The sequence below is a fragment of the Bacteroides faecichinchillae JCM 17102 genome (assembly GCF_000614145.1).
Classification (GTDB): Bacteria; Bacteroidota; Bacteroidia; order Bacteroidales; family Bacteroidaceae; genus Bacteroides; species Bacteroides faecichinchillae.
In genome coordinates this window covers 1-115,343 of sequence record NZ_BAKK01000011.1, presented here as the reverse complement: position 1 = coordinate 115,343, position 115,343 = coordinate 1, and the positions used below count along the sequence as shown (strand labels likewise).

Below are 115,343 nucleotides of genomic sequence, written 5' to 3'. Positions count from 1 at the left end.
TGACAAAATAGAAAATGGAGAAAGATGAACTGACATACCACGTACCTGTATTACTGAAAGAAAGCGTTGATGCAATGAATATTCGTCCGGATGGAACGTATGTAGACGTTACATTTGGAGGGGGCGGACATTCTCGTGAAATCCTGTCACGACTCGGAGAAGAAGGACAGCTACTAGGATTTGATCAGGATGAAGATGCAGAACGTAACATCGTCAACGATCCCCATTTCACTTTTGTACGTAGTAATTTCCGTTACCTACACAACTTCCTCCGTTACCATGACATCGAACAGGTAGATGCGATCCTAGCTGACCTCGGCGTATCTTCCCATCACTTTGACGACAGCGAACGCGGATTCTCTTTCCGCTTCGATGGAGCACTGGATATGCGCATGAATAAACGTGCCGGACTTACAGCTACGGATATAGTAAATACTTACGAAGAAGAACGACTGGCTAATCTTTTTTATTTATATGGGGAATTAAAGAACAGCCGGAAACTGGCTTCTGTCATTGCAAAAGAAAGGAACGGAAAATATATCCAGACGATTGGTGAGTTTCTGGAAATTATCAAACCTCTTTTTGGACGAGAACGAGAAAAGAAGGAACTGGCAAAAGTATTCCAAGCGCTTCGCATTGAAGTGAACCAGGAAATGGAAGCATTAAAAGAGATGTTACTGGCGACTATCGAGGCGCTTAGGCCGGGAGGAAGATTAGTTGTCATCACCTATCACTCATTGGAGGACCGTATGGTGAAAAACATCATGAAGACGGGTAACGTAGAAGGAAAAGCAGAAGTAGACTTTTTTGGAAACGTACAAACCCCTTTCCGATTGATCAACAATAAAGTGATTGTTCCCAATGAAGCAGAGATAGAAAGAAATCCGCGTTCGAGAAGTGCTAAATTACGTATTGCAGAGAAAAAATAAAAGATATGGAAGGAACAGTAAACAAAAAAGCAGCAGAGGAGAAGAAGAAAAAACGTACTTCGTTGAAAAGTATTCTGGGTGGGATATTTTAGCTACTGACTTTTTCCGTCGCCAAACAAAGTTATTGGTACTTATTATGGTAATGGTCATTTTCTATATTCACAACCGTTATGCCAGTCAGCAGCAGCAGATTGAAATAGATAAGTTGAAAAAAGAACTGATAGATATCAAATACGATGCACTGACTCGTAGTTCCGAATTAATGGAAAAGAGTCGTCAATCACGTATTGAGAATTATATATCGAGTAAGGAAAGTGATTTGCAAACTTCCACTAATCCGCCTTACCTAATTAAATAGAGAGCTAGATAGAACATTTGTAGTTTTAAAAGACAAGCACTGTGCAGTTAATAAAAAGAACATAATGACCCGTTACTTCTTCGTCATACTGATTATGATATTGATAGGAGTGGCAATTGTTGTGAAGGGAGGCATCACTATGTTTGCCGATCGGCAATACTGGCAGGATGTAGCCGACCGTTTCGTAAAAGAAAACGTGACGGTGAAGCCTAACCGCGGAAACATTATTTCTTCCGACGGCAAACTAATGGCAAGTTCTTTGCCTGAATATAAGATATATATGGACTTTATGTCCGGTGAAAAGGATGAAAAGAAGAAAATAAAAGATCAGGCACGACGTGATTCTATTCTGAAAGTAAACATGGATTCTATTTGTAAAGGACTCCACCAAATATTTCCGGATAAAAGTGCAGCAGAATTTAAAGCGCATCTCAAAAAAGGACGTCAGGCTAAAAGCCGTAACTATCTGATCTATCCAAAACGTATTTCATACATACAATATAAAGAGGTGAAACGTTTGCCCGTTTTTCGTTTGAATCCCTACAAAGGCGGATTTAAAGGACTGGCATTCAACCAACGCAAAAAACCATTCGGTTCATTGGCTGCACGTACTTTAGGTGATGTCTTTGCCGACACTGCACAAGGAGCTAAAAATGGAATTGAACTTGCTTACGACACTATCCTGAAAGGACGCAACGGCTTAACTCATCGCCAGAAAGTGATGAATAAATATCTGAATATTGTAGATATCCCTCCAGTAGACGGCTGCGACTTGATTACTACTATTGATGTAGGTATGCAAGATATTTGTGAAAAAGCACTAGTAGACAAACTGAAAGAAATAAACGCCAGTGTAGGTGTTGTTGTTTTAATGGAGGTTGCTACCGGAGAAGTAAAAGCTATCGTCAATATGATGAAAGGAAAAGATGGTGAATACTATGAAATGCGTAACAACGCTATAAGTGATATGCTAGAACCAGGATCTACCTTTAAAACAGCTTCCATCATGGTAGCATTAGAAGATGGCTATATCACCCCTGACTATATTGTCGATACCGGTAATGGACAAAAGCCCATGCATGGACGTGTTATGAAAGACCATAACTGGCATCGCGGAGGATATGGAAAGCTAACTGTCACTGAGATTTTAGGAGTGTCTTCCAACGTCGGGACATCTAGCATTATCGACAACTTTTATAACAAGAATCCACAAAAATTCGTTGATGGATTAAAACGGATGAGCATCGACCAGACTCTACATTTACAAATTTCCGGAGAAGGAAAGCCAAATATTCGTGGCCCTAAAGAACGTTATTTTTCAAAAACCACTTTACCATGGATGAGTATCGGTTATGAGACACAGGTACCGCCTATAAATATCCTGACATTCTATAATGCGATTGCCAATAATGGCGTATCCATACGTCCGAAATTTGTAAAAGCAGCGATAAAAGATGGAGAAGTGATCCAAGAGTTCCCAACAGAAGTCATCAATCCTAAAATTTGTTCGGATAAAACATTAGCACAAATCCAAGAGATTTTACGGAAAGTAGTAAGTGAAGGACTTGCTAAACCAGCAGGCAGCAAGCAGTTCCATGTATCGGGAAAGACCGGAACAGCTCAAATTTCTCAAGGAATAGCAGGATACAAAACTGGAACAACAAATTATCTGGTTAGCTTTTGTGGATATTTTCCTTCTGAAATACCGAAATATAGCATGATTGTTTCCATACAAAAGCCTGGTTTACCAGCCTCGGGAGGTTTGATGGCAGGTAGCGTATTCAGTAAAATAGCTGAAAGAGTCTATGCTAAAGACTTGCGACTGCCACTTACAAGTGCGATTGATACAAACAGTGTAGTAATACCAAACGTTAAAGCAGGAGAAATGCGATCCGCAAAACGGGTTTTGGATGAGTTGAATATCAAAACACAAGGTGAAATTACCTCTTCAGGTAAGGAAGTATGGGGAAGTAGTCATGCAGCCCCACAAGCAGTGGTTCTGGAAAGCCGGAGTAACATGCAGAATTTTGTACCCAGCGTTATTGGCATGGGAGCAAAAGATGCAGTCTACTTACTTGAAAGCAAAGGGTTGAAGGTTCGCCTGGTGGGTGTCGGTAAAGTAAGAAGCCAATCTATAGCAAACGGAACCGTAGCGAAAAAAGGGCAAACTATTACATTGCAAATGAGGAATTAAAAATGAAAAAAGAAGAGCCAAATAAAGTTATGTTATTAAAAGAGTTACTGAAAGCAATACAACCGGTACAGATATCCGGAGATTCGGAAATTGAAATCACCGGGATCAACATAGACTCCCGCCTGGTGGAAAAAGGACATTTATTCATGGCTATGCGTGGCACACAGACTGACGGTCATGCCTACATCCCTACTGCTATTGAAAAAGGAGCAGTAGCAATCCTTTGTGAAGACTTGCCGGAAGAGCCAAAAGCAGGAATTACATATATCCAGGTGAAAGACAGTGAAGATGCAGCAGGAAAGATTGCCACAACTTTCTATGGAAATCCAACCTCCAAATTGGAGCTGGTAGGTGTCACCGGAACAAATGGGAAGACTACGATTGCTACCTTATTATATAATACATTCCGTTACTTCGGATATAAAGTTGGACTAATCTCTACTGTCTGTAATTATATTGATGATGAGCCTGTTCCAACTGAGCATACTACTCCTGATCCTATTACACTAAATCAGTTGTTAGGACGAATGGCAGATGAAGGATGCAAATATGCTTTCATGGAAGTCAGTTCACATTCTATTGCTCAGAAGCGTATTAGCGGATTAAAATTTGCAGGAGGTATTTTCACCAACCTGACTCGCGACCACTTGGACTATCATAAAACTGTAGAGAATTATCTGAAAGCCAAGAAGAAATTCTTTGATGAATTACCCAAAAACGCATTTAGTCTGACTAATCTGGACGATAAGAATGGATTAGTGATGACACAGAATACACGTTCCAAAGTATATACCTATTCATTAAGAAGCCTTAGTGACTTCAAAGGGCGGGTACTTGAATCGCATTTCGAAGGAATGCTGCTCGACTTTAATAACCACGAGTTAGCTGTTCAATTCATAGGCAAATTCAATGCTTCCAATCTTTTAGCTGTATTTGGAGCTGCGGTATTATTAGGAAAGAAAGAAGAAGATGTATTACTGGCTCTGAGTACTTTGCACCCGGTAGCTGGACGTTTCGATGCTGTTCGTTCTCCGAAAGGATTTACTGCAATCGTAGACTATGCACACACTCCGGATGCACTTATCAATGTATTGAATGCAATTCATGGAGTTCTTGAAGGCAAGGGAAAAGTGATTACTGTGGTAGGTGCCGGTGGTAACCGTGATAAAGGCAAACGCCCCATCATGGCAAAAGAAGCCGCCAAAGCCAGCGACCGAGTTATTATCACATCCGACAATCCACGTTTTGAAGAACCACAAGACATCATCAGTGATATGCTTGCCGGACTAGATGCAGATGATTTAAAGAAAACCCTTAGTATCGCAGACCGTAAAGAAGCAATTCGGACAGCTTGTATGTTTGCTGAGAAAGGAGATGTAATTCTGGTTGCCGGAAAAGGGCACGAGAATTATCAGGAGATTAAAGGAGTGAAACATCATTTCGATGATAAAGAAGTATTGAAAGAAATTTTTAAATAATGAATCATTCTGTCGGTAATTTGTTAAGGACAGGCATAATGATACATTGATAAACTGATAAATATTATGTTATACTATCTGTTTGAATGGCTACATAAGCTTAATTTTCCCGGAGCAGGAATGTTTGGATACACCTCATTCCGAGCTTTGATGGCAGTCATCCTTGCATTACTTATTTCAAGTATCTGGGGAGACAGATTCATTAATCTACTTAAGAAGAAGCAGATTACGGAGACCCAACGCGATGCAAAAATTGACCCATTTGGTGTTAATAAAGTAGGTGTACCGAGTATGGGAGGAGTCATCATTATCGTCGCTATTCTTATCCCATGTTTGCTATTAGGTAAGCTACACAATATATATATGATATTAATGTTGATTACCACCGTATGGTTGGGATCACTCGGATTTGCAGATGATTATATCAAGATATTCAAAAAAGACAAAGAAGGTCTACATGGAAAGTTTAAAATTATCGGTCAGGTAGGTTTAGGATTAATTGTAGGACTCACATTATACTTAAGCCCAGATGTAGTAATCCGGGAAAACATCGAAGTACATAAACCCGGACAAGAAATGGAAGTAATACATGGAACCAATGACCTGAAATCCACTCAAACCACTATTCCTTTCTTTAAAAGCAACAACCTCGATTATGCAGATATCGTTGCCTTTATGGGTGACCATGCACAAGCAGCCGGATGGGTATTGTTTGTCATTATCACAATCTTCGTTGTTACCGCCGTATCAAACGGAGCCAATCTAAATGACGGAATGGATGGAATGGCAGCAGGAAATTCCGCGATTATCGGTGTCACGTTAGGTATTTTAGCCTATGTATCATCCCATATTGAATTTGCCGGTTATTTGAATATCATGTATATTCCGGGATCGGAAGAACTGGTAATCTTTATTTGTGCCTTCATTGGTGCATTAATTGGTTTCTTATGGTACAATGCCTACCCGGCACAAGTCTTTATGGGAGACACAGGTAGTTTGACCATTGGAGGAATCATTGCCGTATTTGCTATCATTATTCATAAGGAATTACTGATTCCAATCCTTTGTGGTGTATTCCTGGTAGAGAATCTGTCGGTGATCCTGCAACGTTTCTACTACAAAATAGGAAAACGGAAAGGAGTAAAACAACGATTGTTCAAACGGGCACCGATCCATGATCATTTTCGCACTTCCATGAGTCTGATAGAACCCGGTTGTACAGTGATGTTCACTAAACCGGAACAGTTGTTCCATGAATCAAAAATTACCGTTCGTTTCTGGATTGTAACCATCGTATTGGCAGCGTTCACTATCATAACATTGAAGATAAGATAACATATAAAAGTAACAAGTATGAGGTATAAGCTGCAAGTACTCATGCCTGTTACTAATACAAACCAACACTTGCAGCAAAACTGAGTATTCAGTTATTATAACCAATACTCTTTTATCCTATATATATGAATACAGAAAACAGTAGCAAAGTTAACTTTGCTTCCTCTTCTTCGGAAAGAGCTGAAAAGAAGTCGAGAATTGTAATTTTAGGAGCTGGTGAAAGCGGAGCTGGTGCAGCCGTTCTTACCAAGGTCAAGGGATTCGACACATTCGTTTCGGATATGTCCGCTATTAAGGACAATTATAAGGAACTGCTGGACAGCTATCAAATTGCTTGGGAAGAAGGGCACCACACAGAAGAATTTATTCTGAATGCTGACGAAGTGATTAAAAGTCCTGGCATACCGAATGATGCACCTATAATTTTGAAATTGAAAGCTCAAGGTACGCCAGTGATCTCCGAAATAGAATTTGCCGGACGTTATACAGATGCAAAGATGATTTGTATCACAGGATCTAACGGAAAGACTACCACTACTTCCCTGATCTACCATATTTTCAAAAGTGCAGGAGTAAATGTAGGTTTAGCCGGTAATATCGGAAAGAGTCTGGCTTTGCAGGTTGCTGAAGATGATCATGATTATTACATTATTGAATTGAGCTCATTCCAGCTGGATAACATGTATAATTTTCGTGCGAACATCGCCGTATTAATGAATATTACCCCTGATCATTTGGACCGTTACGACCATTGTATGCAGAATTACATCGATGCAAAATTCCGTATCACTCAGAATCAGACGCCAGACGATGCATTCATCTTCTGGAATGACGACCCCATTATCAAACGGGAGCTTGCGAAACATGGTTTAAAAGCTCACTTGTACCCTTTTGCAGCTGTAAAAGAAGAAGGTGCTATCGCATACGTAGAGGACAAGGAAGTAAAGATAACAGAACCGATCACCTTCAACATGGAACAAGAAGAATTGGCTCTGACCGGACAACATAATCTATATAACTCTTTAGCAGCAGGAATCTCTGCCAACTTAGCCGGTATCACCAAAGAGAATATTCGGAAAGCACTTTCCGATTTCAAGGGAGTAGAACACCGTTTGGAGAAAGTAGCACGTGTACGTGGTATCGATTTCATCAATGACTCTAAAGCAACGAATGTCAATTCTTGCTGGTACGCCTTGCAAAGCATGACTACCAAGGTGGTATTGATTCTCGGTGGAAAAGACAAAGGTAATGACTACACGGAAATAGAAGACCTAGTACGTGAAAAATGCTCGGCATTGGTATACTTAGGACTTCATAACGAAAAATTGCATGATTTCTTCGACCGTTTGGGGCTTCCGGTGGCTGACGTACAAACAGGAATGAAAGACGCAGTAGAAGTAGCCTACAAACTAGCTCAAAAAGGCGAAACCGTATTATTAAGTCCTTGTTGCGCTTCATTCGACCTCTTTAAGAGTTACGAAGATCGCGGCAATCAATTTAAGAAGTACGTCCTCGCCCTTTAATTACCTATTTCTAATTTTTAATTCTTAATTAAAAAGATGGATTTATTAAAGAACATATTCAAAGGTGACAAGGTAATCTGGATTATTTTCCTCTGTCTCTGTCTCATCTCAATTATTGAGGTATTTTCGGCAGCTTCAACGCTTACCTATAAAAGCGGTGACCATTGGGGACCTATTACACAACACTCTATCATTCTAATGGTAGGTGCTGTAGTAGTGGTATTTCTACACAATGTTCCTTATAAATGGTTTCAGGTATTTCCTGTTTTCCTATACCCGCTTTCTCTGGTCTTATTGGCATTTGTTACGCTGATGGGTATCATTACAGGAGATCGTGTCAATGGAGCTGCTCGTTGGATGACTTTCATGGGATTACAATTCCACCTTCAGAGTTGGCAAAAATGGCGGTTATCATTGCTGTCTCATTCATTTTGTCTAAGAAACAGGATGATGAAGGAGCTAATCCGAAAGCCTTTAAATATATCATGATTATCACCGGACTGGTACTCATATTGATTGCACCGGAAAACCTTTCAACAGCTATGCTATTGTTTGGAGTGGTATTCATGATGATGTTCATCGGGAGAGTATCCTCCAAAAAATTATTAATGTTGATGGGAGGGCTTGTACTCGTAGCAGGGCTTGGCGTAGGAACAGTGATTGCTATTCCTGCAAAAACATTGCACAATACTCCCGGACTCCATCGTTTGGAAACTTGGCAAAACCGTATCAAAGGTTTCTTTGACAAAGAAGACGTACCTGCTGCAAAATTTGATATTGACAAAGATGCACAGATCGCACATGCACGCATTGCTATTGCAACAAGCCATGTAGTCGGCAAAGGACCGGGAAACTCGATTCAACGTGACTTTCTTAGCCAAGCATTCTCCGACTTTATCTTTGCCATTGTTATCGAAGAGATGGGACTGATAGGAGGAGCATTTGTGGTATTCTTATATCTCTGTCTGTTAATGCGCGCAGGAAGAATCGCACAAAAATGTGAACGGACTTTTCCCGCCTTTCTTGTAATGGGAATTGCCATATTGCTAGTATCACAAGCGATATTAAATATGATGGTTGCCGTCGGATTGTTTCCTGTAACCGGACAACCTCTCCCCCTGATAAGTAAAGGAGGTACAAGTACATTAATTAATTGCGCTTATATCGGAATGATATTAAGCGTCAGCCGATATACTGCCCATTTGGAAGAACAAAAAGCACACGATGCACAGATTCAGATGCAAATAGCAGCTGGTACCTCCGATTCGGAAGCACAGACAGCTGCTGAACCGACTGCACAGATTCTGAATAGCGATGCTAAGTTCGAAGATGAACAGGACAGTCATAATAGCTGATAGATCAGCAATAAAAGAAACGATGAACGGTGAACAGGAAAGAAGAAAAGATTAGTATGGAAAAAGAACTTAGAATTATCATCAGTGGTGGAGGAACGGGAGGTCATATTTTCCCGGCTGTATCCATCGCCAACGCAATAATCGAATTACGCTCAGATGCAAAAATACTTTTTGTAGGTGCCGAAGGACGAATGGAAATGCAACGGGTTCCCGATGCAGGTTATAAGATAATCGGGCTTCCAATTGCAGGATTCGATCGCAAACATCTATGGAAGAATATAGCTGTACTGATGAAATTGGCACGTAGTCAATGGAAAGCACGTAGTATCATCAAAAACTTCCGCCCACAAGTAGCGGTAGGTGTAGGAGGTTATGCCAGCGGTCCCACATTAAAGACAGCAGGAATGATGGGAGTTCCTACTTTAATCCAGGAACAGAACTCTTATGCAGGAGTAACAAATAAATTATTGGCACAGAAAGCCAGAAAGATATGTGTAGCATATGAAGGAATGGAGAAGTTTTTCCCTGGCGATAAAATCATTATGACAGGAAATCCGGTTCGCCAGAATTTGACAAAGGATATGCCTTCCAAAGACGAAGCACTCCGTTCATTTCATCTGCAATCCGGTAAGAAAACTGTATTAATTGTAGGAGGTAGCTTAGGAGCTCGTACTATTAATAATACATTGATAGCCGGATTATCTGCAATCAAGGCAAATAGCGATGTACAATTTATCTGGCAAACAGGAAAATTCTATCATCCGCAAGTCATGAAAGCCATAAAGGCCACAGGAGAACTGCCAAATTTATTTGTAACCGATTTCATCAAGGACATGGCTGCTGCATATGCTGCTGCCGATTTGGTCATTTCACGTGCGGGAGCCGGCTCTATTTCTGAATTTTGCCTATTGAACAAGCCCGTTGTTTTGGTTCCTTCACCTAATGTTGCAGAGGATCATCAGACTAAAAATGCACTAGCACTTGTCAACAAGCAGGCTGCAATCTATGTGAAAGATAGCGAAGCCGAAAATACATTGCTGAATATAGCTTTAGCAACTGTAACCGATGATCGTAAATTGAAAGAGTTGAGTGAGAATATTGCCAAACTGGCTTTACCTGATTCTGCAAAAATCATTGCACAGGAAGTGATAAAGTTAGCAGAAGAATCTCTATAATCCATACCCGATATCATAAAATAAAACAGTGAAAACAATGAATATTGAATCCATAAAGTCAGTCTATTTCGTAGGTGCCGGAGGTATCGGCATGAGCGCTCTCGTACGTTATTTCCTTTCCAAAGGAAAAATCGTAGCCGGATATGACCGTACCCCTACCCCATTGACTGAAAATCTTATTGCTGAAGGTGCACAAATACATTATGAAGAAAACGTTCGTCTGATTCCGGAAAGTTGCAAAAACAAAGAAACAACATTAGTGGTATTAACTCCTGCTATTCCTCATGATCACGAGGAACTGGAGTATTTCCGTAATAATGGATTTGAGATACAAAAACGTGCACAGGTATTAGGAACAATCACTCGTTCGAGTAAAGGATTATGCGTAGCAGGTACACATGGTAAAACAACTACTTCTACTATGGCTGCACACCTGCTAAATCAATCACATATAGAATGTACCGCTTTTCTCGGAGGTATTTCTAAGAATTATGGTACTAATCTGTTGCTTTCCCAGAAAAGCCCCTACACAGTAATCGAAGCAGACGAGTTCGACCGTTCATTCCATTGGTTATCTCCTTATATGTCAGTCATCACAGCAACTGATCCTGACCATTTGGATATTTACGGAACAGAGAAAGCTTATTTGGAAAGCTTCGAACACTATACCACTCTGATCCAACCGGGAGGTGCATTGATTATCCGTAAAGGTATCGCTTTGCAACCTAAAGTACAAGCAGGGGTTCGTGTATATACATATTCACGCGACGAAGGAGACTTCCATGCTGAAAACATTCGCATCGGAAACGGAGAAATCTTCATCGACTTTGTCGCTCCTGATACGCGAATCAATGATATACAGCTCGGAGTTCCTGTTAGTATCAATATCGAAAACGGAATAGCTGCGATGGCACTCGCCCACTTGAACGGAGTAACTGACGAAGAGATTAAACAAGGAATGGCAAGTTTCCATGGCGTAGACCGCCGTTTTGACTTTAAAATAAAGAATGACAAGATTGTATTCCTAAGCGACTACGCTCATCATCCTGCCGAAATCAAGCAAAGTGTACAGTCTATCCACGAACTTTATAAAGATAAGAAGATCACAGCAATCTTCCAGCCACATCTTTATACCCGTACTCACGACTTTTACAAAGACTTTGCAGACAGCCTTTCCTTACTGGACGAAGTCATTTTGATAGACATCTATCCTGCTCGTGAAACACCTATTCCTGGTGTTACCAGCAAGCTGATTTATGATAATCTCCACCCGGGTATTGAAAAAAGTATGTGTAAAAAGGAAGAAATACTGAACATTCTGAAAGATAAAAACATTGAAGTATTGATTACCTTAGGCGCCGGAGACATTGACAATTATGTTCCTGAAATAAAAAAACTATTGGAAATGAAAGTTCTTCATTCTTAATTAATAATATTATGGTAAAGAGAATCCTTCTGTTCATTGTCATGCTGGTGCTTATAGCCTACCTCGGTATAGCTATAACTGCCTTCAACCGTAAGCCTATCGATCAGACTTGCCGAGACGTGGAGTTAGTGATTAAGGATACCGCTTATGCAGGCTTTATCACCAAAAACGAATTGAAAGGTGTCCTTCAAAACAAAGGTATATATCCTATCGGGAAGAAATTGGAACGCATCTCCACTAAATCGTTGGAGCGCGAACTAAGTAAACACCCGCTCATTGCAGAAGCGGAATGCTATAAGACACCTAGCGGAAAGATCTGTGTTGAAGTAGCGCAACGCATTCCTATCCTTCGTGTTATGAGTAGCAACGGTGAAAATTACTATCTTGATAATAAAGGAACCATCATGCCACAAGATGCGAAATGTGTCGCTCACCGGGCAATTGTCACCGGAAACGTAGAAAAGTCGTTCGCAATGAAGGATTTATATAAGTTTGGTGTATTTTTGCAAAACAATAAGTTCTGGGATGCCCAGATAGAACAAATCAATGTATTGTCCGACCGCACTATCGAACTGGTGCCACGTGTAGGAGATCACCTTGTCTATCTCGGAAAACTGGAGAATTTTGAGAATAAGCTTTCACGCCTAAAGATATTTTATGAGAAAGGACTCAATCAGGTAGGCTGGAACAAATATTCACGCATCAATCTAGAGTTTAGTAACCAGATTATTTGTACAAAACGAGAATAATAACAAATAAAAAGATATGGCAACAACAGAATTTATCGCCGCGATTGAACTAGGTTCATCGAAGATAACCGGTGTGGCCGGAAAAAAGAACAGTGACGGAAGCATGCAGATTTTAGCATATGCGCAAGAAGACTCTTCAACGTTTATCCGTAAGGGAGTCATCTTTAACCTTGACAAAACTGCACAAAGCCTGACTTCTATCATTAACAGACTGGAAGGTGAATTGAATAACTCAATCGCCAAGGTATATGTAGGTATTGGTGGACAATCGCTCCGCACAGTCCGTAATGTAGTGAGTCGCGACCTGGAAGAGGAAGCCATCATATCGGAAGAACTTGTAAACGCTATCGGTGACGAGAATATCGCTATTCCGGTGGTTGATATGGATATATTGGACGTAGCACCACAAGAATATAAAGTAGGTAATAACTTACAAGCCAATCCGATTGGCCTAGTAGGAACCCACATTGAGGGGCGTTTCCTCAATATAGTGGCCCGTTCCTCTGTACGCAAAAACCTGGAACATTGTTTCCAACAAGCAAAAATTGAGATTGCCGATCAACTGATTACACCATTGGTTACAGCGAACGCCGTATTGACAGAAAGCGAGCGCCGTTCGGGATGTGCATTGATTGACTTCGGAGCTGATACAACAACCATCTCAATTTATAAAAATAATATTCTTCGTTTCCTGACTGTTCTTCCATTGGGAGGAAACAGTATCACACGTGATATCTGCACCCTGCAAATGGAGGAAGAAGAGGCAGAACGTCTGAAAAAAGCATACGGAGATGCGTTATACGAAGAAGACGAGAACGAAGAACCCGCTACCTGCAAACTGGACGACGATAGCCGCACGATTGAGCTAGGTAAACTTAATAACATTATCGAAGCACGTGCCGAGGAAATCATAGCCAATGTATGGAATCAAATCCAGCTTTCAAGCTATGAAGATAAGTTGCTGGCTGGTATTATCATGACCGGTGGAGCAGCTAACCTGAAGAATCTGGATGAAATGTTACGCAGACGCAGCAAAATAGAAAAAATACGACTAGCGAAATTGCCTCGTAATACAGTTCATGCTTCTAATAATATGCTAAAGAAAGACAGTTCTTTGAATACAGTCTTCGGACTTCTTTTTGAAGGTAATCAGAACTGTTGTTTAACAGAGACTACTCATAAAGCTCCAGTTACTGTTCCTAAAGCAGAACCGGAAATTCACCAGACAGTGGATATGTTCGAAGACGACAAAGAACTACAAGAGCAAGCCCGATTAGCAAAAATCAAGAAAGACGAAGAAGAAAGAGAAGCCAGACAAGCTGCCAGAGATGCTGCTAAAGAAAAGGAGAGACTTCGCAAACTAAAGGAGAAAGAAGAAAAGGAAAAACGGAAACGGGAAGCCGGTCCAAGTTGGATCCAGCGAAAGATTGATTCGCTGACAAAGGAAATCTTCTCTGATGATGATATGAAATAATTCAAAATTCAATAAGATATGGACGAGATAGTACAATTTGATTTCCCGACCGACTCGCCGAAAATCATAAAAGTAATCGGTGTAGGTGGCGGTGGCGGTAACGCCGTAAACCATATGTACCGGGAAGGTATACATGACGTAACGTTCGTTCTTTGCAATACGGACAACCAAGCTTTGGCGGAATCACCTGTTCCAGTAAAACTGCAATTGGGCCGTAGCATTACACAAGGACTTGGTGCCGGCAACCGTCCCGAACGGGCACGAGATGCCGCTGAAGAGAGTATTGACGATATAAAAACTCTGTTGAATGATGGTACCAAAATGGTATTTATCACAGCTGGAATGGGAGGAGGTACCGGAACCGGTGCAGCTCCGGTTATTGCCCGTATCGCCAAAGAAATGGATATTCTTACGGTAGGTATTGTTACTATTCCATTCATCTTCGAAGGAGAAAAGAAGATTATTCAGGCGTTGGATGGTGTAGAACGTATCGCTCAGCATGTAGATGCATTGCTGGTCATCAATAACGAACGTTTACGTGAGATATATGCGGACCTTACCTTTATGAATGCATTTGGTAAGGCTGATGATACTTTGTCTATTGCTGCTAAAAGTATTGCCGAAATTATCACCATGCGCGGTACTGTCAATCTGGACTTTGCTGACGTAAAAACAATCCTGAAAGATGGTGGAGTTGCTATCATGAGTACAGGATTCGGAGAAGGAGAAAATCGCGTAACGAAAGCTATTGATGATGCCCTGCACTCTCCATTGCTAAACAACAATGATATCTTCAATGCTAAAAAGGTAATGCTCAATGTTTCTTTCTGCTCAACATCCGAGTTGATGATGGAGGAAATGAACGAAGTGCATGAATTTATGAGTAAATTCCGCGAAGGAGTGGAAGTGATCTGGGGTGTCGCCATGGACAACTCACTGGAAAGCAAGGTAAAGATCACTGTATTGGCAACCGGATTCGGCGTAGAAGATGTACCGGGTATGGATAGTCTGCACGAAGCTCGAAGCCAGGAAGAAGAAGAACGTCAATTAATGCTGGAGGAAGAAAAAGAAAAGAACAAAGAACGTATCCGCAAAGCATATGGAGAAAGTGCCAATGGTATTGGTAGCAAGAGTCTCCGTAAACGCCGTCATATCTATCTCTTCAACATCGAAGATTTAGATAATGATGACATCATCGCTATGGTGGAAGACTCTCCTACTTACCAACGGGATAAAACGACTCTTACCAAAATTAAAACAAAAGCCGCTCTCGAAGAGGAAGTAGCAACAGAAGAAGCTACTGATAGTGACGGAGTGATTACTTTCTAGTAATTTAGATTAAAAAAGATATGGACTTATTTGAAAAAGTCAGCGAAGACATTAAAACCGCAATGAAGGCGAAAGATAAAGTAGCCTTGGAAACTCTGAGAAACATAAAAAAATTCTTCTTAGAGGCGAAAACAGCTCCGGGAGCTAATGATACATTGACAGATGATGCAGCCTTGAAAATTATTCAGAAATTGGTGAAACAAGGAAAAGATGCTGCTGAGATCTATATTGGACAAGGACGTCAGGATTTGGCTGATACAGAAATGGCGCAAGTAGCAGTAATGGAAACTTACCTACCCAAACAAATGTCTGCTGAGGAACTGGAAGTAGCATTAAAAGAGATTATTGCTGAAACAGGTGCTACCAGTGGTAAAGATATGGGTAAAGTAATGGGCGTTGCTTCCAAGAAACTAGCCGGACTTGCGGAAGGTCGTGCTATCTCTGCTAAAGTAAAGGAACTCTTAGGATAAAATCCTTCTTTTTACACAGCAAAAAATACTATAGTTCTATCGACTATCACCGGTAACGCAGAATCCCCCTTATCCATTGAGAATGCGGAACGGTGATAGTTTTTTTATATCCTTTACCTAATTTACTTCTCCCTATAAAATTGAAATGAACTTCTCTATTAATGGACAGGAAGCTGTCTATTGATTCCTATTCCAAATTCAGATATTAGCCATAGGAGATCTGCACAACACTGCTAAAGAGGCATAAAAACTCCCAATATTCAAAACGAATTTCATAGCAAGTTGTTAAAGCAACGTCTGGAATAGATAAAAAACAATTAAGTAAACAAAAAAAATCACATGTTTGCCAATAATTAAAATAGAATATAGGCTACTCGCTGATTATCCGGGATTTAATACAAATATTACTAAGCTTGTATACAAGAGAATTAACAAAAAACTCCCCTCACTAACAAAGCCTTTTTAGATAATTATCAATCAAACAATTCTTTCAAAATCTCTAAAGATTTTAAAACCGGAAAATCCGGCAAATGTAAGCGATAATAGTCATTGATAATCGTTAGACAGCGAATACGTTCCGCACGACTCATCGTGAAAAGATGCATTGTATCATAGTTCATACGCATCAACCGGCAGAGTTGCCCCGCCTCTTCAGGATTAATATAAGAAGAATGTAATTGAGGACGTACAGAAATAAAACAAGCATTCAACATATCGAAGTAATCACCAGCCTGATAATCTTCCAAATTCGGGTAAAGTCCTAGAAAACGAGAAAGGCGCATCAAAAAAACTAAATGAAAATTAGCAAAGCTCTTCTTGCATTCATCAAGCCATATGACCGAATGTTCCAAATAAGCAAATAACGGACGATTCTCCGCTTCTTCACGCATTGCCCGATAAAGAAATTCAGCTAAAAAAAGAACTATCGACGATTTATACGGATCATATGGAATAGAAGAAAACGGATAGAAAGATTTTGCCTCCTTAATACGATAAAGTGTTGTATTCGGACGGTAATCCGCTTCAAACTCAATAAAAGCCAGTGGCTGAAATAACACAGATTTAATAGCTGCTTTTCGTGAACGTGGCACAGCTACTAGAAAAGAAGCTCTTCCAGATAGTTCTGTATATATATCTACAATAATAGACGTATCATTGTATTTAAGCGTGTGCAGAACTATTCCTCTTGTTTTTTGTAGCATAACATCCATTTATCCTATTCCGGTAGCAAAACTACAAAAAAAAGAGAAATGTACAACCATACACTCAGCGAAGATAATCATGCTTATCAATGGGATATAACATCTTAGAATTTCATTTTTCTTAATTTTGAAAGTCCAACTAATCACCAATATCTATCAACTGATGCTGTTTTCCTTCCTATTGAGCAGAAGAAGCTTATTCAAAAATAACCAAGACTATTAATTTCTGAGATATTAGATATTAATAACCAAGAAATTGAGTATTAAGAATCAATATGTAGACTATTAATTAAGAGCAGAGGTGCGAACTATTAATAGTCATAAACAGCAAAATAGCATCTTCTTGAAACGATAGATGAGTAATCTGCAAAAACTAATTATTAAATATAATAAGGTATATGTGAAACAAAATAATTCATTGCTTTCTATATAGAAACAAATCTTCAAAGGAAATAAGCATCTATATTATATTGATTTTCAGGCATTATAAACAAATCACCCAAAATAATTGGGAGTATTATTGATTTTTTTTCGCAAATAGTTTGTCAGTTTCAAAAAAGTTCCTACCTTTGCATCCGCAATCGAGAAACAATCTCTGCTTCGAGAAAGCAAACTGCAGAAATGCAGCAATAGGATGGCCCGTTCGTCTATCGGTTAGGACGCAAGATTTTCATTCTTGAAAGGGGGGTTCGATTCCCCCACGGGCTACAAGTTAAAAGAATAAAGAACTAAAAATAGATTAGTCGAAATGGCAAATCACAAATCATCACTGAAAAGAATCAGACAAGAAGAAACAAGAAGACTTCACAACAGATATTATGGTAAAACCATGAGAAATGCTGTTAGAAAGCTTCGTGCAACTACCAATAAAGCAGAAGCAGTTGCAATGTATCCAGGCATTACAAAGATGTTGGATAAGTTAGCTAAAACAAATGTTATTCATAAAAACAAAGCTAACAATCTGAAATCTAAGCTGGCTCTTTACATCAATAAGCTCGCTTAATAATAGAAAATAAACAATTCTATATAGCATTCAGGCTGAACTTTTAGGTTCGGCCTTTTGTGTTTTAAGTCACTGATTATTAAGTTTGTCCCATAATAAAGAATACGCGCTTATTCTTTATTTTTTCACCTTTCATTCTTCGCCAAATCGACATTTTTCACTATATTTGCTCTGTTATTATAACTTAGAAAAGTAATTATGAGCGAAGAACAAATCACTCCCAATAACGGGTCATATTCTGCGGATAGTATCCAAGTATTGGAAGGTCTCGAAGCAGTAAGAAAACGCCCTGCGATGTACATTGGTGACATCAGCATCAAGGGGCTTCATCATTTGGTATACGAAATCGTTGATAACTCTATTGACGAAGCACTGGCCGGATATTGCGACCACATTGAAGTAACTATCAACGAAGATAATTCAATTACAGTTCAGGACAACGGACGTGGTATCCCAGTCGATTATCATGAAAAAGAGAAAAAGTCGGCATTGGAAGTAGCCATGACTGTGTTACACGCCGGAGGTAAATTCGACAAAGGTTCGTATAAAGTATCCGGAGGTTTGCATGGTGTAGGTATGTCTTGTGTGAACGCACTGTCTACGCACATGACTACACAAGTATTCCGTAATGGAAAAATCTATCAGCAGGAATACGAAATCGGCAAACCGCTTTATTCTGTAAAGGAAGTCGGCATTTCCGATATTACAGGTACTCGTCAACAATTCTGGCCGGATGATACTATCTTTACTGAAACAGTATATGACTATAAAATTCTGGCAGCCCGTTTGCGTGAATTAGCTTATTTGAATGCTGGTCTTCGCATTTCTTTAACCGACCGTCGGGTAGTGAATGAAGACGGCAACTTCAAGAGTGAAAACTTCTATTCGGAAGAAGGTTTGAGAGAATTCGTACGTTTTATCGAATCCTCACGTGAACATTTGATCAATGATGTTATCTATCTGAATTCAGAAAAGCAGGGAATTCCTATAGAGGTAGCAATCATGTACAATACCGGATTCTCGGAAAATGTACATTCCTATGTCAATAACATCAACACCATCGAAGGTGGTACACATCTTGCTGGTTTCCGTCGTGCGCTTACCCGTACACTAAAAAAATATGCAGAGGATAGCAAAATGCTGGAAAAAGTAAAAGTCGAGATCTCAGGAGATGACTTCCGCGAAGGACTGACTGCTGTTATTTCTGTAAAAGTAGCTGAACCACAGTTCGAAGGACAGACCAAAACTAAGTTGGGAAACAACGAAGTAATGGGAGCAGTAGACCAAGCTGTAGGCGAAGTTTTAGCTTACTATCTGGAAGAACATCCAAAGGAAGCAAAAACGATTGTAGACAAAGTGATTCTGGCAGCTACTGCACGCCATGCTGCAAGAAAAGCACGCGAGATGGTACAGCGCAAATCTCCAATGTCTGGAGGTGGTTTGCCTGGTAAACTTGCTGACTGTTCGGACAAGGATCCTTCAAAATGTGAGTTATTCCTTGTCGAGGGTGATTCGGCAGGTGGCACTGCTAAACAAGGACGTAACCGTATGTTCCAAGCTATCCTTCCACTACGTGGTAAAATCCTTAATGTGGAAAAAGCGATGTACCACAAAGCTTTGGAAAGCGACGAAATTCGTAACATATATACAGCTCTGGGTGTTACAATCGGAACAGAAGACGACAGCAAGGCAGCTAATATTGAAAAACTGCGCTATCACAAGATTATTATCATGACCGATGCCGATGTCGATGGTTCTCACATTGACACACTGATCATGACATTCTTCTTTCGCTATATGCCACAAATTATTCAGAATGGCTATCTATACATTGCTACTCCCCCGCTCTACCTTTGCAAAAAAGGTAAAGTAGAAGAATATTGTTGGACAGACGCACAACGCCAGAAGTTTATCGACACCTATGGCGGTGGTTCAGAAAACGCTATCCATACACAGCGATACAAAGGTTTAGGTGAGATGAATGCTCAACAATTATGGGAGACAACTATGGATCCGGAAAACCGTATGCTGAAACAAGTAAATATTGATAATGCCGCAGAAGCCGATTATGTTTTCTCTATGCTAATGGGTGAAGACGTAGGACCACGTCGCGAATTTATTGAAGAGAATGCAACGTATGCAAATATCGATGCATAATTCGTTTTTATAAACCAACCTCACATCTTACAACGAAGAAGCGCCGGTAAACAAAGAAAAATTCTTTGTTCCGGCGTTTTTTTATTTTTCGCCAACTTTCCCTTAATAAAACCTAATGTTTAAAGATTTTTTCAATCCGATTCACTATATTGTACGCCAACAAACAATAACGCCTATGAAAACTACCAATCCATTATTAAAAAAAATAAGACTCTTCATGATCGTCTTAGTATCCTGTATCATAACAACCTGCATTTTCCTTATTATTATTCATCCAAAAGCTTGGATAACACCGACATGTTTCATCATAGCTATGGTATTTTTATTAGTGATTCAATATAAAATCAAACATAATTATTCACACAAATGAGAAAAGTATTATTCATCATTGTACTGCTATTAAATATAACAATACTTCTTCATGCCCAACAAGTTGATGAGAAAATAGGCAACCTTATCGGTCAGGCTAAATGGTTCGAATTGCAACGAGAATATACTATTTATAAAGACTCCTTGTCTCCTTTTATTCATGATTTTGCGTGCAGCCTTCTTAGCTATTACTTTAATGAACCGGATGCACCTGAGAAATTAGGCGATATGATGAATAAACATGGACAAATGCTAGATTACAATAGCCAATTGAGTTATGGATATTTCATACATTCCTGCTATGCCCGAATGGGACAAAATAAGGCAGCGGCAGCCGTATTATCTGATATTATGAAACAATTGGAAGGCCATTTAGACGAAAACATGCAGTTGGAATATACTGATATGCTAAAATCATACCAAGTTTTGGCTAACGAAGGAGAAATCCTACAAGTCCAACGTCCAAATAAAGATGTAATCATTCCTATCACAGTCGATAGCGTAGGAAAATATAAACAAAAAGCGATTCACCTAAATGCCCAAATAAATGGAAAAGCACAGCAATTTCAATTGGATACTGGAGCTGGGCATAGTGTAGTTAGCCCTGAAATGGCGAAAGAATGTAATATGCGAATCATTAGAGATAGTATAAGGGTCGGTGGACTAAAAATAGGTTACGGACAACTAGCAATAGCCGATACATTTAGCATTGGTGACATAACAATTCACAAAGTCCCCTTCCTAGTACTGAATATGAAAACAAATAATGCAGCAGCAGACTCTTTTATGAACAGCCTGAAAAGCCTAATAGGAGCCGATTTGTTGGTTCGACTGGAGGAAATCAATATTAATTTTGATTCTCTACAAATAAAAATACCTCAAGAAACTACTCCCAACCCATTCGGGCATTCTAACTTAAGATTCAATAATGAACACTTATGGACAATAGAAGTTACGAATGGAACCGAAAATTTATCAATGCACTTTGACTGTGGAGCTACCGGAAGTTCTTTAACTGAAAAATATTTTAAAGAACATCAGAACCAGATAGAGCAAACAGGCAAACAGGACACAGTAAGAATCGCAGGGTTTGGAGGTGTAATGAAAAAGGACATATACAAGCTACCGAATTTCTGCGTTTCTATTGATTCACTCGAAGCATGCCTTCCTGAAATTTTTGTATATATAGATAGTGACGTTCCGAACGTAGTAGTGAACGAAGACGGCTGGTTCGGAATGGATTTATTCTATTCATACGGAAGTGTTTTAATAAATCTAAAAGACATGTATGTGAAAACCACTCCCAAGAAACAGACTGATGGTTAAATCAGATGCTGTTTCTTCAGTTCTTCTACAGCTATTTCCAGTTCTTGATACCACTCTGCTCCAAATTTACGGATTAAAGGTTCCTTTAAGAACTGATAGATAGCCACATTCTCTTTCTTTCCTAACAAGACAGCTGCTTTACACACATCCCAACGATGATAATTAACAGCTTTATATGGACCATAGTCACCAATCCGAATTGGATAAAGATGACATGATATCGGTTTATAGAAATCTGTCTTTCCTTCTCGGTAAGCCTTCTCGATAGCACAATAGCAATAGCCTTTATGATCATAACAAGTAAAAACACAGTCTTTACCATTAACAATAGAGGTTACCAGATCCCCCTCCTCATCCGTATAAACGACTCCCTGTTTTTCAATCATCGCACGTGCTTCAGGCGCCAATTCATCCCAAATTATAGGCAATATTTCCTCTAACTTTTCCACTTCACCTAGCTCTACTGGTGCACCAGCATCTCCTTCAATGCAACATTCGCCTTTACAAGCATCCAGGTTACAAAGGAATTTATCACGAAGTACATCCAAGCTCACTACTACATCATCTATCTGAATCATATCATCTTTTAATTGAACGTGCAAAAATACGAAAAAGTAGCAAAAGAGTTTTTTAAAATCCTATATTTGTATTTATTAAACTTCAAAAATCTTTGTTTATGAGAGTACTATTATTAAGTATTACTAAGCGTCTCCTCTAACTACTGGGGACAAAGCCGGAAAGAACTATCTCCTATCCTAAATTAGGAGAAATTATCGACTTAAATAGTGAAGAAGAGAAGAAATTTTTTCAAGAACTCAAAAGTGAAGAGTTTGTAGATGGAAAAGAAAACTGCTGGGACATCATCGAAATAAGATGTAGTTTCTATTGCACTTGCGGTGTGGGAGAACTGTCATCAGCCTCTTCTGAATTGAAACCTCAACATGGAATATCTTACCGAGCCGAAAATGCCCATGATCTCAGTTATCGGACAGCTTGGATTGAAGGAGTTCCCGGATATGGAGTTGAAGAATATCTTGTTTATCGTTTTCCTCCCGAAACCCCACGTATTACCTATGTTATTATTATCAACAGATACATCGAATCAGACAAAGCATGGCGAGAAAACTCTCATGTCAAAAAGCTCAAGATGTATGTAAATGAACAGCCATATGCAATACTTAATCTAAAAGACAGCAAACAAGAACAGATATTTAGTGTAGAACCAATAGAACATGGGACACAGCTATTTCTGAGATATACTTTGACAGAATTGATCACCATTAAAAGATATTGATCATCATAAAAAATAAAGGCTGTCTCCGCTCTACACGTAAGACAGCCTTTAACTATTATCTATTAAGAAATTATTTAATCAATACATCACCGTTCATATCAGCTGGCATCTCCAACCCCATTATCTTTAAGATAGTCGGCGCAACATCAGCCAAACGACCGTTCTCTACTTTCGCAGCCTTATTTTCTGTTACATAAACACAAGGAACAGGATTCAGAGAGTGAGCAGTGTTCGGAGTACCATCTTCGTTCAAAGCATGATCAGCATTACCATGATCGGCAATGATAATCGCTTCATAATCTTGTGCTTTAGCAGCTTCAATTACATCCTTCACACAAGCATCTACAGCGACAACTGCTTTTTCAATTGCCTCATAAATTCCAGTATGCCCCACCATATCACCATTAGCAAAGTTTACTACGATGAAATCATATTTGTTTTCATTAATGGCAGCTACCAATTTATCTTTTACCTCATAAGCACTCATTTCCGGCTTCAAATCATAAGTAGCTACTTTCGGAGACGGAACAAGGATACGATCTTCTTTTTCGAACGGAGTTTCGCGACCACCGTTGAAGAAGAATGTAACATGCGCATACTTTTCTGTTTCCGCAATATGCAACTGGCTCAATCCCTTTGAAGAAAGATATTCGCCCAATGTATTCGCTACATTTTCCTTATCAAACAAGATATGAACGCCCTTAAAAGAAGCATCATACGGAGTCATACAATAATATTGCAAACCCGGAATAGTGTGCATACCGACTTCCGGCATATCCTGTTGAGTCAATACAACTGTCAATTCTTTTGCACGATCGTTACGGTAGTTAAAGAAGATTACCACATCACCTTCTTTGATTCTACCATCACAATTAACATTTACAATCGGCTTGATAAATTCGTCTGTAACACCCTCATCATAAGATTCTTGCATAGCTTGAACCATATCAGTTACTTTCTTACCCTGACCGTTTACCAACAAGTCATACGCTTCTTTCACACGTTCCCAACGTTTGTCGCGATCCATTGCGTAGTAACGACCAATGATAGAAGCAATTTTACCAGCAGACTTTCCGCAATGTGCAGTAAGTTCTTCAATAAAGCCTTTACCACTCTTCGGATCGGTATCACGACCGTCCATGAAACAGTGAATGAAAGTATTTTCGATATTATATTCTTTAGCGATATCGCAAAGTTTGAATAAGTGAACCATTGAGCTATGTACTCCACCGTTAGAAGTCAATCCCATAAAATGTACGTTCTTCCCGTTTTCTTTTGCATAAGAAAAAGCAGAAACGATTTCCGGATTCTTCAAAATACTACCATCAGCACATGCACGGTTAATTTTCACCAAATCCTGATAAACCACACGTCCGGCACCAATATTCAAATGACCTACTTCCGAGTTACCCATCTGTCCATCGGGCAGGCCAACATTTTCACCGCTTGCCTGAAGTTGAGAATGAGGATAATTATTCATTAGATAATCCCAATAAGGAGTGGGAGTGTTGAAGATTACGTCGTCTTTCTTTTGGTCGCCTAATCCCCAACCATCGAGGATCATTAAAAGGGCTTTCTTGCTCATACTATTTTAATATTTAAATTATCACTCTGATTTTCGGGTGCAAAGGTACAAAAAAGTTAATTATGCAAACGTTTAATCTATGTTAAGTTACAATGTGCAAAAGTACTAACCTTTCAATATTTTCCTTTCTTTGTAAAATTACCATTAATAAATCAATATTATGAAAATGAACTTGCTATACCTTCTATTATTGTTATCAGGAATGCTACCTGCACAAACAATTGATAATCCTTCTTTCAAAGCCCGTACCGGAAGTAGATCCAACATCACGCGTATTGAACGAACCTCTGAAAGCACTCGTCTATATATACATGCTATCTTCCGCCCCCACTGGTGGATTAGAGAAGATGGAGACAATTATCTGGAAGACGCAGCAACCGGAAAGAAGTTTTTCTTTAAAGGTGCAGAAGGTATCGAACTAAAAAAAGAAGTTTATATGCCCGCTTCCGGAGAAATGGATTATGTACTAATCTTTGATCCGTTACCCAAAGAAACACAAATCATACATTACCTCGACCCAAGTTCCTCAGAAGGAAATACTTATGACATCAATTTGGTTCCACCAAAGAAGAAAAAGACTTCTCCTCTAGAAAGTATCAAAGGAAATTGGTATAAAACAGATTCTTCTAACGCTTGGGAATATGGTATATATGATTCTCTTACCATTATGAATAACCGTATCTACGTCAATCAAAGTATCCGCAAAAAAGGAAAACGGATAGAAATGGTAGTAAAGGATAAAAAAGACGGAAATACAAGTACTCTTTTAATCAGTCCGCAAAAGGACGGAAATTGCCAAATACAAGTAAATGGAACAGGCGATGGTATGTATACCAGACAATTAAGACCTATCCGAACAATAGCATCCGATACAGGGTACAGCGATTTCTTCCATACAGATACTGCTTATTTGCAAGGATATATTAATGGATATGACTCTCGTTTAGGATTCGAAACAGGACTTATTTATTTCTCCAATGAAATCAACCGTAAAGATTATCCGACAGTAGTACAAATTCATCCTGACGGAAGTTTCGAATGTAAGTTTATCATTTACCATCCCATTTCGCAATTCATAACGATCGGTAATAACCGGCTACCCTTTTATATAGAACCCGGTCAGACGCTTACCATGTATATCGATTGGGAAGATATACTGGCCCGCAGTCGTGCACGCGACCGTAATTTTCCAATTAAAAACACTGCATACATGGGACCATCAGCCTCTTTGTCTTATTTGGTAAGAGATAGTGAATCTTTAATTTCTTACAATTACGAAGACATGTATAAATCACAAAAAGAACTGACTCCCAACCAATATAAAGAGCATATTCAGCCTTTTATTTCTCAATGGAAACATATAGCCGACTCATTGATCCAGATTTATCAACCTTCAAAGAAAGCAGTACGCCAAATAGAAAACAAAGTAAAATTGACAACAGGAACTGTCCTTTATGAATTCCTATTAAATAGAAATTATTATGCCAAAGAAGATACAACTAATGAAGCTTTAAAAGTTCAAGCAGATAATGCTTATTTTAGTTTCCTGCATGAAATGCCGCTCAACGATATAACAGCACTTATAGAATCTTCAGATTGTAGTATATTCATTAACCGATTTGAGTATATGGACCTTTCAGAGAGATATACGGTTCTACAACTCCCCAAGGGAACTATATAACATTTACCTATCCTAAGAAACCAATTCTGTCTTTCCTCAAAGAAAAAGGAGTTAAGTTAAATGCCGACCAAGAAACAATCAGAAGGCGACATGAGTCATTAGCTGGGAAAAAAGTAACTGTATCACTTAAAGAAATAGAAGAAGAGAATAAAAAACTAGGGAAATTGTACGAAGATGAAAAAGAACTTATTGACGAATATTTTACGCTACAGGAACAAATGGAAGTATCTCAAGAAGATAGAGATAGATCTAAAATAGAAGAACAACTGGATGAAATACATAGGAAAGATTCCATACTCGCTTCTTTATACAAAGAACCCAATCCGTTACTTTGGCAAATAGCAAAAGTACGTGCACTACGCTATAGCCTACAATCTATAAGTACCAAGCAAATAGCCAGTCAATACATAGATGAATTCAAGAAGCAACTCACTCTTCCTTATCTAGCGATGGAAGCAGAACGGATATTGGAAAGCACTCATCCGGAGAAAGAGGAAAGATCCTATCAATTACCTGAGGGAAAGGCAGCTGATATATTCCGCAACATTATTAAAAATCACCCGAACAAAGTATTATTTGTTGATTTCTGGGCTACTAGCTGTGGACCATGTCGAGGAGGAATTGAGGCTACTGCTAACTTACGTAAAATATATAAAAATCATCCGGAATTTCAGTTCATCTACATTACAGGCGAGAAAGAGTCTCCAAGAAAAGCCTACGAAGAGTATGTGGAGAAGAACCTGAAAGGAGAAGCAAGTTATTATGTCACCGAAACAGAATATAACTACTTGCGCGAATTGTTCCACTTCAATGGTATTCCACATTATGAACTGGTAGAAAAAGACGGAAGCATTTCCCGGGATAATCAATATAGCTATACCATTCAGAATTATTTGGAAAATCGTTTCGGAATACCTAAAGAAGAATAATCAATAAACAGATTCTATCTTCACAAATGATCTTTTAAAATTTCGAAGAGATAGAAATGGGAAAAAGTAAATAAAACAAATCCTAAAAAAGCGGTGCAAAGCCGAAACTCTTAAATGTTTTCCGTATTTTTGCATCGCTTTAAAATAAAATGATAGAATATGGACGATTCAAACCCACGAACGTGCACAATTAGTATTAATTAAAGCGAACAGAGTCATTGAACGTTAATGCCTCTGCTCGTGTAAACAAACGAAAGGAGGCAATAAGATGAGAAGATATCTTTATTGTGAAGCCGGCTTTGTGGAAAAAGCACAATGGCTCCCTAACAGCTGGGTAAATGTAGTATGCCCGGACAATGATGACTTTGAGTTTCTGACTCAAATCCTGAAAGTTCCCGAATCATTCCTGACCGACATCGCCGATACAGATGAGCGTCCACGTACCGAAACAGAAGGTAATTGGTTACTAACCATTCTCCGTATTCCGGTACAGGACAAATTAAATGGAAATCTTCCCTTTAGTACAGTGCCTATCGGTATTATTACCAATGATGAGATTATCGTATCCGTCTGTTATTATAATACAGACTTACTGCCGGACTTTATCGAGCACACCCGTAAAAAAGGTATCGAAGTGCGTAATAAACTCGACCTGATTCTCCGCCTTATTTATTCCTCTTCCGTATGGTTTCTAAAATATTTGAAACAAATCAACCTGGATATCACAGCCGCAGAAAAGGAATTGGAGAAAAGTATACGTAATGAAGACCTTCTACGTTTAATGAGGTTACAAAAGACATTAGTTTACTTCAATACTTCTATTCGTGGCAACGAAGTAATGATCGGAAAACTACAAAGTATTTTTCAAGACACTAATTATCTGGATAAAGACTTGGTTGAGGACGTGATTATCGAACTGAAACAGGCACTTAATACTGTGAATATTTATAGCGACATTCTTACCGGCACTATGGATGCATTTGCTTCCATCATATCCAACAATGTGAATGCTATCATGAAACGAATGACCAGTCTATCTATTACCCTGATGCTTCCTACATTAATAGCCAGTTTCTATGGTATGAATGTAGATATTCATCTTGAAGATACGCCACATGCATTTGCTCTCATTATCCTTTGTTCAGTTATGTTGTCGGCATTATCATTCGTGATCTTCCGGAAAATTAAATGGTTTTAGAATCAGACTCTTCATTCTCCAAAAAGAGTCATTGATAAATTATCAAAAAGATAACAGCCTGTCATCAGAGTTTCTTTAACAAGACTTTTGATGACAGGCTGCTAAACTATACGTTTTTCCTCAATAGAGAATATTAAAAAGAGAATGTTTAAGAGAGAGAAATTATATTTATCCTTCTTTATTGGATTTCTTTCCGCCTAATGGAATAGATATTCCAACAAATCCATTTACAGCATTAGAGTTCTTTCCCAAAAACATATAGTCAGTTCCGACAAACAATGGGCCTAGTTTCAGGCCAAGTCCAAATGATTTACCAGCCGATTGAATAGCCGAATAACTTAGTGCTACATTAAACCAGCTCTTCGGACGATAGTTTGCAGAAAGGGTAATTTCCGTCAGTGCATCAGGCTGTACAAAACGAGTGGTAGACAATACACCCAGTCCCAGTTTATTATTAAAGAACCCGTACTCAGCTCCCAACACAAGAGTAGATGCCAAACGAGATTTGCGGGATTCGCTAGCTTCTTCCGTTCTAAGCTGCAACATCTCATAGTCAAGCACATCACCACTTGTCACACGATCCATATAACCATTCGCATCACTTTGTAATTGATTAACAGCACCTAAGATAGTAGTTGGATCATTTACATTAATCATATTCGTATAAGTACTACCTTTTATATCAATACCCGATGAGTTAGCAGAAGCTATCTTCGTTGCATTCTTCGACCAAGAAATAAAACCTAAATCAAGAACTGAAGCTGACACAGTCAGATTATCCCAAATCTTATAAGAAGCTCCCAAGTCAATGCCGAAACCATAACCAGCGATTCCCAAGTCTTTACTTTCAAACTCAAAATCACTGATATAATCTTGTCCCTCCTCTTCAACCAAATTCAATCCTTTGAAAGAGCTCTCCAGAGTAGCACCTACAACCAAATTTGCATGATAAGCATCAAACTCATTTTTCAGTTGCTCGATCTTTCCCGGAGTATTATAGTTACTCATCAAATAATTAACATCTTGCAATTGATTAATACGTTGATCTGTCGGCAATTTAGCACTCATTGCCACCCTACTTAGTTTCAAATCCATATTGCCAATGCCCAGCAATACTTTTACCCTTCCACCAACCGTCAGACGGTTGTTAATCTGACGTGAAAGTCCCAATCCAACTTCAGTGTAAGCTTGAATGTTCAATCGCTGACCACTAATGTCATAAGCACTGTTTCTCCATTGATCCTCAAATGTCTCTATTTCATTCAGAAAAGAAAACATAGACTTTGTAAGATTCGCACCAATATCTGTACGAAGCCCTACATTAAACGACCAAAAGTTCTTGCCACTATACCATCCGGCAGAAAGAATCTCTGTGCTAAAGTTCACATTCAACTTATTATTATCTTTCAAACGCCCCAGAAAATCCGGATTAGTGTAAAAGTCATCCCCATCATCAATAATATCAATGATATCTTGATAGCCTAAAGATGTAGAACTTACAGTTGCATTCATCGCACCGATAACAGGAAGATTGAAATATCCCTTAGTTGGTGTCAAGGCAGGATTAAGTTGTTGGCGATAATGTGTACCTTCCATAAAATAAGAAGTGCGTAAAAACTGTGCATTTACAGGCAAAGCGCCAATCAGCATAATTATAAATACTCCAACGAGTCTCACACAGAAAAGTAGTTTGTTTGATGTCATGATTTAAATCTTTTTTTCTTTCTTGTTACTGCTTGCAAATATATGTCATTTTGATAACAAATAAAAGCACTAAACAACATTTTTTTAGCGCAAAAAGGATTTAAAGAACCATTTTTAAGACATAATCGCACATTAATTGCTAAAATATGTAGAATATATTTCTACACTTGTGGCTAGAAGTTTAAGCTTAATTGACCATCACCAAGAAGATTGAAAGTCATTCGATGGTAAGGAGTCGTACCACGTTCGGCGATAGCTGCCCGATGTTTCTTTGTTGGGTAACCTTTATTGTGGTCCCAATCGTAATAAGGGTATTTTTCGTGGAGATCATTCATGTAATCATCTCTATATGTCTTTGCCAAGATGGAAGCTGCAGCAATCGAAAGATATTTTCCATCCCCTTTCACTACAGTGGTATGTGGGATATCCGGATAGTTATTGAAACGGTTTCCATCAATTAATAAATGCTGGGGACGAATTGCCAATTGATCAATAGCACGATGCATAGCTAAAAAAGAAGCTCGCAAAATATTTATTTCATCTATCTCTTCAGGAGTAACTACTCCCACTGCCCAAGCAACAGCTTCCTTTTCTATCACCGTACGAAGTGCATACCGTTGCTTTTCAGTCAGTTGTTTCGAGTCGTTCAATAACTCATTCTCAAAATCTTTTGGAAGTATAACGGCAGCGGCATAAACAGATCCTGCCAAGCAGCCACGACCAGCCTCATCACAACCGGCCTCTATCAGTTCTTTATTCAAATAAGGTAATAACATTGCACATTTTTTATGGTATCAAAGATATTGAAAAAGTGGGAATTTTAACGGCAATCATTCTTAAAAGAATAATTTATCTTCATTTATAAGATAAAAGACCGTTTACTTATGACGATATATATTAATAGAGAAGATGCTATCTTCCTATTATAAACCTATTATATCTATATAGTAAAGTTGTTTTTGCCTACTTATAATCTATAATTAGAAGTTTCAATTATAAAAACAAAACTTGCAATTATAGAAATGAAACTTGCAATTGTACAAACATAACTTGCAATTATAGAATCCTCTCAATCAAAAGAAAGTTTTCATTTAGGAGCTAGAAAGTTATCTGTTAATGAAAAGGAAGTTTTCTATTAATACTCTGAAAGATATCTACTAATGTTTTTATACGCAACAACCTATCACCATTTCAAAGTCTGCAAATAAAGACTTTTAGAAATGTGGTGATAGGTTGATAAGAATGTATACTTTTTATAAGTAAAAAGATAGATCTAAATTAAGTTCAATCAGTGTTTCCTATTAAAATAGACTCCATGCCACCGTCAGTCCCGCCATCACGATAGCAACCATACTCATAAGCTTGATCAATATATTTAGGCTCGGACCGGAAGTATCTTTAAACGGATCTCCCACTGTATCGCCAACCACTGTCGCCTTATGCACTTCACCGCCTTTTCCTCCTAAGTTTCCCTCTTCTACATATTTCTTCGCATTATCCCATGCACCTCCGGCATTTGCCATAAAGATGGCCAATACAAATCCACTACTCAGACCACCTATCAGCAATCCAAGAACACCCGGTACACCCAGAATAAATCCTGTCAAGATAGGAGCAACTATAGCAATCAATGAAGGAACCACCATCTCTCGCTGTGCACCTTTTGTTGAAATAGCTACGCAACGTTCATAGTCAGGTTCCGTCTCTCCGGTAAGAATTCCCTTTATTTCACGGAACTGACGGCGGACTTCGTCTACCATATGTCCTGCTGCTCTTCCCACTGCATTCATTGTCAATCCACAGAATAGGAAAGCCATCATCGAACCGATGAACATACCCGAAAGAACTTTGGGATTCATCAGATTCACTTCATAATAGTTCATAAAGTCTACAAATGTAGCGTTGGCTATGCTGACCGAGCCTCCATCTGCGAAATCCAAGTTTGTATTTCCCAATCGAGTAAGCCCAATACGAATCTCTTCAATATAGGATGCCAGAAGTGCCAAGCCTGTAAGAGCAGCAGAACCGATAGCGAATCCTTTTCCGGTAGCAGCAGTCGTATTCCCTAGAGAATCAAGTGCGTCAGTACGCTTACGAACTTCAGCACCTAGACCTGACATCTCAGCATTACCACCTGCATTATCAGCAATAGGGCCATAAGCATCCGTTGCTAAAGTTATTCCTAATGTAGAAAGCATACCAACAGCAGCAATACCAATTCCATACAATCCCATACCAACATTTGCAAAATCTCCGCCGGCTGCCAACAGATAGGAAGCAATGATACCTATGACCACAGCAATAACAGGGATAGCTGTAGAAAGCATTCCCAAACCAATACCGGAGATAATTACAGTTGCAGGTCCTGTCTTGCCACTCTCACTCAATCTCTGAGTTGGACGATAAGATTGAGAAGTATAATATTCCGTAGAACGACCGATAACGATTCCTACTACTAAGCCAACGACTACCGCTCCCGAAATCAGCATCCAATTCTCCAATTGCAAAAGCCACAGAATAAAGAAAGTTGCAATCACAATAAGTACGGAACTAAGATTGGTTCCCCATGCTAACGAGCCAAGTAAGTCTTTCATCGTAGCATTCTCTTTCGTACGGACAGAAAAAATGCCAATAATCGAAAGAATAATGCCGACAGCCGCAATCAACATCGGGGCAATCACTGCTTTGAACTGCATCACGGTATCGGCAGAATGAATAAAGGCCGCAGCACCCAATGCAGCAGTTGCCAGAATAGAACCACAATAAGATTCGTACAAATCAGCACCCATACCCGCAACATCTCCAACATTATCGCCCACATTATCGGCAATTGTTGCAGGATTTCGTGGATCATCTTCAGGAATACCTGCTTCTACTTTACCAACCAAGTCAGCACCTACATCGGCAGCTTTTGTATAGATGCCGCCACCTACGCGAGCAAAGAGTGCTTGTGTAGAAGCTCCCATTCCGAAAGTAAGCATTGTAGTAGTAATTACGCAAAGTTTATGAGTTGGTGTCAGAGCATCAGCAGGAATTACCTCATTCAAAAGCAGATACCAGAAAGAAATATCGAGCAACCCAAGACCGACAACTACCAAACCCATCACTGCACCACTACGGAAAGCAATTCTCAACCCGGCATTCAATGAGTTACGGGCAGCATTTGCAGTTCGTGCAGATGCATATGTTGCAGTTTTCATTCCCATAAAACCGGAAAGACCCGAAAAGAAACCACCTGTTAGGAAAGCTATTGGCACCCAGCTATTCTGGACATTAAAACCATACGCCATAATAGAAAACAAAATAACCAATCCCAAAAACACAAAACCTACAATTTTATACTGTTGTTTCAGATATGACATCGCACCTTTACGAACGGCAGTGGCTATCCTTATCATTTGAGGAGTACCTTCACTCTCTTTCATCATCTGCTTATGGAAATAATAAGCAAAACAGAGGGCTAACACAGAAGCGACTGGAACCAGCCAAAAAAGAATGTTATCCATAGAATTAATTTTTAAAGGGTTTATAAGCTCTAAAAGTATAGATTTCTGATGAAATAAACAAATTAATTGAAACTAATATATCAAAGGTACCCATAGAAGAATATGATTAGAATAATTATACTATTATTTTCTGTCAGATAACTATCTGAATGTTCCTTTCATCCGTGTACGAGAATAATGTAGTTACCGAAATTACTTTGTGCAGATTTACCTTTCCTGATGAAGAAAAGTCGCTATTGTTCCTTATGTCTTTTGTCTGTAGTAACAACAAATGATTTTATTTAGAATCGTATATTTTTCTTGTCGCACAAATTCAATACAACAAATGAAAGTAACGTAAAAAACAAGATACAATAATTAATAATCCACTTAACCCAATTTCCACAAAGATAGAATATTTTCAATAATATATAACGAAATGAATGTTTTTACGTACATTTTTTGTCATCTAAAAGATTTTCTTTAACTTGCAATCGTTTATTAATAAGTGGAATGTAATATTCTCCAGTGCCTATTCTTTAATGTATAATTTAGTCCTTATAATTAAAGAAAGGGAAACAGAGGAAACTACTATTTACGAACAATTGTGGCGGATCAATACTGTACTAAATTATTCAAAACAAAAGCCTTAGAGAACTGAACTTTATAAATGCACAAATATGTCAATAAACAATAAAATAAGAATTAGTTGTTATATTATCGCTGTTATTCTCTTATTATATGGTTGTCAGAATCAAGATGCCCGAATAGAAAGAGCTTTGAGTCTTGCCAAAAGTAACCGACCGGAATTAGAAAAAGTATTAGAACACTATCAACACGACTCATTAAAACTGGAAGCTGCTAAGTTTTTAATCCGTAACATGCCCGGACATTACTCTCTGGCAGATAGTTCTATCAACAAGTATTACGATGAAATAGATTCCACACTCCATGCTATGAAGAACCATAACGTTGATGAAATAAAATATTCTCTGGAAAAAATATCAGATAGATTTTGCACGATTATAAAAAACGAGACTGTACCGGATGTAGAAATAATCACATCTAAGTATCTAATAGCTAACATTGATACAGCTTTCGCTCAATGGCAGGAAGGGCCATGGGGTAAGCATTTAAACTTTGAACAGTTTTGCGAATGCCTGCTTCCATATAAGACAGAAGACCTCCAAAGTTTAGATAACTGGAAAGAGTATCTAAAAACGACTTACAATCAAAAGCTGGAGAATCTGAAATATTGTGATCTATATAAGAATTCAGCTCTACGGGCTGCTATTCAAGTAAACAGCAATTTAAAAAACAATCTTCATCCGGTTATAGTCCCTTCAAGAATGACACCAGTCTACCGGATGTCCACAAGAGTAAAACTTCCTTTCGGTATGTGTGACGATTATACAGAGATTGCAACTGCCGTTTTCAGAAGTAACGGAATACCTGTTTTCTCCGATTTTACCCCTCAATGGCCTTTCCGTTCCATGGGACATACATGGAATGTACTGCTGAACAACAACGGGAAGAATTTGTCTTTCGGTGGTGCAGATACCAATCCGGGCGATCCACACAAAATGGATGAACATATGGCAAAAGCATTCAGAAGAACGTATGCAGCAAATTCAGAATTAGAAGAATTACAAGCAACTGAAAAATACATTCCCTACACTTTCTCCACACCTTTCATCAAAGATGTTACACCAGAATACACAGACTGCGTGGATGTGGAACTGGAAGTAAAGGGAAAGAATGGGAAATTTGCCTATCTCTCAGTCTTCAATAACCATACATGGACGCCAATTGATTTTACGCGAATAAAACATGGCAAAGCACACTTCAAGAATATGGGGAAAAACATTGTGTACTTACCTGTATATTATGAAGAAAATGAATGGCAATTAGCAATAGCCGATCCTTTTGTATTGACTTACAAAGGAGAAGTGGAAAAATTGATTCCAGACACACTGAAACGGCAGACATTGGTGTTACACAGAAAATACCCAGTTTTTCCACATCTGAATGAAGGAGCGGAAAGAGTGTACAACGGTGAATTTCAAGTTGCAGATAATCCAGATTTCAAGAATGCCAAGATCGTTCATAAAATTAAGCAATGGGGGACGATAGGTATGGAAGCTAATATTCCTGATTCTTGCGGGAAGTACAGGTATTGGCGATACTATCAGCCCGAAGAATACTGCAATTGTAACATAGCAGAGATATATTTTGTGGAAAGAGAGAACCATTCGTTCATCGAAGGGGAAATAATAGGTACAGATGGTGCTTGGAATAATAATGAGAATTACAATAAAACGAAAGTATTCGACCATAACCTATTGACTTCCTTCGACGCACCGACATCTAATGGAGCATGGGTAGGTATGGATTTTGGAAAACCTGTAGATATTGAAAAGATTCTTTTCACAGCCCGCGGTGATGGAAATACAATCGACATAGGAGATACCTATGAACTGTTTTATTGGGGCAACGGACATTGGAACTCACTTGGAAAACAGAAAGCTAATACGGTAACACTAGAATATAAAAACGTACCCACAGGTGCTCTGTATTGGCTAAGAGATCTGACAAAGGGGGAAGAAGAACGTATATTTACGTATGAGAATGGGAAACAGATCTGGTGGTAATGGTAACTTTTTACACCCACTTGCAATAAAGTCCGGTACAAACTTAAATCCTGAAGTTATTCAGACATAATAAATAGAATCATTATCTTTGCGATTCGCTTAATCTATTTTGCAAACTAGCCCAATTTATTATTAAAAACACATGAAGAAATTATTTGTATTATTGATGGCTTTATCTATGTTAGCACAGATAAATGCTCAAGAAAAGAAAATCTTCCGTATCTCTACGGACAACACAGACTTAATCTTACAAGTTGCACCCAACGGACGCCTGTATCAATCTTATCTTGGGGATAAGTTATTGAACGAACAGGATATCAACAACTTCTCTTATGCTGTAAAAGGTGGTTCGGATGGTAGTGTATCTACTCGCGGTTGGGAAGTATATCCAGGTTCTGGCGCTGAAGATTACTTCGAACCGGCTGTAGCAATTACCCATTACGACGGAAATCCAAGTACAATATTCCGTTATGTTTCTGCCGAGCAGAAAGAAGTAAAGGGGGAACAGAAACAGTGATTAATCTAAAAGACGACCAATATCCGGTGGAAGTAATACTACACTACATCGCTTATCCGAAAGAAAATGTTATAAAGACTTGGAGTGAAATCAAACATAGCGAAAAGAAACCTATCAATCTATGGCGCTATGCTTCGACCATGCTTTATTTTTCCAACACCAATTATTATCTGACTGAGTTCAGTAGCGATTGGGCAAAAGAAGCTAGAATGAGTACACAGCCTCTAATGTTTGGGAAAAAAGTGATTGATACCAAACTGGGAAGCCGAGCTGCGATGCACGCACATCCTTTCTTCGAACTTGGCCTGGACCAACCGGTACAAGAGCAACAAGGGCGTGTAATGTTGGGTACTCTTGGCTGGACCGGAAACTTCCAATTCACTTTTGAAGTAGATAATGTAGGCAATCTGCGTGTTATTCCTGCTATCAACCCCTATGCTTCCTACTATGAATTGAAAGCTAACGAAATTTTCTCTACACCGGAATTCATTTTCACTTTCAGCAACAATGGTACAGGAGAAGCTAGCCGTAATCTTCATGCTTGGGCACGTAATTACCAATTGAAAGATGGACAGGGTGATCGCCTCACTTTGCTGAATAACTGGGAAAACACTTACTTCAACTTTAACGAAGAGCTACTTGGGGAACTAATGAAAGAAGCTAAACATCTTGGTGTAGATATGTTCTTACTTGATGACGGCTGGTTTGGCAACAAACATCCTCGTAATGATGATCATGCCGGACTTGGTGATTGGGAAGTCATGAAATCAAAACTGCCCGGTGGTATTCCTGCTCTTGTAAAATCCGCCAAAGAAGCCGGAGTAAGATTCGGTATCTGGATTGAACCGGAAATGGTAAACCCTAGAAGTGATTTATTCGAGAAACATCCTGATTGGGCAATACATCTTCCAAATCGTGAAACTTATTATTACCGTAACCAATTAGTACTTGACCTTAGTAATCCAAAAGTACAAGACTTTGTATTCGGTGTTGTAGATAATATTTTGACAGAAAACCCGGAAGTAGCATTCTTCAAATGGGACTGTAACTCTCCGATTACCAATGTTTACTCTCCCTATCTGAAAGACAAACAGGGCCAGCTTTATATCAATCACGTGCGGGGTATATATAATGTACTGAATCGTATCAAAGACAAATATCCCAATGTACCAATGATGCTCTGCTCCGGTGGTGGTGCACGTTGTGATTATGAAGCTCTGAAATATTTCACAGAGTTCTGGTGCAGTGATAATACTGATCCTGTAGAACGTATCTTCATCCAATGGGGATTCTCACAAATTTTCCCGTCTAAAGCAATGTGTGCACACGTAACCAGTTGGAATAAAAATACCAGTGTTAAGTTCCGTACCGATGTGGCAAGTATGTGTAAGCTTGGCTTCGACCTCGGTTTGAAAGAGTTAAATGCCGACGAACTGGCTTATTGCCAAAATGCAGTAGCTAACTGGAAACGTTTGAAATCGGTAATCTTAGATGGTGATCAATACAGACTTGTTTCTCCATATGACGGAAATCATATGGCTATAATGTATACCGCTCCTGATGCTTCAAAAGCTGTATTATATACATACGATATTCATCCACGCTTCGGTGAAAAGTTATTCCCTGTAAGACTTCAAGGATTGGATGCAAAAAAGATGTATAAGGTAAAGGAAATCAACCTAATGCCAAACAAAAATTCAAATTTGGCAGTCAATGAAAAGACTTATTCCGGTGATTATCTGATGAAAGTGGGAATTAATGCATTTACCACGAACCAGACTCATAGTCGTGTCATTGAACTGACTGCGGAATAAAGCAGAAGTTTATTCTCCGCATGAACATATTACAATGTTGTGCGGAGATTTTTTTATCATACATTCTTAGCGAATAATAATTTGTAAGATAACTTTAGGTGGCCTCATCCACAATACCATCTCATGTCATGGGCACTGAGTTGCCTGAGTTTGCGGAAAAATTATGAAAATGTTGTCATGTATACAGATACCAACGGCTATAAAGTCTTTGTCGATCTATTGCAACTGCCATATACAGATGTAAAGGTCCAATACGATAACCTGCGTTACCCCGACATTCATTGGGCATACCCCAAAATGCAGACATACTCGCAACAGGACGAACCTTTTATTCATGTCGACGGCGATGCACATCTACCCAACAGACTGAGTGCTTCCATGGAATCTGGTGCATTGATTGCACAGAACATGGAGATAGGTACTCAGTACTATAAAAGCATGATGAGTAGCTTTCTATGAAAAGGATATCGGATACCTGAATTCTTGCGAAAGGCACTAGAACGAGACAGCATTCCTTCATACAACGCAGGTTCTTGGTGGAAACGATATCGGCTTCATACAAGAATATTGCCAAATTGCTTTTCAGTTGATTGAAGACAATTGTCCAAAGGATTTTAACAGTCCAAACCTCAATGTAAACAACAATCTCCTTTTCGAACAGACTCTTTTCGCCGCACTTGCCGAGGAGCGGGGAAAGCAAGTACCACATTGCTCGACGATGTTATGCCAGACAATGGCTACGATTATGACCGTTTCTGCGATTTCTACCGATTTGACGAAGTCACATTCCTGCATATTCTCGGAGGTCACAAGCGAAACCTCCGGACATGTGAATTACTCAGCAGAACACTACTTGATCGCTATCCTGAGTACTACAGACGAATTGTGGAACTCTTCCCACAAAATAACAAACGTTTTGGTGGTATAAAGCAAACACTCCCAGATATGAGTATCCAAAAGTGTATAGCACTCTATCAGGATTACCTGTGCGAGCGTATTGCCGAATGGAAAGATTTATCAAACGATACCCTGTATGATTGGGAGAGACAAATTTCCGCCTACCCCCATTTTATGAATGCCGACAAAGAGAAAAAAGAAACCTGTATCATAGGTAGAAATCCTCATATCGCCATTTTTGAGATTCCACAGGAATGGCCAAGTTTAGCCAAATACCTTTAAAGAGCGAGTAAACAGAAAATGGTGTGGAAGAGATGCTGACGTAGTATGCCTTCCATGTCTGTTGGAAGAAGGATTCAAAGAAGCTCTTCTTACCGAATGGGGATATAACATACTTACTTTGCTGGAGAAAGAAATGACATTCGAGAAACTGCTTGCTGAACTACAATCCTACTTTTCTTCGGATATCAGTGCAGAAAAAGAGGGTATCTACCGCTCAGTGTTAGTAGAGTTAGAGCACCTTTTTACAACGGTGTCATTTATGTAAAGACAGAAAACAGCAAATAAGCATTATATAGAATAAAATATTAAGATTCTAAGACAATAGTCCCGTTTCTTACTCTATACAGAATTTAATAATAACTTTTTAAATTAAAAGAATATGGAAAAGCAGAATTCAAACGGAAAACCAAAATTGAAAACAATTACCCAACTTTCACCGGAGATACAAATATCTAATTACGGTTTTTCCGGAAGTGGATCATGTGGATGTGGATCATGTGGAATAAGCTTTGAAGATATAGGACCACTCCTGAACTTTGTATGCCTTTAGATATGTTTCTAGACTTAGACAACCAAGGACTCCTAAAATCGGAATTTTATTATGTATGTGGAGTAGGATGGCGGAGACCGCATAATATTAGTAGTGGCTCGTGCGGGTGTGGACTCAATATAGACGCTGCCGTAGATCACTTAATAAGAAATGCACAAAGTTCTTCAACATCATCATGTGCTAAGTATGTAAGAAAAGCGCTCGAAGCTGGTGGTTTTTCAACAGATGGGCGACCTAATTCGGCTTGTGACTATGATACTTATTTAAAAACGTTTTTAATGTGATAAGTAAGGATAATATACTCCACAGAAAGGAGATACTATAGTTCATGAAGCAACTAATGGCCATCCTTATGGACATATTTCAATGTGCAGCGGACAACAGCGGAGATGAGAGAAGTGACGGTTGAAGTTATCAAGAAGGACGGAAAGTACTACATTAACGACATACAAAATGAGGACAGCAAGTATTTTCTGTAAAAGCCATCATTATCCATGTTATAAATAATATATAGTTAAAAGAGGATATTCATCAAATGCTCGAAAAATAAGAAAATGGCATGTGTAAATGAATCTCGGTGTTTCATTTCTCATGCCACTTTTATAGGATTTACTCCATCAATCCATAAACAATGAATTTGTACTATAGTACATCTAAAGAATTCGTATGACCTCCTCCTATAAATGTTCCTCAAAACATTCGACGGACTCGATCAATTCCAGCCACTAACACATCTATTTCATTTTTTGTGTTATATAAAGCAAAAGAAGCCCGGACTGTTCCTTCAATACCAAAACGTTGCATCAACGGTTGTGCACAATGGTGTCCTGTACGAACAGCAATCCCCAAACGATCCAATAGAGTCCCCAGATCGAAATGGTGAATATCACCTACAAGGAATGAAATAACAGCTCCTCTATCAGCAGCTTCACCAAAAATACGCATATCAGGAATCTCTTTCAATCGTTTCAGAGCATACGTAGTCAATTCATGCTCATGAGCCGCAATCTGCTCAATACCGATACCATTTACATAGTCAAGTGCTTTCGCCAATCCGGTAGTACCGATATAATCCGGAGTACCTGCTTCAAACTTAAAAGGAAGTTCATTGAAGGTCGTCTTTTCAAAGGAGACATGCTGAATCATCTCTCCTCCTCCTTGATATGGCGGCAAACGGTCCAACCATTCCTCTTTCCCATAGAGTACTCCCACTCCCGTCGGACCATAGATTTTATGACCGGAGAACACAAGAAAATCTGCATCCAGTTCCTGTACGTCTACCTTCATATGAGGGATAGACTGAGCAGCGTCCACCAAGAATGGTACACCATGTTCATGTGCTATCTTAATCATCTCCTTCACCGGATTTACAGTGCCAAGTACATTTGAGACTTGCATCACACTGACAATCTTAGTACGCTCAGAGAATAACTTTTCATATTCATCCAGCAATAATTCACCCTTATCATTCATTGGAATTACTTTAATAGCAATTCCCTTGCGAGCAGCCAATAACTGCCAAGGTACAATATTACTATGATGTTCCATCACCGAGAGAATCACTTCATCTCCTTCTTGCATAAACTCGTCACCAAAACTAGAGACCAACAAGTTAATGCTTTCTGTCGTTCCCCGCGTAAAAATGACCTCATTCGTACTATGCGCATTGATAAATTGACGTACAGTTTCGCGGGAAGATTCATGTAATTCCGTAGCCTGTTGGGATAAATAATGCACACCGCGATGTACATTAGCATTAACGGAATAATATTCATCCACTAACGAGTCAATCACCAAGCGAGGCTTCTGAGTAGTCGCAGCATTATCTAAGTAAACCAACGGCTTACCATAAACTGTACGACTCAATATTGGAAAGTCTTCGCGTATCTTCTGAACATCCATGAATTTCAATTATTAAAGATTAGTGTTCCGTACAAACTCTATTTACAGATCGCACAGCCCTGACACTTATTCAGTTCACCCCGGAAACGTTTCTCAACTAACAGATGTAAACGGTCCTTAAGTGCATCCAAGCGAATTGTATCAATGACCTCATTGACAAATGCAAACATTAATAACAACCGCGCTTCTTTCTCGGCAATTCCACGTGTACGCATATAGAACAAAGCGTTCTCATCCAACTGCCCAACCGTCGCACCATGTGAACACTTTACATCATCTGCATAAATTTCAAGTTGCGGCTGAGTGTACATACGCGCATTACGCGTAGCACATAAATTACGGTTGGTTTGCTGTGAATTTGTATGCTGAGCATCCGGACGTACTAGTACCAATCCTGCAAAAGCACCGACTGCCTGATCATCTAATACATATTTAAATAGCTCATTGCTGGTACAATTAGGTACAGCATGATCGATAGACGTATTATTATCCACCTGTTGATTCTTATCAGCGATTGCCATACCGCAAAGATTGATTTCGGCACCTTCACCTGCTAATATTACTTCAGTTGTATTACGAGTAGTTCCATTATGAAGAGTCATTCCATTCAGCAAAACATTACTATTTGCCTCTTGTTTTACATATAAATTGCTGATACGAACCGTACTTGTATGCGTCTCTTCCAACTCATACATATCAAATACCGAATTTTCTCCGGCAAACACCTCAATCACCTGAGTTGCCAGGAAGTTTACATTATCCATCGCATGGTCACAGATCAATAAACGAACTTGTGCACCCTCTTCTAAGATAATTAGTACCCGTCTATTTACCATAAAGTTCACATCCGCACGAAGGATATTTACGAGTTGAATAGGTTTCTCCACCACTACATTCTTAGGCACATAGAGAACAGTACCATCTTGTACAAAAGTAGTATTGAATGCAGTTACACCATCTTTGGAAGTATCTGCCAACTTACCATAATATTTCCTTATCAGATCAGGCTGTTGTTCTGCTACTTCTTTCAAACTACCGAATATCACACCTTCAGGCAAATTTATTTTAGGAAGAGCCTTATTATAGAATGCGTCGTTCACCACAAAATACAAAGCAGTACTCATGTTAGGCACATCGCACTTAAAAACCTCATACGGATTTACCGGAATAGACAAACGATTTAGGTTCAAACCGAAATCCGGTTCAAAATACTTGCTTACATCCGTATATTTATATTTCTCTACTTTACGGTTCGGAAAGCCGAGTCGCTCAAAGTCTGCAAAAGCCCCAGCACGAGGTGCATTTAGCACTTCAGCACTATGTTTGCAAATCATCGCTTCCGTTTGTGAGAATAGATCTATGTATTGTTGTTCAGCATTCATCATTATTCTCCTAATTCTTTCTTAATCCAATCATACCCCTTATCTTCCAATTCCAGTGCAAGTTCCGGTCCGGCAGTTTTCACAATACGACCTTTATAAAGCACATGGACTACATCAGGTTTAATGTAATCAAGCAAACGTTGATAGTGGGTAATGACGATAGTACTAGTTTCGGGAGTCTTCAGTTTATTTACTCCTTCTGCTACAATACGAAGAGCATCAATATCCAATCCGGAATCTGTTTCATCGAGAATACTCAAACGCGGTTCCAACATTGCCATTTGAAATATTTCATTCCGTTTCTTTTCTCCACCCGAGAAACCTTCATTCACAGAACGGTTAGCCAATTTATTATCCAATTCCACTATAGCACGTTTCTCACGCATCAGTTTCAGAAACTCGCTGGCAGTCAATGCCGGCAAACCTTTATATTTACGCTGTTCATTTACAGCCGCACGCATAAAGTTTACCATGCTTACTCCCGGAATCTCTACGGGATATTGGAAACTAAGAAAAATACCTTCATGACTACGGTCTTCCGGACTCAACTCCAGCAGATTTCTACCATCAAAAGTAATGGAACCTTTCGTTACCTCAAAAGCGGGATTTCCTACCAAAACGGAAGAAAGAGTACTCTTACCTGAACCATTCGGTCCCATAATTGCATGTATCTCGCCCGGTCTTACCGTCAAGTTAATGCCTTTCAATATTTCTTTGCCATTAATGCTGGCATGCAGGTCTTTTATCTCTAACATAATCTTTAAAATTAACTCATTTACCCTACACTTCCTTCTAAGGAAATAGTAAGCAACTTCTGTGCTTCTACCGCAAACTCCATCGGAAGCTTATTCAATACTTCTTTCGCATATCCGTTTACAATCAGGCCTATCGCATCTTCTGTCGGGATACCACGTTGATTGCAATAGAATATCTGGTCTTCACTAATTTTGCTGGTAGTAGCTTCATGCTCTACCACAGCAGTTTCATTATGAATATCCATATACGGGAATGTATGTGCTCCACACTTATCGCCCAATAATAAAGAGTCACACTGACTATAATTACGGGCATTATCAGCTTTTTCCGCTACCCGAACCAAGCCACGGTAAGAGTTCTCACTCCGTCCCGCAGAGATCCCCTTACTTACTATTGTACTACGGGTATTCTTACCTAAATGAATCATCTTCGTACCGGTATCAGCCTGTTGGTAGTTATTCGTCACTGCTACAGAATAGAATTCTGCAGTCGAATTATCACCCGTCAGAATACAAGAAGGATATTTCCAAGTGATTGCCGAACCTGTTTCCACTTGTGTCCAGGATAATTTACTGTCCACTCCTTTACAATTTCCGCGTTTAGTCACAAAGTTATAAACACCGCCCTTACCTTGTGCATCTCCCGGATACCAGTTCTGAACAGTACTATACTTCACTTCAGCACGATCGTGTACTACAATTTCGACAATGGCAGCATGCAGTTGATTCTCATCTCTCATCGGTGCCGTACAGCCTTCCAAATAAGAAACATACGAATCATCATCCGCCACGATCAGTGTACGTTCAAACTGTCCGGTATTAGCAGCATTAATACGGAAATAAGTAGAAAGTTCCATCGGGCAACGAACCCCTTTGGGAATATAAACAAACGATCCGTCTGAGAATACAGCAGAATTTAATGCCGCAAAGAAATTATCTCGATAGCCAACTACCGAACCAAGGTATTTCTTTACCAAATCGGGATGTTCGCGTACAGCCTCACTGAAAGAACAGAAGATAATTCCTTTTTCCATCAGGGTTTCCTTAAATGTAGTCTTTACGGAAACTGAGTCCATCACAGCATCCACTGCCATTCCACTCAACGCCATCTGTTCTTCCAAAGGAATTCCGAGCTTATTGAATGTCTTTATCAGTTCAGGATCCACCTCATCCATACTCTTCGGCCCGTCTTTTTTCTTTGTTGGATCCGCATAATAAGAGATAGCCTGATAATCAATTTCAGGAATACGGAGATGTGCCCATGTAGGCATCTCCAGTGTCAGCCAATGCTGATATGCTTTCAGCCGGAATTCCAGCAACCACTCCGGTTCATTCTTCTTTGATGATATCAGACGAATCACATCCTCATTGAGTCCACGCTCAATAATGTCCGTATGAACCTCTGTGGTGAAACCATATTTGTACTTTTCTTCCGCAAACTTACGAACAAACTCATTATCGGGTTTATTCTTTTCGAATTCGTCCTTTTCTTTGGGGTTTTTCTTATTGGATTCTAGTTGCATCTTTATTCTCTAATATATATTGTTGCGTCATATTCTTAGCAGCAGGAAAAAAAAATTCCTGCAAACGTTTCCATTGGATAATATAACAACGATTCTCTCTTTTTTGTTGCACTAATTAACTTATTATCGCTATCAATAAACTCTATCACACAGATCACCAAACTTGTCAGCAACAGAAACTTAATTGCTCCTAAGCCGCTTCCTAACCAACGATTCAGCCAACCTAATGATATTGTTTCCATTGCCTTGGTCAGCAAAGTTGCCACCAATGTAAATATCAATGGGACCGCAATCCATATCATTATAAAAGCCAATACCTGTGCAACTGTCATCGAGTTTGTCAGTGCCGGACAGAGCTTTTCCGCCAACGTTGTATACAAAGCCTTAGCAGCCAACAAGCCAATAATCAATCCCAGGATAGAAGCCAATTGGCGGATAAAGCCTTTCATAAAGCCAGCCACTACACCAGCACCTATTATAATAAGGATAATAACATCAATTGTTGTCACGTCTATAAAAGTTATAGGTTAAAAGTGAAAAATTATAAGTCTGCAAACAATGGAATGATAATAGATGATAAAGTAATAAGGTGGTAAGGTGGTGTCCTACAAACAGTACCACATTACCACCTTTTTTATTTCTCACAGTGTCTGTTATTCAATTATAACATTCACTTATAACATTCTTACAATGTCTGTTTCACTTCTATTTCTTCAAATGTTTCGATCATATCACCCACTTTCATGTCATTGCAGTTCACTAGGCTAATTCCACACTCGAAGTTTGTACCTACTTCTTTCACATCGTCTTTGAAACGCTTCAGCGCATTGATATTTCCGGTAAAGATAACAATACCATCGCGAATCAAACGAGCCTTGTCGCTTCTCTTCACCTTTCCGGTCTTCACCATCGCACCGGCAACCAATCCCACTTTCGTGATATTGAACACCTCGCGGATTTCGATCGTAGCAGTTATCTGTTCTCTCAATTCCGGAGCTAACATACCTTCCATAGCCGACTTCACTTCTTCGATTGCATCGTAGATGACAGAATACTTACGGATATCAACACCTTCCTGTTCAGCCATCTTAGCTGCAGCACCTGAAGGACGTACCTGGAATCCGACAATAATCGCATCTGAAGCAGCAGCTAATGATACATCCGATTCGGAGATTGCTCCTACACCCTTATGGATTACATTTACTTGGATCTGTTCGGTAGACAGTTTAATCAATGAATCGCTCAATGCTTCCACTGAACCGTCCACGTCACCCTTAACGATGATATTCAATTCCTGGAAGTTACCCAGAGCAATACGACGCCCCAATTCATCCAAAGTAAGAATCTTTTGTGTACGCAATCCTTGTTCACGTGCCAATTGTTCACGCTTATTCGTAATTTCACGAGCTTCCTGGTCAGTATTAACTACATGGAATGTATCACCAGCTGCAGGAGCACCGTTTAATCCCAAAATCAATGCTGGTTCAGAAGGTCCTGCCTCTTTAATACGCTGATTACGCTCGTTGAACATTGCCTTCACACGACCGTAGCTAGTTCCTGCCAATACGATATCACCGACTTTCAATGTACCGTTGGATACCAATACTGTAGCTACATAACCACGTCCCTTATCCAATGAAGATTCGATGATAGAACCTGTAGCATTACGGTTCGGGTTTGCCTTCAAATCAAGCATTTCAGCTTCCAGCAATACTTTCTCCATCAGATCTTCCACGCCCATACCTTTCTTGGCTGAGATATCCTGAGACTGGTATTTACCCCCCATTCTTCCACAAGGTAGTTCATAGCAGCCAGTTCTTCTTTAATCTTATCCGGATTTGCAGTAGGTTTATCAACCTTATTGATCGCAAATACAATAGGTACACCTGCAGCCATCGCATGATTGATTGCCTCTTTGGTTTGTGGCATCACATTATCGTCAGCAGCTACAATGATGATTGCAATATCCGTTACTTTGGCACCACGTGCCCGCATTGCAGTAAATGCCTCGTGCCCCGGAGTATCCAGAAACGTGATACGGCGTCCGTCTTCTAATTTCACATTATATGCACCGATATGCTGTGTAATACCTCCGGCTTCACCGGCAATTACATTCGCTTTACGGATATAGTCAAGCAATGAAGTCTTACCATGGTCTACGTGCCCCATCACTGTCACAATCGGAGCACGTGGCAACAAATCTTCCGGTGCATCTTCTTCTTCTACAACAGCTTGTGCAACTTCCGCACTGATGTATTCAGTCTTGAAACCAAATTCTTCTGCTACAAGATTAATAGTTTCTGCGTCCAGGCGTTGGTTAATAGAAACCATCATACCAATACTCATACAAGTAGCAATAACCTGGTTCACAGAGATGTCCATCATCGTTGCCAACTCATTAGCAGTAACGAATTCGGTCAGCTTCAATACCTTGCTTTCTGCCATTTCCTGATCTTCCAACTCTTGCATACGGTTGGAAACCATTTCACGTTTTTCTTTTCGGTACTTAGCGGCCTTATTCTTACCTTTGGTTGTCAGACGAGCCAGTGTTTCTTTTACCTGTTTTGCTACATCTTCTTCGCTAACCTCCTGCTTGATGACCGGCTTCTTGAAGCGCTCTTTATTATTGTTCTTCTTGTTATTGCCTTGGGCATTTGCATTACCTCCATTATTTCCTCGGCCACCCTGGGTGTTTGGTCGCGGACTTGCAAAATTAGAAGTAGCTACGTTATTTACATCAATCTTTTCCTTGTTGATACGATTCCGTTTCTTCTTATTTGCTGAGTTCTCTGCATTATCTTTTGAACCTCCAACCCCTTTCGATTGTGGTTTATTATCATCTTTACGAATTTCCTTGATGATAGCTTCCTTCATCAACTTCTTCTGATCCTGACGGATCTTCTCTTTCTCCTCCCGTTCGCGACGTTTTTCTTCCTTCGATTTCTTCTTAGGACGAGTAGACTGATTTAATGCAGCCAAGTCAATCTGACCGATTACATTAATCTTCGCACCCAGTTCCGGTTGGCGAATCTTGAAAACTTCATCTTCTCTCGGAGCTTCTGTTTCAGATTGCTCTTCTTTCACCGGAACTACTTCGACCGCTTTTTCTTCTTTACGTTCCTCCGCCTTCACAGGTGCAACTTCAACCTTCGGCTCATCTTTTTTTACTTCTTCCACAACTTTCTTCTCTTCAACTTCTGCCGGTTTCGTTTCCACTACAGGTTCTGGTACAACCACCGGTTCAATGGGAGTTGGTATAACTTCTACCTTCAGTTCCTCCTTTTTTACTTCAGGCTTTCCTACAGGCTGCTCTACCACTTTAGGTTCCACTACAGATTGTTCTACCACCTTAGGTTGTTCCACTCTCTTAGGTTCGACCTTCTTTTCCGGCTCTTTTTCTACCTTCCGACCGCTTAAATTATTTAAATCAATTTTTCCGACAGGTTTAAACTTCGGACGTGCATCCTCAGGTACGACTGTCTTGATCACATCTTCCGACTTCGGTTTCTCCTGATGCTTTTCAAAGCCGTCAATCGATACCGACGCCTTATTACGATCCTTATTCTGACGTTCCTGAATGAAACGCTCCGATTCAAGTCTAAGGTTCTTATCTGTACTAAACTCCTTCACGAGTATAGCGTATTGCTCCTCGCTAATCTTTGTATTAGGATTCGCCTCAACGGTATACCCTTTTTTCTGCAGAAACTCAACTACCGTCGCGATTCCTACATTCAAATCTCTTGTAACTTTGTTTAACCTTATCGTCATATTATAAATTTAATGAATAAATGGAGCGAAGAATTCTCAATTGGAATAATTCATAAAATTACTCTTGCACTGGTTCTTCTTCTTCAAACTCCGATTTCAAAATGCGTATTACCTCGTCCACCGTCTCTTCTTCCAAGTCCGTTTTTTCAATCAACATTTCGCGAGGTGCATTCAATACGGCCTTCGCTGTATCAATACCGATCGCTTTAATTGCATCGATCACCCATCCGTCGATTTCATCTCTAAACTCATCCAGATAGATATCTTCATCCTGCACATTTTCATCTAACTCACGGAACACATCGATAGTGTACTCAGTTAACATACTGGCCAGTTTGATATTCAAACCGCCTTTACCAATAGCCAACGATACCTCTTCCGGCTTAAGAAATACTTCTGCTTTTTTCTCCTCCTCATTCAGTCGAATAGAAGAGATTTTTGCCGGGCTTAAAGCACGCTGAATAAACAATGAGATATTCGAAGTATAGTTAATTACATCGATATTTTCATTGCGAAGTTCACGAACAATGCCATGAATACGACTACCCTTTACACCTACGCAGGCTCCTACGGGATCGATTCTGTCATCGTAAGATTCTACCGCAATCTTGGCACGTTCACCAGGTATGCGGGCAATCTTCTTGATAGTAATCAAACCATCATTGATTTCGGGCACCTCCATTTCAAACAGACGCTGCAAGAAAACGGGAGAAGTACGTGACAAGATAATCTTCGGATTATTGTTCTTGTTGTCTACGCGGGCAACTACTGCACGGGCTGTTTCTCCTTTACGATAAAAATCACTCGGGATTTGTTCAGTTTTAGGTAACAGCAGTTCGTTTCCTTCATCGTCAAGAAGCAACATTTCTTTTTTCCAGATCTGATAAACTTCTGCATTGATGATAGTACCAACTTTATCAATATATTTGTTATAAATACTGTCTTTCTCTAGCTCCAGAATCTTAGAAGCCAATGTCTGGCGGAGATTCAGAATAGCACGACGACCGAATTTAGCAAAGATAACTTCGTCAGTTACCTCCTCACCCACTTCATAAGAAGCATCAATTTTCTGTGCTTCAGTCAGAGAAATCTGCATATTTGGGTTTGTCAGGTCTTCATCGGCCACAACTTCACGGTTACGCCATATCTCAAAATCCCCCTTGTCAGGGTTCACGATCACGTCGTAATTCTCATCGGTGCCAAACATTTTCGCGATCACACTACGGAACGACTCTTCAAGGACGCTGACCATCGTGGTTCTATCAATATTCTTCAGTTCTTTAAATTCCGAAAATGTATCAATCAAGCTGATTGTTTCTTCTTTTTTGGCCATAACTATTTAAAGCTAATTAAGTATTTAGTATATTTTATTTGCTCATAAGTGAAGGTTTCATCCTCTTCTACCAATTTCGGACGTTTTGTTCCTTCCAGTTTTACTTTCTTCTGTACGGTTACCGTAAATTTTTCTTCATCGGCATCTTTCAGTATGCCGGAAAGTTTACGTCCGTCTTTTGTCATTACTTCCACTTCTTGCCCGATGTGAATGTAATACTGTTGCAGAACTTTAAAAGGTTGTCCGATACCGGCTGAACCTACTTCCAGTTCATAATCTTCCTCTTCACGGTTCAGTTTCGATTCGATAAAGCGGCTAAGCTCTACACAATCTTCAATCCAAACACCTTCTGCATGGTCGATTTCGACCACGATCTTGTCATCAGGCTTACAGTTACCTCTACTAAAAAGTAGTCTTTTCCTTTCAGCCACTCATCAACAATCTGACAAACAGTTTTCTTTTCTATCATTTATTCGCTATTAAGAACAAAAAAAGGAGCTTAATTGCCCCTCCACCTTTCATCCGTTTCCGGTTGCAAAGATATAAATAATATGTTCGACTACAAAACATTAAAGAAAAAAAGTATGAATTAACTATACGAACTTCGTATCTTTACGCCGCAATTATAAAAAACAGCAGTTATGGCACATCATTTAAACACTAATAAGCAATTTATGATAGGTAACGGGATCTTGGCTTTTGCTGTCATCTTTGTCGTTGTTATCTTCATTTATATGAGTATGAGACTCCAACAAAAGAAAGAGGGTGAACGTCATTTCATTGAAACTTATTCAATCAGCTTAGTGAAAGGATTCGCGGGTGATTCTATTTCTTTGTTTATCAATGATAGTTTAATATCATGCAAATCAATAACGGACGAGCCTTATACAGTTGAAGTGGACCGTTTTACCGAACAAAGTGCTTTGATGATTGTAGACAATCAAACAGAACTGGTTTCAATATTCGATCTTAGTGAAAATGGAGGTACTTATCGATTTGAGAAAGAGGAAGATGGAATTAAGCAATTATCTAAATAAAGATAGGAATGGATTCACACGATCAATATATATGTATATCAAAACTCAGATTAGCTAAGCTTCTTCCTGTGCTATTCACTCATCATATGAGTCTATTTTTTCAGTACAAATACGGAATGTTATCTTTTTGAGTATTTCGATTCGTTCAAGCATATAAGAGTATTCCTCTTTGTTTACAACAAAACCTTTGTTGTAACGGGTCTCAATCTATGCACGATAAAGCAAAGCAAAACATCGCTTTTCAAAATCGGTATTCAAAGGAAATACTACTGCCAATTCTCTTGAATACTGACTAGTTCGAGGGCTTTATTAAGTGTACCAGCATTCTCTACAATAAATTGGGGAGAAGCGTGACGACGATGTGCAAAAGCATTGTGATATTTGGGCGTAACTTTATCTCTCAGTCTATCTTCTACATGTTTTACGTTTGGCTTTGAAATAATCACCATAATATCTAAGTCGCTCTGGTATGAGGTATGTACACCAAACTCAATTTTCTCATCCCATAAAACACAACCGCCACGGGCATAACTACCATAGTAATATAATCATATCGCACCACGACACATGGCGCTTAATAAGCTCCTGTAAGGTATTTAACTCCCCCTAGGTTCGTTTTAGTAAATGCTTTATGAGCACTTCATACGTTCTTATATCTATTTAATCACAAAGCTAATACAAATATTTGTCATTCATTGAGTTATGTCTAATTTCTATCCCTATATTCTTCTCGTGGTTTCATTCTGATGAATGACCTGTAGCTACTGCGTTTGAGTATTTATATACATGTCCGATATCCTCTAAGTTCATTCCTCAAAGCCATTGCATTACCATTAGTAAATCGATTCAGTAATTCCCAGAAACGTTCGCTATGGTTCATTTCACGTGTATGACACAATTCATGCAAAAGCACATAATCAATCAAATGAGAAGGCAATAAAACTAGATAGTATGACAGATTAATATCCTTTCGTGCCGAGCAACTTCCCCATCGCCCTTGGCTTGAGTTTATCTTCACACTCTTATAAGGCAAGCCGCTTTGTTTAGATAAATGCTCTAAACGAGAAGGAAGAATTACTTTCGCGTTTTTTCTTAATGATTCTTCAATCACTTTGCGCAACCAATTCTGCAACCCTTCATCTGCAAAAACTGCTTGCGGTGGACAAACAATCTGCATAAATCCTAGTTTAGAATTAGCCATAAACTGTTCTTTCTCACCAGTAATCAAAGAGAGTTTGAAATACTCGGCATCGATACGATAATTTAAATCTATTAACAGACGCTTTAACTTTTGGCGAGAGACCCACAGTTTGCTGCGTAAGTTTTCAATGGCATGTTTGACTTCCTTTATTGCCGTACCGGGAGGAACCGAAACATAAATAGCATCACTTTTTGTACGGAACACCAAGCTTCTAGCACGTGGATTAGCACGTATCACTAAGACACCCAATTCATCATCTTCTATAATCGTCTCCATCATAAATCTCTGAACAACGATGCAAAAATAACAAATAAAAATGGGAGTTGATAAAAAAGCTCTCGAAAGTCTCCATCCTTAAAAAAACACCATAAACAGACCTTTCATTCATTCTCTTCGGTGAAGAACTAAGCAAACGAATTGAAAGACAATCTTACCAATACACATACTAACCAATCTAAGTACGTCCAACATTCTGAAAATAGACAAAGGCCATATATTCTATGAAAAGACCCAAACATTTATCTTTGTAATTATTATGGGGTAGTTCTAATGACTATTAACCATTTATTTTCCATCTAAAAAACTTTATCTAAAATGCAACTTTATTGAAGTATGAACCGTCTTAATAATATAACATCAAAATCATTATTATGAAAGTAAGTACATTAACAACAGTATTAACCGGTATGTTTTTAGTATTCATATCAATCTCCTGTTCACAAGGTCAATACATAACAGGTAGTGGTAACTACATAACAAAAGATGTAGAAATCAGTCCGTTTAACGCAATTAAGCTGTCGGGGAGTGCAGATATTATCTATCAACAAGATGCAAATACCCATTTCGAAATTTACGGTTCTGACAATATAATCTCAATACTGAAAATCTATGTTGATAATAACACCTTATTTATAAAGTATCCCAATAATATCAATATAAGAGATAGGGGAACATTAGAAATCAGAGTTTCTTCCCCCGAGCTGAATAGTATGGAAATCAATGGTTCGGGAAATATACAGCTTACCAATGGCATACAAACGAAAAAAAATGTAGAAGTAAATATCAATGGCTCCGGAAACATACAAGGACAGAAAATTGTCTGTCAGAAAACGGCAATCTTTATTAATGGATCCGGTGATATCAGGTTTCAACAGATTCAAAGCCAAATATGTTCCGCTCATATAACGGGTTCAGGAAACATACTATTTAACGGCAAAACTGATAATGCAGACTTCAGGATTGTTGGTTCAGGAAATATAAACGCTTTAGAACTACAAGCCAAGGATGTATCATCAAGTGTCACTGGTTCTGGAGATATAAGTTGCAATGTAAGTGAAAAACTATCCGCACAGTTTACCGGTGGAGGTAGCCTTTCCTACAAAGGTAACCCACAAGAAGTAAACGGTCCTCAGAAAAAGCTACATAAGCTCGACTAAGAACATGAAACTAAAAAGGGCTACTGCATCACGCGGTAGCCCATTTATTTAGTTAGTTTTATTATAAAAATTTGAGAGAATTGAAAACTTCACAGTTTCGCTTTCGTTTTTGTTTTAATTAAGCACACTAACTATATTATATGTTAAAGCAAATGAAAATGTCTATTCTTGCATAACTTTCACCTTATTGATCTTAGCAAGGCTATCAGCCAATACCTGATCTGCTTTCGCATCATTTGAAAATGCGACTGAAGGAGCAGTTACTTGTTTACCAATGGTATCCGTTGCCAACACTCTACCATCATCACCGGAGAATGAATGCTGTGCCACATTTCCTAAAGAAAGAATGATTGCAACCACAGCAGCAGCCTTAAATAGTGGAACAAAACGACTAACTAACGTCAAGCGTTTAGCCTTCACTACCGGAGTTTCCACTTGTGACAGAATACGTGCATCAAAGTCTTCGCCCAGCCCTTCTTCCTGCTGAACCTGCTGATAAACAAACAAGTTCTTATAGCGAAGCAAATGAGCAGGAACTTCTCCTTTTGAAAAGAAGTCACGCAATTGAGATTCTTCTTCTAAGGAAGTTTCGCATTGCCAATATCGCTCTAAAAGCTGTTCTATATTCTTATAATCCATATTCGTCAATTTCTAAATATCTTTGTTTTACCTTTTGTCTGGCTCTGAAAAGGTTTACTTTTACCTGTTCTTCAGTCAGATTCAGTAAGATTGCTATTTTTTTATAGCTTTCACCTTCAATATCCCTCAGTTGCATGATAAGCCGCTGTTTTTCGGGAAGTTCGTTTACCAGTCGATTTATAATGTTCATTTTCTCATCATGAACCAACTGATCATACGGACCGTTTGCATCAGGTTCTTCCTCCATCTCCGGGGTGAGTCCAACATTCTGAGCTTCTCTCTTTTGACTACGGTCTATTGCCAAGTTCTTTGCCACTATCAGGCAATAGGCTTCAACCGATTCAAACTGAGACCACTCATCACGCTTGTTCCACACTCTTATCATGGTGTCCTGAACGATATCTTCGGCTTCTGCCCTATCCAGAGTTATTCTGAGAGCCAATCGAAAGAGTTTATCCTTCAACGGCAAAATATCGTTTCGGAAGCTGATTTCTTGCATCTCTATAATAATGACGGGCTAGGATTCGAAAAGTTACAGTCACCCACTACTTTTTTTTGAATTATTTTTTGATCCTGGTTCCTCCGTTTTCACTAATCGCTGATGCTAAGGTGATTATCACTTCTGACACCCCTGCATTAATTGCCTCAAAAGAGTTCTCTAACTTAGGAATCATACCACCTTGGATAACCCCATCAGCAACGTATTGTTCAAATTCTCCACGAGTAATCTGTGGAATCACACTATCATCATCATTCTCGTCACGCAGCACTCCTTTTTTCTCAAAACAATAAACCAATGTCACATCAAACAAAGTTGATAAGGATTTAGCTGTTTCTCCGGCAATCGTGTCTGCATTGGTATTCAACATATTACCTTGACCATCATGCGTTAGTGGTGCCATCACAGGAACTACCCCCTTATGAATTAAATCTGATAATAAAGAAGCATCTACCTTCTCAACGTCGCCCACAAAGCCATAATCAACATCTTTTATGGGACGTTTTACCGAACGGATCACGTTCATATCCGCTCCGGTCAATCCAAGAGCATTGACACCACGAGCTTGCAGACCTGCTACAATATTCTTATTTACCAATCCGCCATATACCATTGTCACCACTTTGAGTGTTTCCTCATCTGTGATTCGGCGACCATTTACCATTTTACTCTCAATTCCCAGTAGCGTGGCAATCTTCGTAGCCGAACGTCCTCCACCATGAACCAATACTTTGTGCCCCTCAACGCCGACAAAATCGTCCAACAACTGACGAAGGGTGGCTTCCTCCTCTACAATTTTGCCACCCACTTTAATGATTGTTAGTTTTTCTCTCATTTTCTATTATCCCTATTCCAAATAAGTATAACCATAAAGTCCCGAACGATAATTAGAAAGAAACTCTTTTCCCTCTTCCAAAGAAATTCGTCCTTCTTTTACTGATTTTGTAACCCATGTTTCAAGAGTACGAACCAACTTCTTCGGATTATATTGTACATAGTCCAAAACTTCTGCCACAGTTTCTCCATCAATTATCTGTTCGATATTATATCCCTTTTCATTCACAGAAACATGCACTGCATTCGTATCACCAAACAAATTGTGCATATCTCCCAAAATCTCCTGATAAGCTCCGACTAAAAAAACAGCAACATAATAAGGCTCCGACTTCTTCAGACTATGAACCGGCATATAATGCGCCACATTCCGGGTAGAAATAAAATTAGCGATCTTACCATCAGAGTCACAAGTTATATCTTGCAATGTAGCCGAGCGATCCGGTTTCTCATCCAACCGCTGAATCGGCATGATCGGGAATATCTGATCAATTGCCCAAGAGTCAGGAAGTGACTGGAACAAGGAGAAGTTACAGAAATATTTATCAGCCAACAACTTAGACAATCCACGAAATTCGTCGGGTGCATGTTTTAAACCTTCGGCAATCTGGTTGATCTCTCGTGTAATGGACCAATACAAACGTTCAATTTGCGCACGTGTTTTTAGATCCACAATTCCATGACTGAACAAGTCAAGTGCTTCCTCTCGAATTTGCTGAGCGTCATGCCATGCTTCCAACATTTTATTTTGATTCAATGTATCCCAGATGCTATACAATTCTTGCACCAATTCATGAGCATCTTCAGTAATCACTTCTTCATCGTCCCATTCAGGTAAAGTGGCAGTTTCCAACACCTCAAAGATAAGCACAGAGTGATGAGCAGTCAATGCGCGTCCACTCTCAGTAATTATATTCGGATGTGGGATACCATTTTTATCGCTGACATCTACCAAGGTAGAAATAGAGTCATTCACATATTCCTGAATGGAATAATTTACACTACCACCGTTATCAGAAGAACGAGTGCCATCATAATCAACTCCAAGTCCACCGCCAATATCCACAAATTCTACCTTAAAGCCCATTGCATGAAGTTGTACATAGAATTGAGATGCTTCACGTAAAGCAGTTTTGATACGACGAATCTTAGTGATCTGGCTACCAATATGAAAATGAATCAGTTTAAGACAATCTTTCAGTCCTTTACTTTCCATATAGTCGAGTGCTTCAAGAAGCTCACTGGAAGTTAATCCGAATTTGCTGGCATCCCCTCCGGATTCTTCCCATTTTCCACTGCCGGAAGAAGCCAGTTTAATACGAATGCCTATATTGGGTTGAACATTCAGCTGTTTCGCCATCTTAGCAATCAACTTTAATTCATTCATTTTCTCCACCACCAAGAAGATTCGTTTTCCCATCTTCTGAGCAAGTAAAGCTAACTCAATATAGCTCTCGTCTTTATAACCGTTGCAAACAATCAATGAGTCAGAATCCGTATTAACAGCAATTACAGCATGTAGTTCCGGCTTAGAACCAGCTTCCAATCCGAGATTGAATTTCTTACCGTGACTAATGATTTCCTCTACCACGGGGCGCATCTGATTTACTTTAATCGGATAGATAATAAAGTTCTCGGCTTTATAACCGTATTCTTCTGCTGCTTGTTTAAAGCAGGAAGACATCTTTTCAATACGGTTGTCCAATATATCCGGAAAACGCACCAGCATAGGGGTGGTTACATCACGCAACTGCAGTTCATCGACCAATTCTTTCAGATCGACGGCCACTCCATCTTTACGCGGTGTAACAACGACATGACCATTGTCATTAATACTAAAGTACGAGGTACCCCAACCTGTAATGTTGTAGAGTTCTTCAGAATCTTCAATACGCCACTTTCTCATTTTTCTGTTATTCAGTGTTTTTAGTAAATAATTAGTCGACAAAAATACAGATTTATCTACAGGTTGCCAATTAATTGAATATTATTTCTTTCAATCGGTCCATATATCCATTGTTTGCATTACGGGCATCATACCGGAGTGCTAAATCTTCAGCCTGACTATAAAAATAATCCCTCAATTCTTTCACATTATACACCCCTTCCGGGCAATACAATGGAAACTCTTCTGGTAGATTCAAGCTAACTTGCGGACGAGATTCGTATTTTAAGGCTTCTACCATATCACACGAAAACCGATATTTCTTCAATTGATTGGTTTGCAAACTCCAACCAATACAACGTTCGGCGTATTCCCATCCTCTTTTGGAATCTATCATGAAGTAATAGGCAATAAACAAACCCAGATAAAGTAACATATATTCATCCTTCTCTCGGCCAACCAATCCTTCTTCAGCACGCGTACACATATCGGCAGCAATCTCTGGTTTTCCTGCTTTTTGTGCATAATAAGCTAGTTTCAGGTATGCGCGCAAATTGGCTTCATAACAGGATGTCTGTTTGCTTATCAATGGTTGTGCCCGATTATAAGCCTCATCAAACTGTCCCGTCTCAAGATAATAGTCCAACATGAAGTTCAATTCACAAGCCTCACAAGACTGATCATCTATCTTTTCTGCCAACATTTTATCTATATATTCTTTAGCCAGATCATATTGACGCATTCGGGTATATTCCACTGACCACCGGTGATAATAACTCCGTAATGAATAACCATTTCTTTGAATGCGAGTCTTATAATCTGCTCCTACTGCTTTTATCTGCTCCATAGGGATATCCGGCAAGTCAAATGTACAAGCCCAGATCCATTTATATTTCCAAAGCAGATCATCCTCATTTATCTGATCTTTATGACTCTCATAATCATCCAGTATCTTCGAAAAAACAGCAATTTCTTCTGCGTCAGCAGAAAGGAGATTCAACTCGTAAATCAAATCCAAACGCATTTCTACTGCCCATGACACATCTTCATTCTCATCGGCAATCCGAATGGCTTCCTTCAGCAAACTAGCTTTCTCACGCGGATGTAAATTTTGGTTTTGTGTCTGCAACAACAATTTCTGTATTTCAAGTGTATATCTCATCGGTCATTTAATTCAAAAAGTTTATAAAATCATTCATTTTTGCAGTCATCAGTTCACATAGCGAATGGTTAAAAAGTTCCATTTCCTCACTGTTCACTGTATATTTACCTTGAAGGAGCGATTGCACATATAATATATGTACTACATGCTGGAACAGCTTATTATCATCCTGTATTTTCAACAATGTCTGCACCATCTCATTATCAGCATTAAAGGTTAAAGTCGGTGGAAGCTGTTTTCCCGAATTAACAGTGCCTAAAACAGCCATCAGAGGGTTGTTAGCAGATTTAGTTGTACTTTCTTTCTCTTCGGCAACAAATATAACCGGAGTATCTACGGGAGTGAAATGTTTCAAGCAACAGATACAGCCAAAGCGTTTCAACAATTCATTTGCCTTAGCTTCGAATGACCGATATTCTTTATTCGGTGCTACCTCACCAAACTGTTCCAATAAACGAGAAGGAGAAATCTCATCCAATGTTAGTTCCGGATTTAGACGAACATATTTTTTCAGTAAAGTTTCATCAAAAGTATAAGCTGCATTTACAACCAGCCATCCTTGTGCTCCTGCTATTCGTCGCACCTGCCGGAAATCTTCCAAATTTCGTGTATAGCAGATCACATTATTTACCGAACGGATATTTCCAAAGCTACGCATTCCCCTATTCGTCTCAAAAGGAAGATAATCCATAAACAAACGAAGCATTTCATTATCTTCCGACGCAATTGCTTTAATATGGAAATGATGAACTTCCAGCATCTTATTAAACATAGGACGGTCATTTTGAATCAATCCACGCAAATAATCTTTAATAGCTATTCCAATCTCCTTCCGGGCATCTTTCAATAAGTCATTGCTCACAAAAGATTCTCTTGACGCTGTAGACAATAGACCATCTGCATTAACTAGACAACGAATGAAGAATGCCCATGATGGAAGAAGATTACAGTCATCTTCGCTCAATAACATTCGCTTTAGATATACTTTATGAGAATTGCGTACGGAAAACTGAGTTCGAAAAGGTAAGACATATAATACTCCATCCACTTTCCCGCTTTCAGTATGTATACGAAACACATCTAAAGCAGATGAGTGAAAGACTTTTGCACCATGATCAAGCAGTTCTTTACGAGTTACTTTCGGATTCAACCATATCGGGCATGGCGTATTTATCAATTCTTCCTCTCCCTGATGATGCAAATAAATAGGATAAGGCAATATTTCACCATAATTGGTTAATATCTTCTTAAAACTTTCATAATCAAAGAGGTGAGTCCATTCATTTTTCGGATGTAAAATGACACGTGATCCTATGGCTAATTCTTCATCAGGAAAAGTCATCTGATATGTACCGTCTACCTTACCACACCAACAGACAGGTTGTCCGCCCATAGCCGATTGGCTCTCTACTTTAATTTCGTTTGTTACAACAAAGCATGATAGCAAACCAATACCAAATCTCCCAATAAAATCATCTGCATCAGGTGTATCCCGTTTCGAGCTTTCACCAATCACAGTAAGGAAACGATAAACCTCTTCTTCTTTTAGTCCGATGCCATTATCTTGAAACACGGTAGTTCCGTCTTCATTGAGAAATACATCAATACGACCATTATAACCCTCGTCGATATTACGTAACACCTTGATAGCATCCACACAATTTTGTAGCAGCTCGCGGACAAATGTATTTGGATTACTATAAATGTGTTCCGACAACAGGGCAATCATTCCTTTAAGATTGACCTGAAACAGATTATTATCTTCCTTCTCCATTCTTTTCGTTATTTTCTTCTTCCTGTGATTTTCAGCGCTTTCTCGTTGCCATTCTCTGCAGCTTTCTCAAACCATTCCATCGCAATCCCATCATTTTCTTCCACACCATTTCCCATCAGATAGGCATTGCCCAATTCAAACTGCGCTTTATCACTGCCATTTTCTGCTGCTTTTTGCAGCCATTGAATACCCGTAACAGGATCAGGAGTACATCCCTCACCATACATCATCATTTTACCCAAATAATAAGTTGCAGGTATACTTTCATTTCCAACTGCATCGTTAAACCAACGGTAAGCTTCTGTATAATTCTCTTTTACACCTACTCCATTGTAATAGCAAAGTCCGGTACGATACATACTCGTAACATTGCCATTATTTGCAGCAAGTGTATAATACTTAAAGGCTTCTGCCTCATTATCTTCTACACCGATTCCCATCTCATAACAGATACCTATACCTTCACTATACCATTCATATTCTGCAGCTTTTTTGAAATAGCCAAAAGCTTTTTCCGATTCATTCAGTTTATCGTAATCATACAAATAGTATTCACCCATACGAATCATAGCCAAAGGTATTTCATTAGCAATAGCTTTTTCATACCATTCTACTGCTTGCTTATTATCTTCCAGACATGGCCCGTAACCAAAGAGAAAATAATCTCCCATCTTAAATTGGGCATAACCATAGTCCATATCAGCTGCTTGCTTCATATATTCTACCGCCTTGTTAGGATTCTCTTCCACGCCACTACCATTCTCATAAGCCATTCCTAACTCTGTAAGACAACGAGGCTCTTCTCTTTCTGCTCCTTTGGCAAACCATTCCAACGCTTTGTCCATATTTTCGTCAATACCAAAACCATTCTTATAGCAACGTCCCAAAGCAAAAATAGCGTCCACATCACCAGCTTCCGCGGCTTTCTGATACCAGTTGAAGGCTTCCTCCAACTGGGGTTCACTGACAACCCCTTTTTCCATATAAAGGCCGATTCGATACATTGCATAAGGATATTCATCCTGAGCTGCTTTATGAAGTAGTTCAAAAGCTTTCTTATAATCTTTCTCTACTCCGTCACCGTTCTCATATAAAAAAGCAAGTTCTACCAACGCAAAACAAGCACCCATCTCAGCTGCTTTTTCATAATACTCCTTCGATTTCTCTGCATCTTTTACACCGGCATATCCATTAGCTAAATAAAGTGCCGCACGACAATACCCGTCCGCATTCCCTAATGAAGCTGCCTTTTCATAACTAGTCATCGCTTTCATATAATCGGGTTCTTCTGATAAGAATCCATGCTCATACATCCAGCCAAGCCGATATGCTGCATTTCCAGAACCCAAAGCCACTGCTTTTTCCAATAACTGACTGGCACGAGCAATATCTTGTTTTACCAGTTCTCCTTTGAAATAAACATTAGCAAGCCCCTCGTACCCCTCAACATAATTATCCTCCACACAGCGTTCCATGCACATTAATCCACGTTCAACGTTCTTATAGTCATCATTATAAAGATAAATCAAGGCTAACTCGTATGCGCTATAAGACTCACCATAAAGCATCCCTTTTTCCAGCCACTCAATAGCTTTAGGCATATCCAGCCACTCCTCTTCCTGATAATTAAACCCCAGGAAATTAGCAGCAGACCATACACCTGCATGCCAGGCTTTCTCCCACAATTCAAAAGCTAACTCTTTCGGCTTACCAAGCTCTGGATAGCGGAAATAAAGGGTTGCCAAGTTTTTAAGTGAATATAAATTAGGAACTATTTCCAAAGACTTCTCGAAGTAAGCAGCTTCTTCTGCCACATTCCCTTCTTCCCGATCGAGCATATCGCCCAAAGCAGCATATATATGCGCACGCAAACGATGTCCTTCCGGGAGTTCGCCAAGCAATTCCTGACGCATATCCAAAGCCTTTTCCTTATTTCCGGTAAATTCTTCTATAAAAGCATGATAATATTTTCCCCAGTAGATAGCCTCGGGAGAAGAAAGAGCAGCAAAACGACGTTCGCCCTCTTTCTGATCTTGATCGCAATAAAATCCCATATAAAACCAATAAGCAACGGTAGCCTCCGCTTCCGCCCAACCCATTGCAGCTGCTTTCTCATAATATGGAAAAAGATATTTCATATCACGTACCCCATAACGAGCTTCGGAATACTGAGCACCTTTCTGCGCCCATCCCGCTCCGCTAAACTCTGCTACCCGGTCACACACCTGCATCACTTTCCCCCACCAGAAAGCATATTCTTCCTCATTCAAGTCAACTTCTACATTACAATCGAACGCACTGAATATGAGTTCAAAAAAATGTTCAGTCAGTTTCTCATCCTCCTTGGTATCTAGCGCATACTCACATACGGCAAGTGCTTCCCACCAATTTTCAGCATTCAACAAAGAAGTAGTTGTATATTTAGGAAACCATTCTGCCGCAGGTTTCCCGGATATTTTTATCCGATCGGATAGTTCCTCGAATCTCTCTTGTAAAGTTCTCATGATTATTAGTTTTATCTCACTTTGTTAGTAATAACATACAACGAGCAATGAAGCCGTATTGCGAGTGCAATTTACTAATATTGACTGAATGAACAAAAAAAGAGAACCCAAAAAGGACATGGACAACCCAAAATAGTTCTTAGTTATCCCCTTATAGTCTATAATCCCAGCAATTCCTGCAAACGTTTCACCGAAGCTTCAATTTGGTGACGATCTTCCAATTCTTCAGCATTGAAAATATACTGAGCTTGTGTATAAAATGAGGACCTTCTTTCAAGCGCCTGAATAATAAACGCTTTCAGTTCATCATCCTGTTTTCCTTGAAGAATAGGACGTTGTTGTTTGGCAATACGCAAACGACGAAAAAGAATATCCGGATGAACATCCAGAAAAACAGTCTTTCCTGCTCGATTCATAAACTCCATGTTATCAAAAAAACAAGGAGCACCTCCTCCTGTAGAAATAACCACATTCTCAAACTCGGCTACCTCATGAAGCATATTTCTTTCTAACTCCCGGAAACCAGCTTCACCACGTTCTATGAACAACTCTCCTACAGTTTTATGAAAACGTTCTTCAATATACCAATCCAAATCAATGAATGGTATATTGAGCTTACGGGCAAATGCTTTACCTAAGGTTGTTTTACCGGCACCCATATAACCGGTCAGGAATATACGAACCATAAATGACTAATTTTGCTCACAAAATTAATCATTTAATGGATAATGGATAATGAATAATGAATAATTCTCAACTGAGATACAAGATTTGACTTTGCTATGCCTCACTTTTCGCTATTTTTTATTATTCAATATATAGTGATTATATAGATACTTGTCTATAAATAGAGTGTATTACTCTTCGGTTGTATAAGATAAACAAACTTACGCCTCATACTTAGAACAATTAATTTATATCTCGAACAAAAACGCGAAACGAATGAAAACCAAAAATTTGAGTTCTGGAGCTTAGAGAAAAAAAGTGGTTATTTATTGTCATTTGTCACTTTCCGGCATTAAACCTCTGATAATCAATAACAATTTGATGATAATAAATAGATGACAATAGAGTGACAATAAAAGTTCAAGACATCTCTATTGTCACTTTTATCTTGCTATTTAATCGGTTAACAATCTAATATCCAGCACATAAACACATAATTCTATAATTATTTCCCGAGTCATAAGATACAATTTAAAAGACGTCAAGTTGAGAGTTTGCCACTCCATTCACATCGGGTTTGCTCATAAAACCATAATGTGCAACCATTACATTACTTGTTTTTTTATAAATTGCTAGAAATGCTACCTCAACCGATAAGGCATAGAGTAGAACAAATACTGCTAACCTTAACATACAGACAAGGCTCGACTAGTGTCTTTCGCAAGGAATATATTCTCGTTTCACGTACGTGAACCATTCGGATGATGTACGAAAGCCCAAAGGATCACGTACATGGAACCATGGGAGCATGTACGTAAAACGATACTTTATCCTCTCAAAAAGATATTAACTGAAGCTTCAAAACAACCAAGCAAACGGTTTATTGTCTTTTATATATAGGAGATTACGCAATTATACACGCAACTATTTAACTGAAATATAAAGATAAGTACTATACTATAATTAGTTGATATTATACTATATTATAAATCAAATTTATCTGTTATCCAGTACGAAGCGAAGAATGACGAAGCGAAATGATAACAGATTTTAGTCCTGACACCCTTCTAGCATTTAATACCTCAATTTCTTAGATATTTATCTAAAAATCTTCACCCGGTCTTCCAATGGCAAATATTCTTTTTCACCCGGTCCTTGAACAGGAGTTCCGAATGGCATTTCCGCAATCAAATGCCAATGTTCCGGTAAATGCCAAGTACGTCGTACTTCATCATCAATCAACGGATTATAATGTTGCAAGGATACTCCCAAACCAACATCTTCGAGCATTGTCCAGATAACAAATTGATGCATCCCTGAAGTCTGGAATGACCATTCCGGGAATTTATCCTGATAAGCAGGAAAAGCCTTCTGTAGCTCTTTTACAATGAGTTGATCTTCAAAGAAAAGTACTGTGCCATATCCGCAAGCAAACGAATGGTCTATTTTCTCTTCCGTTTTCACAAAAGCTTCCTCCGGTACAATCTTCTTCAATGTATCTTTTACTATTTGCCATAATTTCTTATGCGACTCACCTAACAATAGTACTACGCGAGTAGTCTGAGAATTAAAAGCAGATGGTACATTTCGTACTGCTGTATTAACGATACACTCTATTTCTTCATCCGAAATAGGTGATTGGTTGGTGATTGAATAGTAAGTCCGACGATGTTTCACGGCTTCGCCAAAAGTTCTTTCCATTATAGCTCCTTTCTTTATATGGTTTATTCTGATATTCATAAACTATTGTCTTTTTATAACAAGTATCTTCTACAACTTGTTCGATTTTAGAATATATTTGTACCTTCGCAGAAATAATGTGCAGAATTGATCAATTATTATCTATGGGTAAGCAGAAATACTATGTAGTATGGGAAGGCGTTACACCCGGGATTTATACATCCTGGACAGAATGTCAGCTTCAAATAAAAGGGTATGATGGTGCAAAATACAAATCATTTGATACTAGAGAAGAGGCAGAACATGCCATAGCAACATCACCATACGTTTATATCGGAAAGAATGCCAAGAAAAAATCTGAAAACGAAAAGAAAAATCCAGAGATTTTACCTGCTGCAGTAATCGATAATAGCTTAGCTGTTGATGCAGCTTGCAGTGGTAATCCTGGCCCTATGGAATATCGTGGAGTACACATAGCAAGCAGACAGGAAATTTTTCACTTTGGCCCAATGAAAGGAACTAATAATATAGGTGAATTTCTAGCAATCGTACACGGTCTGGCTTTATTAAAACAAAAAGGATTTGATATGCCAATTTATAGTGATAGCGTAAATGCTATCAGTTGGGTACGACAGAAGAAATGTAAAACCAAACTTCCCCGAACAGAAGAAACTGAACAATTGTTCCTATTGATAGAACGGGCAGAAAAGTGGCTTAAAGAAAACACTTACACTACCCGTATTATGAAATGGGAGACCAAAGAATGGGGAGAAATTCCCGCAGACTTTGGCCGAAAATAAAATTATAGTTGCTGCATATCGTGCAGTCTCTTATAATAACCGTCTAATTCGATCAACTCTTCATGTCTACCACGCTCTACAATCTCCCCTTCATAGAGTACACAAATTTCATCTGCATTCTTAATAGTTGATAGACGGTGAGCGATCGCAATTGTAGTACGTGTTTTCATCAGTCGTTCTAACGCTTCTTGCACCAGACGTTCGGACTCTGTATCAAGAGCAGAAGTCGCTTCATCCAAAATCAGAATAGGTGGATTCTTCAATATAGCACGTGCAATACTAATACGTTGCCGCTGACCACCGGATAGTTTTCCACCACGATCGCCAATATTGGTATTATATCCTTCTGGTTTCTCCATAATAAAATCATGTGCATTCGCTATTTTAGCAGCTTCTACTACTTGTTCCATCGTGGCATTTTCCACCCCGAAAGCGATGTTATTAAAGAAGGTATCGTTAAACAAAATGGCCTCTTGATTCACATTGCCAATCAAAGTACGCAAATCCGCAATACGAACGTCTTTAATACTTGTACCATCAATAGTAATCGTTCCTTCTTGCACGTCATGGTAACGGGGTAACAGATCTACCAACGTAGACTTTCCGGAACCGGATTGTCCAACCAGCGCAATCGTTTGTCCCTTAGGCACCGTTAAATTAACGTGTTTCAGGACTTCCCTCTTACCATCATAGCTAAACGAGATATCTTTAAATTCAATCCTATCATTCAATCCTTTCAAGGGTTTAGGATTAGCGATCTCTTTGATATTATTCTCAGCTTTTAGAATCTTATCCACGCGTTCCATTGAAGCTAACCCCTTTGGAATATTATATCCGGCTTTAGCAAAATCTTTCAACGGATTGATAACGCTATATAAGATTACCATATAATAGATAAACTTGGAAGCACTCAATGTAGAACCTTCAGATAAGATCAACGATCCACCGAACCACAGTACAGCCACAATTAAAATCGTCCCCAAAAACTCACTCAACGGATGTGCCAATACTTGACGCATAGCCACTCTGTTGGAAGCATCACGTAGTTCGTTACTGCATTTCGTAAAACGATTAATCATACGATCTTCTGCAATAAATGCTTTGATTATACGTAAACCACCTAAAGTTTCCTCCAATTGGGACATCGAATCACTCCATTTCGATTGCGCTTCCAATGACTGGCGTTTCAGCTTCCTACCCACTTTACCCATCAGCCATCCCATTCCGGGCAATACCAATATCGTGAAGAGAGTCAGTTGCCAACTTAATATAATTAGTGTAGTGAAATAAATAAGAATCATGATGGGATTCTTCAACAGCATATCCAATGAACTGGTAATAGAGTTCTCCACCTCACCAACATCACCACTCATACGCGCAATAATATCTCCCTTTCTCTCTTCGGAAAAGAAGCTTAATGGAAGACGCATTACTTTGGCATAAACTGTAATACGAATATCACGAACCACACCTGTACGCAACGGAATCATTACTGCCGATGATGCAAAATAACAGGCTGTTTTCAACAATGTCATCACTGTTAATCCAATTCCTAACAATAACAACACTTGCCCAGGTCCTCCAGCCTGAATCATATCCGTTACATAATAATAAAAGTTATTTTTCAATACTACGTCAAACTTGTCCGTCCCCCACTCCATATAGTGATAGACTTCTGGATTTTCTTCAGTTTTGAATAAGATATTCAAGATTGGAATCAACAAAGAAAATGAGAACACATTAAAGACAGCAGACAAGATGTTCAGCACGACAGCCCATCCAATGAACCTTTTATAGGGCCACAAAAAGCGTCGCATTAATTGTAGAAATTCCTTCATTATTGATAATTAAATGAGTTAAGGTCGCAAAGATACAACAAAAACCACTTAATAGATGAAAGTTTCCCACAATTATTAATATCAATTATCGAAAAAGAGGAATTAAAAATACTATTTGTTCTTGTAACTGGGAAATATTGCCACCCAATAGTATTCTGGACACATCTTGACCAAACCATCTAGTATAGATAGATATAGTTCCCCAGAAGTAGTGTATTCAGAAAAGCAAAACATCAGATTTTCATTCAAAAGACTCAGAATAGTCGCCCCTACACATTTTCGCTATATAGCTGGATTTTTCAGTTTATTCAGTGTTCCCTACCTAAACAAAGGCAACTAATACCTTTTTTTACCGGCAACGTACCTTATTATAAATATACTCATAAACCATTCCAAAACACAAAGCACTGAGTATAGCCAAAGGTACTTTCAATATCCCGCAATGAGAATATAAAGACAAGAAGATACAATGAAGCATATAAATATAAATACAGTACTTAGCTAAAAAAACAATGGCTTTCAACGAGAAAAGTCTGGTTAAACAAGTTTCAACATTCAGGTAGAAATAAAAAATAAAAAAGCGAATGTAAAATGGCTGAAGTATTTCCAAACACACGATACCTTAAAAACAAAAGATAAACACAAATTATAATAATATTAGCATATATATTCTTCACGAAAATCCTATTACTATTATTTGCAATCTGCCTCAATGTGACACCTATGCTATACTCTACCAATCTAAAAACAGGTGAAACATATATGAACCAGGTAGCGTACTCTCCACTAACAAATTTACATAAAGCCCAAATTATAAAAAACAGTAATATCAAAAAGAGCTTTTTATCTTTTATTTTCAATATCACTTTATAGACTACCGGACTTAAAGCGTAACAAAACATCAAAGAAGATAAGAACCAAGCAACACCATTATAATTAAAAAACTCAAAGCCTTTTTCCGGTATATACGATTGCAACAATAACAAATGGGGTATTATATCCCAGTGTACAGATAAATGAAGAACGACGACAGCAAGTATGACAGACAGCCACTGCAAAGGCAACATGGAAGAAATCTTGTTCCACATATAATCTCGATATCTCACGCAAGTTTCTCCTTTATAGAAGAAGCCGGAAATTACAAAAAAGAAAGAACATAAATCTGCCCCTTCACCCAGAATTGGCATTCCGGCATGCATAAAAACAATAGATAATACAAATAGCAATTTAAGCCCTTGAAATTGTTCTGTCTTCATTTTATTTCAAAATTCATATATTTATTAGCGGCTTCTCATTCTCTAAAAACTCATAAGGTAATATTCAAGAAAACAGTTCCTTCACTTTCATCACAATCTCCATATCATCAGAACTAAATTTTCTAGCAAATAAATCGTCGGATTCAAGCAGCAATGACAAATCTTCCTTTTTCCACACATAAGGGTCTCCCCTAGTCCAGTCTATCGCACGAATCCCATTACCGGCATCTCGATTCACTCTGTATATTTTATCTCGTAAGGGAGAATTCCACAAAATGGAATGAAGAAAAATCTCATCACCACAACAAACATACTTAAAACGCTTTAAAATAAATTTCTTCTTTTCCAGTAAAATTGTCACCAAATCATTAGATATACTAACCCAGTTCGAACCTTTTTTAAAATCGATTTCATAAGGACGACAGTAATGATACTTCTTCTGCAAATTCAGGAACTTTTGTCGAAAACGTTTCTACTTTTTTCGAAAACGAGGAGGTATCTTATAATATCTAGTAAATAAATGATAGTTGGACATTTTCCATTCAAGATCCTTCAGATTTGCCTCGCCTTGAGAGTAAGCAACAAACTCATACCCCTTATTCTTTTCAAAAAATTCATGGATATAATCCTGAGATTTTATGGGTAAATCCACTCCTGACAATAAATGATAATAATCATAGGGACCTTTCATTCTGGCCGTTTCAAACATTAACATCTCAACCTTTACCACACTAATATCTCCCCATCTGACATCGAGGCGATGTTCCAGTAAGAAAAGACGGGCATGCTTCAGTATAAATAAATCCTTATCTAGTGACTTTATATCCACTTTTTTATCGATATGCAAAAAAATATCATTTCTTTTATCATCAAGCATAGAAAGCAGTACCTTCAACAATTGAAATTCATTGTGAGCAATCAGTAAAAAAGCATGTCGCATGACCTTAATTTTTGAAATTAATGATAAAATTAAACTGTACAAAGATACACAATCAACCAATCATAAGAAAAAAATAGTTACTAAAGTTACATAATATGTTTTGATAGCTTTTATAATCTATTTATCTTTGTCCATTACATCTTAAAGAATAGAATAAATAAAGATAAAAGATGAATGATAAACCCATATATGTAACTTCCCCCTTATTACCATCTCTAGATGACTTCACATCATCCTTAAAAGAAATCTGGGAAAGTAAAATACTAACCAATAACGGTAGTTTCCATAAAAAGCTTGAAACAGAATTGGCTACTTATCTAAAAGTACCTTATCTTTGTTTATTTACCAACGGAACTTTACCTCTAATCACAGCTTTACAAGCATTGCGTATAACCGGTGAAGTGATTACTACTCCTTTCAGTTTCGTTGCAACGACTCATTCTCTCTGGTGGAACGGCATCAAACCTGTTTTTGTAGATATAGATCCCAATACCTGTAACCTTAATCCGGAAAAAATAGAAGCGGCCATCACTCCACGAACAACAGCTATTATGCCTGTGCATGTATATGGAAAGCCATGTGATACAGAAAGAATTCAAGAAATAGCAGATAAATATGGTTTAAAAGTTATTTATGATGCAGCCCACGCCTTTGGCGTCGAAGTTAATGGGGAAAGTATATTAAAGACAGGAGATATGTCTACTTTAAGTTTCCATGCAACTAAAGTCTATAATACCTTAGAAGGAGGAGCATTGATCGTACATGACGAACAAACGAAGAAACGCATTGATTATTTGAAAAACTTTGGTTTTGCCAATGAAACAGAAGTTGTCGCTCCGGGAATTAATAGTAAAATGGACGAGGTACGTGCAGCATTCGGTTTACTCAACCTAAAATCAGTCGACCAGGCAATTGAAGCTCGTCATCAAGTCGCTATCAAATACCGTACAGCATTACAAGACATAACTGGTATAACTTTCTTCGATGATATGCCCAATGTACGCCATAACTATTCCTACTTTCCAATTTTCGTAGACGAAGAAAAATATGGGATGACACGAGATGAACTTTATTTTAAAATGAAAGAGCAAAATGTATGGGGAAGACGATACTTCTATCCTCTCATCAGTACATTTTCTACTTATAGAGGACTAGAATCGGCACGACCGGAGAACTTACCTATCGCCACTCAAATGGCTAATAAAGTTATTTGTTTGCCGATGCATCATGCATTAACACCAGAAAATATAGAAAAAATTATATCTGTAATCATTAAAAAGTAAAAAATATGACCGTAGGAATCATGCAACCTTACTTTATGCCTTACATTGGTTACTTTCAATTAATAAAATCAGTTGATAAATATGTGGTATACGATGATGTTAATTATATAAAAGGGGGATGGGTCAGCCGAAATAATCTATTAATAAATGGTGAAAAGCAAATGTTCACTATCGTATTAAAAGGTGCGAGTCCTAATAAGTTATTTAATGAAATAGAAATTGGAGATGATTTTAAAAAATTAATGAAAACGCTCCATATAAACTATTCTAAATCAAGCAATTTTGAAGAAACAATGGCATTAATGGAAAAAATAATATCATTTCCCAACAAACAATTGCCACTTTTTATAGCTAATAGCTTTCGCGAGATACTTGGTTATTTATCAATAGATACGGAAATCATTATGTCATCAAACATACAAAAAGATAACACGTTAAAGGGAAAAGACAAAGTATTGAATATTTGCAATATATTAGGAGCAGACACTTACTATAATGCCATTGGAGGACAAGAGTTATATAGTAAAAAAGAATTCAAAGAACATAACATCACTTTAAGTTTCATCGAAACAATAATACAACCGTATACCCAAATGCATAACAAGGACTTTGTTCCAGGACTGTCAATCATTGATGTTTTGATGAATAATTCAAAACAAAACGTTAATCTATTACTTGATTCATTTGTTCTAAGATGAAACCTATAGGAGGATATTTCGAACTGGAGTTTCGGGAAGGTGAGCATTATCATAAAAATGCTATAAAGCTAAGTACAGCTCGCCAATGCTTGGAATATATACTGCTTGCAAGAAAATACAAAAAAATAAATATTCCATATTATACCTGCGATGTATTATTAGAGCCTATAAAAAATTAGGTGTTGAATATAATTTCTATCATATCAATGAAATGTTGGAACCTATATTTGATAAAGTCTTGGATAAAGATGAAGCTCTCTTATATACAAATTATTTTGGATTAAAGCAAAATACTGTCCTATCATTATCCAAACAATACAAAAATCTGATTGTAGATAATGCCCAAGCCTTTTTTTCCTCTCCTGTAAAGCATACCGACACTTTTTATTCAGCACGCAAATTTTTTGGAGTACCAGACGGAGCATATCTATATACAGATTATCCATTAGACAAGAAATTCCCACCGTATGTCCCGAATTTACACACAAAACACTTAGTAGGAAGACTAGTTCATACTGCCGAAATGTATTATAATGATTATAAAGAAAGCGAGTGTGCTTTCTCTAATATGGAAATACATAGTATGTCTATCCTTAGTGAGCACATATTAAAGGCTTTAGATTATCAGCAAATAATTCAAAGAAGACGAGAAAATTATATGATATTATCTCATCATTTGAACAACTTGAATAAAATAAAATTCAACATTTCCGACACAGATGATGTCCCAATGGCATACCCTTTTTGGAATGATAAAGTGAATCTTAGACATAGTCTGATATCTCAGAAGATTTTTATCCCTAAATACTGGCAATGCGTCTTTGAATGGACTACTGCACAAGATATTGAGACTGAGTTCACAGAAAGGCTCTACCCTATCCCTATTGACCAACGATACAAAGAAAAAGAAATGAATTATATAATTGACCATATATTGGAATAATAAACTTACTGTTATGAAAAAGAAAATAATTATTTTTGGCGCTACTGGAAATGTAGGTTCTTATTTATTGAAATATGCACTAGAATATTTTAATAAGGATGAGTATGAAGTGATTGCTTCCGGTCGTCGCAAAACGGATTTCTTCACCAAACGTGGTATTGAGTATTATTCCATTGATTTGACAAAAGCCTCTGATTTTGAGCAATTACCGACAGAGAATGTATTCGCAGTGATGCTTTTGTCTGCTCAAATACCCTCTTATATGAACACTTATGAACCTAAAAAGTATATAGACTCTATAATAACAGGGGGATTTAATGTATTGGAATATTGTCGTAAAAATCATGTAGACCGTATTCTCTATACACAAACAGTTTTTGATGTCTCTTTATACCCACATGACGTTATTCTCAAACCAGATATTACTCCTAATTTTAGCTATACAGGCGACCATGCCATTTATGTTATAGCTAAAAATACCATGCTAGAATTATTAAAGCACTATTATCAGGAATTTGGTTTGAAAAAATTCATATTCCGACTTCCAACCATATATAATTATAGTCCTTATCCATACTATTATCCTAACGGAATAAAGACAAAACGACCTATATACCAAATGATAGAAAAAGCTCAAAACGGAGAACCATTAGAAATATGGGGGGACCCACATTACGCAAAAGACATGGTGCATGTTTATGATTTTAGCCAAATGTTATGTAAAGCAGTTGAAGTCCAACAGGAAACAGGATTTTACAATGTAGGTACAGGAATACCTATCACAATAGAAGAACAAATTTTCACTATTATTGATGTCTTTTCTCCTAGTTCTCATCCTTCTCCGGTTATTTACCGACCCGACAAAATATGTGGAGGTGGTTTTTTAATGGATATTAGTAATGCCAAAGAGGAATTAGGTTATGTACCTCTGTACAATTGCCATAAATTATTTGAAGACTATAAGCAAGAAATGGAGATTAATCGTTTTGCAGAACTAAGATTAGCTTAATGGACAACTCAATTACAGTCACAATTTGTTGCCTGACATACAACCATGAGAATTTTATCAGGCAGTGTTTAGATGGTTTTATGATACAGAAAACCAACTTTCATTTTGAAGTATTAGTTCATGATGATGCATCTACAGATAAAACACAAGAAATCATTCGTGAATACGTAGCCATTTATCCTGACATCATCAAACCTATTTTACAAGAAAAGAATCAATATTCAAAAGGAATTAGAACAATACTCGCCTCTTTCTGCTATCCGAAAGCCAAAGGAAAATATATAGCATTATGTGAAGGAGACGACTATTGGATTGATCCTCTCAAACTTCAAAAGCAAATAGATTTCTTAGAGAATCATCCTGAGTATGCCATGGTCTATACCCGTAGTAATGTGTACAACCAAAGTAAATGCAAAATGGAGGATAATTTAATTGGCCGTGAGTTTAATGATTTCAATGACTTACTAATTATCAATCGTATCCCAACCTTAACAACCTGTATACGTACAAACGTCCTGATGGAGTATACAAATGATATTAAACCAGAGAAACATAATTGGCTAATGGGAGATTACCCGATGTGGCTATGGATAGCATATCATTATAAAATAAAATTTTTCCCGGAAGCTACCACTGTATATCGGGATTTACCTGAATCCGCCAGTCATTCACAAGACTTACAGAAACGGGAAAGATTCGCTTTGTCTGTTATTGATATAACAACATTTTATATTAAAAAATTTGATATAGTTCCATCAAAAGAATATTGGGAAGCGGTAAATGCGTCCTATTATCATTATTACGACACCTACATACGTAAAGGAAATTATAAGAAAGCTAGACATTACGCAAAAATCATAGATCTTAATTATGTAACAGACCGTATGCGGAAAAAAGTGCGCTTATTCCCTATTAGATATATCAAATTTAAAATACGAACTCTATTTAATTGATATACCCTCTCTCCAAATTAGAGCTTTTAAAGAGGAAACAAAATAAAAAATGCTATAGCAATTCCTAGCAGGAAGGCTATAGCATTTTATACTTTACCGGAATATTCACATTCAAAAACGGCTATATATCATTTGCGGTAGTGCTTCCAATAGTAAATCAACCACATATATGTGATCTTCCTTACACGCCTATAGACCCATCGATCTATTTCATCAGAAGAGAAATCAAGCCACAGTTTCATTTTAGTTCGCATATCCTTAATTTCTTCCTTATCCTTAATCAGTTTGGCGTCTTTCATAAAATCAGTAAAACGACAAAAACAAGTTTGTACAATCTGACGAACAACTCTTGCTCTTTCTTCTCCTACAAACAAATCATTTTTCTTTATGAATGCCAATCTTGGATATTCAGCTAAGAAAAAATGATATTGCTTAACCTTATCAACAGTATGACAAATACTTCCTTCTCTTTGGAGATAAAAATAATAATCCCGATCAATCCATACCACTTTATTACACTGTGCTATCAATTGATATATCATAGCATGATCTTCCCAGAAAACTCCCTCAGGAAATAATAAAAAGTCAAATAAATCCTTTTTAAACAGTTTCGTGCATGAAGAGCTACTAATCTTTTCAGATATAATATCTTCTACAACTTCTTTCGAAATACGTCCAACCATATTCCCTGAATTTGGATAAATATGCTCTATTCGTCCATCTTCATGCTCATAACAAAAATTACAATAGGACACATCTGCATGATAAGTTTCCATGCCATATAGTAAATCCTGATACATTCTTTCATCAATATAGTCATCACTATCTACAAAGCCTACATATGGGGCCGTTGCAACTTTAATACCTGCATTTCTAGCGATAGAAAGCCCAGCTTCCGAAAGGTGAAGCACTTTTATGCGAGAATCTATCCTAGCATATTCATCGCACATAGCAGGCGATGCATCTTCCGACTTATTATCAACCAGAATAATCTCAATATCTTTCAAAAGTTGATTACGCACTGATTCTACACAACGTTTCAGATATGGAGCTGTATTATGGACTGGAATAATAACACTTACACTATATTGACTTTTAACATCTTCCATCTTCAATAATGAGTTATATAATACTTAACAAAATAGAGCCTATAATTCACAGAAAGCTAAAAAGTTAATGACAAAGATAAGAAAATCCATTAGATTTATATCAATCTTTGGCACTTCTATTTTTTCTTCATACCTTTGTCTCGTTATGCTCACTCTAAATGTAGTAAGACTTCACTTTAAATATATCTTAACTATGGATGTCGATATTGTAGTACCTATTTATAATGCGTTTGATTTTGTCAAGAAATGTATTGAAACGGTGGTAGAGTATACAGATCTTACCAAACATACCTTATTGCTTATCAATGACAAAAGCACGGACAAAAGAATCTTGCCTTTATTGAATTCTTTTATAGAAAACAATAAGGCTCTAAATATCAAATTAATAGATAACAAAGAGAATCGAGGTTTTGTCGGTACAGTGAATATTGGTATGCAATATTCACAACATGATGTTATTTTATTAAATAGCGACACAGAAGTTACAAAAAATTGGCTTCTTAAAATACAGAATTGTGCATATAGCAAATCAGCAGTAGCAACAGTTACCCCATTGTCTAACAATGCAACTTTAGCATCTGTACCTGATTTCTTATCAGAAAACGTATTGCCTCCCAATATAACTGTAGATGAATATGCTGAAATCGTTGAAAAATGTAGTATGAACTTGTTTCCGGAAATTCCTACAGCACATGGATTCTGTATGTACATTAAGCGCGAAGCAATAGACGATATTGGTTTTTTTCGATGAAAAAACATTTGGGAAAGGCTATGGTGAAGAAAATGACTTTTCTTATCGATGCTTACAAGGTGGATACAGACACTTGCTATGCGACAATACCTATATTTACCACAAAGGGAGTCAGTCATTCTCACAAGAAAAAAACGAATTAATAAATTCCCACCTACAAATATTAAAAGAAAAATATCCTTCGTGCTTCGCGAACACAGAATCTTTCGTACAACAAAATCCGATTTTAGAAATACAACAGAATGTTCGTTATGGAGTTGAACTGTATTCTAAAAAGAACATATTGATTATTATACATGAATTCAAAACAATAAAAGAAAAAAATATTGGTGGTACAACATTGCACATATATGACCTGATAGAAAATATGCGAGATGAATTCAATTTCCATATAGTCTATTATTCTATTGATGAATTCAAATATTATGTAAGCTCTTACTTCTCATCCGACAAGATAACGAACATATTATCACAAACATATTCTCCATATACGACATTAAACCTTTACAATGACGCTTTCAAAAAAGATATTGAAAAACTTTTATCAGTTTTAAGGATAGACTTGATACATATTCACCATCTGAAAAATATGTATTTAGATATCTTTCAGGTAGCGGAAGAGAAAAATATCTCTATTATATATACGTTACATGATTTCTACTCATTATGTCCTTCTATAAAGTTATTCAATAAAGAGACTTTTTTATGTGATTATACTAATTCCAAAGGATGTAGTTCATGCATTTCACAGAATTTCAGACAAAATGTCAATTTCATTCCATTATGGAGAAAAGAATTCTACAAAAGTCTTCAAATAGCCCAAAAGATTATCGTCCCTTCTTTTAGTACTAAGAAAATAATACTGAATATATACAAAGATATAGAAATAGACGTTATTGGACATGGATATGATAAAATAGATAAAAAAAAGGACTATAATTACTCCAATAAAAAGATTCAGAAGAGATTCAATATCGCTTTCATTGGCGGAATCTCAGAGGAGAAAGGATTGAAATATTTGGAAGGAGTTATTTTGGAAGCGCAAAAATCAGATATAACAATTCATCTTTTTGGAATGGCTGGAAATAAAAGATATAATATTAGCACACGAAATTATATCTTTCATGGTCCTTATATGCAAAAAGATCTACCTAACTTATTATTAGAAAATGATATTAAATTAATCTGTTTAATGTCTATGTGGCCCGAGACATACTCATACACCCTATCAGAGAGCCTAATTTCTGAGATTCCTGTAATTACATTTGATTTAGGAGCAATTGCAGAACGAGTAAAAGCCATTGATGCCGGATGGATCTTACCAATAAACAGCACGTCAAAAGATATTTTTAAACTCATTCGAGCTATCAAATCTGACCATTCAGAAGAATATAAAAAGAAAATTGAAAATATCAAGCACTATCTGAAGGGAATGAAGTCCACAAAAGACATGGCAAATGAATATGCAGATTTATACAATAAATTAATAAGTAGATTTCCCATTTCACATCTTGACCCAAATGAAATACAATCAAAATTAGAATTTTACAAAAAAAGTAGAGAACTCCATCCGTTAAAAATAAAACAGATGATGGAAGAGAAAGAATATAAACTTGTAAAGAACAATATTAAAAATCCGATTTCTCTTAAACAAGCTTTTAAAGAAGTGCAAGATTATCGTAACACTTATACTGACAGTAAATGGCGAAATAAAATTCTTTTAAAATTCATATGGTATCGATTTTTATACATAAATCCTTGCCGCTGGATATGGAAATAAAAGATTTTTGAAAAAATTCATCTCAAAGCCTTTCGAGTTTCTTCTAGATACTTTAATCCCCATTTTAAATCAGGCTCTAGATGATTCCCTTCCGCCCATTCATTCCATGCATTAATAAAAATAAAATTCTCATCTTTACTGAAAGGAACAAATTTATCTACTACCGAATGAAGCCATTCACCGTACTTTTCTGGAGTGCTCCCATCCATAATAAACATCTTTTTTTTCCTCCGAGAAGTATTGTCCCACATAGGAGTTACTCCAGGATACATTTTATAATCTGGGAATGGTATTTTAGATACATAATTTACATATTCTGAGTAGTCTACTATCCTCTTCTTGCACCGATTAAACAGATGACGATTCAAATTATAAGCAAACTTTCGCAATGGATTACTCTTCTTCTGAAAAGCATCCAACTGGTGGGTAAAAGGTTGAAACTCTATAGCAGCATCAAATCCATCCCGTAAATACTCTTCTCCATAACAGTCGACCGTTTCAACACGACACAAATACAATTCAATGCCACTATGAATAGCCTCCTCCCTCCAAATCTTTATAGTTTCTTTCATATTTGGAAAAAGCATCGAGCGATAGATTAAAAAAACAGGTTTGCCATCTACCTTAATATAACGAGAATCATTAAACACATTACTCAATAAATAACGAATATGCGCCCGATCATCTTCTTTTGAATAATTTTGAGCAATCAAAACATTCCGACTTCCCCCGTCCCATGCACGAGTCCAATTTTCATTAGCCCAACAAAGCATAAATGGAAAATCGGGCTTACCTGAAGATAGGACTTCCTTTAAAGGTCTTTGCATTAACTGATGTCCATTGAACCAGTAATGATAATAACAGAATCCACTAATTCCATATGTTTTTGCCATTTCTGCTTGCTGCTCACGAACCTCAGGAACTCGTAAATCATAAAAACCTAAGTCCGCGGGCAAATGTGGTTGATAGTGTCCTCGATAAAGAGGTTTAGCCTTAACAACATTTCTCCATTCCGTAAATCCTTTTCCCCACCATTCATTATTTTCCGAAAATGGATGATACTGTGGCAAATAAAATGCTATGACTCTTTTGTTAATCATATTATTGAACAATTACAATTCAAATTATTATCTTATCCTAAACTATCGTTTCAAATGTATTGGATGTAAAAATAAGCATTTTTTTTATTTTATATGTCACATCATCTCACTTTCTGATTAAAATAAAATATCCAAGAGATTAGATGATAATAGAGATTTAAATGCTAAAACAAATTTAATTGATAATATCTGTATCTTACCATAGTGGTTAAACACGTAAATATCAAGAATCCACAATATTAATTGCGCATAGCATATATTAAAAATTAATACTTGCAAAAGATGTACTAGAAGTATTAAAAAATATGGAAGAATTACCCTAGTGATGTGGGAGAGTTTCTCGAGTGGTGCGGAAGACTTTGGTACCAAATAGAACTAAAATTCTACGAAAGGAAGGCTTTAAATTTGCATCGATTACTGTATATAAATATTAATAAAATATTTAAAAACTACTGTATTAAGAAAAGCAATTATACCAAAAGCGCCATTATTATATTATACCCATTGATTATATGTAACAGTAAACTTATCACCATTTTTTAAAGTCTCACTCATTAAATATGATAGCTTCTTTAAATTCTATATTTACATAAAAACACTTTTATCCTAATTAATTAGACAAAGGGAGAACGTATGCTATTCCTTCATATTTCCATTGACCACCGCCATAAGTAGGACCAAATGCAACTGTATAAAGATGATCTATACCATTCCAAACTCGATATAAAGGAATAGAGTTCGCAACTGGTTCAGTCTATACATATCCTAATACTTGACCGTAGTATTTATAACCCTCTATACCTCCTGGATGATATCCTGTCTCATAATAATGATCTATTCTATTAACACTTCGAAATACAAATTTATTTAGTTAATTCATGAGGAAATACATCTTACTTTGAGACAGTTTCCATCTATATATGGAAAAAATGTTGGTAAAAGTGACGAAGACTTAAGCGAAACTTAACACTGTTCAAGACATCCACCCAATAATATTAACAAATATACTATTTTCTTTATACAAGTATCTTCTTTACATTGGAATATTACAGTGTTAGCCCCCTTGTAGTACTAAAACTTAGAGTGAAATACCAGGAAGAATAGTCATGCACAATGAAATACAGAGTAAATCCTTGTTTATATTATCATTCAGGATATCCTGAATGAAACAATCCGGAAACTTCTTAATCAGTTATTTAAATCAAATTTGAACAAGTGCTTAGTAAATACGGATAATTATAAAAAAAAGAAAAACCTTATATAGAATTTGCACAAATCCAAAAAAATCACGAATATTGTATCGAAAGAATATACTTCAAAACAACAACTAAACAATGGATAAAGGAATCGCTATATCATTTATTATCTCCACTTACAATTGGCCTGAAGCACTAGAACTTAGCTTGCATAGTATCTCGCATCAAACGATATTACCATCTGAAATTATTATTGCCGATGACGGTTCTGATAAAAGAACAGAAACTGTAATTCAAAAATTTGCCTCGCAGACCTCTATTCCAGTATTCCATATGTGGCACGAAGACAATGGATTCCGTAAGGCAATCATTCTAAACAAAGCCATTCAAAAGGCAAGATATGATTACATTATTCAGATTGACGGAGATATCATAGTAGACAAGCATTTCATAGAGGATCATTTGAATGCTATGGAAGAAGGATGCTTTATCAGAGGAACACGTGCTAATTTAAGTGCCTCCATGAGTACCGATATTCTTGCTAAAAAGAAAATATCCTTTAATCATAAAATAAAGCTCATTGCCAAACAAATGCCGAATGCGTTACGACTCCCTCTATCTATCGCTTCCTTATGCACTCGTAAGGAACAATCGGGCAAAAAAGTAAAAGGATGCAATATGTCTTTTTGGAGAAAAGATCTTTTAGCTGTAAATGGATACAATAGTCTGCTACAAGGATGGGGACACGAAGATGAAGAATTAAGTTGGCGGCTTGTGAATAACGGCATTAGCAAAAAAATTATAAAATTCTCAGCCATTGCTTACCATATTTATCATAAACAATTACCACGCACACAAGAACCATCACACTGCATAATCTTGCAAAGAATTATACAAGAGAAAACGACTTGGACAAACGAAGGTATTACAAGCAAGATTACTCCTTTATAATCTGTCGCGAATACGCGTTAGCAATCCGGGCAGACAAGGAGCCATTAGTTTATAAAACCGCTCAATATAGTAATCCAATTGACTTCCTTGTAACAATTCCCGATAACTGACTAAAAGTTCTTCACGTATATTCGCAGAAACACGCATTCTTTTTATTTCTTTATAAAAAGAGCCATGTATTATTCTTTTCTTACATTTTGGCATCAATGGAAGCTGTTTCTCCGTTTCACTTACTATTTGCATTGCTTCCTTTACACCTTGCCCCAACACATTTGCATTCGCTATGGTACTACTCGAATGAATACGAAAAAAGTTCAGCTTATCATAGATTTCTATGACCATCCCTTGACGAGCCATCTCAATCCAAAAAAGCCAATCGCCACAATAGCGCATAGTAAAACAAGGACTTCCTTTTATCTGTTCAAAACATGATTTCTGGAAAACAGCTCCACTTGCATTATAAATATAATTGCGCCAATAAAGATTATGTTCAATATAATCCGTTCCCTCAAATACTGCCATTCTCGAAGAATGACGCAACTGCTTGGAAGTCCATTTATCAAAGTCTTTACAGATAGGCTTTCCGAATTCGTTTATACAATGCGCACCTATAAAGCAAAAAGAAGCTTCAGGATATTGATTTAATGCCGCAACGGCCTTTTCCAAGAATATGGGTTCGGCAGCATCATCACTTTCAGCTATCCAGATATATTTACCACGAGCCATCCGAATTCCTTTTTTCCATTGCATAAAAGGGCTTCCGGTGTTTTTGGTATTTATTTCGACATGGCTTACATGCTTATTATCCCTATAATCATTTAAGATGGAAACACTATCATCCGTCGACGCATCATCCAATAATATGATCTCAAAATTTGTATATGTCTGAGATAGTACCGATTCAATACGTTGCCGCAAAAAACGGGCATAATTATAATTAGGAATGATCACGCTAACCTCTACTTGACGATTTTCCATTACAAAACGTATGATTAGTTTGTATTATTATTATAAAATTACGTACAAAGATAAAGATATTATTTTTAGAAAGAATGCTAACTCCCTATTATTTAGCAAAAAAGCCTTTTACACTTGTTACAACCAAATAAAATACCTACATTTGTAGGATTTTAAGATAACCCCCTTAGCTATTTAACTAACTTAGTAATTAATTTATGAACAAACCGACGGTGAGCAATATAACGACATCGCTAATTATATCAACTTATAATAGAAGCGACGCATTAGAATTATGCGTTAAGAGCGTGCTACGTCAATCTGTTCTTCCTGACGAAATTATCATTGCCGATGATGGTTCAAAGGAAGACACAAGAAAACTAATTCATCAATTAGCTGTTTCTTCCGTAGTTCCTATCATTCATGTCTGGCATGAAGATTTAGGATTCAGATTAGCATCCATCCGCAATAGGGCAATAGCAAAAGCATCCAAAGAGTATATCATACAAATAGATGGAGACATTGTTTTGCACAAGGATTTTGTGAAGGATCATATTTATTTTGCCCAAAAAGGTAGCTTCGTAACCGGTAGCCGAGTACTTATTAAGGAAGCTCTGACAAAGAAAATGTTAGCCGAAAAAAACTATATTATTTCTATCCATGACAAAGGCACGAAGAATACAATCAACGGAATACACCTGCCTTGGCTAAGTCCACTGTTGCAAAGATATAGGCAAAGGGACATATCTTACTCCAGAGGATGTAATATGGCGTTTTGGAGAGAAGACTTGCTGAGAATTAACGGATATAATGAAGAGATTACCGGCTGGGGAAGTGAAGACCACGAACTAGTATGTCGGCTTATTAACAGTGGAGTACGCAAACGCACAATCAAATTTGCAGGAATCGTGTTCCACCTCCATCACGAATTACACGGAACGGATAATCTCAATAGCAACCGTAATATTATGAATGAGACAAAAGCCAAGAAATCAACTTGGTGTGACAAAGGAATCATACAAAACTAAATATGAAAAAGGATTTGAATTTTCTAGATCGGAATGAATTTAATTACGAACCATCAAAAGAAGTAGTAGAAGCATTAAGAAATTTCGATATAAATAAACTATGTTTTTATACCCGGATTTATGATGAAGGGAAAAAAAGTATACTTTCTGTTTACCTATCAGAACTATATGATATCGATGAAACACAAGTTTTGCTAGGATACGGAGGAGAGGATATATTAAAACAAGCAGTCCATTATTTTCTCACAGAAGAAGTTGGCAATAAGACAATGCTTATTCCTAAGTTTTCTTGGTGGTATTATAAATCTATCGCCGACGAAGTGAATGGACGTACGCTACAATACCCGCTTTACGAGGAAGGAAATACATTTAAATATGATTTCGTAGCATTAAAAGAGATGATACAGAAGGAACATCCGAAGATATTGCTTTTGGCTTCTCCCAACAATCCAACAGGCAACGGGCTTACTCCTGATGAACTGAATGAATTATTGGCACACGTACCCTCTACTACTACAGTTCTGATTGATGAAGCATATGCTTCATTTGTCTCAACCGATACCTCCTATATAAAGACTTTAATCGACAAATATCCTAACATGATTATTTCAAGAACTTTATCCAAATTCTATGGACTGCCGGGATTGAGGATGGGATTCGGATTCATGAGCAAGGAACTAAGCCGATTTAGCAAATACAGTAATAAATATTTGGGATACAATCGGATATCAGAAGACATTGCCATTGCTGCGTTAAAATCTGATGCACACTACCGGAATATTGCCCAATTAATGAATGAAGATCGTACCAAATACGAAAATGAGATTGGTGTACTTCCAGGATTTAAAGTGTATAAGTCTGTTGCCAATTTCATCCTAATCAAATATCCTATAGAACTAAAAGAGGCTCTACAAGCAGCGTTCAGCGAACAGAGCTATAAAGTGAAATTCATGAATGAACCGGACATTAATACACATCTGAGAATCACATTTGGTCGCCCGGAACAGAACCGGATAGTTATTGATACAATTAAAAAAATTGCCTCTAAATGAAAGCTGTTATACTAGCCGCAGGGATAGCTTCACGCTTACGTCCACTGACTGATACAACCCCTAAATGCCTTCTAAAGATAGGAGAAAGATGCTTATTGGAACGGGCATTTGATGCATTGATTCAAAATGGTTTTAATGAATTCGTTGTCGTCACTGGATATAGACAGCAACAAATTGTAGATTTCCTAGAAACGCACTATCCACAACAAAAAATAACCTTTATCTACAATGAGCAATATGCATCAACGAATAATATTTATTCGTTGTGGCTCACCCGACCTTATGTAGATAAAGAGAACATCCTTTTATTAGACAGCGATATTATTTTCGACTCACAGATTGTAACCAACTTGCTTAAATCTGATAAAGAAAATATCTTAGCACTCAACTGTCACGAGTTAAGTGCAGAAGAAATTAAAGTGATTGTAGATAGCGAGCAAAAGGTGAAAGAGATAAGCAAAGTATGCTCCATTACAGATGCAATAGGCGAATCTATTGGTATAGAAAAGATATCCGCATTATACACCGAAGCTTTATTCCGTGAACTTGAAGTTATGATTGAAAAAGAGGGATTGGATAATATTTTCTATGAACGCGCTTTTGAAAGACTGATTCCACAAGGACACTGTTTTTATGTATTGGATACCACCCAGTTTTTCTCGGCAGAATTGGACACGATAGAAGATTTTGAACAAGCAAAGAAATCAATTCCTGCCGAACTATACTAACTTAAAAATGAAAGACTCTCATGGCAACTTATGACATACGTCCTTTACAACTCCGTATCTTAAAGATATTACTTGCTATCGACAAGGTATGTAAAGAACATCATTTGCGCTATTATATCATGGCAGGTACTATGCTGGGAGCCGTTCGTCACAAGGGTTTTATCCCATGGGACGATGACTTGGACATCGGAATGCCCCGGGCAGATTATGATCTGTTAATGGCAAATTCCCATAAATGGCTACCTGAACCATACGAAGCAGTGTGTGCAGAAAATGATAAAGAATATCCTTTGCCTTTTGCTAAGATTCAAGATGCCAATACTACGTTGATAGAACGTATGCACCTTAAATATCTGGGAGGTATCTACCTGGATGTTTTTCCTCTGGATGGAGTACCAGAAAGTCATCTTCAACAAAGAATACATTTTGCAAAATATGAATTTTACAAACGTGCATTATACCTCATCCATCGTGATCCATACAAACATGGCAAAGGACCAAGTTCATGGATACCTTTATTGTGTAGAAAGCTGTTTACCCCAACAGGTCTGCAGGAATCTATAAAAAAAGTAATGACCCGATATGACTTTGACCAGAGTGCTCTAGTTTGTGATTATGACGATGGCATGAGAGGTATTATGTCCAAAGAGATTCTGGGAAACCCTACTCCCATATCTTTTGAGGAAGAAGAGGTATGGGGAGTACAAGAATATGACACCTATCTGACACAAAAATACGGGGATTATATGACTATCCCCAAACAAAATGGACAGAGACAACATAATTTTCATTATTTGGACTTGAATAAACCTTATCGTGAATTTCATGTCTAAATATATAAATGACAATACTAAGAGAAAACAAATAAGATGAGAATTGGCTTTGACGGAAAACGTGCAGTACAAAATTATACCGGATTAGGTAATTACAGCCGTTATATTGCGGAGATTCTTTGTCGTTTCTACCCAGATAATCGTTATCTTTTATATGCACCGAAAAAGCGTGATAATAAAAGATTAGAAAAACTGACCGAACAATTCCGCCAGCTAAGCATCATTTACCCTAAAGGAACCTTTTGGAAGAAACTAAGTTCAATCTGGCGTATCAAAGGAATAACAAAACAACTGGAAGAAGAAAAGATTGATTTATTTCATGGACTCAGCAATGAACTTCCCTTGAATATTCATAAAAGCCCTATAAAAAGCATTGTCACTATACATGATCTAATTTTTCTAAGATTTCCTCAGTATTATCATTTTATAGACAGAAAGATATATACCTATAAATTTCGAAAAGCTTGCGAGAATGCCGACCGTATTATCGCAATCAGCGAATGTACAAAGAGGGACATTATGGACTATTTTCGAATACCTGCTTCTAAAATAGAAGTAGTATACCAAGGTTGCGATCCCATATTTGAACAAACAGTCAGCGAAGAAATCAAAAAAGAGATACGTAATAAGTACCGATTGCCAGCGCGATTTATACTAAATGTAGGAAGTATTGAAGATCGTAAGAATTCTTTATTAGCTGTACAAGCATTACTGCAATTATCTGAAGACATTCATCTCGTAATTGTAGGGAAGCGCACTCCATATACAAAAAAGATAGAACAGTTTGTGAATGATCATCATTTAACGAAAAGAGTACATATCTTTAATAATATACCATTCAACGATCTGCCAGTTTTCTATCAATGTGCTGAGATATTCACTTATCCTTCTTACTTTGAAGGTTTTGGGATACCAATTATAGAAGCATTATATTCCGGTACACCGGTAGTAGCAGCCAAAGGATCCTGTCTGGAAGAAGCAGGAGGACCGGACTCTCTCTATATAAATCCGGATAGTGTAGAAGAAATTGGAGTTGCATTTAATAGAATATTAAATGATAACAGCCTTAGGCAGAAAATGGTGGAAAATGGAAAGCAATTTGTGAAACGATTTTCTGACCAGGAACAAGCGAAATTAATTATGAACATATACGAAAAAACGTGTAAGCTATGACAAATCAATCTTCCGTTATTACCGAAAAAGTTCTTGTTTTACACGTAAAACAAGGTTACGAAGAAAGAGCCAAACATATTGAAAAGATGTTGGGTGAATTACATATTCCCTTTGAGTATATTTTGGATGGAGATATCAAAGATATTACAACGGAAGTTCTGCAGAAATACTTTAAGAATGAAGGTAAAGAAAACATGTATGGGGGTACAGCCAAGACTTCATGTTGCTATAAACACTTTCTTGCATACGAATATATCCTAAAGAACAACCTGAAAGGAGCTCTAATATTGGAAGACGACTGTATCTTGGACAAGAAATTCACTCCAATATTCAATCAATGTATGAGAGAATTTGATAATATGCCAATCAAGGACATTTTTATTTCTTTTGAAAACAGTAGACTAAGATTCATACCCAGAAGCCAGAGAGTCAAAGGACAATATTTGTACAAAGGAGATAAAGATAGAATGACTGGAGCATACTACATCAGCCGCGGTGCAGCAGAACAGATAATGAATTATGTAGCAAAGAATAAATGCGAAAGACCTATTGATTTATTACATTCTCTACTGATTAAGGAAGTTAATTTTCCATATTACTGGTGTCAGCCTACAATTGCATCTCAAGGAAGTTTCACGGGAAAATTCCATTCATCTATTTCTTCCAAAAAAGAATTCTGTATATGGGCTTCTTGGAAGTTTAAATTAACATATAAACAACTGCTTTATTTTCTAAGATAATAACCCGGATCAATCAGCATATTCGGGAGAAAAGACATGGCGATAGTCATATTGAGAGAAGTAAGTGTGATACATTTGCTTCTCTTTTTTATATAACCAATGATATAAAGGAGATGACTCTCCTAATAATTTACGTAATCTACGGAAGGCCTTAAAATATAAAATTATACTCGGAATATGTCGCCCATGAATCTTTTTCGCAGCACGACGGAATGTAAAATCGGCAAAGAATCGGTCACTGTACCAAGTGGCACGTTCTTGCATTTTCTTCACATCCCAACCAAGAATAGACGCATATTCACCTACAATATAGTTCAATACTTCACGAGAGTTACATAGACGACGCAAATTTTCAGCAACAGTTTCACAATCTACCTGTGACACCAGGCACATTCTATTCACATCGACTAATGAGAAGGAATAACCCTCCTCAGTTGAATGTATCAGAATGTTACCGGGAGAATAATCTAAATGAAGAATCCCGGCACGATGCAAATCGACTGTATAATGAGCGAAAGCTTTTAACTTTTCTTCATTACCGGCAACAGTACCACTCATCAAACTACGTACTGTCTCACCATCATCATACCGGCAAATATAATAACTATTAGTCAGAAGTCCCAAGTGGTACTGTTCAATCACAGCAACCGGTTCAGGACTACAAAACCCATAATTTATAATTTCTGTAGAATAAATATAAGAACGAACCGCTTTTGACTTACGAAAAAAAGAATAAGCAACGCGATTGATGATATGAGGCCGCATAAAACTCTTAACAACTACTTCTACATCACCGATAAATGCTCTCCTCAAGACATTACGAGCTTCGTATATTACCTCGCCTCTTTCTTCAAAAAGCTCGGGAATATGTTCGATTTGTTCCTGAAGGTATTCGTATTTCGGATTAATAGTTGTTCTCATACTTCTCTTTTAACTCAAATATATTGTTTTTTCAATCATCCTTTCATGGTGCAAGCTTTTGCCCCGTTGCCTTAAAATATTTATTTAACACCAACAAAGATATTAAATCTTCTCGACTTTTATCCTTAAACTGTGAAACATATTCATTAGCATGCTTTATTATTTGTTGTGCTTCATCAATATGTTCAATATAATAACATAAACGTAATTCCAAGTCCGAGAAATCCGGTTTTATTTCAATATAATGATAATTCGGTATTAACGTACCTTCCATAAACCATGTCTCACAAGTGGGACGTGGCATAACAGCAATCGAATTAGAAGACATGATCCATTTCAGATTACTAGCTACATCATTTCCTTCAAGCGCTAAAATGAATTTATAATCCAAATGTTCCCTTATCGTTTTTTTCTCAGTTTGCCATTCCTGAGGATCCGTCGTATTCTTACTTACATCTCCCAAATCGCACATTGGGTGATGGAAATACATCTCCATAAAAGCTCTACGTGATGCCTTGCCTTTCACCTTTCCACGGAAAATAAGCTTATCTTTCTTAGCTGTAAATGGTTTCTTATCATTTACAAATATAAAATGGCGGACCTTATCCAACTTCATCACAACTGAATTCTCATTGTTCTCGGTCAATGGACGACTCTTCACAATAGAAGGATATTCTGGAACGTGAGTTACATCACCCGGACAAAAGCCCCATCGATACGAATCCGGAAACCAACGGGTATATTGATAGGTATCGAAGAAATAAACTTTCTGACCACCCATTTTATGCTCTGCAAGATGAGGAGCAGATAAAGGTAATTGAACAATACCTGACAGTTTATTATAATAATCTACACGTTTCTCGATATATTCTTTGTCTTTCCTACAAGATAAAGAAGCGAGTCTCTTATACAAACGCATCCGAAACAGAACCTTTGGCATCAAAAGCCTCCAAACATTTACCGAATAATAAATAATTTTGGGATTCTTTCCACTACGCAATTTATATAAAAGTTTATTCTTCATCTCACTTCAGTATATTGGGGGTATTTTTCTAGTGAATGATTCCTTCAATCTTAGCAATCACTTGTTCCGGTTTTATCTCCCTCAGACAAGCATAATCACCTCGCCAACATGGTTTCTGACCATATACAGAACAAGGGCGACAAGACAAATCAAGCTGCACTGTATTGACAGGCAACTGTTTCCAACCCATAAAGCCGGCATACGGATGGGTAGCTCCCCAGATAGAAACAACTGGGATATTTACCAACGAAGCCAAATGCATATTAGCCGAATCCATTGAAAGCATTACGTCCAGATGACTCATCAGATTTAATTCCGTACGCATATTCAATTTACCGATCATAGAAACCACAGAAGGATATTTGGCTGTCCAAGAATCAAAAATTTCCTGCTCATTCTTGCCACCTCCGAACAAGAAAACCTGAACATCCGGATTGGCAGCAAAATGGGCTACAACCTGTTCCTGCAACTCAATCGGATAGATCTTTCCAAGATGTTTGGCAAAAGGAGCAATTCCAATCCATTTATGATTTCCTTTTGGTCCTGTAACCGGTTCAATTTCCGAGAAATCACCCTTTCCCTCTCCATAAATAGAAGAGAAATTTAACAATACCGGAAAACCTAATTCCTCCAATACATCAGCATACCGACGAAAAGAACTCTTTTGATTCTCTAAAACTTTATGATGACGGCGAACCAATTTTCTCTTTCCTGCCCTCCCCTTCCTAATAAAAGCAACAGGAATATTAGCCAACCAAAATCTTAAACACAAATACTTGGAACGCAATACATGATGAAAATCCGCCACATAATCAATATGCAACCTTTTCAATTGAGAATAAAGTGAATTTAATCCCCATATTCCTTTATGTTTACCGGTCAAATCGGCACCAACAAAACTGACATTCGACGGTAATCCTTCAAAAAGAGGTTGCCATACCGCACGACTCAACACAGTTATGTCGTGTTGTGGGTACTGTGTGGCTAGCGAATGAATCACCGGAATGGTCATTGCTACATCACCAAGAGCAGAAAAACGGATAATCAGAATATGCGCCATTCGTTATTTCTTAGCATAAAGCACCGGGTTCAATGCCGGGTCGTTATACATCTTCATCTGTTTATATACTTTCATATATTTTCTTCCGCCCTCAATATCCCCCAGCAACTGGTCGATAGCAGAAGAAAGATCTTTCTTCTGTTCAAGAAGAATATTTAATTTAGTACGACATTGTGCACGATGTTCTTCCGTAGTGTCAGTACGTTCCACTTCCTGTTGCATGTGATAAATTTTCAATGCAAGAATAGAAAGACGGTCAATTGCCCACGCAGGACTTTCTGTGTTAATTGTAGCATTCTCCAGAGGTGTTACACCTTTATACCTGTCCAAGAAATAGCTATCTATCAACTCTACTAAATCCGTACGTCCTGATTAGATTTATCAATCCTTCGTTTCAGTGCCAAAGCTTCTACCGGATCAATTTGAGGATCACGAATAATATCTTCAAAATGCCATTGTACCGCATCAATCCAATTCTTCAAATATAGATAATATTCGATAGACTTCAATTCGTAAGGATTGTTCATCGGAGCATCCACACTATCTGTTACATGATAATCGTTAGTCGATTTCCAGAAAATATCATTGCAAAGGTTACTAAATGTCATAATCTTAAGATACTAATAGGTATATAATAGGACAAAGCTATGTAATATTTTTCAGACGAGCAACCGTTTTTTACTTTTTTATTTCCTATCTTTGTTCAACTAAAAGCTAAATTGTATATGAAAATTATTGTAGATAACAAGATTCCTTATATAAAAGAAGCTGTTGAGAAAATAGCAGATAAAGTGATTTACGTACCAGGAAAAGACTTCACTCCGGAACTTGTAAGAGACGCTGACGCTCTTATCATTCGTACCCGCACACATTGCAACCGAGAGTTACTAGAAGGTAGTCAGGTTAAATTTATCGCAACAGCAACAATTGGATTCGACCATATCGATACCGTATTTTGCAAACAGGCGGGTATTGAATGGACCAATGCACCGGGATGTAATTCTGCTTCAGTAGCACAATATATACAATCGGCTCTCTTGATCGTACAATCTCAACTGCATAAAAAGCTAAGCGACCTGACTATCGGCATCGTAGGAGTAGGAAATGTAGGAAATAAAGTAGCCAAAGTAGCCAAAGATTTTGGTATGCGGGTCCTACTCAATGATCTACCAAGGGAAGAAAAAGAAGAAAGCACCTCTTTTACTTCTCTACAAAAGATCGCTGAGGAATCTGATATTATCACTTTTCATGTACCTTTATATAAAGAAGGTAAGTATAAAACATTTCATTTGGCTGATGATACATTTTTTCGTTTACTAAAACGGAAACCTGTTATCATAAATACATCCCGTGGGGAAGTTATAGAAACGAATGCGCTATTGAAAGCACTGAAAAATCATTCTATTTCGGATGCAGTCATTGATGTATGGGAACATGAACCGGAAATTAATCGGGTATTATTAGATAAAGTATTAATAGGTACCCCGCATATTGCAGGTTATTCGGCAGATGGAAAAGCGAATGCAACAAGGATGTCCCTGGATTCAATATGCAGATTCTTTCATATCGAAGCCGATTATGAGATCACTCCGCCGACACCTGTTACTTCATACATATATGCAAAGACTCATGAGGATGCCTTACTTCAAATCTATAATCCGATTGAAGACAGTCAACGACTAAAAAAACAACCGGAACAATTTGAGACTTTACGAGGTGATTATCCTTTAAGAAGAGAAGAAAAAGCTTACACAATAAGTATTACGCCTTAATTTTCAATCCATTTTACTTACAAACGTATCTTACTCTATAAATATTGGAAACGTTTCTTTAAAAGCAACGACCCGTCGCACACCGAGAAACGACCCGTCGCACACCGAGAAACACTTCGTTTCTTTTAAAGGAAAAGCATCCTCCTTTATTAAATTGACAATCAACCCATTACAAATCCAGCACAGCTCTAACTCAAAATAGTTACTTATTCCAACAAGAGTCTTTCTATCACAAGAGGAAAATGCTCATATTCCAAAACGTGCACTTTCTTTGCCACGCTTTCGGGAGAGTCATCCGGTAGCACAGGGCAAGTAGCTTGAAAAATAATACTTCCCTCATCATAATGTTCATTAATATAATGTATAGTAATACCAGTTTCTTTTTCACCCGCAGCTACCACTGCTTCATGAACACGATCACCATACATTCCCTTTCCGCCAAACTTAGGCAAAAGAGCTGGATGTATATTTATAATTTTATTAGGATAAGCATGCAAAAGCAAGTCAGGCACGCGAACAAGGAAACCGGCGAGCACTATAAAATCAATATGCGCTTCCTGCAATACAGCCAGAATTTCATCTCCGGCTGTCCAATCTTCCTTAGTAAACACACTACAAGATACTCCTAAACGATATGCACGCTCCACAACATAAGCATCACTATTATTGGAAAGTACAAGTGATACCCGAATGGAATTATTTTTTTGGAAATACCGGATTATATTCTCAGCATTTGTGCCGGAACCGGAAGCGAAAATAGCGATATTTTTCCTCATAACTCACGATTTCTATGCACAAAACAGTGAAAAATGTGCAAAACCCTGCATTTATTTAATCAAATATTTGCGCAAAACGATAAATATTCATTCCTTTGCACCGCAAATTTAAAGAAATAAAACTAATTATTAATTAAAAACTTAAAGTTATGTCTGAAATTGCATCAAGAGTAAAAGGGATTATCGTTGATAAATTAGGCGTAGAAGAGTCCGAAGTTACTAACGAAGCAAGCTTTACTAACGATCTGGGAGCAGATTCTCTTGACACTGTAGAACTTATCATGGAATTCGAAAAAGAATTCGGTATCTCTATTCCTGATGACCAAGCTGAAAAAATTGGTACTGTAGGTGATGCTGTATCTTATATCGAAGAACACGCTAAGTAATCATCCGATTTCATCAATATGGAATTAAAAAGAGTGGTAGTAACAGGTCTTGGCGCCATTACTCCCGTTGGCAATAACGTTTCCGAATTCTGGGAAAACCTTGTGAACGGGGTTAGTGGAGCAGGGCCTATTACTCATTTTGATGCGTCGCTGTTCAAGACTCAATTCGCATGCGAAGTAAAAAACTTCGAGGTGACGAAATATATCGACCGCAAAGAGGCAAGAAAGATGGATCTGTATACGCAGTATGCCATTGCTGTTGCCAAAGAAGCTGTTGAAGATTCCGGTCTTGACACTGAAAAAGAAGACCTGAACAGAATCGGTGTTATTTTTGGCGCCGGTATCGGTGGTATACATACATTTGAAGAAGAAGTAGGCAACTACTACACCCGTCAGGAAATGGGTCCGAAATTCAATCCGTTCTTCATCCCAAAGATGATCTCGGATATTGCAGCCGGACAAATTTCTATTATGTATGGTTTCCATGGTCCTAATTATGCGACTTGTTCAGCATGTGCAACTTCTACCAATGCCATTGCCGATGCTTTCAACCTGATTCGTCTGGGAAAAGCAAACGTAATTGTATCCGGTGGTTCCGAAGCGGCTATCTTCCCTGCCGGTGTAGGTGGCTTCAACGCTATGCACGCTCTATCAACTCGTAACGACGATGCAACGAAAGCTTCACGCCCGTTCAGTGCAAGCCGCGATGGTTTCGTAATGGGCGAAGGTGGTGGTTGCTTGATCCTGGAAGAACTGGAACACGCTAAAGCTCGTGGTGCAAAAATCTATGCAGAAATTGCCGGTGTAGGTATGTCGGCTGATGCTCATCACCTGACAGCTTCTCATCCTGAAGGCCTTGGTGCCAAACTGGTAATGAGAAATGCGTTGGAAGATGCAGAAATGGACCCGAAAGAAGTAGATTACATTAATGTACACGGAACATCTACTCCGGTGGGTGATATTTCTGAAGCCAAAGCTATTAAAGAAGTGTTCGGTGATCATGCCTATGAACTGAACATCAGTTCTACAAAATCTATGACAGGCCACTTGCTGGGTGCTGCCGGTGCGGTAGAATCTATTGCAAGTATCCTTGCTATCAAGAACGGTATCGTTCCTCCGACTATCAACCATGAAGAAGGTGACAATGACGAGAACATCGATTATGACCTTAATTTCACGTTCAACAAAGCTCAGAAACGCGAAGTTAATGTTGCCTTGTCCAATACATTCGGATTTGGCGGTCACAATGCATGTGTTATCTTCAAGAAATACGCAGAGTAAATCGTGTTACGTAACAAAATAGATAAGATAAGACTCTTGTTTCGTAAGAATAGAGAGTCTTATCTTTGTTTTTACCGGATACTTGGATTTTATCCACATAATATCCATATCTACGAACAGGCACTCTTGCACAAGTCAACTTCTCTCCGTTCGGAAAAAGGGCGACCTTTGAATAACGAACGATTGGAGTTTTTAGGTGACGCCATCCTCGACGCCATCGTAGGAGATATTGTCTATAAACGTTTCGAAGGAAAAAGAGAAGGCTTTCTCACAAATACACGTTCTAAAATCGTACAGCGGGAGACTTTGAACAAACTTGCCGTAGAAATCGGCCTGGACAAACTTATCAAATATTCTACCCGTTCTTCTTCACACAACAGTTATATGTACGGTAATGCTTTTGAAGCATTTATCGGTGCCATTTACTTGGATCAGGGATATGAACGTTGCAAACAGTTTATGGAGCAACGAATTATCAACCGATATATCGATCTGGATATTATCTCGCGCAAAGAAGTAAATTTCAAATCGAAACTCATCGAATGGAGCCAGAAAAATAAAATGGAGGTTTCGTTTGAGTTGATAGAACAGTTCCTCGATCACGACTGTAATCCTGTTTTCCAAACTGAGATACGCATTGAAGGACTTCCTGCAGGAACAGGCACAGGATATTCGAAAAAAGAATCTCAGCAGAATGCTGCACATATGGCCATCAGAAAGGTGAAAGATACAGCCTTCATTACGTCCGTCAATGAAGCTAAAACGCTACGGATTACGCCAGCACAAACAGAAGTAATACTGGAAATAGAAACGCCTGAATTAGAAGATAAGTTACCGGAAGAAGCTTTGACAGAGCCTATCCAAAGCAAATCCCCATGCGACGACCCTGAATCACCAGATCGTGATCCTCAGTAACTAATTTCAGTTTGCCTGCCACTTCTTCAAGAGGAATGGACGAAATCTCGTTCCCCTGTAAAGACACCATACGTCCAAATTGCCCATTAGCAATAAGTTCCGTAGCATGACCTCCCATCCGGGTAGAAAGATTACGGTCAAAAGGAGTAGGTGAACCGCCCCGCTGGATATATCCAAGTACAGTTTCACGAGTTTCGATGCCTGTCTCATATTCTATTTCCTGAGCAATAAACTCAGCAGCACGTTTACGTCCGTCAGTCCGAATACCTTCCGCCACCACAACAATAGAATAAGGCTTTCCTTTTTTCAATCTTTCCAGAATGGTGTTTCCAATGGTTTTAATATTATAAGGAATTTCAGGCACCAGAATCACATCACCACCACCTGCCATACCCGAATATAAAGCAATCCATCCGGCTTTATGCCCCATCACCTCAATTACCATCACTCTTTTATGCGAACTTGCGGTAGAATGCAGACGGTCGATTGCATCGGTAGCAATGCTTACTGCCGAGTCGAATCCAAAAGAAATATCCGTCCCCCAGATATCGTTGTCTATTGTTTTGGGCACAGATACGATATTTACGCCCAAAGCTGCAAATTTAGCTGCTGTTTTCTGAGTTCCATTTCCTCCGATACAAACCACGCAATCCAAGCCCATTTCCTGAATATTATGTAAAATAAGTCCGGGTTTATCAACATCCGAAACGACTCCTCCTTTCTTAAAAGGTTTTTCACGAGAAGTACCCAACATAGTTCCGCCGAGATTGAGCAGTCCGGACAACGACTTATCGTTAAAAGACTCTACATCTTTTGTTAGGAGCCCTTGAAAACCACTATGAATACCTATTACTTCCATTCCATAATAATTAATTGCTGTTTTGCAAACACCACGAATCGTAGCATTTATACCGGGACAGTCTCCTCCAGAAGTCAGGATTCCAATTCTCATTGTCGTTTTTTTTAGTCAATAATTCGGGAATTATATGAAACACGTTAATTTTAACGATTATTTCCGTCGTAAAGATAGAAAAAAAAGATAAATAAGGTTACTTTTGCACGACTAAACATTATATGTTAAAGCAGAAATGAATATTACAAAAATCATAAGTAAAACTTTCGACTCCCGTTTAAAACAAATAGATCTTTACGCTACTCAAGCTAGCGATATACAGCACCGGGTGCTGAACCGTTTGATAACCCAAGCTGCTCAAACAGAATGGGGAAAGAAATATGATTATTCCTCTATCCGCAGTTATGAAGATTTCAGAAAGCGTATTCCAATACAGACTTACGAAGAAATCAAACCGTATGTAGAACGTTTACGCGCAGGAGAGCAAAACCTGCTTTGGCCTTCGGAAATCCGTTGGTTTGCCAAATCATCCGGTACCACAAATGATAAAAGTAAATTTCTTCCTGTCAGTCAAGAGGCGTTGGAGGATATTCACTACAGAGGAGGGAAAGATGCTGCTGCACTTTATTTCCGTATCAACCGAATAGTCACTTCTTTTCCGGAAAAGGATTGATTTTGGGTGGTAGCCACAGCCCAAATTTGAATTCCAATCATAGTTTAGTAGGAGATCTGTCGGCTATTCTTATTCAAAATGTTAATCCGCTGATTAATTTTATTCGTGTTCCCAGCAAGAAAATCGCATTGATGAGCGAATGGGAGACTAAGATTGAAGCGATTGCTAATAGTACAATTCCGGCAAATGTGACCAGTTTATCGGGTGTACCCTCGTGGATGCTAGTACTGATTAAACGTATTCTCGAGAAAACAGGAAAACAGACATTAGAAGAGGTATGGCCTAACTTGGAGGTATTCTTCCATGGCGGAGTATCTTTTACTCCTTATCGCGAACAATATAAGCAAGTCATTCACTCACCGAAAATGCACTATGTAGAAACATATAATGCTTCTGAAGGATATTTCGGTACACAAAACGATCTTTCCGACCCGGCTATGCTATTGATGATTGATTACGGAATTTTCTATGAGTTTATTCCACTGGAAGACGTCGATAAGGAAAACCCACGTGTATATTGTCTGGAAGAGGTGGAACTCAACAAAAATTATGCATTGGTTATTTCTACTTCCTGCGGTTTATGGCGATATATGATTGGTGATACAGTGAAGTTTACCAACAAGAATCCATATAAATTTGTCATCACAGGACGGACTAAACATTTTATCAATGCTTTTGGAGAAGAATTGATCGTTGATAATGCTGAAAAAGGGTTAGCTAAGGCTTGTGCTGCAACAGGAGCCCAAGTGAGCGAATATTCAGCAGCTCCGGTTTTTATGGATGAGAATGCTAAATGTCGTCATCAATGGTTGATTGAATTTGCTAAAATGCCGGATTCGGTAGAAAAATTCGCTGCTGTTTTGGATGCAACATTGAAAGAAGTAAACTCTGACTATGAGGCAAAACGCTGGAAAGATATTGCTTTGCAACCTTTAGAGGTAATCACGGCTCGTCCGGGACTGTTTCATGATTGGTTGGCACAAAAAGGGAAATTGGGAGGACAGCATAAAGTGCCCCGATTAAGTAATACGCGAGAATATATCGAGCAAATGTTACCTCTCAATAACGAATAGCAACTAATAACAAGATATATCGAAAAGAGCCATTGTGCTTATTAAGACAAACCACTAATAATATTCACAGTTATAGTAAGTTCCAATAGATGATACTTTCAGTTTCAAGCTTCGAAACTAAATGTTTCAACTATTGGAACTATTTGTTTCATGGCTTGAAACTAAATGTTTCATATAAGGAAACCAATGGTTTCAAGCACTTGAAACTTTTAGTTTCATAGGCTGAAACAAGTGATTATAATTGATCGGATATCGTGTATTAATAGTTATTATTATAAAGTATTAATAGTTATCATGCAGAATCTCAATAGTTATTATATAGAGTATTAATGACTATTACTCAGAAGTTTAATAGCTGACGTACAGAATATTAGCATTATTTAGTTTAACCGGATAACCAGAATCTGAACGATATATTATAGTGCAAGATAAAAGATCCTGCACACATCTGCAACAGCATCTTGCACACCATTAGCACATTGTATATCAACAATATATAAGCAAACTTGTGTAGGTTGCAGATAAATTTTATAAAAACAAACTTTATGGTATCAGCGAGAAGATACAATTATTCCTCCTCCCAATAACAATCCATCTTTATAGAATGCAGCAGCTTGTCCGGGTGCAACAGCCGCTAGTGGTTCGTGAAGATGAATATACAATAAATTATCAGAAGTAATGGTTACCGTACAATGGTTTTCTTGTTTACGATATCGTATTTTCACAATAACATCATGGTTATTCAACAAACGTTCCTCATTTACGATATTCCAATCCTTTAAAAACATTTCTGTTTTTTCCAAAGTCTGAAGAGATGAAAGAACTACTTCATTCGTTTCCGGAAAAATCTCTTTCACAAAGACGGGACGATTTAGATGAATTCCCAATCCCCTACGTTGCCCAATCGTATAAAAAGGATAACCCTCGTGCCATGCAATAAAATTTCCCTTTTCATCGATAAACTTTCCACGTTTTAAACTATGAAACTGGAAATGATCATTTCTATCCTGCGATTGACTACCATTTCTTCTTAACCATTCTTTTAAAAAACTCCTATAATCCATCGGGCAAAAACAAACACCTATACTATCCCTTTTCATCGCTACTTTTCGGAATCCATGTTCAGCTGCAAAAGCCCTTGCCTCAACTTTAGTAATATCTCCCATAGGCAACAACATTCTTTGAAGGATATCTTGTTTTAATCCCCATAAAAAGAAAGTCTGATCCTTATCCGAGTCGGCAGCATAAGTTAAATAATAGGTATTTTCCTTTTTAACCTTACGAACATAATGTCCGGTAGCAATATGAAAAATTCCCATTTCATCGGCAATTTTAGCAAGTAATGGCCATTTCAGCAGATTGTTACATAACGTACAGGGGACAGGTGTATGCCCCAACATGTATTCCTGAACAAAATATTCAATAATTTGCTGGTGAAATATCTCCCGCACATCATAAGTGATATGCTGTATTCCCAAACGTTCCGCTAACCTACGAGCATCCTCCAAATATTCGGTAGAATCATTGAGTTCATAAAAACGAAAGGTCACACCAGTCACCTCATATCCGGCTTCCAGCAGTCGCATTGCAGCGACAGAACTATCTGTTCCGCCACTCATACCTAACAGCACACGTTTGTTTTCTTCCATCATGCTGCAAAATTAAGTATTTTCCCGTATCTTTGTTGATTCAAGCCTAAAGAGAATGAAACAGAAAACAACTATCGGACAAGTTATTATCGTTTTATCAGAACATCCCGTACTCGGTGTGTTATTGATACCGTACATCGCGGAAAGGCAGGACAATGAAACTGTGTGCCTGATAGAACAAGCATTCCATGCTTCTCCTGAAGCAGTTTCCCGTATGTCTGACGCAGAACGCGAGGCAATTGACATCGCTTCACATTATACAGAAAAGTACCTAATGGGTGTTTACTCGCGAGAAGAAACAGTATCACGTTTCCTTCATAAGTTGTCCGAAGATAGGGACCGATTCAAGAACAATATCCGCCCATTCATCGAAAAGAAACTCCAGGAAATGCTGGAACTAATCAGAAAAGCCAATCTTCTTTTTTATCAAAAACCGCCCGGAAGTAAAATATTATATGCCCACCACGCTTACCATGTTCACCCACATGATGTCGAAAGTCGTTTCACTTTCCATATTGACGAAAAAACTTTCCGATATGAATTGCAATGCTTTTACAAAGGACAATCCTTCTCTTTAACTGAGCAAAAACCTGTTATTGTGCTGACTTCCTCACCTTCGGCTTTACTATTAGGTATGGAACTATACTTTTTCCCTCATATTGAAAGTACGCGGATTTTACCTTTTACAAAAAAGAGAACAATTAGTGCAGATATATCGCAGATTGAAAAGTATATTGATAATATTGTAATACCAATAGCACGTTATCACGATATCGCCACATATGGTCTGGATATCACTGAAGAGAAGCGTAACTGTAAAGCAGTACTTACTTTGGAAGATACAGTTTACGATGAACAATTGCTAAAACTCGGTTTCCTTTACGGCAATCAATCATTTAATCCTGATTTTGCCCATGAAATGAAGAAAATCGTTTACCGTAAAGAATCCGGTGAAATCGCCTTTTTTCAACGGCATGGTGCTTCTGAAAAGAGAGCAATACGGTTACTAACCCAAGCTGGTTTGCAACAAATCAGTGATGTCCATTTCAAGCTATCACCCGATAGTCCCGAAAAAACAATCACCGAATGGATTCATCAAAACAGAGAGATGTTGAAACATTCTTTCTTATTAACCAATAATAAAAAGAATACTCATTATTGTCTGGATGAAATCCAAATTGAGCAAAATTGCGACGATGGCCCGGATTGGTTCGAATTACGTATCACTGTGGTCATCGGTACAATGCGCATCCCTTTTTCACGTTTCCGCAAACACATTCTTGAAGAAAAAAAAGAATTTCTACTGCCTAACGGACAGATGTTTCTTTTGCCTGACGAATGGTTCAGCAAATATGGCAATCTGTTGGAGATGGGGGATCAAACAGAAAAAGGAATACGATTAAAGCATGCATTCATCGGTGCTGTACAGTCGGCCTTAGACGAAAATGGATTAAAAAGGTTTCCTAATAAAATTCAGATCAAAGGCATTCAGGTGCCGGAAGGCTCAAAGCGCAGCTACGTCCTTACCAGCAAAAAGGGTTTTCATGGATGGTACAACTCAACGAACAAGGATTCGGAGGATGTCTTGCAGATGACATGGGACTCGGTAAGACACTCCAGACTCTAACCTTATTACAATATATTTATAAGCCACTGACTTCGGATACAACTCATCAGGAAATAGCCACCATCTCATCCACATCTATTGAGAAACAGCAACCAACGAGTGATCCGACAGGACAATTCTCTCTATTCGGCTTCGATAACGAAGATGAATTGTTACCGGATGTGCGCGAAATAAGAGAAAAGAATATAGTCGTAACCGACCCTCGTCCGATAAAGAAACAGGCGCCCCGAAAGCCGGCAACTCTCATTGTTGTACCGACTTCTTTACTTCACAACTGGCACAGGGAAGCGAAACGCTTCACCACGCTTTCAATGACTGAATACAACAGTACAACAGTCATCCCTAAAGAACATCCGGAACGATTTTTCAGTCGTTTTCATCTGATATTTACGACGTATGGAATGATGCGAAACAACATTGAAACACTCCGTTCCTACTGTTTTGAATATATTGTACTAGATGAAAGCCAAAATATTAAAAACAGTGATTCGCTTACTTTTCGGGCGACCATACAGTTGCAAAGCAAACATCGGCTAGTCCTTACCGGTACTCCTATCGAAAACTCACTCAAAGATTTATGGGCGCAATTCCGTTTCCTCCAACCGGATTTATTAGGAGAAGAGAACGTTTTCCAAAAACAATTTATTACTCCAATCCGTCAAGGAAACACGCGAATAGAAGGGCGATTACAACAATTGACTTCACCCTTTATCCTAAGAAGAAGTAAAAAAGAGGTGGCTCCCGAACTTCCACCTCTAACAGAAGAAACCATCTTCTGTGATATGACTGAAGAACAACATAATTATTACGAGCAAGAAAAGAATAGTTTGCGTAACATATTGTTGCAACAACCTCAACATATAGACAGATTCCACTCCTTTAGTATACTGAACGGAATCTTGCGTCTCCGCCAGTTATCTTGCCATCCTCAACTCGTTTTTCCCGATTTCACCGGAATATCAGGAAAAGTGGAACAAATCATAGAAACCTTCGACACCTTACAAAGTGAAGGACATAAAGTACTGATTTTCTCTTCCTTTGTCAGACATCTGGAAATCATAGCTGAAGCTTTCAAAAAACGGAACTGGAAATACGCCCTATTGACAGGTTCCACCAACAACCGTCCTTCTGAAATTGCCCATTTCACCGATCAAAAGGATGTACAAGCGTTTCTCATTTCCTTGAAAGCTGGTGGGGTTGGACTTAACCTTACCCAAGCAGACTATGTATTTATCATTGACCCTTGGTGGAACCCGGCTGCCGAAGCACAAGCCATTGCCCGCGCTCATCGCATTGGTCAAGACAAACAAGTAATCGCATACCGTTTCATCACTCAAAACAGTATCGAAGAAAAGATTCTCCACCTGCAAGATAAGAAACGAAAACTAGCAGAAACATTTATTGCAGATAGTGATACTTTACCCACATTTACTAATGAACAATGGGCAGATTTACTGGATTAATTATTTTGAGTTGGAATCAACTTATATCAATCACGCCTGACATCTCAACTTATCTCTTTCTGTGTATAAAAAGTAGGACCTCAACCATGGAAGCCACAATCAATCGATTCAGGAAAAACAGGTAACTTTCTATATACAGCCTTGCAACAATGCTTTTTTACTTTATCTTTGCACCCAAAATAACACTACATGAAATACAAACTTATCGTACTTGACCTTGACGGAACGCTCACCAATTCCAAAAAAGAAATTACTCCCCGTAACCGGGAAACATTGATACGCATCCAACAACAAGGTATCCGGCTAGTCTTGGCTTCGGGACGACCGACCTATGGCATTGTGCCATTGGCGAATGAACTGCGTATGGATGAATACGGAGGATTTATCTTATCCTACAACGGCGGAGAAATTATTAACTGGGAAACCAAAGAAATGATATACGAAAATGTGTTGCCAAACGAGGTCGTTCCAGTGCTTTATGAATGTGCCCGTACTCATCATCTCAGTATATTGACGTATGACGGTGCAGAAATCGTAACCGAGAACTCTCAAGATACGTATGTTCAAAAAGAAGCTTTCCTCAATAAAATGGCTATACGAGAAACAAATGATTTCCTTACAGATATTACCCTTCCCGTAGCTAAATGCCTTATTGTTGGAGATGCAAATAAGCTGATCCCTCTAGAATCGGAGTTGTGCATCCGGCTGCAAGGTAAAATCAATGTATTCCGTTCAGAACCCTATTTCCTCGAATTAGTGCCACAAGGTATTGATAAAGCATTGTCTCTTGCTGTATTATTGAAGGAGGCAGGTTTTAAGCAGGAGGAAGTAATAGCAATAGGCGATGGATATAATGATCTTTCCATGATAAAGTTTGCAGGACTAGGCATCGCAATGGGTAATGCACAAGAACCGGTGAAAAAAGTAGCCAATTACATCACCCTGACTAATGAGGAAGACGGAGTAGCCGAAGCCATAGATCACTTCATTCAATAAGAGAAAATAGTTTGTTTCAATAAAAGAAAAAACGACTTCTGATAAATAAACGATAAAAGAACGATAAACAATCATCTTTAAGATACGTTACATATCCAGATTTTATTCTAACTTTGCAAATCCAATTGAATAAATATCAAAATGTTATGGAACATCAATTAACCATTTACAACACGTTAGATAGAAAAAAAGAACTGTTTGTACCTCTTCATACTCCACACGTTGGAATGTATGTATGTGGACCGACCGTTTATGGCGATGCCCATTTGGGACATGCACGCCCTGCTATTACATTCGACGTACTCTTCCGTTACTTGACTCATATAGGATATAAAGTTCGCTATGTACGCAATATTACTGATGTTGGCCACCTGGAACATGACGCCGATGAGGGAGAAGATAAAATCGCCAAGAAAGCACGTCTGGAAGAATTGGAACCGATGGAAGTTGTTCAGTATTACCTGAACCGCTACCATAAAGCAATGGAAGAACTTAACGTACTTTCTCCAAGCATTGAGCCACACGCTTCGGGTCATATCATCGAACAGATTCAGCTTGTACAAAAGATTCTGGATGCAGGTTACGCTTATGAAAGTGAAGGTTCTGTTTACTTCGATGTAGCCAAATACAATAAAGACTACCATTACGGAAAATTATCCGGACGTAACCTAGATGACGTACTGAATACTACCCGCGACCTCGACGGACAAAGTGAAAAACGTAATCCTGCCGACTTCGCCCTTTGGAAGAAAGCGCAACCGGAACATATCATGCGCTGGCCTTCTCCATGGAGTGATGGTTTTCCCGGATGGCATGCCGAATGTACAGCTATGGGACGTAAGTATCTAGGCGAGCATTTTGATATCCACGGAGGAGGTATGGATCTGATCTTCCCTCACCATGAGTGTGAGATTGCACAGTCTGTAGCTTCGCAAGGAGATGACATGGTTCACTACTGGATGCATAACAATATGATTACCATCAACGGAACGAAGATGGGCAAATCTCTTGGTAACTTTATTACGCTGGATGAATTCTTCAACGGTACTCATAAGTTATTGACACAGGCTTATACGCCAATGACCATCCGTTTCTTCATTCTGCAAGCTCACTATCGTAGTACGGTCGATTTCAGCAACGAAGCATTACAGGCTTCGGAAAAAGGTTTATTACGTTTGATGGAAGCAATAGAAGGATTGAAAAAAATAACTCCTGCTGTGAGTACTTCAGAAGGTATTAACGTAAAAGACATCCGTGAGAAATGTTATGAAGCCATGAATGATGACTTAAATACTCCTATCGTTATCGCACAACTATTTGAAGGGGCACGCATCATCAATAACATTATCGCCGGAAATGCAACAATCTCCGCCGAAGACCTGAAAGAGCTAAAAGATACTTTCCACTTATTCTGCTTCGACATTATGGGATTGAAAGAAGAGAAAGGTTCTTCTGACGGTCGTGAAGCTGCTTATGGAAAAGTAGTGGATATGTTACTGGAACAACGTATGAAAGCAAAAGCAAATAAGGACTGGGCTACTTCTGACGAAATCCGTAATACCTTAACCGCACTTGGTTTTGAAGTGAAAGATACAAAGGATGGCTTTGAATGGAGATTGAATAAATAAGAGACTTAATATTTATAACATAAAGATTCCCTTCATTTCACTTCTGATAACAGAGTAGAATGAAGGGAATTTTATTTAGTGAGCCGATATCACAGGCTTTATTTGTCAACTTTACATCTAATTGAATGAAAAAAGCAATTATCTCTTTAAATATGGTTTACCTTTCCTCCAGAATACTTCTTCATTGGTGATATACCATGTCTTGCCATTATCATTGTTACCTTGATAAAACAAATAAGTCCGTCCGTCCAAGTCGTGAAATATATGAGGATGACCGGATTCACTTGAGTTCCACTCTCCAGGCTTTCCGTTAGCAACGAAAGGTTCAGTAAACACTCGTTTCCAATGAATTCCATCTTTACTTTCGGCAACGCCGATCTGTTGAGGTGCATTATTATAAGCTCCCGCGTAAAACATAAATAGTTTCTTTCCTTTTTTTACAATAGAAGCGCCCTCGATACAATCCTTTTCCCAACCCAACTCCGGATAAAGGATGGGAGCATCACATGCCTGTTTCCAATCCTCACGATTAAAACTGGAATTTTTCGGAGCCACAGCAACTCCTTGAAGCTGTACCTTAAAATCTTTATCACGTGATGCAAAATATAGATAATATTTCCCTTTGAATTCACATACTTCAGCATCAATTGCACGCCCACAGTTCCAATCACCAGTTGGATGAAAAATAGGATTGGTAGGATTCCTCTTAAAATTGATACCATCTTCGGAAGTAGCATGGCAAATTGCATCCTTTTCTCTATTACCATAGGTCTGATAAAACAAATGCACTACTCCATCTCTAACCAATGCGCCAGGGGCACACAGTCCTTTCTTTTCATATTCGGCACCAGCAACCGGAGTAATCTCTCCTACTTTTGTCCAATTTATAAGATCATGACTCTCAGCAATACCGATATTCCAACCAGACTGCGGATCGTTCTTGAAAGGTGGAATCGAATAATACATCAAATATCTTCCCTTAAAATTTACTACATGAGGATCTTTAGAATGAGGAATACCAATTCGCGAAGTATCACCATACATCATACGACCGACTTGTGCCTGTACCATCATTGTCATTCCCAAAAGCAGTATAACTACAAGTTTTCTTTTCATATTAAATCTATGTTTGCATATTCTATATTTCCACAAATATACAACCATATTCTACTTTATTCCAAATATTGCTGACAAAACATTCTATGTTCAACATTCCAAGAAATGAAACATGAGCTCAATAAGAAAGATTTTTTTTATTAGGGAATATATATCATATTGTTTCTTTCTCTTTTCCCCAAAAACCATATTTTAAAGCTTGATATTTAGCGTAGAGAACAGAGTAAATCCCAAAAAAGTAGATAAAATAGCATTTTTTTGATTATAAACAATCTACATTTTTTAGCCATTTATTTTTATTATAATATTGATTATAAGTTATTTATATAATTATAGTATCTACATAATCCCATTCATAAAAAATAAAGTGTCTATGTTTCCATTATTTTTGTAATGCAAACCTTTCAAAGTCATCAAGGCTTTCGAAGCAAATATAATAAGGAACTTAAAATCATATCATAGAAAAATATCAAAATTATGGGAACTACACGGATTAAAGTTGGGCTTATAGGCTTTGGCAGAATGGGAGGCTTCTACCTGCAAGAAATGCAGAAGAGTGGAAGATGGGATGTAGCTTACATCTGTGACGTAGATCCAGAAGCTAGAAAACTTGCAAAGAAACTTTCTCCTGAATCACAAGTAGTAGCTGATGAGTTATTAGTATTTAAAGATGAGAGTGTACAAGTAGTAGCACTTTGCACGTTGGCAAACTTCCGAAAAGAACAAATAGAAAAAGCTATTCAATATGGGAAACATATCATATCTGAAAAGCCAATTGCTGATACTGTAGAAAGAGAATGGGACGTCGTAAGAATGACTGAACAGTCAAATGTACTTTCTACCGTTAATTTATATCTTCACAATTCATGGTATCACCACCAAATGAAACAATTCATTGAAGAAGGTGAGCTGGGTGAATTGGCAATCATCAGAATCTGCCACATGACTCCAGGACTTGCACCGGGAGAAGGACATGAATATGAAGGCCCTTCATTCCATGATTGTGGAATGCATTATGTTGATATAGCACACTGGTATGCCGGCAGTAACTACAAAACCTGGCATGCACAAGCCATTGATATGTGGAGCTACAAAGAGCCATGGTGGGTACAATGCCACGGAACCTTTGAAAATGGTATCGTTTTCGATATTACACAAGGATTTGTATATGGCCAGCTCTCAAAAGATCAGACACACAATTCTTATGTCGATCTTATCGGAACGAAAGGTATCGTTCGAATGACTCACGATTTTAAAACTGCTGTCGTTGATTTACATGGAGTTAACAAAACACTCCGGATAGAAAAACCATTCGGCGGAAAAAATATAGATGTGATGTGTGACTTGTTCGCTGACAGTATCGAACAAGGTAAACTATCACCTCAACTTCCTACTTTACGCGATTCTGCTATCGCATCCGAATATGCATGGAAATTCTTACGGGATGCTAAATCACATGAATTACCCGCTATCGGTACTCTGGACACACTTGAACAGATTCGCGAAAGAAGACGCACAATGAAAAACGGTTATGGACTACTAAGAAACAATCGCTAATTTATATTTATAAACAACTTTAAATGTAGAAAATCATGTCAAACATTTCAAGAAGAGACTTTCTGAAGACAGGAGCTGCTGCACTTGCAGGTATAACAATTGCTCCTAGCACTATTTTGGGTAAGAGTCATGGATACACTTCCCCATCCGACAAAATGAATCTTGTTGCCGTTGGTATCGGTGGTATGGGACACGCTAACATCAATGCAGTAAAAGGTACAGAAAACATTATTGGACTCTGTGACGTAGACTGGAAATATGCTAAAGGCGTATTTGATGAGTTCCCAAAAGCTAAAAAATACTATGACTATCGTAAAATGTACGATGAAATGGGCAAATCTATCGATGGTGTTATCATCGCTACTGCTGACCATACTCATGCTATTATTACAGCTGACGCAATGACAATGGGCAAACACGTATATTGCCAAAAGCCATTGACACACTCTGTATATGAATCTCGTTTGCTTACTAAATTGGCTGCTTCTACAGGAGTAGTTACTCAAATGGGTAACCAAGGTTCATCTTCTAAAGATACTGACCTTGTGTGCGAATGGATCTGGAATGGTGAAATTGGTGACGTTACAAAAGTAGAATGTGCTACTGACCGTCCTATTTGGCCTCAAGGATTAAATGCTCCTGAAAAAGAAGACAAAATTCCTAGCACATTGAACTGGGATCTGTTTACCGGACCTGCTAAACTGAACCCGTATAATGCAGTTTATCACCCATGGAACTGGCGTGGATGGTGGGATTATGGAACAGGTGCATTAGGTGATATGGCTTGTCACATTTTACATCAACCATTCAAAGCTTTGAAACTTAATTATCCGACTCGTGTTGAAGGTTCATCTACTTTATTATTGAATGCATGTGCACCACAAGCACAACACGTAAAAATGATTTTCCCTGCACGCGACAACATGGCTAAAGTAGCAATGCCGGAAGTAGAAGTTCATTGGTATGATGGTGGTATGATGCCTGACCGTCCGAAAGGTTTCCCTCAAGGAAAAGAATTGATGGGTCCTGGCGGTGGCTTAACGATCTTCCACGGAACTAAAGATACATTAATTTGCGGTTGCTATGGTCAAAAACCGTTCTTACTTTCAGGTCGTGTACCTAAAGCTCCGGAAGTTTGTCGTCGTGTTACAACTTCTCACGAAATGGACTGGGTACGTGCTTGTAAAGAAAGTCCAGCTAACCGTGTAATGACTAAATCAGACTTCTCTGAAGCTGGTCCATTCAACGAAATGATTGCTATGGGTGTATTGGCTATCCGTTTGCAAGCCCTGAACAAGACATTGGAATGGGACGGAGAAAATATGCGCTTCACTAACATCGGTGAAAATGAAACAATCAAGACTTGTACGAAAGATGGTTTCACTATTCATGACGGTCATCCTTCATTTAACAAGAGCTGGACTGAACCAATGAACGCACAACAGCTTGCTGCTGAACTGATCAAGCATACATATCGTGATGGCTGGAAATTGCCTGATATGCCTAAAATTTAATCAATAACTATTAGAGTTTAACGAAACAATATAACTACTCAGGTAAACGATTGACATTCTGTCTATCTGAGTAGTTATGAAATAATATCATATTCAAGATATAATTATATTATGAAAAAGTATTTTTATACAGTAGCTTGCCTGGCACTTGCAGGAACATTCGCAGCATGTGGAGGTGGTAATAAAAAGACAGCCGATGCTACACAAACTGAAGAATCTGCAACAACTATGCCTGTTTCTTATTCAAAAGCTTTACAGGCTGCTGAAACAGATACATTGACTCTTCCTGTTGACAAAGACGGTTACATAACAATCTTTGACGGAAAGACATTCAATGGATGGCGTGGATATGGCAAAGATAAAGTTCCAGGAAAATGGGTGATTGAAGATGGATGCATCAAATTCAATGGTACTGGCGGCGGTGAAGCACAAGATGCTGACGGTGGTGACCTAATGTTTGCCCATAAGTTTAAAAACTTTGAATTGGAACTTGAATGGAAAGTTTCTAAGGGAGGTAATTCTGGTATTTTCTATTTAGCACAAGAAGTTACTTCTAAAGACGAAAATGGAAATGACAGACTTGAACCGATTTACATCTCAGCTCCTGAATATCAGGTATTAGACAATGCCAACCATCCGGACGCAAAATTGGGAAAAGATAACAATCGTCAATCAGCATCTTTGTACGATATGATTCCGGCAGTTCCTCAGAACTCTAAACCTTACGGAGAATGGAACACAGCTAAAATTATGGTTTATAAAGGTACTGTTATTCATGGACAGAATGGTGAAAATGTAGTAGAATACCACTTATGGACTCCACAATGGACTGAAATGCTTCAGAACAGTAAATTTAGCAAAGAAAAATGGCCTTTGGCATTCGATCTGTTGAACAATTGCGGTGGTCAAAACAGAGAAGGCTTTATTGCTCTTCAGGATCATGGAGACGACGTTTGGTATCGTAACATCCGCGTAAAAGTTCTGGACTAAGAGACCAATTTTACAAAACAAGAATTCATTATGAAAAATAAAATTGTTGCTATAATTGGTTTAGCAGTTCTTGGATGTAACTATGCTTCTGCTCAAGAAAGAATGAAACCAGGAATGTCTGAGTTTTACTCACCAGTTCCTCCGGTTGTCACTCCGGGAGAAGAAATGCGTGGAGGTGGTTTCACTGCACCATCAGATGCTATTATATTATTTGATGGTAAAGACCTTTCTGCTTGGGAAAACTCAAAAGGAGGACCTGCAGAATGGAAAGTGAAAGACGGAGTTATCACTGTAGATAAAAGCAAAGGGGATATTCGGACTAAAGAAAAGTTTGGAAGTTTCCAGTTGCATTTGGAATGGAGAGTTCCTAAAACAATCCAAGGAGAAGGCCAAGCACGTGGAAATAGTGGCGTTTTTCTTCAGGGAATGTATGAAGTACAGATATTGGACAACTACAATAACTCGACATACGTAAACGGACAAGCTGGAAGTATTTATAAACAAACAGCTCCGTTGGCAAATGCAATGCGTAAACCGGGTGAATGGAATGTGTATGATATCATTTATACTGCTCCTGTATTTAAAGAAGATGGTTCGTACAGAGTACGTCCTCAGGTTACTATTATACAGAATGGTGTAGTATTGCAAAACAATACAACCATTTTAGGCACAACAGAGTACATTGGATTTCCGAAAGTTGTAAAACATGGAGAGGGTCCGATCTTGCTGCAAAGCCATGGTGACCCTAGCGAACCTATTAGTTTCCGCAATATTTGGATTCGTAAAATGTAAAATGCTACAATAAAAGATCTATAAATCTAGTTCTTAAGAGGAATTTTCCTTTTAAGAACTAGATTAAGATTTAAAGGTCAAGATGGCATATAAGCTTCAGATCCTATCTTCAAGATTTCGTTCTCAAAATTCTCTTTATCACCAATCGCTTTATTCCTCATTTTAGTACGGTAATTATAAACTGTACTTGTTGAACAACGCAAAAAGTTAGATATTTTTGCTCCGTCGTTAATACCAATACGAATTAAAGCATAAATACGCAGTTCTTTATTTAACAATGTTCCGGCTTTCGGTACAATTCGTTCATCTTCCTTCAACAAAGCATTAAAATCTGTAACAAATGTAGGATATAGATTTAGGAATATACTATCAAAATGACTGTATAAAGCATTTAATTCTTCATCAATATTTGTGGTTGACTTCAGTTTTTTGATCAGCATCTCATAATTTCGGTTAATTGCCAGTTTATATAATGAATTCTGGTATCCTTCCATTCTAGTAATATAATTAGAACATAGATCAAAGAATTGAGCGATAAACTGTTCTTTTACATTGTTTGTTTCCAGCAGTTCATGGTTCTTACAATAAAGTTGGTCATTCACTTTATTCAATGTATTATTAAGTTCCTTCAATTTTGTATTACTGATAGAAAGTGCTTCTTTTATTTGTCTCATCTTTTTAATCTGACGATATGTATAAACAACCAATGCAACTAAAAAGACAAAAAGAGCGGTAATAAGTGTAAGAAATATTATGAGGTTTGACTTAGCCTTAGCTTCTTTTTCCTGATAAGCCGCACTAATAACAGAATAGAATTCGTTAATTTGTGTAGCACGGAACTGTATGCCGGAAGCTCTTGCCTGGTCAATAGCAGCTTGTGTATATTTGAAAGCTTTTGCAAAATCATTATCATTATAATAAATGACAGCTAAATGCTGCAACGAGAAATTCTCACGAGTAACATTCATTATATCGGCTATAGCAGATTGCATATAATACTTCTTTTCCAAATCCGGACGGTTATTTTGCCCACTCAAAGTAGCAAGCGCGCAAGTAATAATAGCATAATCAGGACTACCCTCTTCTTCCGCTGCCAAAAGTTCCAGCAACCGTTTTTCTGCCTCTTTCGGATCTTTGACAGAACGATTGATAACCCCAACCTTATAGTTGATAGAAGACTGGTCAGCATTGCTCAAAAACAGGTTACGGTACATTTCCCTCTGATAACGATATTGATTACTACGTGTTGTCGAAATAGCATAGTACTCCCAGAAACGATAATAAGCGTCATAATAGGCAGATAACAATTCTTTGGACAATTGAGTAGGATCGATATCTTTCAAAAGGAGCTCTGCTTCCCGATACATCCCCCCATAGAATATAACAAAGACAATTTCAAACTAGAATCAATTCCCCACTCTTGTTCTCCCAATGTGATAGCAATACTAATGTTACGTTTGATATAATGGACAGCAGAGTCAATATTAAATTTCCTGTATTCATCGTGCAATTGCAAGTTGACTTTATATTCTTCCAATAGACTGACATCCTTCAGTTTCCGTTTAATCTTTTTAATTTTTTCTTCTTTCCGATTTATAAATTCTTGCTCATGATCAATTAGATTATTCAGTGAATCAGATAATATTTTTTAGTTCATTTTCGCTGTAACTCAATAAACTAAAACTGCAAAATAATAATAGCAAGAGACCTCTCAGAATGTTTATATTTGTATTCATATCT

Annotated in this window: 81 protein-coding genes, 1 tRNA gene and 16 pseudogenes (1 of these 98 running past the window's edge); 57 read left to right on the top strand and 41 right to left on the bottom strand. The window is 38.0% G+C overall.

Going from position 1 to position 115,343, the window contains the following annotated elements; all coding sequences use genetic code 11:
• The 14 genes and pseudogenes from mraZ to JCM17102_RS08015 all read left to right on the top strand — a co-directional run.
• A pseudogene (gene mraZ, locus JCM17102_RS26735) lies at positions 1–28 on the top strand (division/cell wall cluster transcriptional repressor MraZ); it begins 442 nt to the left of the window's first position.
• Positions 15–929: a 16S rRNA (cytosine(1402)-N(4))-methyltransferase RsmH gene (gene rsmH, locus JCM17102_RS08075; RefSeq protein ID WP_025074734.1), complete on the top strand. Its 915-nt coding sequence runs from the start codon at positions 15–17 to the stop codon at positions 927–929. The pseudogene mraZ and the gene rsmH overlap by 14 nt, the downstream one beginning before the upstream one ends.
• Before the next feature lie 5 nt (positions 930–934).
• Positions 935–1,287 (top strand): annotated as a pseudogene (locus JCM17102_RS26730) (FtsL-like putative cell division protein).
• 64 nt (positions 1,288–1,351) lie between these two features.
• On the top strand, positions 1,352–3,481 hold the full coding sequence (locus JCM17102_RS08065; RefSeq protein ID WP_025074733.1) for a PASTA domain-containing penicillin-binding protein: 2,130 nt from the start codon (positions 1,352–1,354) through the stop codon (positions 3,479–3,481).
• A gap of 29 nt (positions 3,482–3,510) precedes the next feature.
• Positions 3,511–4,959: a UDP-N-acetylmuramoyl-L-alanyl-D-glutamate--2,6-diaminopimelate ligase gene (locus JCM17102_RS08060; protein ID WP_025074732.1), complete on the top strand. Its 1,449-nt coding sequence runs from the start codon at positions 3,511–3,513 to the stop codon at positions 4,957–4,959.
• 66 nt (positions 4,960–5,025) lie between these two features.
• Positions 5,026–6,294, top strand: a complete 1,269-nt coding sequence (gene mraY / locus JCM17102_RS08055; protein ID WP_025074731.1) for a phospho-N-acetylmuramoyl-pentapeptide-transferase — start codon at positions 5,026–5,028, stop codon at positions 6,292–6,294.
• A gap of 125 nt (positions 6,295–6,419) precedes the next feature.
• On the top strand, positions 6,420–7,817 hold the full coding sequence (murD, locus tag JCM17102_RS08050; RefSeq protein ID WP_025074730.1) for a UDP-N-acetylmuramoyl-L-alanine--D-glutamate ligase: 1,398 nt from the start codon (positions 6,420–6,422) through the stop codon (positions 7,815–7,817).
• Between the two features lie 36 nt (positions 7,818–7,853).
• Positions 7,854–8,953: pseudogene (locus tag JCM17102_RS26725) on the top strand (FtsW/RodA/SpoVE family cell cycle protein); the annotation flags it as partial.
• A 275-nt stretch (positions 8,954–9,228) separates the two neighbouring features.
• A complete protein-coding gene (gene murG / locus JCM17102_RS08040; RefSeq protein ID WP_025074729.1) occupies positions 9,229–10,347 on the top strand; it encodes an undecaprenyldiphospho-muramoylpentapeptide beta-N-acetylglucosaminyltransferase in 1,119 nt (372 codons plus the stop codon).
• Positions 10,348–10,384: 37 nt separating this feature from the next.
• On the top strand, positions 10,385–11,773 hold the full coding sequence (murC, locus tag JCM17102_RS08035; protein WP_025074728.1) for a UDP-N-acetylmuramate--L-alanine ligase: 1,389 nt from the start codon (positions 10,385–10,387) through the stop codon (positions 11,771–11,773).
• An 11-nt stretch (positions 11,774–11,784) separates the two neighbouring features.
• Complete coding sequence (locus JCM17102_RS08030) at positions 11,785–12,522, top strand: cell division protein FtsQ/DivIB (protein ID WP_025074727.1); 738 nt, start codon at positions 11,785–11,787, stop codon at positions 12,520–12,522.
• Between the two features lie 16 nt (positions 12,523–12,538).
• Positions 12,539–13,996, top strand: coding sequence for a cell division protein FtsA (gene ftsA, locus JCM17102_RS08025; protein ID WP_025074726.1), 1,458 nt, complete (start codon positions 12,539–12,541; stop codon positions 13,994–13,996).
• A gap of 18 nt (positions 13,997–14,014) precedes the next feature.
• Entirely contained in the window at positions 14,015–15,325 is a 1,311-nt protein-coding gene (gene ftsZ / locus JCM17102_RS08020; protein WP_025074725.1) for a cell division protein FtsZ, read from the top strand.
• A 20-nt stretch (positions 15,326–15,345) separates the two neighbouring features.
• Entirely contained in the window at positions 15,346–15,795 is a 450-nt protein-coding gene (locus JCM17102_RS08015; RefSeq protein WP_025074724.1) for a GatB/YqeY domain-containing protein, read from the top strand.
• A gap of 473 nt (positions 15,796–16,268) precedes the next feature.
• On the opposite strand, the gene recO is transcribed toward JCM17102_RS08015, so the two are convergent.
• Entirely contained in the window at positions 16,269–16,997 is a 729-nt protein-coding gene (gene recO, locus JCM17102_RS08010) for a DNA repair protein RecO (protein WP_025074723.1), read from the bottom strand.
• Between the two features lie 636 nt (positions 16,998–17,633).
• Between recO and JCM17102_RS08005 the strand changes: the two genes are divergently transcribed.
• The 4 genes from JCM17102_RS08005 to JCM17102_RS07990 all read left to right on the top strand — a co-directional run bounded on the left by JCM17102_RS08005 (position 17,634) and on the right by JCM17102_RS07990 (position 21,852).
• Positions 17,634–17,705: transfer RNA gene (locus JCM17102_RS08005), tRNA-Glu, on the top strand.
• 40 nt (positions 17,706–17,745) lie between these two features.
• Positions 17,746–18,000 carry a 30S ribosomal protein S20 gene (gene rpsT, locus JCM17102_RS08000; RefSeq protein WP_025074722.1) on the top strand — a complete coding sequence of 85 codons (255 nt, stop codon included), beginning with the start codon at positions 17,746–17,748 and terminating at the stop codon, positions 17,998–18,000.
• Between the two features lie 198 nt (positions 18,001–18,198).
• Positions 18,199–20,157: a DNA topoisomerase (ATP-hydrolyzing) subunit B gene (gyrB, locus tag JCM17102_RS07995; protein WP_025074721.1), complete on the top strand. Its 1,959-nt coding sequence runs from the start codon at positions 18,199–18,201 to the stop codon at positions 20,155–20,157.
• A 366-nt stretch (positions 20,158–20,523) separates the two neighbouring features.
• On the top strand, positions 20,524–21,852 hold the full coding sequence (locus JCM17102_RS07990) for a retropepsin-like aspartic protease (RefSeq protein ID WP_025074720.1): 1,329 nt from the start codon (positions 20,524–20,526) through the stop codon (positions 21,850–21,852).
• Here the strand turns inward: JCM17102_RS07990 and JCM17102_RS07985 are convergent.
• Positions 21,849–22,430, bottom strand: coding sequence for a DUF3109 family protein (locus tag JCM17102_RS07985; RefSeq protein ID WP_025074719.1), 582 nt, complete (start codon positions 22,428–22,430; stop codon positions 21,849–21,851). The two genes, JCM17102_RS07990 and JCM17102_RS07985, sit on opposite strands and share 4 nt — an antisense overlap.
• Positions 22,431–22,573: 143 nt before the next feature.
• Here JCM17102_RS07985 and JCM17102_RS07980 point away from each other — a divergent pair, with 143 nt between their 5' ends.
• Positions 22,574–23,146 carry an NADase-type glycan-binding domain-containing protein gene (locus JCM17102_RS07980; protein ID WP_444542044.1) on the top strand — a complete coding sequence of 191 codons (573 nt, stop codon included), beginning with the start codon at positions 22,574–22,576 and terminating at the stop codon, positions 23,144–23,146.
• Positions 23,147–23,216: 70 nt separating this feature from the next.
• Here the strand turns inward: JCM17102_RS07980 and gpmI are convergent, their stop codons facing one another.
• Positions 23,217–24,731 carry a 2,3-bisphosphoglycerate-independent phosphoglycerate mutase gene (gpmI, locus tag JCM17102_RS07975; protein ID WP_025074717.1) on the bottom strand — a complete coding sequence of 505 codons (1,515 nt, stop codon included), beginning with the start codon at positions 24,729–24,731 and terminating at the stop codon, positions 23,217–23,219.
• A 160-nt stretch (positions 24,732–24,891) separates the two neighbouring features.
• On the opposite strand from gpmI, the pseudogene JCM17102_RS26720 reads away from it, so the two are divergent.
• A pseudogene (locus tag JCM17102_RS26720) lies at positions 24,892–27,341 on the top strand (TlpA family protein disulfide reductase).
• A 268-nt stretch (positions 27,342–27,609) separates the two neighbouring features.
• Complete coding sequence (locus JCM17102_RS07965; protein ID WP_025074716.1) at positions 27,610–28,539, top strand: magnesium transporter CorA family protein; 930 nt, start codon at positions 27,610–27,612, stop codon at positions 28,537–28,539.
• 168 nt (positions 28,540–28,707) lie between these two features.
• Here JCM17102_RS07965 and JCM17102_RS07960 read toward each other — a convergent pair whose 3' ends face one another.
• The 3 genes from JCM17102_RS07960 to JCM17102_RS07950 all read right to left on the bottom strand — a co-directional run bounded on the left by JCM17102_RS07960 (position 28,708) and on the right by JCM17102_RS07950 (position 33,749).
• A complete protein-coding gene (locus JCM17102_RS07960) occupies positions 28,708–30,243 on the bottom strand; it encodes a DUF5723 family protein (protein WP_025074715.1) in 1,536 nt (511 codons plus the stop codon).
• Positions 30,244–30,416: 173 nt separating this feature from the next.
• On the bottom strand, positions 30,417–31,019 hold the full coding sequence (gene rnhB / locus JCM17102_RS07955; protein ID WP_025074714.1) for a ribonuclease HII: 603 nt from the start codon (positions 31,017–31,019) through the stop codon (positions 30,417–30,419).
• Between the two features lie 525 nt (positions 31,020–31,544).
• Positions 31,545–33,749 carry a sodium-translocating pyrophosphatase gene (locus tag JCM17102_RS07950; protein WP_025074713.1) on the bottom strand — a complete coding sequence of 735 codons (2,205 nt, stop codon included), beginning with the start codon at positions 33,747–33,749 and terminating at the stop codon, positions 31,545–31,547.
• A 659-nt stretch (positions 33,750–34,408) separates the two neighbouring features.
• On the opposite strand from JCM17102_RS07950, the gene JCM17102_RS07945 reads away from it, so the two are divergent.
• The 6 genes and pseudogenes from JCM17102_RS07945 (at position 34,409) to JCM17102_RS07930 (ending at position 40,723) form a co-directional block, all read left to right on the top strand.
• A complete protein-coding gene (locus JCM17102_RS07945) occupies positions 34,409–36,379 on the top strand; it encodes a discoidin/SUN/FTP domain-containing protein (protein WP_136498386.1) in 1,971 nt (656 codons plus the stop codon).
• A 142-nt stretch (positions 36,380–36,521) separates the two neighbouring features.
• A pseudogene (locus JCM17102_RS26715) lies at positions 36,522–38,710 on the top strand (alpha-galactosidase).
• Between the two features lie 102 nt (positions 38,711–38,812).
• Positions 38,813–39,169: pseudogene (locus JCM17102_RS31405) on the top strand (DUF6734 family protein); the annotation flags it as partial.
• A gap of 127 nt (positions 39,170–39,296) precedes the next feature.
• A pseudogene (locus JCM17102_RS31400) lies at positions 39,297–39,889 on the top strand (DUF6734 family protein).
• 61 nt (positions 39,890–39,950) lie between these two features.
• On the top strand, positions 39,951–40,154 hold the full coding sequence (locus JCM17102_RS31395) for a hypothetical protein (protein ID WP_245798488.1): 204 nt from the start codon (positions 39,951–39,953) through the stop codon (positions 40,152–40,154).
• A gap of 287 nt (positions 40,155–40,441) precedes the next feature.
• On the top strand, positions 40,442–40,723 hold the full coding sequence (locus JCM17102_RS07930) for a hypothetical protein (protein ID WP_148302046.1): 282 nt from the start codon (positions 40,442–40,444) through the stop codon (positions 40,721–40,723).
• 406 nt (positions 40,724–41,129) lie between these two features.
• Here the strand turns inward: JCM17102_RS07930 and JCM17102_RS07925 are convergent, their stop codons facing one another.
• The 8 genes and pseudogenes from JCM17102_RS07925 to rimP form a co-directional block, all read right to left on the bottom strand.
• Positions 41,130–42,341 carry a cysteine desulfurase gene (locus tag JCM17102_RS07925; RefSeq protein WP_025074710.1) on the bottom strand — a complete coding sequence of 404 codons (1,212 nt, stop codon included), beginning with the start codon at positions 42,339–42,341 and terminating at the stop codon, positions 41,130–41,132.
• A 38-nt stretch (positions 42,342–42,379) separates the two neighbouring features.
• Entirely contained in the window at positions 42,380–43,723 is a 1,344-nt protein-coding gene (sufD, locus tag JCM17102_RS07920) for a Fe-S cluster assembly protein SufD (RefSeq protein WP_025074709.1), read from the bottom strand.
• A gap of 2 nt (positions 43,724–43,725) precedes the next feature.
• Positions 43,726–44,478, bottom strand: coding sequence for a Fe-S cluster assembly ATPase SufC (sufC, locus tag JCM17102_RS07915; RefSeq protein ID WP_025074708.1), 753 nt, complete (start codon positions 44,476–44,478; stop codon positions 43,726–43,728).
• Positions 44,479–44,498: 20 nt separating this feature from the next.
• Positions 44,499–46,001 carry a Fe-S cluster assembly protein SufB gene (gene sufB, locus JCM17102_RS07910; RefSeq protein ID WP_025074707.1) on the bottom strand — a complete coding sequence of 501 codons (1,503 nt, stop codon included), beginning with the start codon at positions 45,999–46,001 and terminating at the stop codon, positions 44,499–44,501.
• A pseudogene (locus JCM17102_RS26705) lies at positions 45,982–46,510 on the bottom strand (CvpA family protein). The gene sufB and the pseudogene JCM17102_RS26705 overlap by 20 nt, the downstream one beginning before the upstream one ends.
• Before the next feature lie 176 nt (positions 46,511–46,686).
• A pseudogene (infB, locus tag JCM17102_RS26700) lies at positions 46,687–49,769 on the bottom strand (translation initiation factor IF-2).
• A 58-nt stretch (positions 49,770–49,827) separates the two neighbouring features.
• Entirely contained in the window at positions 49,828–51,102 is a 1,275-nt protein-coding gene (nusA, locus tag JCM17102_RS07895; RefSeq protein ID WP_025074706.1) for a transcription termination factor NusA, read from the bottom strand.
• 2 nt (positions 51,103–51,104) lie between these two features.
• Positions 51,105–51,571, bottom strand: a pseudogene (gene rimP, locus JCM17102_RS26695) (ribosome assembly cofactor RimP).
• Between the two features lie 172 nt (positions 51,572–51,743).
• Here rimP and JCM17102_RS07885 point away from each other — a divergent pair.
• The gene (locus tag JCM17102_RS07885; protein ID WP_025074705.1) at positions 51,744–52,139 is read left to right on the top strand and encodes a hypothetical protein; all 396 of its coding nucleotides are present in this window, start codon (positions 51,744–51,746) and stop codon (positions 52,137–52,139) included.
• Between the two features lie 75 nt (positions 52,140–52,214).
• On the opposite strand, the pseudogene JCM17102_RS29545 reads toward JCM17102_RS07885, so the two are convergent.
• Both JCM17102_RS29545 and JCM17102_RS07875 read right to left on the bottom strand, forming a co-directional pair.
• A pseudogene (locus JCM17102_RS29545) lies at positions 52,215–52,718 on the bottom strand (nucleotidyltransferase domain-containing protein).
• Positions 52,719–52,917: 199 nt separating this feature from the next.
• A complete protein-coding gene (locus JCM17102_RS07875) occupies positions 52,918–53,616 on the bottom strand; it encodes a YgjP family zinc-dependent metalloprotease (protein ID WP_025074703.1) in 699 nt (232 codons plus the stop codon).
• Positions 53,617–53,990: 374 nt separating this feature from the next.
• On the opposite strand from JCM17102_RS07875, the gene JCM17102_RS07870 reads away from it, so the two are divergent.
• Positions 53,991–54,776, top strand: coding sequence for a head GIN domain-containing protein (locus tag JCM17102_RS07870; RefSeq protein WP_025074702.1), 786 nt, complete (start codon positions 53,991–53,993; stop codon positions 54,774–54,776).
• A 162-nt stretch (positions 54,777–54,938) separates the two neighbouring features.
• Here JCM17102_RS07870 and JCM17102_RS07865 read toward each other — a convergent pair whose 3' ends face one another.
• The 9 genes from JCM17102_RS07865 to JCM17102_RS07820 all read right to left on the bottom strand — a co-directional run bounded on the left by JCM17102_RS07865 (position 54,939) and on the right by JCM17102_RS07820 (position 66,440).
• On the bottom strand, positions 54,939–55,415 hold the full coding sequence (locus tag JCM17102_RS07865; protein ID WP_025074701.1) for a PG0215 family putative anti-sigma factor: 477 nt from the start codon (positions 55,413–55,415) through the stop codon (positions 54,939–54,941).
• Positions 55,405–55,914: a GFO_1088 family ECF-type sigma factor gene (locus JCM17102_RS07860; RefSeq protein WP_025074700.1), complete on the bottom strand. Its 510-nt coding sequence runs from the start codon at positions 55,912–55,914 to the stop codon at positions 55,405–55,407. The genes JCM17102_RS07865 and JCM17102_RS07860 overlap by 11 nt, the downstream gene beginning before the upstream one ends.
• A 61-nt stretch (positions 55,915–55,975) precedes the next feature.
• Positions 55,976–56,749, bottom strand: a complete 774-nt coding sequence (gene argB / locus JCM17102_RS07855; RefSeq protein WP_025074699.1) for an acetylglutamate kinase — start codon at positions 56,747–56,749, stop codon at positions 55,976–55,978.
• A 12-nt stretch (positions 56,750–56,761) separates the two neighbouring features.
• On the bottom strand, positions 56,762–58,654 hold the full coding sequence (gene speA, locus JCM17102_RS07850; RefSeq protein WP_025074698.1) for a biosynthetic arginine decarboxylase: 1,893 nt from the start codon (positions 58,652–58,654) through the stop codon (positions 56,762–56,764).
• 70 nt (positions 58,655–58,724) lie between these two features.
• Complete coding sequence (locus JCM17102_RS07845; protein ID WP_025074697.1) at positions 58,725–59,795, bottom strand: hypothetical protein; 1,071 nt, start codon at positions 59,793–59,795, stop codon at positions 58,725–58,727.
• A 7-nt stretch (positions 59,796–59,802) separates the two neighbouring features.
• A complete protein-coding gene (locus JCM17102_RS07840; protein ID WP_025074696.1) occupies positions 59,803–61,569 on the bottom strand; it encodes an HSP90 family protein in 1,767 nt (588 codons plus the stop codon).
• Between the two features lie 8 nt (positions 61,570–61,577).
• Positions 61,578–64,073 (bottom strand): tetratricopeptide repeat protein, encoded by a 2,496-nt coding sequence (locus JCM17102_RS07835; RefSeq protein WP_025074695.1) that lies wholly within the window; start codon positions 64,071–64,073, stop codon positions 61,578–61,580.
• Positions 64,074–64,231: 158 nt separating this feature from the next.
• Positions 64,232–64,759, bottom strand: a complete 528-nt coding sequence (locus JCM17102_RS07830; RefSeq protein WP_025074694.1) for a shikimate kinase — start codon at positions 64,757–64,759, stop codon at positions 64,232–64,234.
• A gap of 1,078 nt (positions 64,760–65,837) precedes the next feature.
• The gene (locus tag JCM17102_RS07820; RefSeq protein ID WP_025074693.1) at positions 65,838–66,440 is read right to left on the bottom strand and encodes a nitroreductase family protein; all 603 of its coding nucleotides are present in this window, start codon (positions 66,438–66,440) and stop codon (positions 65,838–65,840) included.
• 143 nt (positions 66,441–66,583) lie between these two features.
• Here JCM17102_RS07820 and JCM17102_RS07815 point away from each other — a divergent pair, with 143 nt between their 5' ends.
• Entirely contained in the window at positions 66,584–67,219 is a 636-nt protein-coding gene (locus tag JCM17102_RS07815) for a ribonuclease H1 domain-containing protein (RefSeq protein ID WP_025074692.1), read from the top strand.
• Between the two features lie 2 nt (positions 67,220–67,221).
• On the opposite strand, the gene JCM17102_RS07810 is transcribed toward JCM17102_RS07815, so the two are convergent.
• From JCM17102_RS07810 to JCM17102_RS26690, 3 genes and pseudogenes are all read right to left on the bottom strand, one after another.
• Positions 67,222–69,057 carry an ABC transporter ATP-binding protein gene (locus tag JCM17102_RS07810; protein WP_025074691.1) on the bottom strand — a complete coding sequence of 612 codons (1,836 nt, stop codon included), beginning with the start codon at positions 69,055–69,057 and terminating at the stop codon, positions 67,222–67,224.
• Between the two features lie 548 nt (positions 69,058–69,605).
• Positions 69,606–70,313, bottom strand: a complete 708-nt coding sequence (locus JCM17102_RS32395) for an acyltransferase family protein (protein WP_025074690.1) — start codon at positions 70,311–70,313, stop codon at positions 69,606–69,608.
• 64 nt (positions 70,314–70,377) lie between these two features.
• Positions 70,378–71,253 (bottom strand): annotated as a pseudogene (locus JCM17102_RS26690) (beta-1,6-N-acetylglucosaminyltransferase).
• A gap of 170 nt (positions 71,254–71,423) precedes the next feature.
• Here JCM17102_RS26690 and JCM17102_RS07790 point away from each other — a divergent pair.
• The 5 genes from JCM17102_RS07790 to JCM17102_RS07770 all read left to right on the top strand — a co-directional run bounded on the left by JCM17102_RS07790 (position 71,424) and on the right by JCM17102_RS07770 (position 76,139).
• The gene (locus JCM17102_RS07790; RefSeq protein WP_025074689.1) at positions 71,424–72,536 is read left to right on the top strand and encodes a DegT/DnrJ/EryC1/StrS family aminotransferase; all 1,113 of its coding nucleotides are present in this window, start codon (positions 71,424–71,426) and stop codon (positions 72,534–72,536) included.
• 5 nt (positions 72,537–72,541) lie between these two features.
• Positions 72,542–73,234, top strand: a complete 693-nt coding sequence (locus JCM17102_RS07785) for a WbqC family protein (protein WP_025074688.1) — start codon at positions 72,542–72,544, stop codon at positions 73,232–73,234.
• An 85-nt stretch (positions 73,235–73,319) separates the two neighbouring features.
• Positions 73,320–74,177, top strand: a complete 858-nt coding sequence (locus JCM17102_RS26685; protein ID WP_051572837.1) for a hypothetical protein — start codon at positions 73,320–73,322, stop codon at positions 74,175–74,177.
• 13 nt (positions 74,178–74,190) lie between these two features.
• Positions 74,191–75,186 (top strand): NAD-dependent epimerase/dehydratase family protein, encoded by a 996-nt coding sequence (locus JCM17102_RS07775; protein ID WP_025074687.1) that lies wholly within the window; start codon positions 74,191–74,193, stop codon positions 75,184–75,186.
• A complete protein-coding gene (locus JCM17102_RS07770; RefSeq protein WP_025074686.1) occupies positions 75,186–76,139 on the top strand; it encodes a glycosyltransferase in 954 nt (317 codons plus the stop codon). The genes JCM17102_RS07775 and JCM17102_RS07770 overlap by 1 nt, the downstream gene beginning before the upstream one ends.
• Before the next feature lie 128 nt (positions 76,140–76,267).
• On the opposite strand, the gene JCM17102_RS07765 is transcribed toward JCM17102_RS07770, so the two are convergent.
• Complete coding sequence (locus JCM17102_RS07765) at positions 76,268–77,248, bottom strand: glycosyltransferase family 2 protein (RefSeq protein ID WP_025074685.1); 981 nt, start codon at positions 77,246–77,248, stop codon at positions 76,268–76,270.
• Positions 77,249–77,441: 193 nt separating this feature from the next.
• Between JCM17102_RS07765 and JCM17102_RS31390 the strand changes: the two genes are divergently transcribed.
• The 3 genes from JCM17102_RS31390 (at position 77,442) to JCM17102_RS31380 (ending at position 79,779) form a co-directional block, all read left to right on the top strand.
• A complete protein-coding gene (locus JCM17102_RS31390; RefSeq protein WP_275564338.1) occupies positions 77,442–77,999 on the top strand; it encodes a glycosyltransferase family 2 protein in 558 nt (185 codons plus the stop codon).
• A complete protein-coding gene (locus tag JCM17102_RS31385) occupies positions 77,996–78,142 on the top strand; it encodes a hypothetical protein (RefSeq protein ID WP_275564337.1) in 147 nt (48 codons plus the stop codon). The genes JCM17102_RS31390 and JCM17102_RS31385 overlap by 4 nt, the downstream gene beginning before the upstream one ends.
• Before the next feature lie 140 nt (positions 78,143–78,282).
• Positions 78,283–79,779, top strand: coding sequence for a glycosyltransferase (locus JCM17102_RS31380; protein WP_275564336.1), 1,497 nt, complete (start codon positions 78,283–78,285; stop codon positions 79,777–79,779).
• 17 nt (positions 79,780–79,796) lie between these two features.
• Here JCM17102_RS31380 and JCM17102_RS07755 read toward each other — a convergent pair whose 3' ends face one another.
• Complete coding sequence (locus JCM17102_RS07755) at positions 79,797–80,879, bottom strand: glycosyltransferase WbsX family protein (protein ID WP_025074684.1); 1,083 nt, start codon at positions 80,877–80,879, stop codon at positions 79,797–79,799.
• 1,334 nt (positions 80,880–82,213) lie between these two features.
• Here JCM17102_RS07755 and JCM17102_RS07750 point away from each other — a divergent pair.
• Positions 82,214–83,026 (top strand): glycosyltransferase family 2 protein, encoded by an 813-nt coding sequence (locus JCM17102_RS07750; protein ID WP_025074683.1) that lies wholly within the window; start codon positions 82,214–82,216, stop codon positions 83,024–83,026.
• Here the strand turns inward: JCM17102_RS07750 and JCM17102_RS07745 are convergent.
• A complete protein-coding gene (locus JCM17102_RS07745; RefSeq protein WP_025074682.1) occupies positions 83,021–84,004 on the bottom strand; it encodes a glycosyltransferase family 2 protein in 984 nt (327 codons plus the stop codon). The genes JCM17102_RS07750 and JCM17102_RS07745 overlap by 6 nt on opposite strands.
• A 197-nt stretch (positions 84,005–84,201) precedes the next feature.
• Here JCM17102_RS07745 and JCM17102_RS07740 point away from each other — a divergent pair, with 197 nt between their 5' ends.
• Genes JCM17102_RS07740 through JCM17102_RS07715 form a run of 6 tightly spaced genes read left to right on the top strand, consistent with a single transcriptional unit; the run spans position 84,202 to position 89,537 of the window.
• Complete coding sequence (locus tag JCM17102_RS07740; RefSeq protein WP_025074681.1) at positions 84,202–85,011, top strand: glycosyltransferase family 2 protein; 810 nt, start codon at positions 84,202–84,204, stop codon at positions 85,009–85,011.
• A gap of 2 nt (positions 85,012–85,013) precedes the next feature.
• On the top strand, positions 85,014–86,063 hold the full coding sequence (locus JCM17102_RS07735; protein ID WP_025074680.1) for a pyridoxal phosphate-dependent aminotransferase: 1,050 nt from the start codon (positions 85,014–85,016) through the stop codon (positions 86,061–86,063).
• Positions 86,060–86,791, top strand: coding sequence for a phosphocholine cytidylyltransferase family protein (locus tag JCM17102_RS07730; protein ID WP_025074679.1), 732 nt, complete (start codon positions 86,060–86,062; stop codon positions 86,789–86,791). The genes JCM17102_RS07735 and JCM17102_RS07730 overlap by 4 nt, the downstream gene beginning before the upstream one ends.
• Positions 86,792–86,811: 20 nt before the next feature.
• Complete coding sequence (locus tag JCM17102_RS07725) at positions 86,812–87,624, top strand: LicD family protein (RefSeq protein WP_025074678.1); 813 nt, start codon at positions 86,812–86,814, stop codon at positions 87,622–87,624.
• 36 nt (positions 87,625–87,660) lie between these two features.
• A complete protein-coding gene (locus JCM17102_RS07720; RefSeq protein WP_025074677.1) occupies positions 87,661–88,797 on the top strand; it encodes a glycosyltransferase family 4 protein in 1,137 nt (378 codons plus the stop codon).
• Positions 88,794–89,537 (top strand): glycosyltransferase family 25 protein, encoded by a 744-nt coding sequence (locus JCM17102_RS07715; protein ID WP_025074676.1) that lies wholly within the window; start codon positions 88,794–88,796, stop codon positions 89,535–89,537. The genes JCM17102_RS07720 and JCM17102_RS07715 overlap by 4 nt, the downstream gene beginning before the upstream one ends.
• 9 nt (positions 89,538–89,546) lie before the next feature.
• Here the strand turns inward: JCM17102_RS07715 and JCM17102_RS07710 are convergent, their stop codons facing one another.
• The 4 genes and pseudogenes from JCM17102_RS07710 to JCM17102_RS26675 form a co-directional block, all read right to left on the bottom strand.
• Positions 89,547–90,458 (bottom strand): lipopolysaccharide kinase InaA family protein, encoded by a 912-nt coding sequence (locus tag JCM17102_RS07710; RefSeq protein WP_025074675.1) that lies wholly within the window; start codon positions 90,456–90,458, stop codon positions 89,547–89,549.
• A 43-nt stretch (positions 90,459–90,501) separates the two neighbouring features.
• Positions 90,502–91,482 carry a glycosyl transferase family 90 gene (locus JCM17102_RS07705; protein WP_025074674.1) on the bottom strand — a complete coding sequence of 327 codons (981 nt, stop codon included), beginning with the start codon at positions 91,480–91,482 and terminating at the stop codon, positions 90,502–90,504.
• 28 nt (positions 91,483–91,510) lie between these two features.
• The gene (locus JCM17102_RS07700) at positions 91,511–92,542 is read right to left on the bottom strand and encodes a glycosyltransferase family 9 protein (protein WP_025074673.1); all 1,032 of its coding nucleotides are present in this window, start codon (positions 92,540–92,542) and stop codon (positions 91,511–91,513) included.
• Between the two features lie 3 nt (positions 92,543–92,545).
• Positions 92,546–93,150: pseudogene (locus tag JCM17102_RS26675) on the bottom strand (DUF4254 domain-containing protein).
• A 117-nt stretch (positions 93,151–93,267) separates the two neighbouring features.
• On the opposite strand from JCM17102_RS26675, the gene pdxB reads away from it, so the two are divergent.
• Positions 93,268–94,314 (top strand): 4-phosphoerythronate dehydrogenase PdxB, encoded by a 1,047-nt coding sequence (gene pdxB, locus JCM17102_RS07690; RefSeq protein WP_025074672.1) that lies wholly within the window; start codon positions 93,268–93,270, stop codon positions 94,312–94,314.
• Positions 94,315–94,520: 206 nt separating this feature from the next.
• On the opposite strand, the gene purN is transcribed toward pdxB, so the two are convergent.
• Entirely contained in the window at positions 94,521–95,090 is a 570-nt protein-coding gene (purN, locus tag JCM17102_RS07685; protein ID WP_025074671.1) for a phosphoribosylglycinamide formyltransferase, read from the bottom strand.
• A 149-nt stretch (positions 95,091–95,239) separates the two neighbouring features.
• Between purN and JCM17102_RS07680 the strand changes: the two genes are divergently transcribed.
• Genes JCM17102_RS07680 through rnc form a run of 3 tightly spaced genes read left to right on the top strand, consistent with a single transcriptional unit; the run spans position 95,240 to position 97,672 of the window.
• The gene (locus JCM17102_RS07680) at positions 95,240–95,476 is read left to right on the top strand and encodes an acyl carrier protein (protein WP_025074670.1); all 237 of its coding nucleotides are present in this window, start codon (positions 95,240–95,242) and stop codon (positions 95,474–95,476) included.
• 18 nt (positions 95,477–95,494) lie between these two features.
• Complete coding sequence (gene fabF / locus JCM17102_RS07675) at positions 95,495–96,757, top strand: beta-ketoacyl-ACP synthase II (protein ID WP_025074669.1); 1,263 nt, start codon at positions 95,495–95,497, stop codon at positions 96,755–96,757.
• A 3-nt stretch (positions 96,758–96,760) separates the two neighbouring features.
• Positions 96,761–97,672, top strand: coding sequence for a ribonuclease III (gene rnc / locus JCM17102_RS07670; protein WP_051572835.1), 912 nt, complete (start codon positions 96,761–96,763; stop codon positions 97,670–97,672).
• On the opposite strand, the gene JCM17102_RS07665 is transcribed toward rnc, so the two are convergent.
• A complete protein-coding gene (locus tag JCM17102_RS07665) occupies positions 97,614–98,624 on the bottom strand; it encodes an ATP-dependent 6-phosphofructokinase (protein WP_025074667.1) in 1,011 nt (336 codons plus the stop codon). The genes rnc and JCM17102_RS07665 overlap by 59 nt on opposite strands.
• Before the next feature lie 136 nt (positions 98,625–98,760).
• Between JCM17102_RS07665 and JCM17102_RS26670 the strand changes: the two are divergent.
• Positions 98,761–100,271 (top strand): annotated as a pseudogene (locus JCM17102_RS26670) (GH3 auxin-responsive promoter family protein).
• 551 nt (positions 100,272–100,822) lie between these two features.
• On the opposite strand, the gene mnmA reads toward JCM17102_RS26670, so the two are convergent.
• Positions 100,823–101,923, bottom strand: coding sequence for a tRNA 2-thiouridine(34) synthase MnmA (mnmA, locus tag JCM17102_RS07655; protein ID WP_025074666.1), 1,101 nt, complete (start codon positions 101,921–101,923; stop codon positions 100,823–100,825).
• 52 nt (positions 101,924–101,975) lie between these two features.
• On the opposite strand from mnmA, the pseudogene JCM17102_RS26665 reads away from it, so the two are divergent.
• The 3 genes and pseudogenes from JCM17102_RS26665 to cysS all read left to right on the top strand — a co-directional run bounded on the left by JCM17102_RS26665 (position 101,976) and on the right by cysS (position 107,634).
• A pseudogene (locus JCM17102_RS26665) lies at positions 101,976–105,010 on the top strand (DEAD/DEAH box helicase).
• Between the two features lie 189 nt (positions 105,011–105,199).
• Positions 105,200–106,006 carry a Cof-type HAD-IIB family hydrolase gene (locus JCM17102_RS07645; RefSeq protein WP_025074665.1) on the top strand — a complete coding sequence of 269 codons (807 nt, stop codon included), beginning with the start codon at positions 105,200–105,202 and terminating at the stop codon, positions 106,004–106,006.
• Between the two features lie 146 nt (positions 106,007–106,152).
• Positions 106,153–107,634, top strand: coding sequence for a cysteine--tRNA ligase (cysS, locus tag JCM17102_RS07640; RefSeq protein WP_025074664.1), 1,482 nt, complete (start codon positions 106,153–106,155; stop codon positions 107,632–107,634).
• Between the two features lie 138 nt (positions 107,635–107,772).
• Here cysS and JCM17102_RS07635 read toward each other — a convergent pair whose 3' ends face one another.
• A complete protein-coding gene (locus JCM17102_RS07635; protein WP_025074663.1) occupies positions 107,773–108,750 on the bottom strand; it encodes a family 43 glycosylhydrolase in 978 nt (325 codons plus the stop codon).
• A 477-nt stretch (positions 108,751–109,227) separates the two neighbouring features.
• On the opposite strand from JCM17102_RS07635, the gene JCM17102_RS07630 reads away from it, so the two are divergent.
• From JCM17102_RS07630 to JCM17102_RS07615, 4 genes are all read left to right on the top strand, one after another.
• Positions 109,228–110,307 carry a disaccharide 3-dehydrogenase gene (locus JCM17102_RS07630; RefSeq protein WP_025074662.1) on the top strand — a complete coding sequence of 360 codons (1,080 nt, stop codon included), beginning with the start codon at positions 109,228–109,230 and terminating at the stop codon, positions 110,305–110,307.
• Between the two features lie 35 nt (positions 110,308–110,342).
• On the top strand, positions 110,343–111,821 hold the full coding sequence (locus JCM17102_RS07625) for a glycoside 3-dehydrogenase (RefSeq protein ID WP_025074661.1): 1,479 nt from the start codon (positions 110,343–110,345) through the stop codon (positions 111,819–111,821).
• 111 nt (positions 111,822–111,932) lie between these two features.
• The gene (locus JCM17102_RS07620; RefSeq protein ID WP_025074660.1) at positions 111,933–112,811 is read left to right on the top strand and encodes a 3-keto-disaccharide hydrolase; all 879 of its coding nucleotides are present in this window, start codon (positions 111,933–111,935) and stop codon (positions 112,809–112,811) included.
• Between the two features lie 30 nt (positions 112,812–112,841).
• Positions 112,842–113,603 (top strand): 3-keto-disaccharide hydrolase, encoded by a 762-nt coding sequence (locus JCM17102_RS07615; RefSeq protein WP_025074659.1) that lies wholly within the window; start codon positions 112,842–112,844, stop codon positions 113,601–113,603.
• A gap of 77 nt (positions 113,604–113,680) precedes the next feature.
• Here the strand turns inward: JCM17102_RS07615 and JCM17102_RS32665 are convergent, their stop codons facing one another.
• The gene (locus JCM17102_RS32665) at positions 113,681–114,277 is read right to left on the bottom strand and encodes a DUF6377 domain-containing protein (RefSeq protein ID WP_506256220.1); all 597 of its coding nucleotides are present in this window, start codon (positions 114,275–114,277) and stop codon (positions 113,681–113,683) included.
• A 204-nt stretch (positions 114,278–114,481) separates the two neighbouring features.
• Positions 114,482–115,170 (bottom strand): annotated as a pseudogene (locus JCM17102_RS32660) (SusR-related protein); the annotation flags it as partial.
• Positions 115,171–115,343 lie beyond the last annotated feature (173 nt).

Coding starts and splice junctions, on each gene's coding strand:
- JCM17102_RS07985 (WP_025074719.1), bottom strand. CDS start 22,430: ATGATTCAGATAGATGATGTAGTAGTGAGCTTGGATGTACTTCGTGAT.
- JCM17102_RS08015 (WP_025074724.1), top strand. CDS start 15,346: ATGGACTTATTTGAAAAAGTCAGCGAAGACATTAAAACCGCAATGAAG.
- JCM17102_RS07720 (WP_025074677.1), top strand. CDS start 87,661: ATGAGAATTGGCTTTGACGGAAAACGTGCAGTACAAAATTATACCGGA.
- JCM17102_RS07725 (WP_025074678.1), top strand. CDS start 86,812: ATGGCAACTTATGACATACGTCCTTTACAACTCCGTATCTTAAAGATA.
- JCM17102_RS07700 (WP_025074673.1), bottom strand. CDS start 92,542: ATGGCGCATATTCTGATTATCCGTTTTTCTGCTCTTGGTGATGTAGCA.
- mnmA (WP_025074666.1), bottom strand. CDS start 101,923: ATGATGGAAGAAAACAAACGTGTGCTGTTAGGTATGAGTGGCGGAACA.
- JCM17102_RS07765 (WP_025074685.1), bottom strand. CDS start 77,248: ATGGAAGATGTTAAAAGTCAATATAGTGTAAGTGTTATTATTCCAGTC.
- cysS (WP_025074664.1), top strand. CDS start 106,153: ATGGAACATCAATTAACCATTTACAACACGTTAGATAGAAAAAAAGAA.
- JCM17102_RS07790 (WP_025074689.1), top strand. CDS start 71,424: ATGAATGATAAACCCATATATGTAACTTCCCCCTTATTACCATCTCTA.
- JCM17102_RS07960 (WP_025074715.1), bottom strand. CDS start 30,243: ATGACATCAAACAAACTACTTTTCTGTGTGAGACTCGTTGGAGTATTT.
- JCM17102_RS07755 (WP_025074684.1), bottom strand. CDS start 80,879: ATGATTAACAAAAGAGTCATAGCATTTTATTTGCCACAGTATCATCCA.
- JCM17102_RS32665 (WP_506256220.1), bottom strand. CDS start 114,277: ATGAGACAAATAAAAGAAGCACTTTCTATCAGTAATACAAAATTGAAG.
- rpsT (WP_025074722.1), top strand. CDS start 17,746: ATGGCAAATCACAAATCATCACTGAAAAGAATCAGACAAGAAGAAACA.
- nusA (WP_025074706.1), bottom strand. CDS start 51,102: ATGGCCAAAAAAGAAGAAACAATCAGCTTGATTGATACATTTTCGGAA.
- JCM17102_RS07715 (WP_025074676.1), top strand. CDS start 88,794: ATGACAAATCAATCTTCCGTTATTACCGAAAAAGTTCTTGTTTTACAC.
- argB (WP_025074699.1), bottom strand. CDS start 56,749: ATGAGAGAAAAACTAACAATCATTAAAGTGGGTGGCAAAATTGTAGAG.
- JCM17102_RS07645 (WP_025074665.1), top strand. CDS start 105,200: ATGAAATACAAACTTATCGTACTTGACCTTGACGGAACGCTCACCAAT.
- JCM17102_RS07665 (WP_025074667.1), bottom strand. CDS start 98,624: ATGAGAATTGGAATCCTGACTTCTGGAGGAGACTGTCCCGGTATAAAT.
- JCM17102_RS07740 (WP_025074681.1), top strand. CDS start 84,202: ATGAACAAACCGACGGTGAGCAATATAACGACATCGCTAATTATATCA.
- JCM17102_RS07710 (WP_025074675.1), bottom strand. CDS start 90,458: ATGAGAACAACTATTAATCCGAAATACGAATACCTTCAGGAACAAATC.
- pdxB (WP_025074672.1), top strand. CDS start 93,268: ATGAAAATTATTGTAGATAACAAGATTCCTTATATAAAAGAAGCTGTT.
- JCM17102_RS07815 (WP_025074692.1), top strand. CDS start 66,584: ATGGGTAAGCAGAAATACTATGTAGTATGGGAAGGCGTTACACCCGGG.
- JCM17102_RS32395 (WP_025074690.1), bottom strand. CDS start 70,313: ATGAAGACAGAACAATTTCAAGGGCTTAAATTGCTATTTGTATTATCT.
- gyrB (WP_025074721.1), top strand. CDS start 18,199: ATGAGCGAAGAACAAATCACTCCCAATAACGGGTCATATTCTGCGGAT.
- JCM17102_RS07845 (WP_025074697.1), bottom strand. CDS start 59,795: ATGAGATATACACTTGAAATACAGAAATTGTTGTTGCAGACACAAAAC.
- JCM17102_RS07635 (WP_025074663.1), bottom strand. CDS start 108,750: ATGAAAAGAAAACTTGTAGTTATACTGCTTTTGGGAATGACAATGATG.
- JCM17102_RS07625 (WP_025074661.1), top strand. CDS start 110,343: ATGTCAAACATTTCAAGAAGAGACTTTCTGAAGACAGGAGCTGCTGCA.
- JCM17102_RS07930 (WP_148302046.1), top strand. CDS start 40,442: ATGTTTCTAGACTTAGACAACCAAGGACTCCTAAAATCGGAATTTTAT.
- JCM17102_RS07835 (WP_025074695.1), bottom strand. CDS start 64,073: ATGAGAACTTTACAAGAGAGATTCGAGGAACTATCCGATCGGATAAAA.
- JCM17102_RS07785 (WP_025074688.1), top strand. CDS start 72,542: ATGACCGTAGGAATCATGCAACCTTACTTTATGCCTTACATTGGTTAC.
- JCM17102_RS07865 (WP_025074701.1), bottom strand. CDS start 55,415: ATGGATTATAAGAATATAGAACAGCTTTTAGAGCGATATTGGCAATGC.
- JCM17102_RS07615 (WP_025074659.1), top strand. CDS start 112,842: ATGAAAAATAAAATTGTTGCTATAATTGGTTTAGCAGTTCTTGGATGT.
- JCM17102_RS07925 (WP_025074710.1), bottom strand. CDS start 42,341: ATGGATGTTCAGAAGATACGCGAAGACTTTCCAATATTGAGTCGTACA.
- JCM17102_RS07770 (WP_025074686.1), top strand. CDS start 75,186: ATGGACAACTCAATTACAGTCACAATTTGTTGCCTGACATACAACCAT.
- JCM17102_RS08030 (WP_025074727.1), top strand. CDS start 11,785: ATGGTAAAGAGAATCCTTCTGTTCATTGTCATGCTGGTGCTTATAGCC.
- mraY (WP_025074731.1), top strand. CDS start 5,026: ATGTTATACTATCTGTTTGAATGGCTACATAAGCTTAATTTTCCCGGA.
- JCM17102_RS07945 (WP_136498386.1), top strand. CDS start 34,409: ATGTCAATAAACAATAAAATAAGAATTAGTTGTTATATTATCGCTGTT.
- JCM17102_RS07810 (WP_025074691.1), bottom strand. CDS start 69,057: ATGAAGGAATTTCTACAATTAATGCGACGCTTTTTGTGGCCCTATAAA.
- rnhB (WP_025074714.1), bottom strand. CDS start 31,019: ATGTTATTACCTTATTTGAATAAAGAACTGATAGAGGCCGGTTGTGAT.
- JCM17102_RS07840 (WP_025074696.1), bottom strand. CDS start 61,569: ATGGAGAAGGAAGATAATAATCTGTTTCAGGTCAATCTTAAAGGAATG.
- JCM17102_RS08060 (WP_025074732.1), top strand. CDS start 3,511: ATGTTATTAAAAGAGTTACTGAAAGCAATACAACCGGTACAGATATCC.
- JCM17102_RS31390 (WP_275564338.1), top strand. CDS start 77,442: ATGGATGTCGATATTGTAGTACCTATTTATAATGCGTTTGATTTTGTC.
- JCM17102_RS07830 (WP_025074694.1), bottom strand. CDS start 64,759: ATGGTTCGTATATTCCTGACCGGTTATATGGGTGCCGGTAAAACAACC.
- JCM17102_RS31385 (WP_275564337.1), top strand. CDS start 77,996: ATGAAAAAACATTTGGGAAAGGCTATGGTGAAGAAAATGACTTTTCTT.
- purN (WP_025074671.1), bottom strand. CDS start 95,090: ATGAGGAAAAATATCGCTATTTTCGCTTCCGGTTCCGGCACAAATGCT.
- JCM17102_RS07820 (WP_025074693.1), bottom strand. CDS start 66,440: ATGGAAAGAACTTTTGGCGAAGCCGTGAAACATCGTCGGACTTACTAT.
- JCM17102_RS07885 (WP_025074705.1), top strand. CDS start 51,744: ATGGCACATCATTTAAACACTAATAAGCAATTTATGATAGGTAACGGG.
- sufB (WP_025074707.1), bottom strand. CDS start 46,001: ATGCAACTAGAATCCAATAAGAAAAACCCCAAAGAAAAGGACGAATTC.
- JCM17102_RS07965 (WP_025074716.1), top strand. CDS start 27,610: ATGAGAAGATATCTTTATTGTGAAGCCGGCTTTGTGGAAAAAGCACAA.
- JCM17102_RS07630 (WP_025074662.1), top strand. CDS start 109,228: ATGGGAACTACACGGATTAAAGTTGGGCTTATAGGCTTTGGCAGAATG.
- fabF (WP_025074669.1), top strand. CDS start 95,495: ATGGAATTAAAAAGAGTGGTAGTAACAGGTCTTGGCGCCATTACTCCC.
- JCM17102_RS07680 (WP_025074670.1), top strand. CDS start 95,240: ATGTCTGAAATTGCATCAAGAGTAAAAGGGATTATCGTTGATAAATTA.
- ftsA (WP_025074726.1), top strand. CDS start 12,539: ATGGCAACAACAGAATTTATCGCCGCGATTGAACTAGGTTCATCGAAG.
- rsmH (WP_025074734.1), top strand. CDS start 15: ATGGAGAAAGATGAACTGACATACCACGTACCTGTATTACTGAAAGAA.
- JCM17102_RS07745 (WP_025074682.1), bottom strand. CDS start 84,004: ATGGAAAATCGTCAAGTAGAGGTTAGCGTGATCATTCCTAATTATAAT.
- JCM17102_RS07620 (WP_025074660.1), top strand. CDS start 111,933: ATGAAAAAGTATTTTTATACAGTAGCTTGCCTGGCACTTGCAGGAACA.
- JCM17102_RS08065 (WP_025074733.1), top strand. CDS start 1,352: ATGACCCGTTACTTCTTCGTCATACTGATTATGATATTGATAGGAGTG.
- JCM17102_RS07875 (WP_025074703.1), bottom strand. CDS start 53,616: ATGGAGACGATTATAGAAGATGATGAATTGGGTGTCTTAGTGATACGT.
- JCM17102_RS26685 (WP_051572837.1), top strand. CDS start 73,320: ATGCTTGGAATATATACTGCTTGCAAGAAAATACAAAAAAATAAATAT.
- murD (WP_025074730.1), top strand. CDS start 6,420: ATGAATACAGAAAACAGTAGCAAAGTTAACTTTGCTTCCTCTTCTTCG.
- JCM17102_RS07735 (WP_025074680.1), top strand. CDS start 85,014: ATGAAAAAGGATTTGAATTTTCTAGATCGGAATGAATTTAATTACGAA.
- speA (WP_025074698.1), bottom strand. CDS start 58,654: ATGAGAAAGTGGCGTATTGAAGATTCTGAAGAACTCTACAACATTACA.
- JCM17102_RS07870 (WP_025074702.1), top strand. CDS start 53,991: ATGAAAGTAAGTACATTAACAACAGTATTAACCGGTATGTTTTTAGTA.
- recO (WP_025074723.1), bottom strand. CDS start 16,997: ATGCTACAAAAAACAAGAGGAATAGTTCTGCACACGCTTAAATACAAT.
- sufC (WP_025074708.1), bottom strand. CDS start 44,478: ATGTTAGAGATAAAAGACCTGCATGCCAGCATTAATGGCAAAGAAATA.
- murC (WP_025074728.1), top strand. CDS start 10,385: ATGAATATTGAATCCATAAAGTCAGTCTATTTCGTAGGTGCCGGAGGT.
- ftsZ (WP_025074725.1), top strand. CDS start 14,015: ATGGACGAGATAGTACAATTTGATTTCCCGACCGACTCGCCGAAAATC.
- JCM17102_RS07730 (WP_025074679.1), top strand. CDS start 86,060: ATGAAAGCTGTTATACTAGCCGCAGGGATAGCTTCACGCTTACGTCCA.
- JCM17102_RS07705 (WP_025074674.1), bottom strand. CDS start 91,482: ATGAAGAATAAACTTTTATATAAATTGCGTAGTGGAAAGAATCCCAAA.
- JCM17102_RS07860 (WP_025074700.1), bottom strand. CDS start 55,914: ATGCAAGAAATCAGCTTCCGAAACGATATTTTGCCGTTGAAGGATAAA.
- JCM17102_RS07950 (WP_025074713.1), bottom strand. CDS start 33,749: ATGGATAACATTCTTTTTTGGCTGGTTCCAGTCGCTTCTGTGTTAGCC.
- JCM17102_RS07775 (WP_025074687.1), top strand. CDS start 74,191: ATGAAAAAGAAAATAATTATTTTTGGCGCTACTGGAAATGTAGGTTCT.
- JCM17102_RS07750 (WP_025074683.1), top strand. CDS start 82,214: ATGGATAAAGGAATCGCTATATCATTTATTATCTCCACTTACAATTGG.
- murG (WP_025074729.1), top strand. CDS start 9,229: ATGGAAAAAGAACTTAGAATTATCATCAGTGGTGGAGGAACGGGAGGT.
- sufD (WP_025074709.1), bottom strand. CDS start 43,723: ATGAATGCTGAACAACAATACATAGATCTATTCTCACAAACGGAAGCG.
- gpmI (WP_025074717.1), bottom strand. CDS start 24,731: ATGAGCAAGAAAGCCCTTTTAATGATCCTCGATGGTTGGGGATTAGGC.
- JCM17102_RS07990 (WP_025074720.1), top strand. CDS start 20,524: ATGAGAAAAGTATTATTCATCATTGTACTGCTATTAAATATAACAATA.